This is a genomic window from Mesorhizobium sp. M0894 (assembly GCF_040319725.1).
Lineage (GTDB): Bacteria > Pseudomonadota > Alphaproteobacteria > Rhizobiales > Rhizobiaceae > Mesorhizobium.
Genome location: NZ_JAMYOG010000006.1, coordinates 112,355 through 223,968, shown reverse-complemented (window position 1 = coordinate 223,968; position 111,614 = coordinate 112,355). Strand labels below are relative to the sequence as shown.

The following is a 111,614-nucleotide window of genomic DNA, read 5'->3' as shown; positions in this document are numbered from 1 at the left end:
GGCTCCTCTCCGATCCGCCTCGATGGCGTGCCGAAAGTCACCGGCGTCGAAAAATTCGGCGGCGATTCCTTTCCCATGGATGCACTGTCGGTGCTGGTGATCCGCTCGCCGCATTATCATGCGGCCTTCAGCTTCGGCGATCTCGATGGCTGGGTGAAATCCCGTCCCGGCATTGCCGGCGTCTTTACCGCCGCCGACATTCCGGGAAAGAATTGTTTCGGCGTCATCGCGCCCTTCGCCGACCAGCCGGCGCTGGCCGAAGCATTTTCGCGCTTTCGCGGCGAGGCGGTGGCGCTGGTTGCCGGCGAACGCGAGGCCATCGTCGATCTCGACCTTGCCGATTTTCCTGTCAGTTGGACCGAATTGCCGCATTTTCTGGAGCCTTGCGAAGCACAGGCCGGCGGTGCGTCACTGGTCCATGAAAACCGGCCCTCGAACTTGCTCACCTCCGGCTTCGTCGAGCGTGGCGACCCCGAGGCCGCCCTTGCCGGTGCGGCTTTCGTCGTTTCCGGCGCCATCGACACCTCCTATGTCGAGCATGCCTATATCGAACCGGAAGCCGGCTATGCCTTCATGGACGGCGATACGCTGGTCGTCGTCGCCTGCACGCAGGCCCCCTATATGGACCGCGACGACACGGCAAAAGTGCTCGGCCTTGCCCCGGAAAAGGTGCGCATCGTGCCGACCGCCACCGGCGGCGGCTTCGGCTCCAAGCTCGATGTCTCGCTGCAACCGCTCATCGGCCTCGTCGCCATGAAAACCGGCCGGTCGGCGGCACTCGCCTATACCCGCACCGAATCGATGATCTCGACCACCAAGCGCCATCCCGCTCGGATGAGAGCGAGCATCGGCGCCGATGCCGACGGCCGTGTCACCGGCATGGTCTTCGCCGGCGATTTCAACACCGGCGCCTATGCCAGCTGGGGGCCGACGGTCGCCAACCGCGTGCCGGTGCACGCCTCCGGCCCCTATGCGACGCCGAACTATCGCGCCGAAGGCCGCGCCATCCACACCAATGGCCCGATTGCCGGCGCCTTTCGCGGCTTCGGCGTGCCGCAGGCGACGATCATGCAGGAGACCCTTTATGACGAGCTGGCCGACAAGCTCGGCATGGACCGGCTCGACTTCCGCTTGAAGAACTGCCTTCGGAACGGATCCGAAACAGTTACCGGGCAGCGGCTCGAGTCGGGCGTCGGCATCGCCGACTGCCTGGAGGCCCTCCGCTCACATTGGCAGCGTGCCCTTCGCGATGCCGAAGCGTTCAATGCCCGCAGCAGCATCAAAAAACGCGGCGTCGGCGTGGCCTCTTGCTGGTACGGCTGCGGCAACACCTCGCTGCCCAATCCGTCGACCATCAAGGTCGGCATCTCGGTATCGGGTGAAGTCGTCCTGCATCAGGGGGCGGTCGATATCGGGCAAGGTTCGAACACTGTCATCGCGCAGATCTGCGCCGACGCGTTGGGGCTTCCGCTTGAAAAGCTCCGGCTGAAAGGCGCCGACACGGCGATCACCCCCGACGCCGGCAAGACATCGGCCTCGCGCCAGACCTTCGTCACCGGCAAGGCCGCCGAAAAGGCCGGCCGCGCCTTGCGCGATGAGATCTTGCGTTTCGCCAATGTCTCGGAAAAGGCGGCGATTGCGCTGGACGGCACAAGTCTGAGCATCGGGGAAGGCGAAGCGACGCGCCGCATCGATCTTTCCTCGCTGAAGGCAGACGCCGAAGGATTCGTCTTCCGGGCCGAGGAAAGCTACGACCCGCCGACGCAGCCGCTCGATGCAAAAGGTCAGGGCAAGCCTTACGCCGTCTATGGCTATGGCGCCCAGATCGCCGAACTGGAGGTCGACCTCAGGCTCGGCACCGTGAAGCTGATAAAAATCACCGCCGCGCACGATGTCGGCAAGGCCATCAATCCCTTGCTTGCCGAAGGCCAGATCGAGGGTGGCATCGCCCAGGGCATCGGCATGGCGCTGATGGAAGAATACATCCCCGGCCGCACCGAAAACCTGCACGACTATCTGATCCCGACGATCGGCGACGTGCCGCCGATCGAGACCATCTTGATAGAAGTTCCGGATCCGGAAGGACCCTTCGGCGCCAAGGGTTTGGGCGAGCATGTGCTGATCCCGACGGCGCCGGCGATCCTCAACGCCATACGCCATGCCGCCGGTGTGGTGGTCACCAAAATTCCGGCGACGCCGACCCGCATCCGCGCCGCCATCCTCGACAAGGAGGCGCGCCGATGAGCGAGCTTGCCGAACGATTCGAGACACACGATCCCGGCGAGAAGCTGGTGGCGGAGAAGATCCGCTGCGATGCCTGTCCGGTCATGTGCTACATCGCCGATGGCCGCACCGGCGCCTGCGATCGCTACGGCAATGTTGGCGGCAGGATCGTGCGGATGGATCCGCTGACCATCCTCGACCACGCGGCCGAGACAGGCGGCGCGGTCGTGCCCTTTGCCGAGGAAGGCAAGGGCTGGGACGGCGAACTGGTCAACACCGGCCGCCGCTTCGTCACCGCGATCGGCGCCGGCACCACCTATCCCGACTACAAGCCGGCGCCCTTCATCGTCAGCCAGGAGGTCGAGGGCGTCGATCTGGTCACCGTCGTCACCGAGGGCATCTTCTCCTATTGCGGCGTCAAGGTGAAGATCGACACCGACCGTCATATCGGCCCCGAAACGGCAACGGTCCGTGCCGAAGGCGAGGCGATCGGCCATGTCACCACCGGCGAATACGGCTCGCAGATGCTGTCGCTGGGCGGCGTGCATCATTTGACCGGCGGCTCAAAGGCTGAAGGGCGCGCCACCTGTGATGCCATGCTCAGGCTGTGCAACCGCAAGCCGGTCGAGCTCGTCATCGACGGCGGCGCCACCGTCATCGTCGAAGCCGGCAAACCGCCTGTCATCGACGGCAAACTCGAGCAGCGCATGCGCGTCGGCTGCGGTTCGGCCACCATAGGCATGTTCGCCACCCAGTGGCGCGGCCTTGTCGACGAGGTGGTGGTGGTCGACGACCACATCACCGGCGTCGTCTCCGAGCATCAGGCGGGCAAGGTGCTTGGCTGGCAGGATACCGGCATCAAGATCATCGGCCGCCGTTCGACGCCGGGCCGCTATTTCAAGGTGTCGGAGCCCGGCCTCGGCTGGGGCGGCACCAATATCTCCGACCCGCTGTCGATCCTTGGTGAATGGAGCGCCAAAAAGGGTGCGCGCCCCGGCATGTCGCTGCTGATGGTCTCGACCACCGGTGAGCAATTCGCCTATTACGAGCTCGACGACGAATTGAAGCCGGTGCAGAAACCGTTCCCGGAGCGGCTGCGGAAGTCGGTTGAACTGATCGAGGACAATTGCGAGCCGGCGCTCTGCACCGTGCTTTTCGTCGGCGGCGCCGGCGGCTCGCTGCGCGCCGGCGTCACCGAGAACCCGGTCAATCTGACCCGCTCGGTGCAGGGCCTCAAGACCTATGTGACGGTCGGCGGCGCGCCGGTCTATGTCTGGCCGGGCGGCGGCATCACGCTGATGGTCGACGTCACCCGCGTGCCGGAAGGCGCCTTCGGCTATGTCCCGACGCCGGCGCTGGTGGCGCCCATCGAATTCACCATGCGCCGCGACGATTATGTCAGGCTCGGCGGCTATGAAGCCGAAATCCGCAGCGTCGACGATATCCTGGCCAAGGGCGGCGAGTATCTCAACCCGCGCCGCGGCAAGGCCGCACCTCGCGACAATCCCTGGCCGCCGCTGGTGCAGCTGCGGCGCGCGACGACAAATGGGGCAGGGTGATGAACGGCCCGCAGGCGCATTGGCTCGAGGACGGCCGAAGGCTTCACCTCAATCATGGGCCGATCGATCTGATCGTCGAGGCCTTCGGCGAGGCGAGCGAATGCCGCGCCGCCTATCATCAGGCGGCAACGCGCTTCCAGACAATCCTGCCCGAACTGGTCGAAGAGTTGCCCGAACTGCGTCGCCAGGCGCCGCTGCGTCCTCGCATGTTTGTCGGCCCGACGGCACGTCGCATGGAAGCGGCGGTCGTTCCGCTAGCGAAACAATTCATCACGCCGATGGCGGCCGTCGCCGGCTCGGTAGCCGACGAAGTGCTTGGCGTTCTGCTTGCCGGCCGCCGGCTCGAGCGCGCCTATGTCAACAATGGCGGCGACAGCGCGATCCATCTCGGCCACGGCCAGTCGATGACGCTTGCCATTGCCGGAACAGGTCACGGACTGGCAGACCGTCTCACGATCCGCGCCGAAGACGGGATCCGCGGCGTCGCAACAAGCGGCTGGCGCGGCCGGTCCTTTTCGCTGGGCATCGCCGACGCCGTCACCGTGCTGGCGCGGACGGGTGCTGAAGCCGATGCCGCCGCGACCTTGATCGCCAACGCCGTCGACGTGCCCGGTCATCCGGCCGTTAGGCGCATACGGGCGCACGATCTCGCACCGGACAGCGATCTCGGCGACCGTTTGGTGACGCAGGGCGTGGGGCCGCTTTCCGCCGCTGAAATCGCTATTGCGCTGGAAAGCGGATTTGCCGTTGCCGAGGAGTTTCGGCGGCGCGGCCTGATTGCCACCGCGGCGCTTTTCCTCGGCGGTCAGGTGCGCATCGCAGGTCCGATGGCGCTCGCCAACAAAGTTTTAGAGAGGGAAATTGCTCATGCCTGAGTTTCCGATCCGCAAGATCGCCGTGCTGACCGAAGAGATTTTTCACGAAGGCGGGCCGGTGGCGAAGGTGCCGCGGCGCCGCGCCGCGGCCATGGCTGTGGTGAAGAACCCGTTCGCCGGCCGTTACGTCGAGGAACTGCAGAGCGCGATGGAGGATTTGAAGCCGCTCGGGCTGCTGCTCTCCGACAGGCTCATTGCCGCATTGGGCGGCGACGTGAAACAGATCGACGGTTATGGCAAGGGTGCCATCGTCGGCGCGGCGGGCGAGCTGGAGCATGGCGCGCTGTGGCATGTGCCGGGCGGCTATGCCATGCGCGAACGGCTTGGCGACGCCAAGTCGATCGTGCCGTCGTCGAAGAAGGTCGGCGGCTTCGGCGCGCGGCTCGATGTGCCGCTCGGCCACATCAACGCGGCCTATGTGCGCAGCCATTTCGATGCCATGGAAATCGGCATCAGCGATGGCCCGCGTCCCGACGAGATCCTGTTTTGCCTCGCAATGACCTGCGGCCCGCGCGTGCATGACCGCATGGGCGGGCTGGCCGCCAAGGACATCAAGGCATGGGATGGGCTGAGGTGAGCGCCGAAGACAATCTGCTCAAGCTGGTCGAGGCCGAGGAGCCTGACGAAAACGACTATCGCTTGCAGGAGCAGGTCGGCTTTATCCTGCGCAAGGCGCACCAGCGCCATGTCTCGATCTTCGCCGCACACATCGCCGATCTGACGCCGCCGCAATTTGCCGCCCTGGCCAAATTGCGCGACGTCGGCGAGACCTCGCAGAACCAGCTTGGCAGCCTGATCGCCATGGATGCGGCGACGGTGAAAGGTGTCATCGACCGGCTGAAAGCGCGAGGCTTTGTCGAACTTAGCAAACACGAAGTCGACAAACGGCGCCTGCTGGTCAATCTGACGGCCGAGGGGCGCGACGCGATCGAGCGGCTGATTCCGCTTGCCCGCGAGATTACGCAGGAAACGCTGGCACCGCTTTCCGCCAAGGAGGCGGCCATTTTCATGAAGCTGCTGGCCAAGCTGGCTTGAGCTGCCACCTGCCGAGCGTTTAGTTGTTACTCCTGCCGGGCGCTGAACGTCCGGCAGGAAAGCCTCGTCTCAGAGGCCGTTGTCCTTCAGGATCTGGGCAGCATTTTCCTTGGTGATCTTCTGCGTCGGCAGGATGATGGTCTTTTCCACCTTCTCGCCGTTCAGGAACTTGATCGCCTGCCGCAGCCCTTCGGCGCCCGGCGTCACATAAGTGAACGTCGCCGTCAGCTCGCCATTGGCGACGAGTTGCACGCCTTCATTGGGCAGGCCGTCGATGCCGATGAACTTGATGTCCTTCTCACGTCCGGCGTCCTTGGCGGCAAGATAGGCGCCATAGGCCATTGGATCATTGTGGCCGTAGACGAGATCGATCTTTTCGTTGTTGCGCAGCGCCGTGGCCATGATGTTGTAGGCCTGGTCCTGCTTCCAGTCGCCCGACTGCTGGTCGAGCAGGTTCTTGATACCCGGCTCCTTGTCGGTGAATTCATGGAAGCCGTCATGGCGGTCATGCGCCGGCTGGGTGCCCATGCCGCCCCAGATTTCGACGACGTTGCCGGCGGCCTTGCCCTTGCCGCCAAGCAGCTCGACGGCATATTCACCGGCAGCCCGGCCGATCAGCTTGTTGTCGCCGCCGACGAACTGCGTGTAGTCGTTGGTTTCGACGTTGCGGTCGAGCACGAAGACCGGGATCTTGGCATCGATCGCCTGCTGCACGACGCCGGTCAGGCCGGCGGACTCTTTCGGCGACACCAAGAGCGCATCGACCTCCTGACGGATCAGGTTTTCGACATCGGCGACCTGCTTCTCGGTCTTGTCCTCGCCGTCGGTGACGATCAGCTCGACTTCCGGATGCTTGGCCGCTTCGGCCAGGATGTCCTTGTTGAACTGGGCACGCCAGGGTTCGATGGTCGTAACCTGCGAGAAGCCGATTTTCCATTTCTTGTCCTGCGCGTGGGCACCGCTGGCAAGCATCGCGGTCGTGGTCAGGAGTGCCGCTGTCAGCGCGGCAAGCTTCAACAATTCACGTCGTTTCATTTCTTGTTTCCTCCAATATTCAGAGACGCGGTCTCTTGCGACGGCCGCTTTGCCGCGGCCGTTTCCTTGTGCGCTTGCCCACCGGGCAATCGCAGATAGAAGAGAAGATCGCCGGCATTGCGCTCCTGTACGAGCACGGTACCGATGATGATCATCCCCTTCAGCACCAGCTGAAGGTTCGAATTGATGTTGTGCAGCTGCAGGATGTTAGAGAGCAGCCCGAAGATCAGCACGCCGCAGAACGTCCCGGTGAGGCTGCCGCGTCCGCCCATCAGGCTGGTGCCGCCGATGACCACGGCGGCAATCGCGTCGAGCTCCAGCCCGGCGCCGGCGTCCGGCTTGCCTTGCCGGTATTGCGCGACATAGAGCACCGCCGCGATGCCGGCCAGCAGCCCCGAAACCGCGTAGGTGGCGATCTTGACGCGGCCGGCGGCGATGCCGGACAGCCGGGCCGCTTCCTCATTGCCGCCGATGGCATAGACATAGCGGCCAAACGGCGTGAAGCGCAGCACGGCGCCGTAGATCAGGATCGCGCCGAGGAAGAACAGGCCCGGCATCGGGATTACGCCGAACACCAGCGAGCGCAGCATTTCGAAATCGGCCGTGGCGTTCGAACCGGTATAGACCGGCAGCACCGCATTGTTTTGGCCGGCGGTCAGCCGGGCGATGCCGAGCGCAGTGACCATCATCGCCAGCGTCACGATGAAGGGCTGCAGCCGCCCGGCGACGATGATGAAGCCGTTGAGCGCGCCGAACAGCAGGCCGACGCAAGGCGCCACCAGCAACACGCCGAGCACGCCGAATTTTGAGCCTACCTGGGGCAGCAGGAACCACAGCACCAGACTGCACAGGATCACCCCGACAATGCCGGGGGTAACCAGCCCACGAACGCTATCCAACCTGATGTCGTGCGTGGCCTGCGCGCCGGCGCGGGATTTTTCGATGTTCAGCAGGATGAAACGAGTGACGAGAATGCCGAGGCAAAGGGCTGCCACGGCAACTGTCGGCACCCCCAGCACCACCGCCGGCGTCACGCCGGGGACCGTCAGCAGCATGGCACAGACCACCGTGCAGATCGCCATCAGCGAGCCGACGGAAAGGTCGATACCACCAGTGATGATCACCGCCGTCATACCGGTGGCAATCAGGCCGGTGGTCGACACCTGGCGCAGCACGTCGAGCAGGTTGCCATAGGACAGGAAGATATTGTTGCCCTTGGAGCTGATCGGCGAGCCGAGCACGCCGATCAGGAAGATGGCGATCAGGCCCCAATAGAGCTTCGTCCGGGACAGGATATGCAAAATGCTCATGCGGCAGGCCTCGTCATGGTCCGTCGCGGCGCCGCAAGCCGCATGATGGCCTCCTCGCTGGCTTGCGCGCGGGACAGGATGCCCGTCTGGCGGCCGTCGGCCATGACCAGGATACGGTCGGAAAGATGCAGCAGCTCCGGCAATTCCGAGCTGATGACGGCGATCGCCAGCCCGTCTCGCGCCAGCTTGAAGATGAGATCGTAAATTTCCCGCTTGGCGCCGACATCGATGCCGCGCGTCGGCTCGTCGAGCAGCAGCACCCGTGGCCTCGTCGCCAGCCATTTGCCGATGACGACCTTCTGCTGGTTGCCGCCGGACAGCGTGCCGGCCGGCTGCTCGACGGTCTCGCAGCGAATGCCGAGCGCCTTGACGGCGTCCCGTGCCAACCCTTGCTCGCCGGCCAGCGAGCGCAGGCCGAACCGCGCCAGCGAACCGACCAGCGGCAGCGCGACGTTGTCTGTGATCGAGGCCTCGAGATGCAGGCCTTGCGTCTTGCGGTCTTCTGTGACCAGGGCGATGCCGAGCCGGCGCGCATCGCGCGGCGAACGGATTTCTACTGCCTCGCCATCGAGCCTGATCTCACCGCCAGCACGTCCTCCGCTGGACCCGAAGATCGTTTCCAGGATTTCGGTACGGCCCGAGCCCAGCAGCCCGCCGATACCGAGGATTTCTCCTGCGGCAAGATCGAAGCTGACGCCGTCGAGCACGGTGCGCCAGCCATGGCGATTGGGCTTCGATAGCGACAGCTCGCTTACGGAAAGGATGGTGTTGCCACCGGGGATGCGGTGCTCCTGGGAGGAAGCAAGCAGGTTTCGCCCGACCATCGCCGAAATTATGGCGTCTTCGTCGAGCTTGTCCATCGCCTGCGTCAGGACGTGGCGTCCATCGCGAAACACGGTGACCCGGCTGGCCAGATGCATGACCTCGTCGATGCGGTGCGAAATGTAGACGATCGCCACGCCGCTATCGGCGAGCTGGCGGATGATGCGGAACAGCCGCTGGCATTCGGCTGGCGACAGCGCCGAGGTCGGCTCGTCCATGATCAGAATGCGCGCCGACATAGACAGCGCCTTGGCGATCTCGACCAGCTGCTGTTCGCCGACGCGCAAGGCACCGACGCGCGCATCCGGGTCGAGCTCGATGCCGAGCCTTTGCAAGAGCGCGCCGGCAGCGCGGCTGCTCGCCTTGCGGTCGACAATCAGCCCGGCGATCAGCTTCTCGCGGCCGAGAAAGATATTGTCCGCGACGCTGAGTTCGGGAACGAGGTTCAGCTCCTGGTGGATGATGGCGATGCCGGCGCGCTCGGCTTCGCGGACGCCGGCAAAGCGCACCGGATGGCCATCGATACTGACCGTTCCGTTATAGTCCGTATAGACGCCGGACAGGATCTTCATCAGCGTCGACTTGCCGGCGCCGTTCTCGCCCATCAGCGCATGGACCTCGCCGCGCCGCAGTTCGAAGCCGACATCGACAAGCGCGGCGATGCCGCCGAAGGACTTGGAGATGTGCTCGGCGCTCAGCACGATAGCCGAGCCGTCCGCCATAACGCCTTCCGCAGGGATGGAATTGCCGTGCTGCATGACAAGGACGGCCTCCCTCCGTCGTCACCGAACGCCTCAAACGCTAATCTAAACGTTTCGATCATGTCAAGCCAATACCTGGTGTCCAAGATTGTTCCATTTCAATTCTTGCGCAAAACCATAAGATTCCGTACGTATTGCTGCTGCGGAGTGGTGAAACGTTTCGAAAATGACAGCGTCAGGACGAAAAAAGCAGCGCAAATCCACTGCACCGACCATGCTTCACGTGGCCGAAGCGGCGCGTGTTTCCGTGGCCACCGTATCGGCGTTGATCAACGGCACCGCGACCGTCAGCCCCGAGCTCAGCCAGCGCATCGAACAGGCGATCCGCGACATCGGTTACAAGCGCAACGCCATCGCCCGCAGCCTCAAGATGGGCACCACACGCACCATCGGGCTTACCGTCCCACACATCACCAACCCGTTCTTTACCGACGTGGTTTCGGTGATCCAGCAGGCTTTCGACAGGGCCGGCTACGCCGTCATGCTGTGCTGCACCGACGAGCACCTGAACACGCAGGACGACCAGATCAGGCTGCTGCTCGACCGGATGGTCGACGGGCTGATCGTCGCGCGTGTCGGCGACGGCGCGATCCTCAAACGGATTGTCGACGACGCCAATGTGCCGGTCGTGCTACTCGACCGTGTTTGCCAGGGTGTCGACACCGATGCCGTCGTTCTCGACAATCAGCGCGCGGTGTTCGACGCCATCACTTATCTGATCGATATCGGCCATCGGCGCATCGGCTACATCTCCGGCTCGTTCGATATCTCGCCGATGCATGACCGCATGGCGGGATACCGGGAAGCCCTCCAGACCGCGGGCCTGCCGGCCGAGCCCGAGCTCGTCCGCTTCGGCAATTTCCACGAAGTCGATGGCTACAACGCCACCATGCAGCTGCTTTCGCTGCACGACCGGCCGAGCGCCATCTTTTCGGCCAACAACCCGATGGTGATCGGCACGATGAAGGCCATCCGCGATATCGGCCTGTCCTGTCCGGAGGATATTTCGGTCGCCTGCTTCGACGATTTTCCGTGGTCGGATGTGTTCCGGCCGCAATTGACCACGGTCGCACAGCCGGTGCAGGCGATTGGCGAACAGGCGGCCAATCTGCTGCTCGACCGGCTCGCCGGCAACAGGGATGCGCCGCCGCGCAAGCTGACGCTCAAGGGACGCCTAATGATCCGCAATTCATGCCGGCCACTTGGCGCGATCGCACAAAGCGTCAGCGCGTAGCGCTTGGGCTCTGTTCAGAAACGTTGTAATGCCGGACGGACAGCGCTCCCTCTGTCCTGCCGACCCCGGCCCTTTCGCAGCCGCTACGGGCGTTCGTCGTTCGAAAACCGAGCAATTGAAGGACGCGGCGCTGATCGAGCCAAGTGGCCAACAATCAGCCAGCCGACAAGCAGGAAAATCTTGGCAATCGAAGCATGTCGGATTAGGAATATGACGAGATGCGGCTGATCGCTCACACGGGCGCCGGCTTGAGTCATGCGCGTGAAATCGATCCTAATCGGGCTGGTACTTGCTGGGATGGTCGCATTCTTCGGCTGCACCACCGGCGGCGCATTAAAGACTTTCCCCTCGGCCTATGGCGGCCTCACCGACGCCGGTTTTCGCGTTCCGCCGGTTCCGATCTACAAGGTTGACCAAAAGTTCCTTCGGCAGACAGTGCCTTATGCGACTGAAGAGGCGCCTGGCACCATCATTGTCGATACAGGAGCGAAGTTCCTCTACTACGTGTTGGGAGACGGTCAGGCGCTGCGCTACGGAATCGGCGTTGGCAAGGCGGGCTTCGAGTGGCATGGCACTGCTCACGTTGCGAGGAAGCGCGAATGGCCGGATTGGAGCGCGCCGTCTGCGATGATCGTGCGCGAGCAGAAGCGGGGCCGCATCATACCGGCTCATATGGAGGGCGGACTCATGAACCCGCTCGGGGCGCGGGCGCTCTATCTTTTCAACGAGAAAGGTGACACTGGATATCGCCTGCACGGTAGCCCTGAATGGTGGTCCATCGGCAAAGCTGTGTCGGCGGGCTGCATTCGCCTCATGAACCAGGACATCATCGATCTCTACAACCGCTCCACAATCGGCACCAAGGTGATCGTCATTTAGTAGACGCCGCGTTTCCGTCTAACAGACGAGCATGACGGATCGAAAACTCTCCGCGTAAAGCGCGCGAACTGTTCGCGATGTCTTCGCACACCTGTTCGCGATGTTCCCTGCCTAAGGCCGGCCTTGCCCGCAACAGTGCCAAGTGGCGAACCAGCTCTCAGGCAGCTTCCGACAGCGATTTGTGGGCGTCGGTCAGTATCTCGAACGAGCGCACCCGCGCCGCATGGTCGAAAATCTGCGCTGTGACCATCAGTTCGTCGGCGCCGGTGCGGCGCACGAATGCCTCGATGCCTTGCCTGACCGTTTCGGGGGAGCCGACGACGGCGCAGGAAAGCGCCTGGCCGAGCATGGTCTTGGCCATTGGATCGAGGTCGCGCTCATATCCTTCGACCGGCGGCGGCAATCGGCCGGGCCGGCCGGTGCGCAGATTGACGAAGGCCTGCTGCAGCGAGGTGAACAACAGCCGCGCCTCGGCATCGGAAGGAGCAGCGAAGACATTGAGGCCGAGCATCACATAGGGCTTGTCGAGCTGCTCCGAAGGCTGGAAGCGCGAGCGGTAGATCTCCAGCGCATGGTCGAGCTCGGCCGGCGCAAAATGCGAAGCGAAGGCGTAGGGCAGGCCGAGCGTGGCGGCAAGCTGCGCGCCGTAGAGGCTGGAGCCGAGAATCCAGATCGGCACCTTTTCGCCTTCGCCGGGCACCGCGCGGATGCGTTGGCCGTCTTCGGCTGGCTGGAAGTAACCGATCAGCTCGACGACGTCCTGCGGGAAATTGTCGGCGCCAGCGTCGAGGTTGCGGCGCAGCGCCCGTGCCGTGGGCATGTCGGTGCCGGGCGCCCGGCCGAGGCCGAGATCGATGCGGCCGGGATGCAGAGCGTTGAGCGTGCCGAATTGCTCGGCGATGACAAGTGGCGAATGATTGGGCAGCATGACGCCGCCGGCGCCGACGCGTATCGTACGGGTACCTCCGGCCACATGGGCAATGACCACCGAGGTGGCGGCGCTGGCGATGCCTGGCATGTTGTGATGCTCAGCCAGCCAGTAGCGCTTATATCCCAGCCGCTCGGCATGACGGGCGAGATCGAGCGAATTGGCGAGCGACTGCGAAGCATTGCTGCCTTCGACGATCGGCGACAGGTCGAGAACGGAAAGAGCGGTCATCGGCGGGGATTCCTGTGGACCGGACGGATGTAGGAAGCCGTTGCCGGGGCGGCAAATTCAAAATGTTGATAGAGCGCTGTGCGCCCGACGGATGTGCAACCGATGCAAGGTCGTTGATATGCACACCAATCAGTGACGCTTTTGGGCTCTTAAGCCGCTACCTTTTTGGCTCGGAAATCTCTTCATCCTCGATTACCGCCGTGTGCTGCGCCGCGAGGAAATTGCCGACATGGCTGAGACCGTCGAAATGATCGCAGAATACCTTGATGACGACCAGCAGCGGCACCGCCATCAGCGCGCCGACGAAACCCCATAGCCACGACCAGAAGGCGATGGCGATCAGGATCGCCACGGCGTTGATTTCGAGACGGCGGCCGACCACCGTCGGCGTCACGAACTGGCCTTCGACGACGTCGCATAAGAGGACGAAGGCCGGCGCCAGCAGCGCATAGGAAATCGTGTCGAAGCTGATCAGCGCGATGATCGTGACCAGCGTGATGGTGGTCAGCGCCCCGATATAGGGCAGGAAATTGAGCAAGGCCGCTGCCGCGCCCCAGACCTGCGCGTTGGGCACGCCGAGTGCCCACAGGCCGAGCCCGATGACCACGCCGAGACATGTATTGATGACCGTGACAGTAAGCAGATAGTGCGAGATTTCACGCTCGACGTCATAGACTACGCGCAGCGCCCGCTTCTTTTCGCTTAGACTGGGGAAGGACTGGACGATCTTTTCATAGAACATCGTGCCCGAGGCGAGCAGGAACAGCGACAGGACGAAGACGATGGTGACGCTGGCGCCGGCCGACAGCACATTGCCGGCGGCCTGCGAGAGAATACCCGATGGCGCCATCGCCACCCTCTGAACGCCCGGCTCCTGGGACGTCTGTGTCAGGCCCTCGATCTGGCGCGAAATCTCCACGATCCGTTCGAACGGACGGCGCAGTTGTGCCAGACGTTCGGTAAGCTGCTGGCCGATCGTCGAGGTGTTGTTGATGAGGTCGATGACCGGGCCGCTGAGCAGATATCCCGCGACGGCGACGAGGCAAAACGAAAGCAGCACCAGCAGTGTCGCCGAAATGACATCGGGCATGCCATGCTTGCGCAGGAAGCGAACGATCGGCGTCAGCGTCAGCGCCAGCAGAAAAGCCAGAATGACCGGCATGAAGAAGGCGCGGGCGAAGTAAAGCGCGTAGATCGCCATGAGGATGAAGATGCCGACGAGCAGCGAACGCATCAGATGCGCATCCGCCCGCGCCTCGACGCGCGAATCCGGGCTTTCGGCAGCGCTTGCGCCCGAAGCGGCGGGTTCGGCCTTCATTCTGACCCTCGGCGGCACACCGCGATTGGTGTAGACCGTTGGCGAAAACGCCTCTGCGGCTTCAAGGTTCCGTTAGCCGGCGTCACCGGCATGGCCGCCTCGCGGCCATGCCGGTGAATCAAGCAACCGGCGCTGCCGCGGCGACGGCCTTTGCAGTTTCCCGGCGCACGATCGGTGCCACCTTGGTGCCGTAGAGCTCAATAGCCTTCATGATCTTGGCGTGCGGCATGGTGCCGATCGCCATTTGCAGCAGGAAGCGGTCGTTGCCGAATATCCTGTGCTGGGCAATGATCTTCTGCGCCACCTGTTCTGGATTGCCGACGAACAGCGCGCCGTTTGGGCCGCGCGATTGGTCGAAATGCGCCCGCGACGTCGGCCCCCAGCCGCGCTCGCGGCCGATGCGGTTCATCACCTCGGCCTGAGGCCTGTAGAAATCGTCGGCTGCCTGGTCGGCGGTGTCGGCGATGAAGCCGTGCACGTTGAGGCTGGTGGCAAGGTTCGCCGGATCGCTGCCGGCCCGCCTGGCTGCATCCCTGTAGATGTCGAACAGTGGTGCAAACCGCGCCGGTTCGCCGCCGATGATCGCCAGAGCCAGCGGTAACCCGAGTACGCCAGCCCGCGCCGCCGATTGCGGCGTACCACCGATCGCGATCCAGATCGGCAATTTGTCCTGAAAGGGCCGGGGATAGACGCCGCGATCGTTGATCGGCGCGCGCAGACTGCCCGACCAGGTCACCTTGACATGATCACGGATGGCGAGCAGCAGGTCGAGCTTCTCGGCAAAGAGCTCGTCATAGTCTTCGAGACTATAGCCGAACAGCGGAAAGGATTCGATGAACGAGCCGCGCCCGGCCATGATCTCGGCCCGGCCGCCGGACAGAAGATCGAGGGTGGCAAACTGCTGAAAGACGCGCACCGGATCGTCGGAGGACAAAACGGTGACCGCGCTGGTCAGCCTTATGCGCTTGGTTCGTTCGGCAGCCGCCGCCAGCGCCACCACCGGAGCGGAGGCAGCATAGTCGGGACGGTGGTGCTCGCCGAGACCAAAGACGTCCAGCCCGACCTGATCGGCGAGCTCGATCTCCTCGATCAGGTTGCGCAGCCGCTCATGCGCACCGATCGCACCGGGACCCGGTTCCGGGCTGACGTCAGCGAAGGTGTAGAGACCGAGTTCCATAGTGGTGTCATCCTAGCGTTTTGTCTTGGCGCTACAGGTAGCGATCAGTCCGCTGCGCCGCCAGAGGCCTGGATGGTGAACAGTGCGGGTGGCTTTCAGCCGAATTCGATCGAAATGGCGTCTCCCGGTTGCAACAGATCAGAATTTCATGGCTGGCATACCGTTTTGGCGCTTGAACTCTCGGTTTTCACGCGTATGTAAGCCTCGCAAATTGACTCCAGGGAAGTGGACTTGGCTATCTACAGGGAAAAAGACGTTTTCGAGCGGCGCAATGCCGCAAACGAGGCAAAGAAGGCGCTTCTGGAGCGCTTCAAGGCAAAGCCGGCGGCAGATGATCCAGCGGTGCTGGCACGACAGGCCGAGCGCAAGGCAATCCTCGAGGCCCGCGCGATACGCGAGGCCGAAAAGGCCAGGCTGAAGCAGGAAAAGCTGGCGCGCGAAGCGGCCGAAAAGGCCGAGCGCGAGGCAGCTGCCGAAGCGGCACGCATTGCCGCCGAAGAGGCAGCACAGGCCGAAGCGAAGATCCGGGAAGCTGAAGAGAACGAGCGCATCGCCCGTTTTCTTGCCGACGAGGCCGAACGCAAGGCCAAGCGTGACGCACGCTATGCCGCGCGCAAGCAGCGCACCGGCAGGACGCCGCCCGGCTTCTCCGCCCGATAGCGCCTTCCGGCGCTGATCAGCCGAATTCAAGAATCAGGGCCGCCTTGCAGCGGCCCTGAAGGCGTTTGGTCTGTCGGGCCGACTTAAGCCGCGAGCTTCAGTCCCATAATGCCGCAAACGATGAGCGCGATGCAGGCCAGCCTGATCGCGGGCGCCGGCTCCCCGAGCAGCCATATCCCCAACAGCGCCGTGCCGACGGTGCCGATTCCGGTCCATACCGCATAGGCTGTGCCGACCGGCAGTCCCTTCAGCGCCAGGCCGAGCAAGGTCAGGCTGACAATCATCGAGGCTACCGTCAGGACGGTTGGCAGCGGCTTCGAGAATCCGTCGGTGTATTTTAGGCCGATCGCCCAGCCGATCTCGAACAGGCCGGCGAAGAACAGGAAAATCCACGACATCGGAACGCTCCGTTTCGATGGCTCCCGGCCGATCTCTTGAAAGCGCAAAAACTATCTTCGCCGCATCCATATGGGATGCTCGTGCGCTTAATGAACAACAATACCGGCCGCATTTGCGGCCGGTCGAAATAAGCCAAAACGGTAGCTGCGGCCCTACTTGTCCTTCAGCTTCATCGCCTTCACCGGCGGTGCCTTCAGGGCCGGCGCCGGAGCGGGTTTCTTCGCGTCCTTCTTCGGCTTGCGGGCTTCCTTGCCTGCCTTCATCGCACCTTTAGCCATGATTCGTTCCTCCGGTTGATGTCTGGCGAAGTGAAACAAGAGAAAACGCTAGACTGCAAGAGGCCGCTGCCGTGCAGTCGCCTTGGCCGATGGCTGTCAACCGGTTTCTAATTCCCTCGTAAACCGCAGCGGTCCGTGCGATGGTCCTCTTCGCACTGCAGCATCAGCCCTTGCGTTTCGCCGGCTGATGATCAGGCAGGCCGGTCAGGACGACAATGCGGATCCACATCGGTTGCCAGATGAGCTTCGACTTCCCGCAGGAAACACCGCTGATCGCGATGCTCAACGTCCATTATTCGCGCGCATCCGATCTCGAGCGGCCGGACTTCCTGACGTCGAACCCGCCGGTGCCGATCGAAAGCTATCGCGACAGTTTCGGCAATTGGTGCAACCGTCTCGTTGCGCCGGCCGGGCGCTTTGCGTTCGGCACGGACGCGGTCATCCGCGACCCCGGCTCCTTCGAGACGCGCGAGCTGACGGCATGGCAGCATGAGGTGCGCGATCTGCCGTCGGAGACGCTGCTGTTCCTGCTGCCCAGCCGCTATTGCGAGAGCGACGTGCTGGCGAACGAAGCCTGGCGGCTGTTCGGCAACACCCCACTCGGCATCCCGCGCGTCCAGGCGGTCTGCGACTTCGTCCATAACCATATCGTCTTCAACTATTTCAATGCACGGCCGACACGCACCGCAGCCGAAGCCTATCGCGAGCAGAGTGGTGTGTGCCGCGACTTTGCCCACCTCGCAGTCGCCTTCTGCCGCGCCCTGAACATCCCGACCCGCTACTGCACCGGTTATATCAGCGATATCGGCCTGCCAAAGCCGTGGTCGGACATGGATTTCGCCGCCTGGATGGAGGTTTATCTCGGCGGCCGCTGGCACGCTTTCGACCCGCGCAACAACGCGCCGCGCATCGGCCGCATCCTGATTGCCTCCGGACGCGATGCCGCCGATGTCCCACTCACCCACATTTTTGGACCGGGCGCGCTAGCTGGCTTCAAGGTCTGGACGGACGAGGTCATCGAATAGCCTCTCGCGCTGCCCTTTTGAACAACTCGACACTTCGGGCGTTGTTCGAGCTGTGGAGCGTGGGCGTGCTCCGCTAATCTCGGTGCATCAACCAAGGCAGCACACCATGGCGGCGCATGGCGGGTCGAAAAAAGTGATCTATGCGGCGCTCGCCGGCAATCTTGCGATCGCCCTGACCAAATTCGCCGCTGCCTTGTTCACGGGCAGCTCGGCAATGCTCTCGGAAGGCGTCCACTCGCTCGTCGATACCGGCAATGGCAGCCTGCTGCTTTATGGCATGCACCGCGCCGCCCGGCCGGCCGATCGGACGCATCCGCTCGGCCATGGTCGCGAGCTGTATTTCTGGAGCTTCATCGTCGCGCTCCTCGTCTTTGCACTGGGCGCCGGCATATCGTTCTACGAAGGCGTGACGCACATCATGGCGCCGGAGCCGATTGCCAACGCAAAGGTGAACTACGCTGTACTTGGCCTTTCCTTCCTGTTCGAAGGCACCTCCTGGCTGGTGGCGCTGAACGAGTTCCGCCACCAAAAAGGCAGCCACGGCTGGCTCGAGGCGGTGCAGCTCAGCAAGGACCCGAGTGTCTACACCGTACTCTTCGAGGACAGCGCGGCACTTCTCGGCCTCGTTGTCGCCTTCGCCGGCATATTGGCGGCGGAACTGCTGGACATGCCGAAGCTCGACGGCGCCGCGTCGATCGGCATCGCGCTGATCCTGGGCGCGACCGCGATCTTCCTGGCCCGCGAAAGCAAGAGCCTGCTGCTCGGCGAGCCGGCCTCGCCCGAGGTGCAAATGAAAGTGCTGGCCATTGTCCAGCAGGACCCGGCGGTGCGGCGGGCAAATGGCGTACTGACGCTCCATATGGGGCCTCAGGAGATCGTCGCCGCTCTGAGCATCGAGTTCGAGGACCACTTGTCGGCGCCCGAGATAGAGACCTGCGTCGAACGCCTCGAGACACGGCTGAAGGCGGAGATGCCGGAGGTCACGCGCCTGTTCGTCAAGCCGCAGACCACCGGCACCTGGGAACGGCGGAGCAAGGCCTTGGCGGCGTCCGGAGGGGAGCCGGCCTGAGGAAAATGGCTGCGCCATCGGGCAGTCCCGGTTATGATCGCGCGCAAAAGCTCCAGGAGGAACGAAGATGAAAATCGACGGCGGGTGTCATTGCGGCGCCATTACTTACGAGGCCGAGGTCGATCCGGAAAAGACCACCATTTGTCACTGCATCGATTGTCAGAAGCTAACCGGAACGGCCTTTCGCGTCACCGTGCCGGCGTCCGAGGACAATTACACGATCACCAAGGGCGCGCCGAAAATCTACATCAAGACCGGTTCGAGTGGTGCCAAGCGCGCTCAGGCATTTTGCGGTGAGTGCGGCTCGCATCTCTACGCCACGTCGGCGGGCGCGGGACCGAAGGTTTACGGCATCAGGGTCGGCACGGCATGGCAGCGCGATCAACTGGTGCCGAGAAAGCAGATCTGGCATCGCTCGGCGCTGCATTGGCTGCCGGAATTCGAAGGCACAACCATCATCGAGGAGCAGTAGCGCCAGACCGGGCGAAGCCTCGGCTCCGGTTCCGGCGTAGCTCTCAATCGTCGCCTTCGACGACCCTTAGCCTCAGCTGCCCGGTTTTCGAATCGGCAACACGCGCGCTGCTTTCCGCTTTTGCTCCGCTGCCATTCGACCCAGCGGTGTCCTCCGCCGGCTGCACGCCAAACTCCAGCGCCTCGATCTTTTGTCCGCGCCTGGTCACCTTCGATGTCGAGACGAGGATGTCCTCGATATCCTTGGCCGATTGACCGAAATGCGTCTGCAATTTGCGCACCCGCTCGTCGAGCCGAGAGACGTCTTCCATCAGCCGGATGACCTCGCCCTGGATCAGGTGCGCCTGCTCGCGCATACGGGCATCCTTGAGGATCGCCTGGATGACCTGGATCGACAGCATCAAAAGCGATGGCGAGACGATGACGATCCGCGATCGATGCGCCTTTTGGACAACGGCCTCGAAATTCTCGTGGATTTCGGCGAACACCGATTCCGAGGGCACGAACATGAAGGCGGTGTCCTGCGTCTCGCCCTGGATCAGGTATTTTTCGGAAATATCCCGGACATGCACCTCGATGTCGCGGCGGAAAGCCTGAGCGGCGGACTTCTGCAGGTCGGCGCCTTCGGCGGCACGGATGGCATTCCAGGCCTCGAGTGGAAACTTTGCATCGATGGCAAGCGACGGTGCGCCGTTCGGCATCTTCACCAGGCAGTCGGGCCGGCTGCCATTCGACAAGGTCGCCTGGAATTCATAGGCGCCGTGGGGCAATCCGTCGGCGACGATGGCTTCCATACGCGACTGGCCGAAGGCGCCGCGCGTCTGCTTGTTGGAAAGGATCGCCTGCAATTGCACGACCTGGCCGGCCAGCGACTGGATGTTGCCTTGCGCGATATCGATGACCGCCAGCCGCTCCTGCAGCTTGGCGAGGCTCTCATGCGTCGATCTCGTCTGCTCGGTCATGGTCTGGCCGAGGCGGCCGGTCATGGCGTCGAGGCGCTGGCCGATCGACTGGGTCAGTTCGGCCTGACGCGCCCCGAACACTTCGGCGATAGCGCCCATACGGCCCTGCATTTCCGCCTGGCTTGCCAAGATGCCGGCCATCCGCACCTCGGCGTCGCGGGCGTGGTCGGCGGCTTCGGCGGCCGCCATTGCACGCGCCTTGGCCGATCGCCAGAGCGCAATGACGAGCGCCACGAACAGGCCGAGGAACAGCATTGCGCCGAAACCCAGGGCATGGCCGAGCGTGATCGTGGTGGCGCCGAGGCGGGCGACAGGTTCGGACAGGATGGTGGCCAGATCGTTCATGCCGACAGCATAGATGATTCGGTCTGGCGGCACAGATCAAAACGTGAACGACCAGAAGGCGTCCCGGTTGACGCTTTTCCTGCGAGGTCTTAGGTGAGACGCCATGTCGATCAAGCCGCTTATCATCCTCCCCGATCCCGTCCTGCGTCAGGTTTCAAAACCGGTCGAGCGTGTCGACGGTGATTTGCGTAAACTGGCCGGCGACATGCTGGACACCATGTATGACGCGCCCGGCATCGGCCTCGCGGCGATCCAGGTCGGCGAACCCTTGCGCTTGCTGGTGATCGACCTCGCCAAGGAGGACGAGACGCCGGCACCGCACGTCTTCATCAATCCCGAAATCCTCGACAGCTCCGACCAGCGTTCGGTCTACGAGGAAGGCTGCCTGTCGATCCCGGATTACTATGCCGAGGTCGAGCGTCCGGCAGCGGTGCGGGTGAAGTATCTCGATCGCGACGGCAAGCTGCAGGAGATCGAGGCCGAGGGGCTGATGGCGACCTGCCTGCAGCATGAGATCGACCACCTAAACGGCGTGCTGTTCATCGACCACATCTCCAAGCTGAAGCGCGACATGGTGGTCAAGAAATTCAAGAAGCTCGCCAGGGACAAGGCGCCGGGCAAGATGGTGGGATAGGGGTCGACGAATGCCCCTGCGTGTCATCTTCATGGGTACGCCCGAATTCTCCGTGCAGACGCTGCGAGCGATCGCCGGGGCAGGGCATGAATTGGCAGCCGTCTACACGCAGCCGCCGCGCGCCGCAGGCCGGCGCGGACTCGAGCTGACGCCGTCGCCGGTGCAGCGTGAGGCGGAGCGGCTTGGCATCGAGGTGCGGTCGCCGGTGTCGCTGAAGAGCGAGGCGGAGCAGCAGGCGTTCCGCACCTTGCGCGCCGATGTCGCCGTGGTCGTCGCCTACGGGCTGCTTCTGCCCAAACCTATTCTCGAGGCGCCGCGGCTCGGTTGCCTCAATGGCCACGCATCGCTATTGCCGCGCTGGCGCGGCGCTGCCCCTATCCAGCGCGCCATCATGGCCGGCGATACCGAGACGGGCATGATGGTGATGCGGATGGAGGAAGGCCTCGACACCGGGCCTGTGGCAATGGTTGAAAAATGCGCCATTGGACCCGACATGACGGCCGGCGATCTGCACGACCGGCTGATGATCCTGGGTGCTGCGCTGGTGGTGCAAGCGCTCGAACGGCTCGAGCGGAATACGCTGACATTTACCACACAGGCGGAGGTGGGGGTGACCTACGCCAAGAAAGTCGATAAATCGGAGACTCGCATAGACTGGCTGCGACCTGCCGGCGACGTGCACAACCAGATTCGCGGCCTGTCGCCCTTTCCCGGTGCATGGTGCGAGGCCGAAATCGGCGGCCGCGTGGAACGGCTGAAACTGCTTCGCTCGACGCTCTCGCAAGGCGCCGGCGAACCGGGAGGAATTCTCGATGACCGGCTGACGGTCGCCTGCGGGTCAGGCGCGACCAGGCTGGTCGAAGTTCAACGTGCGGGCGGAAGGCCCATTGCCGCGCAGGAGTTTCTGCGCGGGGCCAAGCTCGAAAAAGGAATGAAATTGTCATGAGCATGATGTCCATACGCGCGGCGACGCCGCGGGACCGCGAGGCGATCCGCCTTGTCGAAGAACACGCATTCGGCCAGCAGACCGAGGCCGGACTGGTCGATGCGCTGGTCACCGGCGGTGATGCCGTCGTCGAACTGGTGGCGGACGAAGACGGGCAAGTGGTCGGCCATATCCTGTTTTCACGGCTTTTCGTGCAGAATGGCGGCAAGAGCTTCCCGGCGGTGGCTTTGGCTCCTTTGGCGGTCGAGCCGTCGTTCCACGGCACCGGCATCGGCGGTGCGCTGGTCCGCGAGGCGCATATCCGCCTGAAGGCTGCTGGCGAGACGCTCGCCGTAGTGCTCGGCGATCCGGCTTACTATGGACGTTTCGGCTACAGCCGCGCCCGTGCAGCGAAATTCGAGAGCGACTACCAAGGCGAGGCTTTGCAGGCGCTTGCCTGGGGCGAGGCGCCGGAGACCGGCAGGCTGGTCTACGCCTCGGCCTTCGGCTCAGCCCTCGCCGCCTGATTTCGCCTCGATCCGGGAATGCCGCGTTTTCGCCTCGACATCGAATATGACGGCAGCCTCTTCGCCGGCTGGCAACGTCAGGCCCACCAGCCTTCGGTGCAGCAGGCGATCGAGCAGGCGATCGAGAAGTTCTGCGGTGAGCAGGTTTCGCTGCGCGCCGCCGGCCGCACCGATGCCGGCGTCCATGCGACGGCACAGGTGGCGCATGTCGATCTGATCAAGGCATGGCCCGGGGAAAAGGTGCGCGACGCCGTCAATGCCCATCTGCAAGCGGCCAAGGCGCACATCGCCATCCTGAAGGCCGCCGTCGTGCCGGATGGCTTCGATGCGCGTTTCTCGGCGATCGGCCGCCATTACCTCTACCGTATCGTCAACCGCCGCGCGCCGGCAGCGCTCGACAAGGGCAAGATCTGGTGGGTACCGAAGCAGCTCGATGCCGCCGCCATGCACGAAGCGGCAAAAGTGCTGCTTGGCCGGCATGATTTCACCACCTTCCGCTCGACCCAGTGCCAAGCCACCAGCCCGGTCCGCACGCTCGACCGGCTGGATGTCAGCCGGGCGGGCGATTTCATCGAAGTCCGCGCTTCGGCGCGGTCATTCCTGCACAACCAGGTGCGCTCGATGGTCGGCTCGCTCAAACGTGTCGGCGAAGGCGGCTGGGCCATTGCCGACCTCAAGGCCGCGCTCGAGGCGCGCGACCGTGCGGCCTGCGGTCAGGTGGCGCCGCCCGACGGGCTGTTTCTAGTCGGCGTCGATTATCCGACGCCTGGCTGATCCGGCACGCTGATACCGAGCAGCGCCTGCAGGCCGAACAGGACGATCAGCGACGCCACGAACATGCCGGCAAAAACAGCGCTGCCGACAGCCGCACCCCTGCCGATGGCAACGTTGGTCATCCGCCAGGTCAATACCATTGACAGCGCGAACAGCAGCAGCGACACCAGCCCGGAGACTTCGTTGGCCGATGTCAGGAAAAGCCGGATCAACGCCGATGGCAGCATCATCCAGGCGATGATCGCCGAGGCCCAGTTGCTGGCGACGACATAATGGACGAAACGGCTGCCGACGCCGACCCGCGGCGCGACCAGGGCCAGGCCGATGAGCGGCAGCACCCAGGCGCCGATATCGACGGTGGCCAGCCGGATCAACATGCTGAAACGGCCGACGAATGCGTCGGGATCGCCGATCTCGTTGGCAATGCCGACCCAGCCGACGATCAATGCCGGCGCCGCGACGACGATGGCAAAAAAGGAGTTCCAGAAACCGTCCGCCGAAAGGTCGAGCAGGCGAAATCCGTCGGCCTTGCCGAGCATCAGCCGCCAGGCGCCGGCAAGCGAAGCATAGGTTTCATCCGCTGAAAGCATCACTAGGATATGTCCTGCGCAAACCAGTCTTCAACGAAGCGCAGATAAATCTGCGTCAGCGTCTCGAGATCGGCAATCGCCACACGTTCGTCGACCATGTGCATGGTCTTGCCGACCAGGCCGAATTCGACCACCGGACAATAATCCTTGATAAAGCGGGCATCGGAGGTGCCGCCGGAGGTGGAGAGCGCCGGCTTCCTGCCGGTCACCGCTTTGACCGAACCGCCAAGCGTCTCGATTAGCCTGTCGTCGCGTGTCAGGAAAACATGGCTCGGCCCGTCGCGCCAGACGATCTCGTAGTCGACCGGCGTCTTCTTGCCGGCGCGGTATTTCTTGCGTTTCGCCGCCCGGTCGAGGCGGTTGTGGATCTCGGCCTGGATCGTCTCGGCGGTCCATGTGTCGTTGAAGCGGATATTGAAGGTAGCTGCTGCCTTCGCCGGGATGACGTTGGTGGCGGGATTGCCGACATCGATGGAGGTCACCTCAAGATTCGTCGGCTGGAAATCCCTTGTTCCGTTGTCGAAGACGGGGTGCAGCAAGGCGTCGACCAGCGTCACCAGGCCGCGCACCGGATTGTCGGCTAGCTGCGGATAGGCGGCGTGGCCCTGGCGGCCGTTGACGACGACCGTGCCCGATAGCGAGCCGCGCCGGCCGATCTTGATCATATCGCCAAGCGCGTCGGGATTGGTAGGCTCGCCGACGATCGAGGCATCCCATTTCTCGCCTTTGGCGGCCGCCCATTCGAGCAGCTTCGTCGTGCCGTTGATCGCCGGGCCTTCCTCATCGCCGGTTATCAGCAGCGAGACCGACCCCTTCGGGCCGCCCTTCTGCTCGACATGTCGCGCCACCGCCGCGACGAAACAAGCAATGCCGCCCTTCATGTCGACGGCGCCGCGGCCGAACATCTCGCCATTGGCGATCTCGGCGCCAAAGGGCGGGTGCGTCCAGGCTGCCTCGTCGCCCACCGGCACCACGTCGGTATGGCCGGCAAACATCAGATGCGGGCCATTGCCGGAACGCCGCGCGTAAAGGTTCTCGATGTCCGGTGTGCCGGCTTCGGAAAACACCGGTCGCTCGACCGCAAAGCCGAGCGGCTTCAACATCGCCTCCAGCGCGCGCAGCGCACCGCCTTCGGCGGGCGTCACGGAAGCACAGCGGATGAGTGCAGCGAGATTTCTAACCGGATCGGTAGGCAGCATCATGGGCAAAAGCGATAGTCGAAAGCGCAAGGTCTGTCACGGCCAGACGTGAGGGCCAGCCATGCCGCCGACATTGTGGTTTTCATGTCGTATAATTGCGGCAAGGTCTCTCGACCAGAACAGGGCCATCGCATGGTCACGCGTGGCAAGACGATCGTAATCGCCGGTGCCGGCAGTATCGGCTGCTACGCCGGCGGCTGCCTGATACTTGCCGGGCGAAAGGTGGTTCTGCTGGCGCGACCGCGCGTCGAGAAGGCCCTGCAAGAAGCTGGATTGCGCATCACCGACCCTGACGGCCGCGACCGTTCTGTCAAACCGGACGCATTGTCGGTCACCGCCGATCCGGCGGTAGCATTCTCCGATGCCGATGTCATTTTGGTAACGGTCAAGAGCGGCGCGACGCAAGACATGGCCGGGCTGATTGCCGCCCATGCCCGACCGGACGTGGTGATACTCAGCCTGCAGAACGGCGTCGACAATGCCGATAAATTGCGAGCCCATCTCACCGCCCAGCCGGTGCTCGCGGGCATGGTGCCGTTCAACGTGGTCCAATCGCCGGAGGGCGAATTGCCGCTTCGCCTGCACCGCGCCAGCGGCGGCAAAGTGATGATCGAACAGGGCTCGGCGGGCCTTGACGAACTGCTTGATGTCGAGGGGTTTGCCGTCGCGACGCATGGTGACATCGACGCGGTGTTATGGGACAAGCTGCTGCTCAACCTCAACAACGCGCTGGTGGCGCTTTCCGGTCTGCCGCTGGCGGCAGAGCTTGCCGATCGCCGCTGGCGGCTGATCCTGGCCGGTCAGATCGACGAAGCATTGGCGGCAATGACGGCGACAGGCATCGAACCCGCTCGCATCGCCGGCCTGCGTCCCGCACTGCTGCCGAAAGTGCTTCGCCTGCCCGACGGGCTGTTCAAGTTCTTGGCGCGGCGGATGCTTGCCATCGATCCGGCCGCGCGTTCGTCGATGTGGGATGACCTGCGGCGCCGCCGGTCGACGGAGATCGGCGAACTGCAAGGCGCGGTCCTGCGTTTGGCCGAAAAGGCCGGCACGCCGGCGCCTTTGCTGAAGCATGTCACTGCACTGGTGCGCGCGGCCGAGCAGGAGAGGCGCGGATCGCCTTGCTTGCCGCCGGAAGCTGTCGCTGCGACCGTCAGATCGTAGCCCGCACAGGCGCCCAATAACGGCCCTTGCCGGTGCGCTTGGCTTCGTAGAGTGCATGGTCGGAACAGGTGAGCAGGATTTCCGGATCGCCGCCGTCGGCGGGTGCAAAGGCGCTGCCGACGCTCAAGCCGACATGGATGGCGGAACCGACCCCGAGGTCGAAAGGCACCGAGACCTTTTCGATGGCCCGCTTTGCCAGATAGGTGGCCTCGATCTCCGAGGTTGCGGGCAAAAGGATGACGAATTCGTCGCCGCCGATACGGAAGACCACGTCCCCCGGCCGGAAGCCGCGCTTCAATCGTTCGGCCACCTTGCGCAGCAGCACGTCGCCGACCGCATGACCAAAACGGTCGTTGACCTGTTTGAAGCCGTCGAGGTCCATGCTGAGCACGGCAAACGGCTTGCCGCCATTGGCGGCCGGCGCCGCAAGGTCGCGGCACATGTCGCGCAATTTTTCCTGCAGGAAGATGCGGTTTGGCAGGCCGGTCAGCGCGTCCTTGATCGCCAGGTCGCGATTGTCCAGCTCGGCGCGGATCATGCGGGCGTTGATTGCGTGGTTCTGAAGCAGCACGATGATGACGCCGGCCACATAGAACGGCGTTTGAATTCCGACGATCGGCATTCCGGGCGCTGCGGAAAACAATGCACCGACCACGTAAGGCAGGCTTACGGCCAACATGACGAATATGGCGAAGCGCGGGGTGGCCGCATTGCGTGACGACACCACGCCAACGACACCTGCGACATTCAAGGCGGCAAGTACGGAAAGCGCCATATTCCCGCTGGCAACACAGCCATAGCAGCCGAGGCCGAAAACGACCGACCATACACCGCTGGCTGCCATCAGGCCCGCCAGCGGCCCTTTCGAGCCGCGCCTGCGGGCCTGCTCGCATTCCCGCATCAGCAGAACGCGGACGACGAAAAGCATCAGGTCGGCTGCGATCCAGGCGTAGGGCCACCAATCCTTCGTGGCAAGTGCGGCGCTGACCGCAACCACCAGAACGCTGATGGTGCCGAACAAGACTGCGAATTTGCGGTCGAAAGTGGTGTCGAGAAGCCGGGCGCGGACGGCTTCCGGTTCCAATCTCATCGGCGAAGAGAACCAGGCAAACAGGCGAGCGGCGGCGCTCCACGTTTTGCGCGGCTCCTTGGTGGTCAGGGATAGGTCGCTTGCCAGTCGAGCGCTCCGTGCCGGTCGACACAGTTTTCGCCGGCATGCTGGGCCAGGGTGATTAACATTCGCTTAGAGCGTCCGGCGCAAAACCGGGGTTTCGGAACTCCCCGCTCTGCCGCTCTAGCGGATCTGCCGCCGGCTCGCGGGTCTTAGCTTGCCGGCCCCGGTCGTCTGCGGACTGCAGGCCGACGCGGCGGACCCGGCTCGGGATCGGTTTTCTTCGCATGTGCCGGCTGCCCATGAGGGGTTTCGATCAGCGTGATCTTCTGCCAGATCTTTCGCGACAGGTTCGACGCCAGGTTCTCGATGTCATTGACGCCATCGATGACCACGGCGTCATTGACCGACTGGGCAAACAGCGCGGCGATCTTGCCGGTGATCGACAACATTTCGGAGCAATAGTCGAGATAGCGGGCAAGGTCGGCGGCGTTGGTGATGCGGGCTGGCGAATGTGCAGTCGGCTTGAAACTGGCTGAAAGTGCTGCCGGATCCTTGGTCAGCTGGTGCATGTCGATGACGTGGATGAGCGACCGCAGCCCGTGGAGTTGGCGGAACACCCGCTTGCGCTTGATCCGCTCCTCGGAGCGGATCAGGGCCAGGAAGCCCAGCACGGCGAGGATGATCATGTTGAGGGAGGCTTCGATGCCTTGCACCGACTGGAAGGCATCGTGGTTTCCCGAGATGCGGCCGAGCGGCAGGATTGTGCCGACGAACAGGAACATCAGCGCTCCGACGACGAAAGCGGCGATGATGAGGCCGCGCAGCCACCAGATCGGCGCCTCCAGCGCCTTGGCTGCCTTTGCCAGATCGCGCGACAGCGACACGAGCTCGGCGGCGACGCCGCGCAGGCCTGCATCGGGAAAGCGCTCGGCGACGCGCTCTTCCAGCCGTTCGGCGGTTTCGAGGATCAGTTTCGAATCAAGCGAGCGGTAGCGCATGACGAAATGTCCGATTGGCGCTCAGGGTTCGGCCGGTGCGTTGGTGCGCTTGCCGTAGCGGTTGGGGCCTGGGTCACTTTTGAAAAAAGCCAGGATAAAAAGCAGGACGAAGCCGATAATGAGAGAGATCAATGCGTAATAGGCAGGCTTGCCGAAATCATGGAACCGCTTCGCCGTTAGCGCAAAGGTCGACCATGTCGAGACGAACACAGCGATCCATAAGGCGAGCGCCCAATACTGGCTCGCGGCAGTGCCTAACGGCGTTCGCGCGAACTGGTAGAGCAGAAAGAGTTGAACGATGACCGGCAAGAGGCCAGCCAAAACATAAGCGCTCGGATTCACCCGCCCAGAAAGGCTGAAGAAAAGCCATAGGAATTGAGGTTTGTCAGTCAACCCGGTGCATCCGTTCTCGGGAGATCAATCGCGCAGCAATTCGTTGATCGAGGTCTTGGAACGGGTTCTTGCGTCGACCCGCTTGACGATGACGGCGCAGTAGAGGCTGGGGCCGGGCTCGTTGTTTGGAAAAGGCTTGCCCGGCAGTGAGCCGGCGACGACGACGGAATTGGCCGGCACTTCGCCGTAGAAGATCTCGCCGGTGGCGCGGTCGACGATCTTGGTCGATTGGCCGATGAAGACACCCATGCCGAGCACTGAGCCCTCGCGAACAATGCAGCCCTCGACCACTTCGGAACGGGCGCCGATGAAGCAATTGTCCTCGATGATGGTTGGGCCGGCCTGCATCGGCTCCAGCACGCCGCCGATACCGACGCCGCCCGACAGATGCACATTCTTGCCGATCTGGGCACAGGAGCCGACCGACGCCCAGGTGTCGACCATGGTGCCGCTATCGACATAGGCGCCGACATTGACGAAGGACGGCATCAGCACGGCGCCCGGCGCGACATAGGCAGAGCGGCGCACGATCGACGACGGCACGGCGCGGAAGCCGGCCTTCTCGAAATCGACGGCGCTCCAGCCGTCGAACTTCGAAGGCACCTTGTCCCACCATACCGCCTGACCGGGACCACCCTTGATGATCTCCATCGGGTTGAGCCGGAAGGACAGCAGCACCGCTTTCTTCAGCCACTGGTTGACGTGCCATTTGCCGTCGGCCTGCCGCTCGGCGACGCGGGCGACGCCCCGGTCGAGCAGGTCGAGCGCCGATTGGATGGCCTCGCGCGTCTCGCCGCGGGTTGCGGTCGAAATGGTGTCGCGTTCCTCGAAGGCGTTCTCGATGATCTTCTCGAGACTCGCGAGATCGGGCTTCGACATGAATTCGCTCCATTACCAAGCTGTTAAGGGCCGGCGCCTTAACCTGTTTGAAAGTCGCGCGGACCCTATGTGAAGGCTTGGGGAGGGTCAATCGCGGCAGCGTCACGGGACGGCGCAAGTGAATGATTGGACGGGTAAAGCAAAATATGACTCCCATGGAAAAGGCGGGGTGGACGCCGCTACCGCATTCGGACGAGGATCTGGAGCGGTCGAAAAGCGTGCCGGACACGCCGCAAACGCGCGCGGAGACATATCGGCTGGCCTGGAACGACCCCGATTTCATGACGCGGCGCGAGTTGCGCGCGGTCAGGCTGCAGCTCGAACTGCTGAAACCGGAGATGATCCTGGCCGAGCGCGGCATCCAATCGACCGTCATCCTGTTCGGCGGCGCGCGCATCCCCGAGCCCGGCGGTGAAGCCTGGGCGGCCAAGAACGAGACGCAGAAGAAGAATCTCGAGCAAAACAGCAAATACTATGAGGAGGCGCGCAAATTCGCCCGCCTCTGCTCGCAGCAGTCGGCCACTTCGTACTATCGCGAATTCGTCGTGGTGACCGGCGGCGGGCCTGGCGTCATGGAGGCCGGCAATCGCGGCGCCGACGATGTAGGCGCGCCGTCGATCGGTCTCAACATCGTGCTGCCGCACGAGCAGGCGCCAAACGCCTACGTGACGCCGGAACTCTGCTTCAACTTCCACTATTTCGCGGTCCGCAAGATGCATTTCGTCATGCGTGCCAAGGCCGTTGCGGTGTTTCCCGGCGGCTTCGGTACGATGGACGAGTTCTTCGAGACGCTGACCCTGATCCAGACCGGCCGCATGGAACGGGTGCCGGTCATCCTGTTCGGCAAGGCTTTCTGGGCACGGGCGATCGACCTCGATTTCCTCGCCGAGCAAGGTACGATCACCCCCGGCGACCAGGACATCATCGATTTCGTCGACACCGCCGACGAGGCCTGGGGGATCGTCAGCCGCTTCTATAAGCTCTGATATGCAAGCAAGAATTTGAAGCGCGCCGACTGCCTCAAGCGGGGACTTCGACGATCGCCGTGAGAAAGCCGGCGAGATCGTCGGTGACGAAGTCCACGTCGTCCTCGTTGGCCGGGTCGCGTTCCCAGATTTCCGAGAAGGTCGGCTCGAAATTGCGCGGCACCACCAGCACCGTGGTCATGCCCAGCGATTTCGGCACCGACAGGTTGCGGGCGAGGTCTTCGAACATCACCGCATTTTGCCCGGTGACGGCGTGGAGTTCGGCAAATTTCTCGTAGGATTGTCGCGCCGGCTTGGGGTTCAGCCCGGCTGCGACGATATCGAAAATGTCGTCGAAATGCTCGAGAATGCCCAGCTGCCGCGCGGTGCGTTCGGCATGCCGGCGATCGCCATTGGTGAAGATGAATTTGCGGCCGGGAAGCTGGCGTATGGCGGTGCCGAGGACGGGATCTGGCACCAGCCAGGAATAATCGATGTCGTGGACCTTCTCGAGAAAGTCGTCGGGGTCGATGCCGTGGCGCGTCATCAACCCGTTCAGTGTCGTGCCGTATTCCCGGTAGAGCTCCTTCTGCAGCTTGCGTGCTTCCTCGCGCGGCAGCGTCAGCAATTCTCCGACATAGGCGGTCATCTTCACATCGATCTGCGAGAACAGATTGGAATGGTGCGGATAGAGCGTGTTGTCGAGATCGAACACCCAGTCGGTGACATGGGCAAAGCGGGCGGGGTCGGGAAGCGTGGTCATACCGTCCTTATGGCACGAAACGATCTTTCTAACAGGAGGTTTATCCACAACCTATGCGCGCCCTGGGTGGTGAAAATGGTGCCGTGATTAAAATCTTAAGCATCGCCGAAAGGTGACATTCAGCGCTTGCTGGCACCAAGACGGACCAGTGGGAGCAAGCGATGAATCGCATATTTCTAAAGTCTGCCGCCATCGCTTTCGCCTCCGTCGCCGTCTCACTTTTGCTGACGCTGATCGTCGTGCCGGCAATGGGTTTTCCGATCAATCGCACCATCTGGTTGACGTCTACCGTATGCCCACTGGCTCTTGCCTGGGGCGCCGGCGCCTATACGGTCTGGCAGGGCGAAAGGTTGAAGACCGCGCATCGCGAACTCGCCCGCGCCCATGCCCAGCTCGCCGCCGCCCACAGGCGCTTGGCGGAAAAGGCGAGCCGCGACGACATGACCGGCATGCTCAACCGCGAAAGTTTCTTTGCCGCCCTCGACGGCTCTCGGCGTAAATCCGATCGCGGGGCATTGCTGATCGTCGATGCCGACCATTTCAAGACTATCAACGACAGCTACGGCCATCTGATCGGCGACGAGGCGCTGCTCCTGATCGCAAGTGCGATAGAGCGTGGCGTGCGCAGCGGCGATGTCCTTGGCCGCATCGGCGGTGAGGAATTCTGCGCCTTTCTGATCGGCGCCACCGAACACGAAGCCAGGCGCGTCGCCGAGCGCATCCGCCGTGAAGTAGAGCGTATCCGTTTTCGGCCCGTCGACGAACGAACCGTTCCGCTGACGGTCAGTATCGGCGGGACCACCTGCGGCGAGGACGCCGCAGTGTCGGAGCTGATGCGCGCCGCCGACCAGCGGCTCTACGAGGCCAAGCATCGCGGCCGCAACCTGTCGATCATCGATCGTGACATTTCCGAAGCGGCGTGAGCTCGGCCCTAAGCCTTCTGCTGGAAAAATTCCACCCTATCAGAATTCAACCGCGCCGCGGCCAGTGCTGTCAAAATCCGAAGATGGCGATGCGGAACAGCAGGGCAGCGGCCGCCAGCGCGACCGGTGCAATACCAAGGCCAATGGGAGAACCCCAGCCATACCATTCCATCGCCAGCTTGGCGTATTTGAATTCTTCGGCCGGTGTGAGTGGGCCGCGCGTCTGGTTCTGGTTCATTGTCCACTCCTTGCGTGCTGCGACAGGCCGTGCCTTGCGCCCGACGCAGCATATTACTATAATGGCCGTAATGTTAGGCAAATTGATAGTTAGATGATCGAAATAAACTCGTCAAGCATGAATCGGGCCGACATGAAGACGGCCATCAGCCTCGCCATTATGGGCTGGCAGGACGCGACGCAGGCTTATGACGAGGCAGTAGGCGATAGGCTTGAGCTGAGTACGGCGGAACGCCATTGCCTGGCGCTGCTCTATGGCGGCCCGCAATCGGCTGGCGAGGTCGCGGCCGCAACAGGGTTGACGCCGGCCGCAGTCACCGCGCTGATCGACCGGCTGGAGGCGCGCGGCCTGCTGACACGAACGCGCAGCCTCGAGGACAGGCGCAAGGTGGTCATAGAGGCGACGGAACTCACGCGAGAACTATCGGCGCGCTATTATGGTGCGATCGCGCAGGAGGGAGAAAGGGTGATCGCCACATTTAGCGACACCGAGCTGGCCACGATCCTTCGCTTCGTCACCGCATCGCTCGACCTTCAGCGCGACCAGCTTGCCCGGCTGAAAGCCGAGGCCCTGGAAACAGCCGACAGCCTATAGGCTCGCCGGGTCGAGCGCCGGCTCGCCTTTGCGGCGCGCCACGATCGCCGCAAGATCGGCGGTCTCGAAAGCATCACGCAGCACGTCGAAAGACGGCAGCACAAAATAGGCACGCTGGAACTTGTCGATCTCGTAGCCGGTGCGCATTACGGTTTCCAGGTCGAAGGGGACATCGTGCGCGTCGCCGCCTTCGACCGCGAACTGAAGCTCGGTGAAGGATGACATCAGCCCGGCGCCGAACGCCTTCAGCGGCTGGCCCGGCTCGCGTATCAGCCCGTATTCGACGGTGTACCAGTAAAGCCTGGTGATCATCTCGTCGCCGCCGAGCGCAATCACGCTGTCGGCCCTCTTGCCATACATCTGCATGAAGTCCGCAAAGACCGGCTGCGTCAGGATCGGCACGTGACCGAAGAAATCGTGGAACATGTCGGGCTCGACGATGTAGTCGAGCTCCTTTTGGGTTCGCAGCCAGTTGGTGACCGGGAAGCGGCGGTTGGCGAGGTGGTCGAAGAACGGCTGGGCCGGAATGAGCCCCGGCACCGCGACGATCTCCCAGCCGGTGAGCTTGCGCAGCTTCTCGCTGACCTCACCGAAATCCGGGATCTTGTCGAGAAGGCCGAGCGCCGCAACGCCATCGAGATAGGAATGGTGGGCGAGCTTCCTGGTCAGCTTCGTCTGGCGGTCGCACAGCGTGCGCCACACCGCCTGTTCTTCGTCGCTATAATTGTAGCCCTGCGCCACGGTGAAATCGGCACGGCAGACCGAATAATCGCCGCGAAGGCCTCGCGCCGCGCATTCGCGGGCGTAGTCGGCAACGTTCATCGTCATGGCTTGCTCTCCCTGGAAATCATGATCAGCGGATCGTCGGAAATTCTAGCCGGATGGCGTGAGGCAAATCAGCTTTGATGGTGGCTCAAATGCGGGGTTGGAGGTAAAAGACTCCACGATCGAGCTTTGGGAGAGTGAAAATGCCTCAGTTTGACGAATTCGAGATCAAGATGCTCGACAGCCTGCAGCGCGACGGGCGCAAGCCGGTATCCGAACTGGCGCAGGAGATCGGCCTGTCGACGACACCTTGCGCGCGGCGCTTCGAGGCGCTTCAGCAGGCGGGCATCATCAAGGGCTTCGCCGCGGTGCTCAGCCGTCGTGCCGTTGGGCTGATGGTCGAGGTGTTCATCCAGGTGCGCCTGACCAGCCACAGCGACGGCTCGCCCGAAAGCTTCATCGCCGCCGTCCAGCGGATGGACGAGGTGTCCTCATGCTGGACCATGACCGGCGATCATGATTTCCTGTTGCATGTGATGGTGCCGTCGGTCGACGAGCTCAATGCCTTCGTCATGCACCGGCTGATGCGGCTCGAAGGCGTGCGCGACGTCCACACCCAGCTTGTGCTGCAGAACATCAAGGGGCCGGGCCATGTCCCGCTTGCACATCTCAGACGGTAGGCATTTCTGCGGAAAAGCTGCACACAAACTGCTGAAGCGAGCCAATCTCCAGCGCTAGATCGCCGACTACGACATGCGGACCGCCATTGCATAAGGTCCGCCATGAAAATCGTCCTGATCAACCCGCCACATACGGCCATCGGCAGCCGTGTGCCGGACGACCATCTGCCGCCGCTCGGTTTGCTGGCACTGGGCGGTCCGCTGATCGACGCGGGACATCAAGTGCGACTTGTGGACGCCGAATTCGGGCCGATGCCGCTTGCCACGCTGGTCCGGGACGCCTTGAGCGATCATCCCGACTGTATTCTGATCGGCCATTCCGGCTCGACCTCTGCGCATCCGACAGCCCTACTGATCGCCGGCATGGTCAAACACATCGATCCGGCGACAATCCTGATTTATGGCGGCGTGTTTCCGACCTATCACTGGCGCGACATACTGGCCGAAACGGAGGCCTTCGACTTCATCGTTCGTGGCGAGGGGGAGGCGACCATCGTCGCGCTGGTCGAAGCGCTTGAAAAACGCAAGCCGCTGTCGGATGTGGCGGGCATCGCCTTTCGCGACGATTTGCGCCGGCCTTTTGCCACCAACCCGGCAAGGACGATCGCCAATCTCGACGACTACCGCATCGGCTGGGAACTGATCGATATCACTCGCTATAGCTATTGGGGAGGCAAGCGTGCGGTGGTCATGCAGTTCTCGCGAGGCTGTCCGCATCTGTGCAACTATTGCGGCCAGCGGGGGTTCTGGACGCGCTGGCGGCACCGCGACCCCGTGAAGTTCGCGCGGGAGATTGCCTGGCTATACCGCGAGCACCGCGTCGAGCTGATCAACCTTGCCGACGAGAACCCGACCTCGTCCAAAAAAGCCTGGCGCGCCTTTCTCGATGCGATGATCGCCGAGAATGTGCCGGTGCTGATCGTCGGCTCCACCCGCGCCGACGACATCGTCCGCGACGCCGGCAGCCTGCATCTCTATCGCAAGGCCGGCGTCATCCGCTGGCTGCTTGGCATGGAAAATACCGACGAGCAGACGCTCCAGTTGATCCGCAAGGGCGGCAGCACCTCATCCGACCGCGAGGCGATACGGCTGCTGCGCCTCAACGGCATCTTGTCGATGGCGACCTGGGTGGCCGGTTTCGAGGACGAAAGTTTCCGCGACCTCTGGCGCGGCTTCCGCCAGCTGATCGCTTATGACCCCGACCAGATCCAGGCGCTCTATGTGACGCCGCACCGCTGGACGCCGTTCTTCAGGATTGCCAGGGATCGCAAGGTGATCCAGCTGGACGCCCGCCTGTGGGACTACAAGCACCAGGTGCTGCAGATGACCCGCCTCAAGCCGTGGATGTTGTTCTTCGCCGTCAAGCTGATCGAACTGGCCGTGCAGTCGCGGCCCAAGGCCTTGGCGCGCATCCTGTTCCACAAGGATCCGGAGCAACGGCATTCGATGCGCTGGTACACCAAAATGGGCCGCCGCGTCTGGTTTCGTGAAGTCTGGGGCTTTCTGGTCCGCGACCGCCGCCTGAAGAATGGCCCGACGCTCGCCGAATTCTGGGGCGCGCCGCAAGACCAGGAAGAGGAATCGATGGTGGTCGCGCACCCGGCGCGCAGGCTGACACCGCCTGCGACCACGATTTCGCCGCGCGCCTGACCGGCTCGGGCAATCTTTTAACAAGCATACGCAACGTATGTATATTGACATACGGAATGTATGTACCCACTTCGGGATACGGGACGGATATCAGCGACCGCCCCGGAAAATGGAACGCAGCGATCCAAAACCCCGAAGTCTTGCGGGCGGCTCTCACCTTCTCGGAGAAGCCACATCGCGATGGTCGGGACCGGCCTGCCTTGTCTGATTGGAGTGAAACAATGACCAAACGCGATGCGATCTTCCCTGCCGGTCGGCAGGCCCTCTACGAAGTCAATCGCTATTCGGCGGCGATCCGCTCAGGCGGCTTTCTGTTCGTCTCGGGCCAAGTCGGCAGCCGCGAGGACGGATCGCCGGAGCCAGCCTTCGAAAAGCAGGTCCAGCTTGCCTTCGACAATCTCGCGGCGGTGCTGAAGGCCGCCGGTTGCACGTTTGACGACATTGTTGACGTGACCACGTTCCACACCGACCCGGCCAAACAGTGGGAGGCGATTGACGCCGTTCGACTTAGGGCGATCGGTGAACCGCCCTACCCGAACTGGACCGCGGTGGGGGTGAATTGGCTGGCGGGCTTCGATTTTGAGATAAAGGTCATCGCGCGCCTTCCTCAGTCCGGATGATCGATTGGCGGCGAGCGACGAAGGCGGAGACTACCTAGTCGACCGTTCGCCCGCCCGCCTGTCTCGACAAGCGCTGCGATGGTGATCGGATGGTCCGGTCTGTCGCGGCGTTGAACAGACTGAGGCCACTCACGGCACGATCAGCGTGCCGGCGCCGTGTTCGGTGAACAGCTCGAGCAGCACCGCATGCGGCGTCTTGCCGTTGAGGATGACGACGCCAGCGACGCCGCGCTCGATTGCCTCGATGCAGGTTTCAACCTTGGGGATCATGCCGCCCGAGACCGTTCCGTCCTTGATCAGGGCCTTGGCCTCGGCCACGGTCAACTCGTCGATCAGCTTCTTGTCCTTGTCGAGCACGCCGGGCACGTCGGTGAGAAACAGCAGGCGCGTCGCCTGGCAGGCGCCGGCGATGGCGCCGGCAAAAGTGTCGGCGTTGATGTTGTAGGTATGGCCGTCGCGGCCGGGCGCCACCGGCGCCAGCACCGGGATCATTTCGGATCGCGCCAGGAGGTCGAGCAATGTGCGGTCGACCTCGACCGGTTCACCGACGAAGCCCAGGTCGAGCACCCGCTCGATGTTGGAATCAGGATCGATCATGGTCTTGCGCGCCTTTTCGGCAAACACCATGTTGCCGTCCTTGCCGCACAGGCCGATCGCCCACTCGCCCTCGGCATTGATCAGCGCGACGATTTCCTTGTTGATCGACCCGGCCAGCACCATCTCGACAATCTCGACGGTCTTCTGGTCGGTGACACGCAAGCCGCCCTCGAATTTGGATTCGATGCCCATCTTGCTGAGCATGGCGCCGATCTGCGGCCCGCCGCCATGCACGACGATCGGGTTGACGCCGGATTGCTTGAGCAGTGCGATGTCGCGGGCGAAGGCTTTGCCGAGCGCGATGTCGCCCATCGCGTGGCCGCCATATTTCACCACGACCGTCTTGTTCTCGTAGCGCTGCATGTAGGGCAGCGCCCTTGAAAGCAGCGCTGCCTGCATTTCGGCGGTGGCGGCGACATCCGTCATCGGCGTGGCTCCCAGCTTGGCATGAACGGCGGCGTCTTAGCGGGAATTGCAGCAGGCCGCAAACGGCTTTGCCGTCATGATCGATAAATCATCACGCCTCTATGCCGGCACCCGCAGCGGCGCCCGCCGTCCCAGCCAGCCAGAGATCTTTTCCATCTGCGCGGCGAACGACAAAAGCGTTTCCTCGTCGCCAGGGCGGCCGGCGGCCTGGACGCCGAGCGGCAGGCCGGCATCGGTCACGTAAACCGGAAGCGTGATCGACGGTTGCCCGCTGACGTTCTGGATCGCCGGCCAGTGGGTGAACCAAAGGCTCTTGTCCATCAGCTGGCCGAATAGCGGCTTGAACTTCAGCAGGCCGGCGAGGCGCAGTCTGTCCAGGACATTCTCGATGAATTCGTCGGCGCCTTTCGGGTCCATGGTGCCGCAGGCGAGCGGCGGGTGCGCGATGACAGGCATCAGCACTGCATCATAGTGCGCGGTTTCGGTGATAAGGCGGCGCGAGGTTGCGTGCAGCCGCTGCAGGCCGGCATAGATTTCGCCGGCCGAGAGGATTTCACCGAACCGGCTCATCACGCGCGTGGCGCGTTCGATATCGCCTGAGATGGAGCGGCCGACGCGCAAGGCCTCGCCACGCATCGTGCCGGCCACCGCCGCGGCGACGGTTCTGGCGAAATCGGCGATGAAATCGCGGTCGATATAGGGCAGGTCGATCTCCTCGACGCTGTGCCCGCCTTCGCGCGCCAGCCCAATCGCCGCATCCAGAGCTTTCAAGGTTTCTTCCGAAATCGGCAGGCCGAGCGGCGATTTTCGGTAGAAGGCGAGCTTGAGCTTGCCCGGATCGCGCCCGGCGGCCGCAGTGAAACTGCCGTTCGGCGAGGGTGCCGCGTAGGGCGACAGCGGTTCGGGCCCGTGGGTCAGGTCGAGCAGCAGGGCCGTATCGCGCACCGAGCGGGCCAACGCATGGTCGACGACAAAGCCGTACCAGCTTTCAGTGACGAGCGGCGTCAAGGGCACGCGGCCGCGCGAGGTTTTCAACCCGACCAGCCCGGTACAGGCCGCAGGCACCCTGATCGAGCCGCCGCCATCCGAGGCGTGCGCCACCGGCACGACGCCGGCCGCGACCAGCGCAGCCGCGCCGCCCGAGGAACCGCCGGTCGTGTGAGCGGTGTCCCATGGATTGCGGGTGACGCCGTAAGCCACCGACTCGGTCACCAGCCTCAGCCCGTGTTCGGGTGCGGTGCTGGTGGCGATCGGGACCAGGCCGGCGGCCAGATAGCGTTCCGTCATGACCGAGTTAAAATCGGGGGTGTAGGCTGGGATGCGGCTGCCGCCATGCGTCGGCACGCCCTTCATGGCAATGCCGAGGTCCTTCAGCGCAAAGGGCACTCCGGCAAGCGGCAGCTTGTGGTCGACGGTTTTCGCTCGCGCCCGCGCCGCCTCAAAAAGCGGTTCGGCGATGGCGTTGATCTCCGGCTGGGTGGCCTCGGCCCGGGCGATCGCCGCATCGACGAGATCTTGCGGTGTGATCTCTCCCTTGTGCACGAGTGCGGCCTGGCCGGTTGCGTCATGCTCCCACAGAACCCGCTCGATCGACATGGTCGCCCTCCCGCTCATGGCAAGCTAGCGGGCGGCGATTTCCTTGGCAATCGACGCTGGCGCTGCCAGTGCGCAAGACCATTTCAGTCGTTGCAAATACATTGCAATCGCCTAATTTGGCGGCCGATGACGCCGCAGGACATCAGCAACCTGATTGTCCGGACCTCGATGAAGGACCGGGCTGCGTTCGATCTGCTGTACCGGCAGACCAGCGCGAAACTTTTCGGCGTCTGCCTTCGTGTATTGAAGGATCGGGGAGATGCAGAAGAGGCGCTTCAAGAGGTCTTCGTCAAGATATGGACGAAGGCGGACCGTTTCGCCGTTTCGGATCTGAGCCCGATCTCCTGGCTGGTGGCCATTGCGCGCAATCATGCGATCGATCGGATCAGGGCGCGGCGAGAGCCTGCCGCCTATATCGATGCCGCGCTCGACGTGGCCGATCCGGCGCCGGGGCCGGAGGCCATGGCCGTGGCGGGCGGTGAGTCCGGACGCATCTACCATTGTCTCGAGGAATTGGAGAAGGACCGGGCGGCGGCCGTCCGGGGCGCCTATCTGGATGGCAAAAGCTATGCGGAGTTGGCGGAGCGCTATGGCGTACCGCTGAACACGATGCGGACCTGGCTGCGGCGCAGCCTGTTGAAACTGAGAGAATGCCTGGAAAGATGACGCTGGCTGACGACAATGGACCGGAACGTGGGGGCGACGACCTGTTCGCCGCCGAATACGTTCTTGGCGTTCTGGCCGCCGATGAACGCGAGATCGCGTCGCGCCGCATCGATGCGGACGCCGCCTTCGCGCGCCTTGTGGATGCCTGGGAGGCGCATCTTTCGCCGATGGCCGCCGCCTATCCGGAGACAGAGCCTCCGATCAGGGTCAAGGAAGCATTGGACCGCCGGCTGTTCGCTGCAGAGCCGCGCGCCGGCCTCTGGTCGAGCCTTGGCTTCTGGCGCGGTCTTGCCGCCGCCGCCATTGCGGCGCTGGCAATCTATATTGCCTTGCCTTACGTCAATCCACCGGTCGTCGAGCCGCAAACCCGGCTTGTCGCCTCGTTGGCAGCCGAAGGCAGCGATGTCAAATATCTCGTCGTCTACGACGCCGTCCGTCACGATGTCGGCCTTTCCCACGTCTCCGGCGAGCGGACCGCCGGCAAGGACTTCGAGCTGTGGATGATCGAAGGCAAGAACGCGCCGGTGTCGATGGGCGTCATCCCGGCCGGTGCGACCGCGCATCTGGCCATCCCGCCCGCCGTCCGGGAGAAATTGGCGCAAGGCGCCGTGCTTGCGGTCAGCGTCGAGCCTGCCGGCGGTTCGCCGACCGGCCAGCCGACTGGACCGGTGGTCGCAGCGGGCGATCTGAAGAGCATCTGACCGATTCTTGCTTCGGAAGAAGATCTGAAATCTATCTCTCACGAACCAAAATCATGCAAAGCTTGTCGGCGGTGACCGATTAGCACATGGAAAATTGAAGCGACACAATATTTCTTACGTGAGGACGAAACTCCGGCATTTCTGTTGCGTATCTTCTTGCGTTCCCGAACGAGGGGAACGATAACCCAAGGAGATTGAAATCATGCGTAAATTCGCCACCCTTTTGCTTTCCGGTACGGTCGCCATTTCTGCGCTCGCCACCATTGCCTATGCCCAAAATCCGATGGTCGGCGGCGCCGCCATGTATGCCCAGAAAAACATCGTCGAAAATGCTGTCAACTCGAAGGACCACACGACGCTGGTCGCTGCCGTCAAGGCAGGCGGCCTGGTCGATACGCTGCAAAGCGCTGGCCCCTTCACCGTGTTCGCGCCGACCAACGAGGCCTTTGCGGCACTTCCAGCCGGCACGGTGGAGACGCTGCTCAAGCCTGAAAACAAGGACAAGCTCGTCAAGATCCTGACTTGCCATGTCATCGGCGCCAAGGCGATGGCCGCCGACGTCGCCAAGATGTCAAGGATGACGGTGGCACCCACAAGGTCAAGACGGTCGGTGGTCGCGAACTGTCGCTCAAGACCGACGGCGGCAAGGTCACCGTGACCGACGAGAACGGCAATGTCGCTAATGTGACGATCGCCGATGTCGAGCAGTCCAACGGCGTCATCCACGTCGTCGACAAGGTTCTCCTGCCGAAGATGTAACAAACGCACGCTGCCGGCGAAGATATCGCTAAGGGCCTCCCTGCGCACCCTCCGCGCCGTTCACGCAAGTGGATAGGCGCGGAGTCCCGCTTTGAGGACAGCGATCGTCACCGGCTTTTGATTTCCGTCTGGCGGTCGAATTTGGCACAAGCAGTAACAGGAGGAATGGGCATGAACCGTCGCGAGCTTCTTTTGAGTGGTGCGGCAGCCATTGGCGTTGTCGCAGGCGCCACCGCGCTGCGCATGGGCGGAGCCCAGGATGCACGCGCGGCCGAGACTTTCGAGGTTACCAAGACCGAGGCCGAGTGGCGCGCCATCCTGTCCGACGCGGCCTTCAATGTGCTGCGCAAGGAGGGCACGGAATACCCGGGCACCAGTCCGCTGCTCAACGAGCACCGCAAAGGCATCTTCGCTTGCGCCGGCTGCGACCTGCCGGTCTATTCGTCAGAGACCAAGTTCGATTCCGGCACCGGCTGGCCGAGCTTCTGGCAGGAAATCCCCAACGCGATCGGCAAGACCGTGGACAGGTCGTTGGGCATGACCCGCACCGAGGTCCATTGTCGCCGCTGCGGTGGCCATCTCGGCCACGTCTTCGACGACGGTCCGCCGCCGACCGGGTTGCGGCATTGCATCAACGGTGTCGCCTTGACCTTCAAGCCGGCGACGGCCTGAGGATGGCTGCGCGCCTGACTTTGTCGGAGAGCGCGAGGACTTCGTAATGGTTGATTTTGCGCATGACCCCGAAATCGCTTTTCGGGGTCATGCGCGAGGGCGCCAGGCGGGGGATCCAGCGCGCCTCAATGGCCTCCGCCACCGCCGCCCTGAGCGGCTGGCTTGCGGATCACCAGGGTGAAGAGCCCAAGCGTCGCGAACAAAACCGTCAGCATGAAGAATACGTCCATGAACGACAGCAGCGACGCCTGCTGCTGGACCATGCCTGACAGTTTGGAGATGGCCGCCTTGGAGGCGTCGAGCCCGGCGGTCTGCTCGAAGTTGAGCGTCATGTTCTGCAGCTTCTGCTGCGCAGCGGCACTTCCCCATTGCACGTGCTCGGAGAGCCTGGCGTAGTGGAAGGCATTGCGGTCGATCAGCACGGTGTTGATGACGGCCAGGCCGACGGCGCCGCCGAGATTGCGGGTCAGGTTGAACAGGCCAGACGCATTCTTCAGCCGCTCCGGCGGCAGGGTTCCGAGCGCAATGTTGTTGATCGGCACCATGCACAGCATCATCGAGCAACCGCGCAGGATCTGCGGGATCAGCAGTTCATAGAAATCCCAGTCGGCGGTGAGATGCGTCATCCACCAGGTCCCCGTGGCGAAGCCGAAGAAGCCGATCATCATCATGATGCGCGGGTCCATCTTGTTCGACAGGATGCCGGAGATCGGCGCGGTGAAGAACATGGCCAGGCCGCTGACGAACAGCGCCTCGCCGATCATCATCGAATCGTAGCCGCGGATGCGCCCCAGGAACACCGGATAAAGATAGGTCAGACCGTAGAGGCCGATGCCGACGACGAAGGAGAACAGCGAGCCGAAGGCGAAATTGATATTGCTGAAAGCCCTCAGATCGACAATCGGCTCCTCGGCGGTGAACACGCGCCAGAAGAACAGCACCGCGCCGAAGGTCATGATGACGGCGCAGACGAACACCGCCTGATCCTGCAGCCAGTCGTTATTGGGACCTTCCTCCAGCACATATTCCATGCAGCCCAGGAAGGCGGCCATACCGGCAAGCCCCCACCAGTCGAACTTGCTGAACAGCTTGAGATTGGGTTTGTCGAAGTCGATCAGCGACCAGGCGGCCGTCGTCACCAGAATGCCGGGCACGACGTTGACCAGGAACAGCCAGTGCCAGGACATGGCATGGCTGATATAGCCGCCGACTGTCGGGCCGATGGTTGGCGCCAGCGTCGCCACCAGGCCGATCATCGGCGAGACGATGGCGCGACGCGACGGTGGGAAGATGGTGAAGGCGGCTGCAAAGACGCTCGGGATCATGCCGCCGCCGATGAAGCCCTGCACGGCGCGGTAGACGATCATCTGGTCGATATTGGTTGCGGTCGCCGCCAGCGCGCTGGCCGCGGTGAACCCTGCCGCCGAGATCGTGAACAGCACTCGCGTCGACAGCATCCGGCTGAGGAAGCCCGACAGCGGGATCATCACCACCTCGGCAATCAGATAGGCCGTCTGCACCCACGGAATCTCGTCCGAACTGGCGCTCAGGCCCGCCTGGATCTCAGCCAGCGAGGCCGAGACGATCTGGATGTCCAGGATCGCCATGAACATGCCGAACACCATTGCCAGGAAGGCGATGACGCGGCGTGTCGAGATGTGGTCGACCGGCACCGGCATGGCTGGCGCCGGCGCCGATCCTGCAGTTAGGGTTGCGGTCGCCATGACCTTTGCTCCCGGTTCCGCTTTACTTCGATGCCGAAGGCGCCGTGCGGCAGTCGACGGCGACGACGACGCTCAGGCCAGCTCGCAGCTTGCCCGTCTTCAGCACATCCGCTGGCACGTCGATGCGAACCGGAACGCGCTGCACCACCTTGGTGAAATTGCCTGTGGCGTTCTCCGGCGGCAGCAGCGAGAACACTGCTCCTGAAGCCGGCGCCAGCGACGACACGGTACCCTCGATGTCCTGGCCGTCGATCGCGTCGACCGACACTCTGACCTTTTCACCAGGCACCAGCCGGGCAAGCTGCGTCTCCTTGAAATTGGCGACGATGTAGAGCTTGTCCATTGGCACGATGACGGCGAGCTTCTGTCCAGGGCTGATCAGGTCACCCTGCTCGACCGAGCGGTTGCCGACCACGCCGTCATAGGGTGCGCGCAGCACGGTGAAGGACAGGTCCCGCACCGCCTTGTCGTGGGCAAGCTGCAGCGAGGCCAGCGTGCTGGCCGATTCCGTGCGCTGCGCCTGGAGCACGCCGATATTGGCCTGAGCCGCCGCGATCTGCGCGTCGGCGCCGGCAAGTGCGGCATTGGCTTGCTCGACCGCCGTCTGGGCATCGTCCAACTGGGCCTGGGTGCCGACGCGGGTCTTGAGCAGCTGGGCGGCCCGCGCTTGGACGCGCTTGGCATTATCGGCCGCGGCCTGGTCGGCGGTCTTCTGCGCCTGCGCCTGCTTGAGCGAGGCGCGCGCCGCCTCAGTCTGGGCATCGATGCGGTCGAGCGTCTTGCTCAACGTGGCGATCTGCGCCTCGGCCTGGGCAACGGCTATCTTGTAGTCGCCGTCATCGACGATCAGCAGCGGGTCGCCGGCCTTCACTTGCTGGTTCTCGGTCACTTTGACCTGATCGACATAGCCCGAGATTTTCGGCGAGATGAACGCCGTGTCGGCCTGGACATAGGCGTCGTCGGTCGTGATCATAAAGCGCCCGTCGGTCCAGTAATCATAGCCATACCAGGCGCCGGCGCCCAGCAGGGCCAGGCCGATGATGGGCAACAACATCGAGCGCATCGAGCGCTTCTTTTTGGCGGGAGCCAGCGGGGTGACGTCGGCGGGTTTGACAGGGGCTTCCGGCGCTTCGATCGCAGGCTGGACCTTGGCACTGGGGAAAGGGCGGACTTCGGCACTGGTGGGCGCGTTCGAGGACATGATATCTCTCTAAATTAACTGGCGCTGAATTTTGTCAGACTGAACCGTTCGGTTCGATCTCGACATTGACTTAGCGCTTAAAGAGGCCCATATCAAGAGTAATCGAACCGGATGGTTCGAATTATTTTGCGAGGTGTGACATTATGGCCGAAGCCCCCAAGGCCGCTCCTTTGCCTGAGTCAGGCCCATTGCCCGGCGCTGGCAAGGACCAGTGCGAGCTGCTGGACAGTCTGCCGCGCGGCCGCCCGGCCGCGGGGCAAGACCCAGTCAAGCGCAGCCAGATCATCGACGGTGCGCGCCGTGTCTTCATCGACAAGGGCTTCGAAGCCGCGTCGATGAACGACATCACCCGCGAGGCCGGCGTGTCCAAGGGCACCATCTATGTCTACTTCGCCAACAAGGAAGAGCTGTTCGAAGCGCTGATCGAGGAAGAACGCGGCACGATCTTCAAGAACATGTACGAAGTGCTGGACCAGATCGGCGACCTTCGCCAGACGCTGGTGAAGTTCGGCATCGTGCTGTCCATCAAGATCACCTCGGCGAGGGTCATCCTGGCGCAGCGGACGGTGATCGGCGCGTCGGAACGCATTCCGGAGCTTGGCGCGCGATTTTACGAACGCGGCCCGAAGCGCGGCCATGACCGGGTTGTCGTTTTCCTCAACATGGCTATCGAACGCGGCCTGCTGAAGATCGACGATGTCGAGCTTGCCGCCTATCAGTTCACCGAGCTGTGCCTGGCCGGTCTTTTCCGCCAGTGCATATTCGCCTATCGCACCAAAGCGCCAAGTGCGGCCGAGATCGAACATATCGTCAGGTCGGGCGTCGATGTGTTCCTGAAGGCCTACGGCACCGAACAGCTTGCAGAGCAGGAACGGACCTCCAGCCCCGCCTGACCAGCCGTCGGATTCCGTTGCCTATCCGCCGTTGGCGGCGAGCACGATCGCCGCACGCAATTCTTCGAGGCCTTCGCTCTTTTCCGACGACGTGGCGAGCACGAAGGGAAAGGCCGCCGGGCGTTTCTTGATCTTCTGCAGCGTTTCCTCGATCAGCCGTGGTACCCCCGCCGCCTTGATCTTGTCGGTCTTGGTCAGCACGATCTGATACGACACCGCCGCCTTGTCGAGCAGCGACAGCACCTCGTCGTCCTTGGCCTTGATGCCATGGCGGGCGTCGATCAGCACGTAGACGCGCTTCAGCGTCACCCGGCCCTTCAGGTAGTCGAACACGAGCTTCGTCCACTCGTCGACCTTTTCCTTCGGCGCCGTGGCGTAGCCATAGCCCGGCATATCGACCAGTGCCATCGGCGGCAGATCGGCGCCTTCTCCCGAAAATCCGCCCGGCACGAAATAGTTGAGCTCTTGCGTCCGGCCCGGCGTGTTGGAGGTGCGCGCCAGCCCCTTCTGGTTGACCAGCGCGTTGATCAGCGACGATTTGCCGACATTGGAGCGGCCGGCAAAGGCGATCTCGGGTGGACCCTCCGGCGGCAGGAATTTCATCGCCGGCACGCCGCGGATGAAGATCCAGGCTCGCGTGAACAATTCGATGCCGATCGTGGTCTTGTTCAACGCGTTCAAACCGCTGCCTCCAGAAGAAAAATGTTGCTGCCACGAATGGCATCGAGATTGCGGCTGATCTTTTCCACCGGCCAGTGCCACCACGCCAGCGCCAGCAGCCGCCGGATGGTCCTGTCATCGAAGCGCATCTTCACCACCTTGGCCGGATTGCCGGCGACGATCGCATAGGCCGGCACATCGTGCGTCACCACCGACTTTGCCGCCACAATGGCGCCGTCGCCGATCTTGACGCCCGGCAGCATCACCGCTTCCATGCCGATCCAGACGTCGTTGCCGACGATTGTGTCGCCACGCACCTCCTTCGACCATGTCGCCGGGTCGAAGCCTTCTTCCCAGCCGTGGCCAAAGATATTGAACGGATAGGTCGAAAAGCCGGACATGGCGTGATTGGCGCCGTTCATGATGAAACGCGCGCCCTCGGCGAGGGCGCAGAACTTGCCGATGACCAGCCTGTCGCCGATGAACGGATAATGATGCAGCACGCATTTTTCGGCGAATTTGTCAGGTCCGTCAGGGTCGTCATAATAGGTGAAGTCGCCGATCTCGATATTAGGCGCCGTCACCAGCGGTTTCAGAAAGCCGACGCGTGTGTGCAACGGGATCGGATGCTTGATCGATGGATTGGGTCCGGTCATATCGAGCTCCGTCGAGCACCTGCCAGGCAGGTCAAAATAGCGCGATCCGTCCTGCAGTACCAATCGCTTAATCCAGGCCGGCAGCTTGTGCAAAAAGCCCCGGACGAACCGGGGCTTTCTGGTTTCGCATTATCGGAGCGCCGGCTATTCCGCCGGCGACGGTTTCTTGCGGAACAGCGCGACCAGATTGTCCCACAATTCGATCTTGGCGCCCTGCCGCTTCATGATCACGCCCTGCTGCAGGATCGACAACGTGTTGTTCCAGGCCCAGTAGATGACGAGGCCGGCCGGAAAACCCGCCATCATGAAGGTGAAGATCACAGGCATCCAGGTGAAGATTGCCGCCTGCGTCGGGTCCGGCGGCGTCGGGTTCATGCGCATCTGCAGGAACATCGTCACGCCCATGATCAGAGGCCAGACGCCGATCATCAGCATGTGCGGCAAGGTGATCGGGATCAGCCCGAACAGGTTGAAGATCGATGTCGGATCCGGCGCCGCCAGATCCTGGATCCAGCCGAAGAACGGCGCGTGCCGCATCTCGATGGTGATGTAGAGCACCTTGTAGAGCGAGAAGAACACCGGGATCTGCAACGCCACCGGCCAGCAACCGGCGAGCGGATTGATCTTCTCGGTCTTGTACAGCTCCATCATCGCCTGCTGCTGCTTCATCTTGTCGTCCGCGTATTTCTCGCGGATCTCGAGCATCTTGGGCTGCACCTTCTTCATGTTCGCCATCGACGCATAGGACTTGTTGGCGAGCGGGAAGAACAGCGCTTTGACGATGACGGTGGTGGCGAGGATCGCCAGGCCGAAATTACCGAAGAATTTGTAAAGCGTGTCGATCAGCCAGAACATCGGCTTGGTGATGAAATAGAACCAGCCCCAGTCGATCAGCAGGTCGAACTGGCGAATATGACGGTCCTTTTCATAAGCGTTGATCGTCGAAACTTCCTTGGCGCCGGCGAATATCTCCGACTCCACGGTCGTCGATTGCCCGGGAGCGACCGTGACGGGATCGGACAGGAAATCGGACTGGTAGCTGTGCGGATGGGGCCCGCTTTTGAACTCGAAATAAGAGAATTTGGGCTGAAATTCGCGGCCGCTAGGCGGCACCAGGGTCACCGCCCAATACTTATCGGTGATGCCCAGCCAGCCGTCGGTCGACTTGCCTGGCTTGTATTCCTTGTCCGATTCGACGCTGGAGTATTTGTATTCCTGCAGGCCCTCGCTTCCGGTAACGCCGATCAGGCCCTCGTGCAGCACATAGGTGCTGGCGATGGCCGGCTTGTCGAAACGCGTAACGCGGCCATAGTTCGACAACGTCGCCGGCGCCGAGCCGCCGTTCTGAACCGTGTCGGATACGGTGAACATATATTGGCTGTCGACGGAGAAGGTGCGCTTGAAGGTCAGGCCCTTGTCGTTGGTAAAGGTCAGCGTGACCGGCGTCGCCGGTGTGAGCGTCGCCTTGCCGTCGGTCTGCCAGACCGTGTCGGGGCCGGGCAGCGTGCCCACATCCGGCGCGCCAGAAAAGCCGATCTCGGCGAAATAGCCGTTCGGCAGGGACGCCGGGTTGAGCAACGCGATCTCGGGCGAGGTCTTGTCGACCGTCTCCCTGTAATGCTTGAGCCGGAGGTCATCGAGGCGCGCACCGGTGAGGTTGATCGAACCTTCGAGGCTCGGCGTGTCGATCTTGACGCGGCTGGTCGAGGCAATCGCCTGGTCGCGGCCGGCCGGCGTCACCGCGTCGCCGCCAGGCGCGCTCGGAATGGCGCCGGGCTGTACCGGTGTTTCGCTGGCGCCCGGACTGGTGCCTTCGGCGGCCTTCTTCTGCTCCGCCACGCGCTGCTCTTCGATGCGGGCGGCTTCGCGCTGCATCTCGCTGCGCGGCATCACATAGAAATATTGCCAAAGCGCCAGGATCAGCACCGACAGTGCGATGGTGATGAAGAAGTTGCGGTTGTTTTCCATCGAAGCCCTTGGCCTATCGTGTTCCACGCAATCTGCGGGAGAGTTCGGCCTTCAACTGGCCAAACGGAGTGGTAAGCACGTCTTCGCGCCCGACGATGACATAATCATTGCCCGGCGCCATGTCATCCGCGGCATGCGTGCGCACGGCCTCTCTCAGCCGCCGCCGGATGCGGTTGCGAACGACGGCGTTGCCGACCTTCCTGGTGACGGTATAGCCGACGCGCGGCGCTTCGCAGTCGCCGCGGCCCAGAACCTCGACGAGGAAAAGCCGTCCGCGGCGCTTTTCGCCGCGGCGGACAGCCAGGAATTCCGCGCGCTTCAGAAGCCGCTTGGGATGGGGACCCGTTGGCTTGCCGGTTGCGGGCAACGATCTTGTCTCTCGCTTGGTGCTCAGGCGCTGAGACGCTTGCGGCCGCGGTTGCGGCGGGCTGCGACGACGCCGCGGCCACCCTTGGTGGCCATGCGGGCACGGAAACCGTGCCTGCGTTTGCGGACGAGTTTGGACGGCTGGTAAGTACGCTTCATTTGTTTAAATACCGCGGGGTGCGGCCCTTCTTGATTCTGTCACTTTGTAACAGGAGCTTTGCCGGGCCGGTTTTGGCGCGATCGAAACCGCGCCGGGACGAATGGCCCGAGCGTGAGCGGGCTTATAGAAAGAAGGGTTTTGGAAGTCAATCCAGCGCGTCGGGCCGGCGTTGTCGGACCGGGAGGGAAGTCTTGCGGCCCTTTGTCCGGCTTCGACCAAGGATGAATTTGGCAAAAAAGCCGCAATCGCCTAATCTCACCCGATCAAGCGATCGTGAAGACAAGCAGTCCTTAAGACAAGCAGCCGTGATGACAGGCAGCCGTGACGACGAGCATGAGTGAAGTCCCAGCAACGGACGAAAGCATCGCCGAGGCGAAGGCCGCCACCCGCAGGGTGCCCTTGGCGCGCGGCCTGTCGACCAAGTTGCTGCTGCTCACCATCGTCTTCGTGCTCTTGGCTGAAATCCTCATCTTCGTGCCCTGGATCGCCAGTTACCGGCTGAGTTGGCTGAAGGAGAGGCTGAGTACTGCCGCTGCTGTTTCCATCGTCCTGGTGCAGGGCGAACCTGCCTCGCTGTCGCGTGCCGCCCAGAACGACGTGCTGATGGCGATCGGCGCCAAGGCGATCGCGGTGCGCGACGGCGGCGTCTCGCGGCTGCTGGTCGTGGCCGAAATGCCGCCGCAGGTGGACGAGCATATCGATATCGCCAATGTCGGCATGATCAAGGGCATGACCGGCGCGCTGGACACGCTGTTTTTCGGCGGCAAGAGGATGCTGCGCGTTTTCGGACCGGTCGGCGACAGCGACAAGGAGTTCGAGCTGATCATGCCCGACCACCGCCTGCGCAATGCCATGCTGATCTATTCGCGCAACGTCGCCTTCGTCTCGCTGCTGATTTCGCTGTTCACCGCCATGCTGGTCTACGCCGCGATAGACCTGATCATGATCGGCCCGATCAGGACGATGACGCGCTCGATGCTGTCCTTTTCCGAGGCGCCCGACGATCCCGGTCGCATCATTCACCCCGCCGCCCGGGCCGACGAGATCGGCGTCGCCGAACGCGAGCTGTCGCAGATGCAGGAGCGGCTGCAAAAGATGCTGACCGAGCAGAAGCACCTGGCCGATCTCGGCCTGGCCGTGTCGAAGATCAACCACGACATGCGCAACATCCTTGCCTCGGCGCAGCTGATGTCGGACCGCCTGCGCCAGGTAAAGGACCCGACTGTTCAGGCCTTCGCGCCAAAACTGCTGCGCGCGCTCGATCGCGCCGTGTCCTATTCGGAAGGCGTGCTGTCCTATGGCCGCACCCAGGAGCCGCCGCCGTCGCGTCGCAGGCTGCGGCTGCGCCAGCTGGTCGAGGACGTCCAGGGCCTGCTCGACATCGAATGCGGCATCGAATTCGTCAACGCCGTCGATCCGGTGCTCGAGGTCGACGCCGATTCCGATCAGCTGTTCCGCGTGCTCACCAATCTTAGCCGCAACGCCGTGCAGGCGATGGCGGCGGACACCGAGAGCGCCGTAGTGCGCCGCCTGACCATATCGGCCGAGCGCATCGGCAGCGTCAGCCGCATCGTCGTCACCGACACCGGCCCCGGCCTGCCGCCGAAGGCGCGCGAAAACCTGTTCGCGGCGTTTCGCGGCTCGGCCCGCAGCGGCGGCACCGGCCTTGGCCTGGCGATCGCCCATGAATTGATCCGCGCCCATGGCGGCACGGTGGAGCTGGTCGAAAGCATCGGCGGCCGCACCACATTCGCCGTCACCATTCCCGACCAGCCGGTCCGGCTCGACCAAGCCCGCAACGGCCTGCGCCGCCCGGCGTAACGAACCGTTTCGTTACGGACCGTTTCAATTCGCAAATGGTTGGTCCGGGACTAAGAGTCATCGGCTCGGCCGCCGTGCAACGGCTTGTTTCGTTACGGACCGTTCCGATTGGCAAATGACCGATCCAAGACGACGACCTATCGGCTCAGCCGCCGCGTGACGCGATCTTACCTTCGCCGGCCGGCGCATGACGGCAAAACGTGACGGCAAAACTTTTGGCCAGGATCGGCTTGCTTTTCGCAAATTCAGTCGCTAGGGAACAGCTCACATTCGCGGCCGGTCGCCAGGATCGGATCGCGGGGCTATGCAAAGCATGGCCTGTTGCGCGCCCGTAGCTCAGCTGGATAGAGCACCAGACTACGAATCTGGGGGTCAGGAGTTCGAATCTCTTCGGGCGCGCCATTTGTAATGTACATCCCAATCCACCGGCATCGATGGACCGCTTAGCCGCTCATCATTGCCATCGTGGTGGCGCTTTAGCGGTTACCGGCAAATCTGCGGGATTCCCGGCGCTGAGAAACGACTTCTCCTAGGGGATGAGCCACGGCTGGTCGGCTGATGTTTAGGACCGCCTTGCATGCAGGCGACTGCATGCGCTGCCGCCGCCCGCCACGGCGGCGGCGAACTCGATCACACGTGCGTTGCCGCTATCGAGCATTCGTACTAACCTCTGCCCTTCTTGAAATCGTGCCGGGTCCTCGGGCTTGCCTTGGGAGATGCGAAATGCGCGGATTCTTGCTTTTCATTCCCCTACTGCTTGTACACATCCCGATTGTATCTCACGCCACCGCCATTCACGACGCCGCGAAAGAGGGTGATGTCGCGGCGATTACGGCAGCGCTCGACGCAGGTGCCGGCGTTGATGAGAGCGATGGGCAAGCGACACCACTCTATCTTGCAGTCAGGGGCGGGCATTTTGCGGCGGCAAAAATGCTCATTGAACGCGGTGCCGACGTCAACGCCGCCCCAACACCGGCTTTGGGTCCTGCCCTCATGCCGGCTTTGGCAAAACGCAGGATCGATTTGATCAATCTGTTGCTGGATGGGGGCGCAAATCCAAATTCGAAGCGCAGCCGCGAAAACGCTATCCACATCGCGGTGAATCTCGGTTGTTTCGACTGCGTGAAGGCACTCGTCGAGGCCGGCGCGGACGTGAATGCGAAGACAAAGGACGGCAAGACGCCGCTCCATCTGGCAAAATTCAAGAGGCAACGCGAAGTCGCTGACTATCTCATATCGCACGGCGTCGTCTTGCCAACACCAGCTCCCATCTCGATGAAGTTGGCTGCTGCCGATGTCGAGAAAGGCCGAACCTACTTCACCAGCGTGTGTGCCGGTTGCCACAATGCCGCGCCACAGGGAGCGATCAAAGCGGGACCCAACCTGTGGAGCGTCGTCGGCCGCGACAAGGCGTCCGTGGCAAAAATGCATTACTCCGACGCTTTGCTCGGCTGGGAAGGCGTGTGGACGTACGAGGATCTGAACAGATATCTCTTCGGGCCCATGCTCACTACTCCGGGCGTTTACATGGAAACGCCTGGTGTCCCGGACGAGACCGAACGGGTCGACCTGATCGCCTACTTGCGCACACTCAGCGACAAGCCGATCCCGCTGCCCTGAACGTTAGCCCCAGGAGGGCCGCGGCCGGATTGCGCCCAACGCCGATGAGCGCTCGAATTCTGCATGGAGGTCACTTCGCTTCCCCTTGACGAATGACCGGTTGGATCCGATTTTGGCTGTTCAGGGGTGGCAAGGGACAGTTTATGGCGCGCAAGGCGGACCTTCGGCTCCGAGCGGTGATCTGAGAAATCGATAGGCGCAGCAATAACATACGAGTTCCCAGTTTCATCCTCTTCGGGCGCGCCATCAATCCAATGCACGGCCCGCCTCATGGGGCCTCTCGGGCGCGGTGAGCTCATAGCCGCCCGACTATGACCGTGACCGGCGCCGGTGGTCGGAGGGTCGCGAGGGCTGAGCGCCATCCCTGCCAAAAGAGGGGATGGTCTGCTGATGCCGACTCAGTCGGCCTGCTTGATCTCCGGACCCGGTTCAGTCGGCGGCGCTGGCGTGCAATCTTGGCCGGTGCATTCCTGCACAGGATCGTTCGCCGGCGGGAGACAGTTTTGGCCTTCACAATGAACGGGCGGCTGCACTGTGGCGGCTTCGTTGTTCGGCGGCACAGGCCGATCCTCAGCGCGAACAGCCGGCATTCCAAGGTCGATCATGGTCGTGCACAAGAGCGCAATCCGAAGCACGTTCATTTTCGCCTCCGCAACTGACAGCGAGACGCAGATTATACCTTCGAACTGCGGCCAACATCCTGTCACCCGCGAACGGCGTTAACGGCGCGTTTCATTGCCGGTCGGAAGGGCGTACCGATTGAGATCGAGCGTCGTCCTCTACCTGGCAAAATAGCGCCAGAAACGGGGCATTCGGCCGGAGGTGACTGAAGCCAACCTTCCGATTTTCCTGTACACGTGTTCGAAGGGTTTGAGTGCCTTAGGGCTTTCGCATATTCGAGCTTCTTCAGGTCTTTCACGGGGGAACGTACATGACGGCGTTCAACAGCGTCGCTTCCAGGTCAAGCCGGGTAGTGAAGACGAATTCGTCGAACTGTTCAGCAGCGCTCCGCGCAACTTCGAGGGATTGCGAAAAATGGCTCTCATCAAATCGGGAGATGGCGCCTTCTTCTTGATTGGAGAGTGGGACACTTTCCAGCACATGGTCGATGCCAGGCCCACAATGCTCGGCAATCTTGATCGGTTCCGGCATACGTTGCAGCAGCTTGAAGGCGGATATACGTATGCTGTTTCCGGCGAGGCCGTCTTCGACACGGACGGCAGGAGCGGCGGCCGGTCGGTATAGTGTTCGCACTTGAAAAGCTTATGCCGTGCGCCACTTCCGGCTGCCTCACCTAAACCGCACATTCCCCCTGGAAAGCTCTGCCACCGACCTGCATCCCATCAGCCGCATGTCGCGTTCGATCTCGGTTCGCATCAGGCCGAGCGCCCGTTCGACGCCGGCCTGTCCGGCGGCTGCCAGCGGGAAGAGATAGTAGCGCCCGATACCGACGGCCTTGGCACCCAACGACAGGGCTTTCAGCACATGCGTGCCGCGCTGGACGCCGCTGTCGATGATCACGTCTATCCTGTCGCCCACCGCGTCGACGATCTCCGACAGCTGGTCGAAGGGGCTGCGCGAGCCGTCCAGCTGCCTGCCGCCATGATTTGACAGAATGATGCCGGTGCAGCCGATGTCGACCGCCTTTCTGGCATCGGCGACGCTCATGATCCCCTTCAGGCAAAACTGGCCGTTCCAGAAGCGGACCATGTCTTCGACGTCCTTCCAATCCAGCGACGGGTCGAGGATCTCCGTGAAATAACGGCTGATGGAAAGCGCTCCGCCGCCGAGATCGATATGGCCGTTCAACTGCGGCAGGCTGAACTTTTCGTGCGTCAAATAGTTGATGGCCCATCTCGGCTTGATCGCGAACTGCATCATGCCGCCGAGCGTAAGCCGAAAGGGGATCGAAAAGCCGGTCCGCAGGTCACGCTCGCGGTTTCCGCCGGTGACGCTGTCGACGGTCAGCATCATCACCTCGACGCCGGACGCCTTGGCGCGCTCCATCATGGCGCGGTTCAGGCCGCGATCCCTGTGGAAATAGAACTGATAGACCTGCGGCGTCCTGTGCTTGCGGACTTCCTCCAGGCTGACCGTGCCGAGCGATGAGACGCCGAACATCGTCCCGAACTTCTCCGCCGCCGCGGCGACGGCGCGCTCGCCGCTATGGTGGAACAGTCGCTGGAGAGCCGTCGGCGAACAATAGACCGGCATCGCCAGCTTCTGGCCCATGACGGTGACCGACATGTCGACCTGTCCGACGCCGGCAAGGACGTTGGGGACGAGATCGCAGTCCTCGAACGCAGCCGTGTTGCGCCGCAGCGTCGTCTCGTCGTCCGCGCCGCCATCGATATAGTCGAAGATCGGTCCTGGCAGGCGCTGTCTGGCCAGCCTGCGAAAGTCCTGAAAATTATAGCAGCTTTGCAACCTCATAGGGCTCAATCGGATCTATGCGGGGCGCGATGTCAAGCCTATGCAATTGTCGATCGCCGACTATTCCGCCGCCTCGCGTCAGCCCGCCACCGCGCCAACCGACTCCCGCTCCACCAGCGGGCATTCGAGCTTGGTGATGGGATGGCGGCCACGACCGGGAGGGGCGGGGACTTCCAGCTGCTCGATCGCCCATTGCCCCATCGCCATATGCGGCAGGATCGACGTCGTCAGCGGGGGGAACAGATGGCGCGCGATCTCCTCGTCGTCATAGCCGACCACCGAAATATCCTGGGGGATGTGCAGGCGGGCCTCCTTCAGCGCCTCGTAGCAGCCGATCGCGGTGCGGTCGTTCTGGCAGAAGATGGCGGTCGGCCGGTCTTTCAGCGCCAGTAGCTTGATGGTCGCGGCATAGCCGGCGCTCGCCGACCAATCGCCTTCGACGACCAAGGCCGGGTCGAACGGGATATCGGCTGTCGCCAGCGCCCGGCGGTAGCCCTTCAGCCGGTCCTGCGCCGCCTGCATCCATGGCTCGCCGGTGATGGTGGCGATACGGCGATGGCCATGGCTGATCAGGTGCCGGGTCGAGCTCTGGCCGCCGGCGATCTCGCTCGGCACCACGGCGGGGAAGGCATAGTCGGCGGTGTAGCAGTTGAGCAGGATGACCGGAATGTCGAGGCCGTAGAGATACTCCGGCGCGACGATCTCGCGGGTGAAGATGGTCATGTAGATCAGCGCCGAAATGCCCTGCTTGGTCAGCGCCGCGATGGCCCGGGGCTCCATCACCTCGTCGCCCATGGTCTGCGCCACCAAAAGTACATTGCCAGCGTTCCACGAGGCTTGCCGCGCCCCTTCAATGGCGACGACCGCCTCCGGGCTGGTCGCCAATTGGTCGACGGCGAAGCCGATCACGCCATCCAGCCCGTCAAAAGCGGCAACCGGGGCTCGCAGGGCGGAAAACACCGGCGGCGCATAACTGAGGGCCCGCGCCGCCTCTATCACCCGCTCACGAGTTTGCTGCGATAGCCTGATGCCCGGCGTGTTGTTGAGGACGAACGAAACCGTCGCCTGCGAACAACCGGCGGCCCTGGCGATGTCGGTCATGGTAACGCGGCCTCTGGGGTTTTTCCCGGACGGCTTGCGCCGCCTGGTACCCTCAAGGACGGGATCGCGCAGTGGTTCGTTCATGTCATTCGTCCCTCAAATCTCGCATTTATAAGGTAAAGCGATGCTAATAGATATAAGTGCCCTCTTAAGTGATTTAGTCGCGAATCCGACGTGACAGCGCATTGGGAGGCTTCTCCTTTCTTGTGAGAATCCCGATTAAACTAATACTCTTTACTAATATCCGGCGGCCCTATAACGTCAATCCATCATGCTCGGACGAACATCGGACCCGCGCATGTTCGGAACGTAAGCCAGCCTGGTGGCGGACAGTTCCCGTCAACCGAAGCTCGCCTGCCGTTTCGAGGAAATGTCAGACAAATCGGACTATTTACGAACGACGAATGAGTCTCTAAAGTCGACGATCGCGGCTGGAATGGCGTCGTTCTTCGCTGCCGGAACCCTGAGGAGGAGGGCGTCCAAGCCGCGCCGGCACGTTCATCATCAGCGAAAATTACTGAGTCAAATGGGAGGTTGAATATGAAATCTGCGATACGAAATGCGTCCGTCGCCGCTGCGGCCCTGCTGCTCGGCCTGTCCGTCAGCGCAATTGCGCGTGCCGACGACAAGCCGACACTGGCCTTCGTCGTCAACGGCGCTTCCGATTTCTGGAAGGCTGCCGAAGCCGGGGTCAAGAAGGCTCAAGGCGAATTGCCCAATTACAATCTAGAACTCAAATATCCGGAGCAGTCCTCGGTCGCCATCCAGCAGCGCCTGATGGACGATCTGGTGACGGCCGGTGTTAAGGCGATCATGGTCTCGGCCGTCGACCCCAAGACGTCGACCGACGGGCTGAACAAGATCGCCTCGGAAACGGCGTTGTTCACCACCGACAGCGACGCACCGCAGACCAAGCGTGTCGCCTATATCGGCTCGTCCAATGTCGATGCCGGCAAGCAGGCGGCAGAGATTGCCAAGAAGGCGATGCCAGATGGCGGCAAATGCCTCGGCTTCGTCGGCCTGCTCGGCGCCGACAATGCCAAGGAACGCATCCAGGGCATGAAGGACGGCCTCGCCGGCACCAAGATCGAACTGGTCGACGTGCGTGGCGATGACATCGACCAGGCCCGCGCCAAGAAGAACGTCGAGGACGCGCTGGTCGCCAGCCCCGACGTCACCTGCATGGTCGGCTTCTATTCCTACAACACGCCGCGTATCTATGAGGCGCTGCGCGATGCCGGCAAGCTCGGCCAGATCACCGTCGTTGGCTTCGACGACGATCCGATCACGCTGGGCGGCGTCAAGGAAGGCACCGTCGCCGCCACCGTCGTGCAGCAGCCCTTCGAATGGGCCTATCAGGGCATGAAGCTGATGGCCGCCTATCTCGAAGGCAACAAGTCGGGCGTTCCCGCCGATGGACTGATCATCATCCCGACCAAGATCATCGGCAAGGACGATGTCGACGCCTACGCCGCCAGCCTCAAGGCGATGTCTGGAAACTGAGCAAACTAGGTTGCGCCGGCTCAAGGTTAGCCTTGAGCCGGCGTTCTATTGACGGGCCTCGCGAGGCCCGTCAGTCTGAGTCCAAAACGGCTCACCGGCTGCTGTCAGGCGTGATGAATTATTCCGACCCATCCATCGTTGCATCCACGGACGCTCCGTTCCTGAGCCTCAACGGTGTGCGCAAGACCTATCCCGGCGTTGTCGCGCTGGACGGGTTCTCGATCGAGGTCAGGCCCGGCGAGGTCATCGGCCTGGTCGGCGAAAACGGCGCCGGCAAATCGACGCTGATGAAGATCCTCGGCGGCGTCACCAGGCCGGACACCGGCACCATCATTGTCGATGGCGCCGCCCATGACGGGCTGACTGTCGAGGCCAGCATCGGTTCGGGCATCGCCTTCGTCCACCAGGAACTCAACCTGTTCGAAAACCTCGACGTTGCCGCCAATATCTTCTTCGGCCGCGAACCGCTGCGCGCCGGCCCGCTCAAGCTGGTCGACCGCGCCAGGCTGCGAGCGCTGGCGGCGCCGCTGCTCAAACGCGTGGGCGCCAATTTCTCGGCCGATACGCCGGTATCGGCGCTGTCGCTGGCCCAGCAGCAAATGGTCGAGATCGCCAAGGCGCTGTCGATCAAGGCAAGGCTGGTTATCCTCGACGAGCCGACCTCGAGCCTGCCGATCGCCGAAACCGACAAGCTGCTTGGTGTCATCAAGGCGCTGAAGGCAGACGGCATCAGCGTCATTTTCATCTCACACCGCCTGCACGAGGTCGAGCGCGTCGCCGACCGCGTCGTCGTGCTCAGGGACGGCATGCTCGCCGGAACTTTGCCGAAGAGCGCCATCAATCACGACCAGATGGTCAAGCTGATGATCGGCCGCATGCTCAAGGAGAGGGAGAAGGCCGCAGAATCGGCGCGCCCGCCGGGCTCTGTCGCGCTGTCGGTCAAGGCCATTCGCACCGCCGCCTATCCCGACCGGCCCGTCGACCTCGACGTCAGGCATGGCGAGATCCTCGGCCTTGCCGGTCTCGTCGGCTCCGGTCGGACGGAGCTGGCGCGCGTGCTGTTCGGCATCGACAAGAGCTTTGGCGGCTCGTTCCAACTTGACGGAAAAGATCGGGTTCTTGGTTCGGCCGCGGACGCAGTGGCCAACGGTATTTTCCTCGTCCCGGAAGACCGCAAGCTGACCGGCATCCTGCTCGATCTGTCGATTGCCCAGAACATCTCGCTGCCCAATCTGCCGGCGCATTCGCGGCGCTCGCTGGTCTCGGCCAGCGCCGAGGCCGCCACCGCCGAGAAACAGAAGACCGATCTGGGCATCAGGGCGCCCTCCGTGCAGACGCGTACCGGCACGCTGTCGGGCGGCAACCAGCAAAAGGTCGTGCTGGCCAAATGGCTGGCGATGAAGCCGAAGGTGATGATCCTCGACGAGCCGACACGCGGCATCGACATTGGCGCCAAGGCCGAGATCTACGGGCTGATGCGGGCGCTGGCCGATGCCGGCGTCGCCGTGCTGATGATCTCCAGCGACATGGAGGAGGTGATCGGTGTTTCCGACCGCATCGCCGTCATGCATGAAGGCCAGATCTCCGGCATTCTCGACAAGGAACGGTTCAGCCAGGAAAACGTGCTGCTGCTGGCGGTCGGCAAGCAGCCGAAATAGTTCGCCGGCATTGGGAGACGACGATGAGCAAGAAAGATCTCGGCCTGCTGATCCTGATCCTGGCGGTCGGCGCGGTGGTAGCGATCATCAACCCGCGCTTCCTGCTGCCGATCAATCTCGCCAACACCTCGAACCTGATCGGGTTGTTCGGCATCCTGTCGATCGGCCAGGCTTTCGTCATCATCACCGGCGGCATCGAATTGTCGGTCGGCTCGGTGGTTGCGCTGCTCGGCGTGCTGTTCATCGACTTCATCGCCACGCGCGGCATGGCCTGGCCGGTCGCCCTGCCGCTGATCCTGGTGCTCGGCGGCATCATCGGGCTGGCGCATGGCTGGCTGATCACCCGGCTCAAATTGCAGCCTTTCGTGGTGACCTTGTGCGGCCTGCTGATCTATCGCGGCGTGGCGCGCTTCTATACCGCCGACGGCACCGCCGGCTTTGCCTTCGGACAGAACTTCCCGGAACTCGAGTTCCTGACGGCGGGGCGGTCCTGGGGCGTGCCGAACAGTTTCATCGCGCTGATCGTCATCGCCGTCGTCATGTGGGTGGTGCTGCACCGTTCGGTGTTCGGGCGATATCTCTACGCCATCGGCAAGAACGAGGAAGCGGCGAAATATTCCGGCATCCGCACCGGCCGCATCGTCATGGCCGCCTATGTCATCTGCGGCGTGCTGACGGCGCTGTCGGCTATCTATTTCGCCATGTACACACGCTCGATCTCGCCGGCGAGCCACGGCCAGTTCTACGAGCTCTACGCCATCGCGGCAGCGGTGCTCGGCGGCTTCTCGCTGCGCGGCGGCGAAGGCTCGCTGATCGGCGTCCTGCTCGGCACGGTGCTGCTGCAGGAGTTGCAGAACCTCGTCAACCTGCTCGGTATCCCGTCCTCGCTCAACTTCGCCGTGATGGGCGGGGTGATCCTCATCGGCGTTCTGGTCGACCAGCAATGGGGCGTGTTCAGGGCGCGGCGGCGGATGCTGGAAGCCACCCGCAAGGGCGTGGCGGGTGCTGCCGCGGAATGACGCAAAAATAGCTGGATGAAATACGCCGACTGCCATTGGCAGGCATGAAAAGGTCAGCCTGAGCTTCGCGACAGCAGTTCAGGTTAATCTCTATTTGGAACGAAACCCGTATCTGAGCGTTTATTTAAGCTTTGCTACGCGGAGGCGTCCCATGCCCATGAATCCAGTAAGTACCGCAAAGATAGGAACTCACCCCCTCCACCCGATGCTGATACCTTTTCCTGTCGCGTTTCTTGTCGGTGCCTTTGTCACCGACCTGGTTTTCTGGGGGACTGCCGACGCCTTCTGGGCACGGGCATCGATGTGGCTGATCGGGGCAGCTATCGTAATGGCGCTTCTCGCTGCGACAGCTGGTTTTATCGACTTCCTCAACGAGCCGCGCATTCGCGCCTTGTCCGACGCCTGGTACCACATGCTGGGCAACTTGACCGCGGTCGTTGTGGCTCTGATCAATTTCTACCTTCGCTATGCTCAAGGCGCCGAGGCCGCGGTCCGACCGTGGGGCGCGCTGTTGTCGTTCATAGTGGTCTGCATACTGCTGTTCACCGGCTGGAAGGGCTGGGAGATGGTCTATCGGCATCACGTTGCAGTTCTGGATACACCGGCGGATGCACCAGCGAAGCCTTCGACAACCACTAGCACGGATACTCATCACGCTGGTCGGGATCGGCACGCCGCATGAGGCCATGATCCCGAACAGTGGATACCGGTTTCCAAAAAGATATGGGTTAGACAAGTAGCGCCCATCCCGAATGCATCGGATGGGCGCGCCTTAGATGAGGCCCGACATGTCGGAGAAGGCCATGGCCTTGCGCAGCACCTCGGTGAAGCGCTCGCCGGCGGCTTCACGAGGGCCGCTATTGTCGATGGAGGTGACGCCCGGTCCGGACAGCGCCACATTGGCGCTGCGCGCCAGCCGTGCCAGCACTTCGCCGCGCGACTCGCGCCCGCGCAAGGCCAGCCGCTCGGCCAGGATCTCCGGTGCAGCCGTGATCTCGACGATGGCCAGATTGGCGTAGCGGTCCCGCAGCGTCGGGATGATCGCGCGCGAGACGTTGGCGATCGCGACACGGCCGTTGGAGACTGACCAGTCGACTTCGGCCGGGATGCCATAGCGCAGGCCATGCGCCTCCCAGGAAATCGCGAAGGCGCCATCCGCTTCGGCCTCGACGAAGGCAGCGTCGGCTAGCGTATCGTGATCCTCGGTGGCCGCATCGCTCGGCCGGGTGATCACCCGGCGAACGAACTCCAGTCGGCTCTCGTCGGCAAACATGGCGCGCGCATAGCCGATCACCGTGTCCTTGCCGGCACCGCTCGGTCCGACGACGGCGACGAAGACGCCGTCGCGGATTGGAAATCCCGCGGCGGACAATTCACGCTCGACCGATGCCGACACCATCATGCGACCCGCCGTCCCTGCCGCCACACCGTGCGGACAACCGGGACGTGATCGTCGACGCGCACGCGAACCAGATCGGCGCGCCGGCCGGGCTCGATGACACCGCGATCGGTGAGGCCGACAGCCTCGGCCGGGTTCTTCGACACCATCGCCACTGCCTGAGGCAACGAGATGCCCTCGACCACGTCGCCGAGGAAAAAGGCCGACTGGATCAGGCTGAACGGAATGTAGTCCGATGACAGGATATCGAGCAGGCCGTCGCCGGCCAGTGTGCGGGCCGAGACATTGCCCGAATGCGAAGCGCCGCGCATGACGTTCGGCGCGCCCATCAAAACGCCGAGCCCTGCCTCTTTCGAAGCCCGAGCCGCCTCCTCGGTGGTCGGGAACTCGGCGACACGGACGCCTTGCTCGATCGCTTCATCGACATGGCTGACGGTTGCGTCGTCATGGCTGGCGAGCACGATACCGCGCTCTTTGCACGCAGCGGCGATGAAGCTGCGGTTCGGGCTCGAGTTCTTCGCCGATTCCGCCATCCGCTTTTCGCAGAATTTCTGGAAATCGCGATCGGTCAGCTTCAGCTTGCGCTGGTAGTAATACGCATAGGTTTCGAGATCGACGAATTGCCGCTGTCCCGGCGCGTGGTCCATCAGCGACGCCAGCCTGACCCGCTCGTCGCCGTCGAAATTGGCGAAGGCTGTGAGGCAGTCCGGCGCCGAAACCTCGCAGCGCAGATGGATGAAATGGTCGGCCCTGAGCCGGTCCTGCTGGACGCTGTCCTCAATCGCCTCGGCCAGCTTGCGTATGTCGGCGGCCGTCAGGTCGGCGTCCTCGTCCATACCGACGCGCAAGGCGTCGAGCACGGTGGTGATGCCGGCGGTCGCCACCTGCGCGTCGTGGGCGAGCACCGCGGCGATCGGGTTCCAACGCACTTTCGGCCGTGGCGCGTAGTGGCCTTCGAGATGGTCGGTGTGGAGCTCGACCAGGCCAGGGATGATGAAGTCGCCGCCCATGTCCTCGCCGCTGCGGCCAGCGCGGGGAGCAATGTCGGCGATCACGCCGTCGCGCAGCACGATCGACCCTTCGACGATCTGGTCGGCAAGCACGATGCGGGCGTTGTCAAGAACGGTCTCGGCGGTCATTTCAGGCAGTCCTCGGAGCATTTTGCAGCCAACTGAAAATGGATTGGCGTCGCACAATGCGGTTAAAGGAAATAGTCATCTCAGGCAGTTCTTCTGGCCGGGCGGCGCCCGAGCGCGTGATGGGACAGCACCATGAACGGCGCACCCGGCTCAGTTTCGACAAACAGCGTCAGCGCGTCCACCGGCACCGGCCGTTGCAGCACGTCCGCAAACAGGCTGTCGATTGCTAGGCGAAGACGAGGGCTTTCCTGTGACGACACCCGGCCGGACAGGGTCATATGGAAACGAAACGTCTCGAAGACATAGGGGTAGCCCCATTGGCAGAGATTGCGGAACTCATCGGGCTTCAGCGAGTCGGGGCTGCGGCGTTCAATCTCCGCGTCTGTCAGCGGCGCGCGAAAGCGGTCGAAGCCGCGCACCACATCATCGGCGAAACGGTTGAGCCCCGGCAGCGGTGCTTCCGGCACGAGCGCGAAAAAGCTGTCGATCTGGCTGACGACGAGACGCGGGACCGTCACCACCGGCGTCGCCTCGGCAAAATCGTCGAGTGCGGCGCGAAGCGAGGCCTCCGTCTCGTTTGAAGCCAGCCGGAAGGGCGCCTTCAGCGTCGCATGAAAGCCGTAGCGGCGCGCCGAGGCGGTATGGAAGGCAACTTCCGCTGCCGACAACTCGCCCACCGCCTCGACCGGCCTCGTGGCGGCACCGAAGGGATCACGGCCGAGCCAATTGGCGGCGATCCGCGCCAGCGGTTCGTCCTGCAGGGGGGTGAAATAGATCGCGTAGCGCATCGAAGTTCCTCGTCAGCCCCGCTGCCATAGGCGATTTGCATGACGAAATGACGAAGCTTTGCAGCGTTTTCGGTAACAAAACGACACAGCCTGGTCATTAGCCGACGATTTTTTCGGCTTGGACCAGCGGTTGAGAAGCGAAGGGGAAACGGTCAGGCCATCAGCCATTCGTGCTCGGGCGCGTTGTGGAATTTCCACGTCCGCTTCGGTCCGGCCATGACGTTGAGATAATAGAGATCATAGCCGTGGCAGGCGGCGCAGGGGTGATAACCCTTGGGTACCAGCACGACGTCGCCGTCCTCGATCGCCATCGCCTCGTCGAGCGAACGAGAGCCGTTCTGGTCGGCATCGGTGTAGACGCGCTGGAAAGCAAAGCCCTGCGGCGGGTTGAGGCGGTGGTAATAGGTCTCTTCGAGATAGGATTCGGCCGGCAGATTGTCCTGGTCGTGCTTGTGCGGCGGATAGCTCGATGTGTGGCCGCCGGGCGTGATGACCTCGACCACCAGCAGGGAATCGGCCGGCTCGCCCTCCGGCAGGACGTTGGTGACGTAGCGCGTGTTGGTGCCTTTGCCGCGGGTCTCCTGGCCGAGATCCTTCGGCGCAATGATGCGGACCGGCAGACCGCCGCCAAGCCCCGGCGCCGAGCACACGGCGAGTTCGAGATCGGTATCGGCGCTCACCGACCACTCCGAGCCCTGCGGCACATAGACCGACCACGGCTTGCCCTCGAACGGCGACATGCGTTCGCCCAGGAGCCCGAGATCCTTGCCGCCGGCCTTGACCTTGCCCTTGCCGGTGACGAATACCAGACAGACCTCACGATCCGCGGTTTGCCCGGAAGCGGTGTCGCCGGGCCTCAGCCGATGCAGATCGAAGCCGACATAGGTCCAGCCAGCGTTTTGCGGCGTCACATGGGCTATGCGGCCGTGGCCCTTATTGGCTTTGACGAGCAGCTTCGACATGGTCATTCCTTCGGTTTGGCGTTTGCCGATGGCTTGTCTTCGTCGGCCGGTTTGTAGAGGTAGAAAAACTGCCAGACCGCATAGCCGGCGAAGCCGAGCGCGATCACGCCCCAGAACGGCGTGCCGGTAGCGAATTCGATCACCGACCAGACCAGGCAGACCGCGACAATGGCGACGCGCCGCCACAAAGGCCGGAAAAACGGGTGCTCGGAGTCTTTCATCGGATAAACGCCGGCATCGGGTCAGCCCTTCCTCGCGAACTCTCAAGCATTGGGAAAGCCCAGTGTCTCAACCGTATAGCCGGCCGCCGTCATCACCCGCATCAATTCCTTGTAGCCGACCTGTGCCATCTTGAGTGGCGGGTTCTTCTTCGGATCCTGCTCGGCCTCGACCACGAACCAGCCTTCATAGCCGTGGTTGGCGAGCCTCTGGACGATGGCGCCAAAATCCAGCGATCCATCTCCCGGCACGGTGAAGGCACCAAGTGCTACCGCGTCGAGGAAGGATTGCTTGTTGCGATCCAGCTTTTGGATCACCTGCATGCGTACGTCCTTGACATGCACGTGGTTGATGCGCCGGTGGTGGTTGTCTATCGCGCGCAGCACATCGCCGCCGGCAAAGGCCAGGTGACCGGCATCGAGCAGCAGCGGAATGCCCTCTCCCGAATAGCGCATGAAAGCGTCGAGCTCCGGCTCGGTCTCGATCACCGCCGCCATATGATGATGGTAGGAGAGCGGCATGCCTTGCCCGGCACACCATTCGCCGAACTCGGTTAGCCGCCTAGCGTAGGCTTTCATCTCATCGTCCGACAGCCTCGGCTTGATGGCAAGCGGTTTCGAGCGGTCGCCCTGGATGGAACGGCCGACTTCACCATAGACGATGCAGGGCGCATTCACCGCCTTGAACAGGTCGATCATCGGCTGGATACGAACCTTGTTCTTCGCCATGTCTTCGTCGACCAGCGTCCCGGAGAACCAGCCGCCGCACAGCGTCACGTCGGCCTCTTTCAGGATCGGCAGCATGATCTCCGGATCGTTGGGAAAGCGGCGGCCCATTTCCATGCCGGTAAAGCCAGCCGAGCGCGACTGGCGCAGGCACTCCTCCAGCGACACATCATCGCTGAGTTCGGCAAGATCGTCGTTCCACCATGCAATCGGGGACATGCCCAGTTTGGCTTTCAAGTCGTCACTCCAATTTCTGACATTCGAGGCGGCGTTGGCGGGCGCGTTAAAACCGCCGCCCGCTCAGCGCTTCCTCATATTTCTTGCGCGCCGCGTTCACTTGCGGCCGTGCCGAGACTTCCGGCACTGCGACATCCCACCAGCTTCCACCGGCCTCGGTCGAAGCCAGCGGGTCGGTGTCGATGACCAGCACGGTCGTTCGCGTATTCTTCTTCGCTTGCGCCAGGGCCGTTTCCAGCCCGGCGATCGACGCCACTTTTTCGGCAATCGCACCCATGCTTGCAGCATGCGCGGCGAAGTCGATCTCGGGCAAGGTCTCGTGACGAGCGTCCTTCAGCAAATTGTTGAAGTTGGCGCCGCCGGTCGCCATCTGCAGCCGGTTGATGCAGCCATAGCCGCGGTTGTCGAGCAGCACGATGGTCAGCTTGAGGCCGAGCATCACCGACGTAGCGACCTCGGAATTGAGCATCAGGTAGGAGCCGTCGCCGATCATCACCACAACCTCCTCGTCGGGCTTGGCCATCTTGACGCCAAGCCCGCCGGCGATTTCGTAGCCCATGGTCGAGAAGCCGTATTCGGCATGATAGGAGCCGGGCGCGCCCGCCTGCCATAGCTTGTGCAATTCGCCGGGCAAGCCGCCGGCGGCATGGAGCAGTACCACGCCGGAGCCCATGGCGCGCTGTACGGCGCCGATCACCTGCGCGTCGGACGGATAGGCGGCATTGGTCGACGCCGTCACCTTGCCGGCATCCGCCTGCCAGTCCTTCTTGCCGCTGATCGCATTGTCGGTCCAGCCAGAAGGAGCTTTCCAGCCTTTCAGCGCCGCACCGAGTTCGGCGAGCCCTTCAGCCGCATCGGCGACCAGCGGCAGCGCCTGGTGCTTTCCGGCATCGAAAGGCTGGACGTTGAGCCCGATCATGGTCTTGCCGGAATTCTTGAACAACGCCCAGGAGCCAGTGGTGAAATCCTGCAGCCTGGTGCCGACGGCAAGCACGACGTCGGCCTCTTCGGCCAGCCTGTTGGCAGCCGAAGTGCCGGTAACGCCGACCGCCGCCATGTTCAGCGGATGATCGTCGGGCAGCGAGGATTTGCCGCCTTGCGTCTCGCACACCGGAATGCCAGCGTCTTGCGCCAGCTTCGCCAATTCATCCGACGCTTGCGAATAGAGCACGCCACCGCCGGCAATCACCAATGGCTTCTTCGCGCTCTTCAGCGCCGCCACTGCAGCTGCTAACTCTTGGCGGTCCGGGCGCGCTCGCCGCTGGGTCCAGAGCCGCTCGGCAAAGAAACTCTCGGGATAATCATAGGCCTCGGCCTGCACGTCCTGGCACAGCGCCAGCGTTACCGGGCCACACTCAGCCGGATCGGTCAGCACCTGCATGGCGCGGTTGAGCGCCGGCATGATCTGCTCCGGCCGGGTGATGCGGTCGAAATAGCGCGACACCGGCCGGAGGCAGTCATTGACCGTCGCCGTACCGTCGGAAAAATCCTCGGCTTGCTGCAGGACGGGATCGGGAATGCGATTGGCGAAGACGTCGCCGGGCAGAAACAGGACAGGCAACCTGTTTACATGCGCAAGTGCTGCCGCCGTCACCATATTCAGCGCGCCAGGGCCGATCGAACTGGTCGCCGCCATGAAGCGGCGGCGGAAATTGGCCTTGGCATAGGCGATCGCCGCATGCGCCATCGCTTGCTCGTTATGGGCACGGAACGTCGGCAATTCGTCGCGGACCTGGTAGAGCGCCTCGCCGACGCCGGCGACATTGCCGTGGCCGAAGATTGCCCAGACGCCGCCGAAGATCGGCACTTTCTTGCCGTCGATCTCGGCCATCTGTTGGGCAAGAAAGCGGGTCAGCGCCTGCGCCATCGTCAGGCGGATTGTCTTGGTCATGTCGTTTTCCTCCGCAGTCCTTATGCCGCGCCTTCTTATGCTGCTTTGCGGCCGCGCACGGCAAGCCATGCCTCGGTCAGCCTCTCGAAGCGCGACGCCATGTCGGCAACCGCCTCATCGTCCGACATCTTGCCGGCAAGCCATTGTTCGGCCGCGTTGATGAAGATGGTACGGCCGACAGCGAAACCCTTGACGATGGGCGCCTTGGCGGTGGCGGCGAAGGCCGCTTCCAATTCGTCCTGCGGTGCTTCCAAACCCAGCAGTACAATCCCGCGGCACCACGGATCGTTCTTCAGGATCACCGCCTCGATCTTTGCCCATGCGCCGGTCGATGCCTGCGGTTCGAGCTTCCACCAGTCGGGCTTGATGCCGAGTGCGTAGAGTTCCTCAAGCGCCCGCGGGATGGTCATGTCGTCGAGCTTGCCGTGCTTGCCGGCTATGATCTCGACCAGAAGTTCTCTCCCCACTTTCCGCGCGGCCTCGAACAAAGCGCGCAGTTTCTGCTGCTGTTCGCTCTTCAGCGCCGCGGGATCGTCGGGATGATAGAAGCACAGGCATTTGATGCAGTGGTCGACCGGCCATTCGGTCAGTTGCGAGCCTATGTCTTGCGAGAACTCGAAGCGAAGCGGCCGCGAACCCGGCAACTCGACCGGCCGGCCGAGCCAGGCGAAGGAATGGTGGGCGAATTCGAACATCGCCTCGCGCCCGTATTTTTCGTCGAGCAGCATGCCATAGCCGCCGCGGCCAGCCGCGACCTTTGCCGCAGCCTTGACCGTCAGCACCTTGAAAGCCGGGATTCGCGACGGATCGGCGCCGGCCTTTGCCGCGACGTCCTCCAGCTGGACGCGGTGGTCGCAGGCGAACGCCATCAGAGAGGGGATGTCGCGCCGGCGCGTGGTCGCCCAATGGATGTGGTTGATCGCCTCGTCCTTGCGCAGCGCCAGATGCTTGCTGCCGTTTTTCAGGAAGAACTGCAATTCCTCGAAAGTCGGGTATTCAGGTGCGCAGAGCAGCCGCGATACGGCAAAGGCGCCGCAGGCATTGGCCCAGGTCGCGGCCGTCGCCAGGCTTTCCTCGCCGAGCCAGCCGCGCAGGAAGCCCGACATGAAAGCGTCGCCGGCGCCGAGCACATTGTAGACCTCGATCGGAAACCCCTTGCCGACGATACCGTCCTCGAGATCGTCGCTGATCGGCCCGTCATAGACGATGCAGCCCATGGCACCGCGCTTCAGCACTATGGTCGCCGTCGACAGCGAGCGGATGGTTTTCAGCGCGCTCAGGCAATCGTCTGCGCCGGAGGCGATCATGATCTCCTCTTCGGTGCCGACGATGAGATCGCAGTCGGGCAGCACCGTCTTCAACTGCGCCGAGACGCGGTCGGATTTCACATAGCGCTCGAAGCCTTCGGCATGGCCGGCGAGGCCCCACAGGTTAGGGCGGTAGTCGATGTCGAACACCACCTTGCCGCCCTTGGCCTTCATGACACGGATCGCCTTGCGTTGCGCGGCGTCGCTGTTGGGCCGTGAAAAATGCGTGCCGGTGACGACGACCGCGCGTGCTGAAGCAATGAAGGCCTCATCGATATCGTCTTCCGAAAGCGCCATGTCGGCGCAATCGCTGCGATAGAAGATCATCGGCGAGACGCCCTCATCCTCGACCGACAGCAGCACCAGGGCGGTCAGCCGCTCCGGATCGGTCTTGAGGCCTTGGACCGAAACGCCCTCGCGGGTCAGCTGCTCGCGGATGAAGCGGCCCATCTGCTCATTGCCGACGCGGGTGAGCAACGCCGAGCGCAGGCCGAGCCTGGCAGTGCCGACCGCGATATTGGCTGGACAGCCGCCGACCGACTTGGCAAGCGAAGTAATGTCCTCGAGGCGCGAGCCGATCTGCTGGCCATAGAGATCGACGGAAGCGCGGCCGATCGTGATGATGTCGAGCGGCGCATGTCTCGCTTCCACGGCTTCGCCCATTCGAACCTCCCATCGGCTTTGTTGTCTTGGGTAACACGCGCGAGCGGCAGCGTGGCGCCGGTAATATGAAATAATAATTCCAATCCATAGTCAATATGGAACGAGCATTCCCAAGGCCGAAAAGTGCTCTGCAAAGGCCGGCGCGGTGAGAAACTTTGAAGTCAGACGAACGTCAAGCGTCTGCCGCTGAAACCAGCTGATTTACCAAGGAAGCGGGCCGTCATCGTTGAAGTACCCGGCGGTCGGGCCATTGGCGTCCAGGGTCGCCAGGTGAATGACGATCTCGGCTGCCTGCTGCACCGTGCGCTGACCTTTATACCCGTTGAGATCGGTGGCGGTATAGCCGGGCGCCGCGCCGTTGACCTTGATGCCCTGGAGCGCGAGCTCCCTGGCGAAGCCCACGGTGATGGCGTTCAAGGCTGTCTTGGAGCTGCCGTAGCCCATCATATTGACGGCGTGATTCGCGGTGGCGGGATCGAGCGCCCGGCCGATGGACCCGGTGGAGCTGCTCACCATCACGATACGGGCAGCAGGTGCTGCCAGCAGCAGCGGCAGGAATGCCTGTGTCACGCGGATCGGGCCGAAGACATTGACGTCGTAGGTGGCCTAGATGTCGGCGATCCGCTGCTGGCTCGGCGGCAGGTCGTAATTGATGGCGACGCCGGCGTTGTTCACCAGCACGTCGAGGCAGGGGCTGGCCTGCCCGAGCGCCTTGGCTGCCGCCTTCACACTGTCATCCCTCGTGACGTCCAGCTCAAGCCACTCTGCGTCGAGGCCTTCCGCGCACAATGCCTGCGCCGCCGCCATGCCGCGTTCGGCGCTCCTGGCGCCGAGCCAGACCTTGAAGCCCATGGTCGCCAGTCGCCGGGCGATTTCGCGGCCTATACCCTTGTTGGCGCCGGTCACCAGCGCGGTCTTCGAAGTCGTCATTTCGGTGTCTCCATTTTTCTTATGGAAGACCCACAAATGGCGCGAGGCAGCGGGCGCCGCGCGCCGGAAATTCTCAGGCTCTTGCCTAATCCTCTCACGCTGTTGCGCGGCCAGCGTGAATGCGCGATGCTGGCGCAATGAACGAGGCGCTGCAGGAGTTGATCGAGATCGCCGGCCGCCATGCGCGCGGGCGACGAACAAGAACGGCGGTTCCCCGCGTTTCGATCGGCTGCAGCGAAGTCGCCACGGCACCATTGCCGGGTGTGTGGGGGTCGGGGATCTTATTCGTATTGCAGGGCGCAAAGACGGTCCTGATCGGCTCCCGGGCTCTTCGTTACAAGCCGGCCAGCTATTTCATCTACACTGTCGAGACGCCCACTATCAGCCAGATAGTCGAAGCGAGCGCGGCGTGTCCTTATCTGGCCATTGGCTTGACCCTTGACCTGCAAGCCGTCGCCGCGCTCCTCGTCGAGCACGCGCCAGCCCTCGGTGGCGACAGTTTCTTCTCCACCACTCCCGTTGATGACGATCTGCTCGACGCGTTGCGTCGAATGATGCGGTTGCTTGACCGGCCAGCGGAGATTCCCGTGCTCGCGACCATGCTCGAGCGGGAGATGCTGTTTCGGCTCCTGCAAGGCCCCCAGGGCGGAAAGCTTCGTGAACTTGCGCGCGCCGATGGCCATCTGTCCCGGATCGGCAGGGCGATCGCCTGGATCCGTTCGCACCCCCATCAGCCGGTCCGGGTCGGCGATCTGGCCGAGATCGCCCATATGAGCAGTGCTGCGTTTTATCGTCACTTCAAGGCGGCGACGGCCATGAGCCCAATCCAGTATCAAAAGCAAATCCGCTTGCTGGAAGCCCGCCATCTGCTGATTGCTCAGCCGGGCAACGTGGCGCGTGTCGCCTTCGCTGTCGGCTATGAGAGTGCTTCCCAGTTCAGCCGGGAGTATGCCCGCCAGTTCGGGTCGCCGCCTGCCCGCGACGCAGCGCGGCTTTTGGCAGAAGGCGAAACGGCAATAGAGGTGATCTAGGCCTTGCGCTTGCGGCCGCTATCGCGCCGCTTCTCGCCGACGGCAACGGTCAGCGCCATGGCCAAAGCCATCGTCGCCGACAGCGAGCGGAAGCCGGCGAAATCGGCCTCGGCGACCTCGAACCAGACCCTGGCGAATTGGGCGAGCGGCGAAAAAGAGCTGTCGGTGATCGCCACGATCGGCACGCCTTGCTCCGAAATGACGCGCGCCTCCTCGATGGTGGCAGGGGCATAGGGCGAAAAGCTGATGGCGATGACGGCATCCCTTGGAGAGGCAAAGCCGATCATCTCCGCGTTCAGGCCGGCGGCCGATTCGATCAGCTGGTTGCGGATCTTGAGCTTGCCCAACGCATAGGCGATATAGGAGGCGACCGGGTAGGAGCGCCGCTTGGCCAGCACATAAATGGTTTCCGCCTTGGCCAGAACGGCGATTGCGTCTTCGAAATGGTCTTCATTCAGCGTGCGCGAAATGTCGTTGAGCGAGGTGCTGGCTGCGGCGACGAAACCGTCGAAAATCGCCCGGTGGCCGGCGCCTTCCTCGGCCTTGGCGCGCAATGCCGCCAGCCTTTCATCGTAGGACGAGTTGCGCTCGCGCAGGCGCTCGCGAAACACCAGCTGCAGGCTGGTGAAACCGTCAAAGCCAAGCTGCTGGGCAAAGCGGATCAGGGTCGAAGGCTGAACACCGGCGGAGGCGGCGATGCTGGCAGCGGTGCCGAAGGCGATATCGTCGGGGTTGTCGAGCGCATAGGCGGCGATCTGGGCGATACGTTTCGGCAGGCTCTGACGCCGCTCCAGGATCGTCGCCCGCAGCGTTTCGAAATCGCGCGGCACCCGTTCGTCCATCGTCGCTCCGCCCAGGCTCATCGTCGGTTCCCTCTGTGCCCCATCATAGCGGACCTGTGCAAGAACACCATAAAAAATGAGACAAGCGTTCCATTTGCAAACAAAATGGACTAATTCATCCACACAAAATTTTGCACACAGGGAGGCAAGCGGATGGTCGGGGTAGGTCTTATCGGCACGGGCTTCATGGGCAAGTGCCACGCCATTGCCTGGAACGCGGTCGGCACCGTCTTTCCCGATGTCGACAAGCCAAGGCTGGTCCATCTGGGCGAGGTCAACGAGGACCTTGCCAAACGCCGTGCCAGCGAATTCGGCTTCGCCAAGGCCTCCGGCGACTGGCGCGCAGTCGTCGACGATCCCGACGTCGATGTCATCTCGTTGACTACGCCGAACCAGTTCCACCCGGAAATGGCCATCGCCATCCTCGAAGCCGGCAAGCATCTGTGGTGTGAAAAACCGATGGCGCCAAGTTTTGCGGAGGCGCAAGCGATGGCTGCGGCCGCGCGGAAATCCGGCAAGGTTGCCGCGCTGGGCTATAATTATATTCAGAACCCGGCGATCCGCCATATCGGCGCGCTGCTCGACGAGAAGATCATCGGCGAGGTCAACCATCTGCGTATCGAGATGGACGAGGACTTCATGGCCGATCCGGAGGCGCTGTTCTTCTGGAAGCACGAGGCGGCGTCCGGTTACGGCGCGCTCGACGATTTCGCCGTGCATCCGCTGTCGCTCATAGCGGTACTGTTCGGCCGCGTCGCCCGAGTCATGTGCGACATGGCCAGGCCCTATGCCGAACGCCGCGTCGCCTCGGGCGGGCGCCGCGCCGTCGAGACCTATGACATCGCCAGCATCCTGATGCATCTCGAAAACGGCATTGCCGGCACGTTGCTGGTCAACCGTTCGGCCTGGGGCCGCAAGGGCCGGATCGCCATCCAGATTTTTGGTTCGAAGGGCTCGATCCTGTACGACCAGGAGCGGATGAACGAGTTCCAGCTCTATCTGACAGCCGACCGACCGACGGAGCAAGGCTATCGGACAGTCCTGGTTGCCCCGCACCACAGGCCTTACGACGCCTTCCTGCCGGCGCCCGGCCACGGCCTTGGCTTTAATGACCTCAAGATCATCGAATGCCGGGAACTGTTGACGCGGCTTGCCGGCAAGCCGGCGCGGATCATCGACTTCGACGAAGGCCTGGAGATCGAGCGCACGGTGCACGCGATGGCGCGCTCGTTCGCGGAACAGCGCTGGATCGCTGTGCGGTAGTAAGCCCGGCGCTGGCTTCCCCTTCTCCCCTTGAGGGTGAAGGTGGCCGAGCGAAGCTCGGTCGGATGAGGGGTGTTGGACGGATCGCTACAGCGAAGAAATAAGCGCTTAAAATCCCTCAATATTTTACGCCGAGTTTCTTCCAGCACCCTCATCCGGCTCGGCGCTGCGTGCCGATCCACCTTCTCCCACAAGGGGAGAAGGAGAAGTGCTCAGGCGGCGCCTGAACGGCTTGATATCATGCTTCGGCGCACCGACCGGCGCCGCTCGACGGCGTCGGCAAGGCCGTGAAGCACCGTCTCGGTGGCTGCCCAGTCGATGCAGCCATCGGTGATGCTCTGGCCATAGACGAGCGGCTTGCCCGGCACGACGTCCTGCCGGCCGGCGACGAGGTTGCTCTCGATCATGACGCCGATGATGCGCTCGTCGCCTGCCGCGACCTGGCCAGCCACGTCAGCCGCCACCCCTGGCTGGTTTTCCGGCTTCTTGCTGCTGTTGGCGTGGCTGACATCGATCATCAGCCGCGGCGCCACGCCGATCCGGCCGAGTTCCGCGCAGGCAGCCGCGACGCTTGTTGCGTCATAATTGGGCTGAATGCCGCCGCGCAGGATGACGTGGCAGTCCTCGTTGCCGGTGGTCGTCGCGATGGCGCTGCGTCCGCCCTTCGTCACCGCCATGAAATGATGCGGTTGGGCGGCCGATTTCACCGCCTCGGCGGCGATCCGCAGATTGCCGTCAGTGCCGTTCTTGAAGCCGACCGGGCAGGACAGGCCCGATGCCAGTTCGCGATGGATCTGGCTCTCGGTCGTGCGCGCGCCGATCGCGCCCCAGGCGACGAGGTCGGCGATATATTGCGGGGTGGCCATGTCGAGGAATTCGGTCGCCGCCGGCAGGCCGAGATTGTTGACGGCGGCGAGCACGTTGCGGGCCATCCGCAGCCCCTTGTCGATGTTGAAGCTGCCGTCCAGGTCGGGATCGTTGATCAGGCCCTTCCAGCCGACCGTCGTGCGCGGCTTCTCGAAATACACCCGCATCACGATCTCCAGCCGGTCCGACAGGCTCTCTCGCAGCGATGCCAAGCGGCTGGCATAGTCTACGGCAGCGGCCGGGTCGTGGATCGAACAGGGGCCGACGACGACCACCAGCCGGTCGTCGGTGCCGGTCAGCACGGCATGGATAGCATTGCGTGACGCGGCAACGGTCCGCGTCGCCGTCAGTGTGCGCGGTATCTCCCGCATCACCTCGTCCGGCGTACTCAATTCCCTTATTTCTTTGACCCGAAGATCGTCTGTGGTGGTCAACACGGCTTTCTGCTCCTGATTGGGAGACCTGCCGGCTGAAACAAAAAAGCCGCCAGGTCTGGCGGCTGTTCGGATCTTGCTGCTGCAATCTTCAGATCGAGCGCAATCCTCCCGCCGCCAGCGAGCTGCTAAAGTACCAATAGGTGGCGGTCAGGTTGATCATGAGGCTCATATAGTCGAAGCCGAGGCGATTGTCACGTGTCTGATGATGCTACTGACGTAGTGGCCCAGCATGCAGCGCCGAGCGGGTTCATGCAGTCCAGGGATCGACGAGTTCAATTCCGAAGTCTTCGAAATCCTTCGTGTTACGCGTTGCCAAGGTGAGTTCCTGCGCAATCGCCGTGGCTGCAATCAGGCCGTCCATCGACGACAGACCGCGACCGCGGCGCTTCGCAAGGCCCATCAGGTCGCCCCACGCCAAGGCAACCGGTTCGTCCACCGGAAGAACTCTCTGCTCGAAGCGCTGCGGCAGGTCCCGTGCGAGCCATTCGGCCAGTGCCTCGCGTTTCCGGCCCTCGTCCATGAGGGCGACGCCGCGCCGGATCTCCGCGATCGACACGACGCTAATGAATGAGCGGTCCTCATCAAGCCCGCCCAGCCAGTCCAGAACGCGCACATCCGGCGCCGGCCTTGTCACCTCGGACAGGACATTCGTATCGAGCAGAAGCCTCACAGCGGCAGATCACGCGGTTCGTCGCGCTGGCGCTCAAGGTTGAGATCGGCGCCGCGCAGCGGCGACTCCAGCAGGAACTCCGCAAGCGTACCCTTGCGCGCGGTCTTCCGCTGCCATTCCTCGGCCGAGACGACAACCACGCTTGGCTTACCGTTTCTGGTGATCGTCTGCGGCGAAGATTGCGCGCGCTCGATAACCTCCGAGAGCCGGGCCTTTGCCCCAGCGACCGTCCAGTTAGTATCCTCTCTGGGCGCAGACGGCATTTCGACCTCCCATGACCATTCTGACTATCTTGACTATATGGGAATGGCGATACGGCGGCAACAGGGAAGGAGAGGGTTTCAGAGCCCGTGTGCCTGAGTGAGGTCGATCGGAACCGATTATGCCGGCTTTGATATTTTGGGGCATCTCGGCCACTCATGGCAAACTGCTTCTGACGCAAGGCTACACGGCTGATCCTATTCCGGTGACGCCCCCGCGATGCTCTGGTCGTAGTCGACCAGCGACCCGGTCATGACGCCGGACTGCGGGCTGATCATATAGCTGATCAATCGGGCAAGTTGCGCCGGCTTCACCAATTGGCCCATCGGCTGCGCGGCCTCGGCTTTTTCAAGCCAGTCGTCCGGCGCGTCATGCCATTTCTTCTGCACGATTGCCTCGCCCTCGGTGTCCATCCAGCCGGGCAGCACCGCGTTGCAGCGGATGCGATTGCCGCGATGGGCATTGGCGACATTCTTGGTCAGCGTCGCCAGCGCTCCCTTGCTCGATGAATAGGGCGCCAGGAACGACTGGCCGCAATGCGCCGACATCGACAGTACGTTGACGATCGAGCCCGGTGCCTGGCGCGCCAGCAGATGCGCCACCACGCCCTGCATCAGAAAAAACGGGCCGCGCACATTGGTCTGGAATATCTGGTCGAATAGATCCTCTGAGGTCTCGACCAGTGAGCCGCGAGCCGAGGTGGCGGCGGCGTTGACCAGCGCGTTGACGGTGCCGCAATGGCCAATCGCCGTTTCGACCGCACGCTTGCAGTCGGCGACTTTGGCGACATCGGCGCTGATGAAGATGGCATCGACGCCTGCCCCCTTGAGGATGGCGACAGCCTTGTCGCCCTTCTCCTTCGAGCGGCCGATCAGCGCTAGCGCCCGGCAGCCCTCATCGGCCAGCGCTTCGGCGACGGCAAAGCCGATGCCTTGTGCGCCGCCGGTGACGATGGCGCGTGTTTCGGAATTGCGACCGGCTGAACCGTTCATCGCCTTGCTCCTGTGCTTGATAGTCAGATTGTTTTGTCGAGGCGGACGGTCTTGCCTTCCTTGGCCGATTTCAGCGCCGCATCTGCCAGCCTGAGCGCCACCAGCCCGTCCTTGCCGCTCGGCGCCGCCTTCTTGCCTGACGTCGCTGCCGCGATGAAGGCAGCGATCTCGTTGGCATAAGCGTCGAGATAACGAGTCATGAAGAAATCGTGCAGCGGCGGCCGCGTATAGCCTTTCTCATTGGCGAGTTCGATCGACACCGGCCGCTGGTTCTCGGCCGCAATCATGCCTTTCGAGCCATGCACCTCGATGCGTTGGTCGTAGCCATAGGTGGCTCGGCGCGAGTTGGAGATGACGCATTGCTTGCCGGAGGCAGTTTCGAGGATGACGCTGACGCTGTCGAAGTCGCCGGCCTCGCCGATCTTTTTGTCGACCAGCACCGAAGCGTGCGCGCTGACCGCCACCGGCTCCTCGCCGAGCAGGAAGCGCGCCATGTCGAAATCATGGATGGTCATGTCGCGGAAGATGCCGCCCGAGCGGCCGATATAGTCGAGCGGCGGTGGACCGGGATCGCGCGAGGTGATGGTCACCATTTCGACTGTGCCAATCGCACCGTCGTCGATCGCCTTGCGCACGGCGGCAAAATGCGGATCGAAGCGGCGGTTGAAGCCGACCATCAGGGTGGCGCCGGCCTTGTCGACGACGGCCAGGCATTGTTCCACCCTGCCGGCGTCGAGATCGATCGGCTTCTCGCAGAAGATCGCCTTGCCCGCCCTGGCGAAGCGTTCGATCAGATCGGCATGGGTGTCGGTCGGCGTGCAGATGACGACCGCATCGATATCGCTGGCAGTTTCGATGGCATCGATGCTGCGCACTTCGGCGCCATAGGCAGAGGCCAAATCGGTCGCCGCCTTCTCGAAGGCGTCGGCAACCGCAACCAGCCTGGCCTGCGGGTTGGAGCCCACCGCACGGGCGTGGACCTTGCCGATACGGCCGGCACCGAGAAGAGCAAAGCGAAGCATGAAGAATTTCCTTTGAGAATGGTTGGAAAGAGAAGGCGTGTCAGCCCCCGTAACACGACGTTGGCCTTACGCCGCAAGTTCCGCCTGCCCGGTCTTGGCGCCGGTGATGTAGGAGACGATATCGTTGCCATCGGTATCTTGCTTGCGCAAATTGGCGACGATGCGGCCGCGCCGGAAAACGACGATGCGGTCGACCAGATCGAACACCTGACGCATGTTGTGAGAGATCAGGATCAGCGGCTCGCCATTTTCCTTCAGCGTGCGGATGATGTTTTCGACCTGCATCGTCTCCTGCACGCCGAGCGCCGCCGTCGGCTCATCCATGATGATGAGCTTGGAAGCAAAGGTCGCGGTTCTGGCAATCGCCACGCACTGGCGCTGGCCGCCCGACATGTGGCGGATGGTGTTGGAAAGGTTGGGGATCTTGACCGCTGTGCGGACCAGGGCTGCTTCGGTCGCCTTGCGCATGAACTTGCGGTCGAGGATCGAGAAGGGCCCAAGATTGAACAGCACTCTTTCACGGCCGAGGAACAGGTTCGACGGCACGTCGAGGTCGTCGGCGAGCGCCAGGTTCTGGAACACCGTCTCGATGCCCGCCTCGCGGGCTTCGATCGGCCCGGCGAAATTCACTTCCTTGCCGTCGAACCACATCCTGCCGCTGGTTCGCTGCTCGACGCCGGTGATCTGGCGCACGAAGGTCGATTTGCCGGCACCGTTGTCGCCCATGATGGCGACATGCTCGCCCTTGCGCAGCTCGAAGTTGGCACCCTCCAGCGCATGGACGCCGCCATAATACTTGGTCAGGTTTTCGGTTTTCAGGACGATGTCCGACATGATCAAGCCCTCATTGCCCGCAGGCGTTGGCGCCACTGGTCGAGAACGACTGCGCCGACGATGATCACGCCCTTGACCATCTCCTGATAATAGGCGTCGAGGCGCAAAAAGGTGAAGCCGGAGATGATGACGCCGAAGATCAGCGAGCCGATCACCGTCCCGATAATCGAGCCGCGGCCGCCCGACAGCGACACGCCACCGATGACCGCCATGGCGATCGCATCGAGCTCGTACATCACACCCATGCCGGCCTGGGCAGTGAGATTCTTCGAGCTCAACACCACGGCGGCGAGCGCGGCAAGGATGCCGGCAATGACGTAGACGAGGATCTTGTGGTTGGCGATGTTGATGCCGGACATGCGCGCGGCATCCTCATTGGAGCCGATTGCATAACAGTGCTTGCCATATTTGGTGTAGCTCAGGATCAGCTGGAACAGCACCGCCAGCGAAATGAAAATGATGACCGGCATCAGCCCCTTGCCGATGGCGGCGAAACTCTCGGTCGGAAACGAGATCGGCTGCCCCTTCGACCACCATTTGGCGATGCCGCGCGCGGTGACCATCATGCCAAGCGTGGCGATGAACGGCGGGATGCGCGTGTAGGCGATCAAGGCACCGTTGACCAGGCCGGCCAGCAGGCCGCAGCCGATTGCGACGAGCACCGGCACGATCACCGGCAGGTCGGTCCAGCCTTGGGCAATGAACATCGCCTTGGGGTTCGGGTTGCCGTTGACCGTCGCCACTTGGGCGAAGCTCATGGCTATCATCGCCGTGGCGCCGACGATCGAACCCGAGGACAGGTCGATGCCGCCGGTAATGATCACCTGCGTCACGCCGATGGCAATGATGCCGACGATCGACACCTGCAGGATGATGATCTGCAGGCGCGCTTCGTTGAAGATCGCATCGATATTGTCGCGGGTATTGAACAGGAAGCTGTCGCCCAGGAAAACCCGGCCGATCAGCTCGAAAGCGCCGACCAGGATGACGAGCGCCAGGAAGACGTTGAATTCGGCCGGCCATGCGCGCCGCTTCGCATCATAGCTGAGCCCGCCGACGCCGTGAGATGTCTGTGCCAATCGTGCTTCCTCCGTCAGCCACGGTCTCCACTCGGCGCTGTTCAGGCCGAGGGGGAAAAAGCGGAGCGGCGCTGTCTTACTTTGGCGCGCCGCTCCGTATCGGACAGGTCCGCCTCAGTTCTTCTTCAGGAACTTGTCGATATTTGCCGGCGTGACCAGCTGGAACGGGATGTAGACCTTGTGCTCGACCTTCTCGCCCTTCGCTAGCTTGAGCGCAGCATCAAGCGCGCCAGCGCCCTGGCCGGCTGCGTCCTGGAACACCGTCGCATCGAGGTCGCCCGCCTGCATCGCCGCTAGCGCGTCCTGGGTAGCGTCGACGCCGCCGACGACAACCGACTTCATGTCGATATTGGCGGCCTTCATCGCCTGGATAGCGCCGATGGCGCTCTCGTCATTGTTGGCGATGACGCCGTCGAACGGCTTGCCGGTCGACAGCCAGTTGGTCATCAGGTTCTGCGCTTCTTCGCGCTTCCAGTTCGACGTCTGCTTGTCGATGATCTTGATGAAGCTGCAATCCGGCGTGGCAATCACATCATCGATGTCCTTGGTGCGCTGCACCGCGGCCTGGTTCGACAGCTCGCCCATGATCACATAGACATTGGCCTCTTTCTTGCCGGCTTCCTTGAACAGGCGGCAGACCTCCTTGGTCTCGAGCGTGCCAGAGTCGGCTTCGTTCGAGGCGACGAAAGCCTGGTTTTCCGGCAGCGTGTCGACGTTGACCGGCTCGCGATTGACATAGACCAGCGGAATTTTGGCAGCGGCGGCTGCGTCCGACATCGCCTGGGTGGCCGAGGTGTCGACCGGGTTGACGATGATTGCGTCGACGCCCGAGGCGGCGAAGTTCTTGATCTGGTCGAGCTGCTTGGCAACGTCGTTCTGCGCGTCCTCCACCTGCAGCTCGACGCCGTCCATGCCCTTGGCCTGCTCGATCATGCCGTTGCGCAGCACGGTGAGAAAATTGTCGTCGAACAACGCCATCGACACGCCGATCTTGGCAGCAAAGGCGGACGAACTCATCAGCGCCGCGAACGCGACGCCCAAAAGCAGTTTTTTCATTTTATTTCTCCTCCACATTGGTGTCCGGCTGCACCGATCTACCCGGAATCCCCGATCTCGCAGGGAATTCTCTCCCGATTGCCATTTTAGTTCCGGAAGGCATTTGCCTGAAACAGATCTTCCGGAACGAAAGAACCAAAATGCTCAGTTGGTGAAATATTTATTCCATTTCGCGTGGGCGTCAAGCGAGATTTCGCCATGAGGAATGGATTTTCGGCATTTCGAGCTCTTTTAGACGAACGCTCAGGCAAGCCAGGCCTGAAAGCGTTCTGATAGATTACATCATGTCTGCCGCCAATGACCGCGACGTCAGATGTTTTCCGGCAGATAAATGTCGAAGGGCAGAAAGGTCTGACCCGGCGCATTCGCGGCGCCGGTCTCGATGGCATGCGCCATCAGCCCGACAAGCTCGCGGCAAAGCGCTGCCAGAGGCGTCGAGATCACCATCGTCAGGAAATTATCCGCCAGCGCCGCGCGGGAGTCAGGCGTGATCTCGTTGCAGACGACCGCTGGCATCTCTGCCGGCTTTGCCCCCCTCAGCGCCGAGATCGCGCCTTCCATGCCGCCACCGGCGACATAGCAGCCGGCAAGATCGGGGTGGCGGGCCAGAAGCTCGATCATTGCATCATGCGTGATCTGGTTCGCTTCCAGATTGACCAACGTCTCAAGGAGAGTGAATTCCGGCGCTTGCTCGCGAAAAAAGGAGCGAAAACCGATCTCGCGAAGCTCGTGGCCGTGGAAGCGATGGCTGCCGACGAAGAGGGCGACCTTGCCAGGTCTCTTCGCGGCCTTCGAGATCATCCAGGCAGCGGTGCGGCCAACCTTGCGATTGTCGAGGCCGACATAGCCCTCGCGAATGCCGGACGCAAAGTCGGAAAGCAGGGAGAACACCGGTACGCCGTTGGCTTTGAGCGCCTCGACGGCCACCGTCAGCGTCGGGTGATCAGGCCCGACCAAGGCGACGGCCCTGGATTTGGCGGCCAGCTTGCGCATCCGCTCGACGATCTCATCCGGCGCCAGCGAATCGGCGAAGTCGATGGTCGCCACGCCTCGAAAGCGCGGCGACTGCGATACTGCCAGTTCAAGTTCGCGGGCAAATTCGCTGTAGAAGACGTCTTCCCGCCGCAACAGCAGAAATCCGAGGCGATACTCCGGCAATTCATGGCGCATCCGCTGCTTGATCAATCCGGCCGCGTGATAGCCGATGCTGGTCGCGGCGTCATAGACGCGGCGCGCGGTTTCCTCGCGCACCGGCAAGCGGTTGTTCAGCACCCGGTCGACGGTGGCAACGCTGACCCCCGAAATGCGTGCCAGGTCGGTGATCGTCGGCCGTTTCGCCATCGCTGCCTCGCTCCAACTATCCGACTCTTTTAAACCATTCTGATGGAAAATGATAGAAACTATCTTTGTGATATTGAGTCTATCAGCGCTCGGCGTTATTTTGAACACTGACCGAATATGATCGAGGCCTCCGCCATGGTGGATATTGGACTCCAAACCGGGAACACAACCTCAGCAGCAGCGTCCCAACGCGACTACAGCCTGGTCGGCCGCGACGCGAAGCTTGCCGTCGAGAGCGGGCTGGCGGCGGCCGAGTGGTATCACACCGACGTGCCGCGCAAGCAGATGAAGGAGCTGATGCAGCGCTCCGACGGCCCGGCGATCCGCCATACCATCATCTGGCTCGGTGCCATGATCCTCAGCGGCGCCGGCGCCGCCTGGTTCTGGGGCAGTTGGTGGTGCGTGCCGTTCTTCTTCGTCTACGGCGTCCTCTACGGTTCCTCCACCGATTCACGCTGGCACGAATGTGGCCACGGCACCGCCTTCCGGACGCAGTGGATGAACGACGTGGTCTATCAGATCGCCTGCTTCATGATCATGCGCAACCCGGTGACCTGGCGCTGGAGCCACACGCGCCACCATACCGATACCATCATCGTCGGCCGCGATCCGGAGATCTCCGTCATGCGCCCGCCCGATCTGCTGCGCGTCGTGCTCAATTTCGTCGGCATTCTCGATGCCTGGCACGCGATGAGCGACATGCTTCGCAATGCGGCCGGCATCATCAGCCCGGCCGAAAGAACCTTCATTCCCGACCAGGAGCGGCCGAAGGCAATCCGCATTGCTCGCATCTGGACGGCGATCTATGCCGCGACCGTCGCGCTGGCGCTTCATACCGGCTCGTTCCTGCCGCCGATGCTGGTCGGGCTGCCCAGGCTTTACGGTGCCTGGCATCATGTCATGGTCGGCCTGCTGCAGCATGGAGGCCTGGCTGAAAACGTCACCGATCACCGGCTCAACAGCCGCACCGTCTACATGAACCCGATAAGCCGTTTCATCTACTGGAACATGAACTACCACGTCGAGCATCACATGTTCCCCATGGTGCCCTATCATGCGCTGCCCAGGCTGCATGAGCTGATCAAGCACGATCTGCCGGCGCCGACGCCGTCCATCCTGGCCGGCTATCGCGAGATGATACCGGCTTTCCTGCGCCAGCTGCGCAATGAGGATTATTTCATCAAGCGCGAACTGCCGCCGACGGCGAGGCCCTATCGCGAGGATTTCCACAACGATAACGCTGCTGTTGCGGTGGCTGCTGAATGACAAGCCCACGCCGGGGCACCAAGAATCGGGGAAGGCGCATATGAGCGACTGGGTCGAGGCTTGTGACGCCGAGGACATCGGCGAAGAGGACGTGATGCGGTTCGACCATGGCGGTCGCACCTTCGCCATCTACCGCAGCCCCGAGGACGGGTATTTCGCCACCGACGGGCTTTGCACGCATGAGAAGGTGCATCTGGCCGACGGGCTGGTGATGGACGATATCATCGAATGCCCGAAGCATAATGGCCGCTTCAATTACAAGACTGGGGCTGCCAGGGGCGCGCCGGTCTGCGTCGATCTCAGGACCTATCCGGTCAAAGTCGACGCCGGCAAAGTCCTTGTCCGGATCGGTTGATGATGACGAAGGGAATGGTCATCATTGGCGCCGGCGAATGCGGCGGGCGCGCCGCCCTTGCGCTGCGCGAGCTCGGCTATGATGGCCCGGTGACGTTGGTCGGCGACGAGCCGCATCTGCCCTATGAGCGGCCACCGCTGTCGAAAGGCGCGATGGTCGCCGACGCGCCCCTGATCAAGGCGATCGCCAGTGAGGCGGTCCTGGCCGAAAGATCGATCAGGCATATCCATTCGGTTCAGGCGATGGCGATCGACCGCGTGGCGCATGTCGTGCGCCTGTCGGACGGCTCGGTCCTGGCCTACGACAAGCTCCTGCTGGCGACAGGGTCGCTGCCGCGCAAGCTGCCGATTCCGGGCCTTGGCGGGCGCTGCGTCTATCTGCGGACCTTCAACGACGCACTGGCCATTCGCGCTCATCTCAGCGCCGGAAATCGCGTCGCCATCATCGGCGGCGGCTTCATCGGGCTCGAGCTCGCCACGGCGGCACGCAGGCTCGGCGCCACTGTTGCCGTTATCGAGGCGCAGCCGCGCATTCTGATGCGCGGCGTGCCGGCCGAGATCGCGCAGGTTATCCATCAGGCGCATGAAGCCGAAGGCGTAAAAATCCTGTGCGGCGAGGGCATCGACGCCATTGCCGATGACGGCGCCGAAGTGCGCATCGTGCTTGCCGGTGGACACGACATTGTCGCCGATCTTGCCGTGATCGGCATCGGCGCCGTGCCGGTGACCGGACTTGCCGCGGAGGCAGGGCTGACGATTGACAATGGTATCGCCGTCGACGCCGAGCTTCGCACCAGCGACCCCGACATCTTTGCCGCCGGCGATTGCTGCTCGTTTCCGCTCGCCATCTATGGCGGCCGGCGAGTGCGGCTGGAAGCCTGGCGCAATGCGCAGGAGCAGGGCGCGCTTGCGGCCAGGAACATGCTTGGCGCCGGCGAGGCCCACGCGGCGGTGCCATGGTTCTGGTCGGATCAGTACGGCCTGACCTTGCAGATCGCCGGCCTGTCGGACGAAGGCCGCAGCATTGTGCGTCGCGAGCTCGGCGACGGCGCCTTCATCCTGTTCCATCTCGCCGAGGACGGCAGGCTGGTTGCGGCAAGTGGCATCGGCCCCGGCAACGCGGTCGCCCGCGACATAAGGCTGGCCGAGATGCTGATCGCGAAAAGGGCAAAGCCGGCGCCGGAAGCGCTAGGCTCGCAAACGATCAAGCTGAAGTCGCTGCTGGCGACATGAGCCAGCGCGGGTTCCAGAGCCATTTGAAAGAACTTGCGGAGCGCTTGCCGTTCTGGTGGTGACAATCCTGCACCTGATGGCGGGAGACGACCCTGAGCGGTCGTTCCTGCCCGCGATGGAAACGTCTCATGAGGGTTGGAACGGGGTCGTTCGCGCGACTTTGCGCCGAAAGGTTGCCATGAGGCGAATGATCCGATCTCGATCCCAGATGTCAGCTAAGCGCTTGCCGTCACGGCCGAGACGACCCCTTCCAGCCAACCGAGTTTCAGATGTAACCGAATTTCCTCCTTCTGAAATTCGCGCAACCGCGCAGCGCGACCCTCTCTCCTCAGTAGACGGGCTGACCACAGCCCGCCGCCCTGCCCGTATACGGCCGGGGCTCTGTGAAAAGAGGCTATCATGACGCCTCCAGTCCAGTGTGTTCTCCGTGTTATGCACCTGGTCATCGCCCGATCCCTTAGGGCCGCAGCGCAACGGCGTGAGCTGGCTCAACTTAGCGACCGCCAGCTACGCGATGCCGGAATCGATCCCGCATTGGCACGCCGTGGCAAGGCGGCCGCCGTCGATAGAACCAGCCTGCTTCGACTGCCGACCCTGTCGTCCGGCTGAGCGAGTTGATAGAGGAGCTAGCGATGGCCGGTCTCTCCACCGCGATCGGCGCAGAAGTCGGAGAGGTGTGCCTGCTCGGGGCAATGTTCGCTGGACTGATCCTCATCTCAGCTCCGAGAACGCGCTTCGTTCAGAGTCCGATCTCTGACTTGTCGGGCGCTCAGCGTCCGGTCGTCTTTCAAAGCAGTTCCAGGCGCCGAACTGGACGCTTTGAGATCGTCGGAGCTGAACTCGACCTTCCCGGCATATCCCGGCCGAGCGATGGAACCCGCGCAAGCTACTTACAACGTCCGAGCCACCCTTGAGCGATCGCTCACGCCTTCAGTCGCGTATAGACGGCGCGCGTTGCCAGTGTTTCTTGCTGTCCGGGACGCGTGAAATAGAGCTCAATGATGTGGCGATCGTTGTTCTCGATTTTGATTACAGTGCGCATGCCGATCTGCTTGCCGACTGTTTCTTCGCCCGCCACGCCCTGGTCGGTAAAGGTGCCGGACATGCTGATCGGCCTTTGATCCCCCGAATTAGGGACGCCTTTAAAATACATCATGGTTGTGTTGACAGGATCGATCGTGACCCACTCGTAACGTCCGTCCATGATGCTGTAGCCGAGCCATCCTTTGCGCCAGACCGGCGCTCCATCCAGCGTTCCCTCCATTATGTCTTCGATGTAACGGCCGCCCGCCAACCACTGACGATGGCTAATGAGATCGTCCGTCACGAGCGGCGGCTGATCGGGGCTGCGGCCGAGCGTGCCGTAGAAGCTCATCTGGACGCGCCAGGTGCCGATCATTGGCGCCAGGACCTCATGCCCCGGGCCCGGCAATCCACGGCGAAGCCAATTCGGCAACTCCGACTGCGTCGGGGGCTCGGCTGCAGCCGAGCTGCCTTGAGCCAATGCGCCGAAAGGAATGGGGAGGGCGAACGCAACGACGAATAGGGCAACGTGTAGTGTCTTGATCATACTTTATCTCCAGCTCATCGCTCGCCCAGGAATTGCTATGACGCTCAGTTGGGGCAATCGTTGCGAATTTTGTCGGGTGAACTCGTGGATACTCATCTCATACCTCTCCGTCATTCGATGCTGACCAGCGTTTCACCACCGGAAACTTCGATAACGGCGCCGGTCACGAAGTCATTGGTCATCAGGAAAAGTGCGGCCTTGCCGATATCGTCGACTTTTCCGACGCGTCCTGCCGGGAAGCGCTGACGCACCAGCGCGAAAAACGCCGCGCGCTTCGCCTGCGGCATGCCGGCCCACATTTCGCTGTCTATGACGCCCGGTCGGATTGTGTTGACGCGGATCGGACCGAGTTCGAGCGCAAGGGCTCGCGTCAGCGCCTCCAGACCAGCAAAGGCGACCATCATCATCGATGCGCCCATGCGAGGCTTGGTCACCAAGCCACCGGTCGTGAATGTGATCGAACCACCTTTCGGCATCCTAGGCGCTGCGTGCCGCGCGCAAGACCAACTGCCCAAGAGCTTGCCGTGCAGAACGGTCCGCGCGTCGGCCATCGTCTGGGAGAGGAAGGGACCTCCCGGACTCGGCGGGGTCGCGGTGATAAGAAGGTGGTCGAGCGTCCCTAGTGTTTCGAACATCTGCTCGACCGCTGTATCATCGGTCATGTCCAGCGACTGGAACGTGATCGAACCGTGGACGCTTTCCTCTACAGCCATTCTCGCTGAAGGGCGCCGCCCGAGCGCAATGACCTCGGCGCCTGCTTGAGAGGCTGCGCGGGCCGCGCCCATGCCCATGCCGCTTGTCCCGCCGACGATCACGACACGCTGATTCGAAAGAGGCTGCTCGTCACCGTTCATCCTGGATCTCTGCCGCTGGCATACGGACTCAGCATCTCCAGCCACTGCGTCTCCATGTCGCCCGGTTCGAGCTCACCAGCATCTACGACGAAGCTCTGGACATAGGCTTCGCCGAAGTGGCTCTTGAGTGCATCGATACTGCGCCAGACCTCGTAGATAACGATGAGATCGGGGTCGGTCCGATCTCGATGGATGTGGAATTGAAGACAGCTGGCTTCCGATCTCGTCGCTTGGAGATCTTTAAGCATACGTGCGACAAGCGCGGAGCCTTGGCCGGGAGTGGCGCGATGCTTAGCGATAACGCAATAGGGCGTGTCTTCGCCAGCGGTTGGTCGAGGAAGATCAGGCAACGTCAGCGCCATGTGGTACTCCTGCCGGAACGGCCGACCGAAGTGGTTGCGGCCATTGAAATTGGCAGATGCTGGTATGGCGTTGCTATGGCAGAAACGACTGAATATTTGACCGTTTGTCGCGCGTATTTCCGTATTACACGCGGTCGCAACAGGAGCGTATCTGCGGCTGGTCGAAACAGCCTCGCATGAACCCGATCAGGACTCTGTTCCGCTCACACGCAGCCCTGAATCTCGGATAGCGCCGGGTGAGACACCCATGAAGCGTTTGAACGCCCTGCTGAAGGACGCATCGGAGTCATATCCCAACTCCGATGCGATCTGTGACTGCGACATATATCCGTTACGCAACCAGGATGCCGCCAGCCGAAGCCTCCATTGCAGGAGATAGCGGGCGGGGGATACCGACAACAGGCTCTTGAACCGCTGCGAGAACCTCGATCGCGACAGCCCGGACAATGCAGCCAGGCGATCGACTGGCCAGTCTTCCCCAGGGGAGCGATGGATTCTTGCAAGCGCCGACCCGATTTGTGGATCCTGCACGGCCGCCAGCCAACCAGTCAGGTCGTCCGAACATGTCTCGACCCAGGTTCTGATTACTTGCGTCATGACAATATCGGCGAGGCGCGCCATTATCGTTGCAGAGCCGATTCTTTGCGCTTCAGCCTCGCGCGCCATCATCGCAATGAGGCTTGGTAGGTCAGTATCGCCATGCTCGGCATGCCGGATGTGCATCACAGAAGGTAGCAGTTCCAGCAGCGGATTTGCTGTCGGGCCCTCAAAGCCGATCGTACAGCATGCGATCAACGATCGCGCGCCGCCGCCGCCAGACTTCAACTCGTAAGTTCCGTTCCCGATCAACGCGGGTTTGACATCGGCGAGCGGCAAGGTTCGCCGTTTTGGCCGATCGGACATAGTGTGCTCTGTTCCGTGGGGAAGAAGAAGCACATCGCCGTTTTCGAGCAGCAGCGGCGGCAAGCCCTTGGCTTGTATCCAGCAATGACCCTCGAGCATCGCATGAAAACGTACGCCCTCCCTGAACGGCACGGCGATGCCCCAGGGCGCCGTCAACTCGCTGCGGCCATATCTCGCATGGGCAAGGCGTAGATCGCGCAGCACCTCGCTCAACAAATCATTCTCGGCCGGCTGGTAGCTCATCGTTGCACGCCCTAGACCGGGCCGATCAATGGACCTAAGCGGATCACTCATCTGCACTCCTTTGCCCCAACTTCGCATACGCTTATGCATCCCGTTACCTCTCTTAGTGGGCAACCGAAGGGAGACCTATTGCGGATCCAGATTCCGCAAGAGATCTGACAAAGGAAATGGGATTCTGCTGGCGGCGTTCGCTTAGGGATGCGCCGGACTTTTTTCAACAATATCCGCCCCTTGCTGCCCATCAGATCGCGCGCGCGACCCAAAAGCTGTTCCCCAGCCGGGGCGATCCCTTGAAAAGATCGACGGGTTCGAAGCCACAGAGTTCAAGCAGATAGGCGATTTCCTGGCGCAGGCTCCACCGCAGACCTTCACTGCTAAAACAGCGCCTTCAGCTCCGGCAATTTGTCGTTGACCAGCCAGCCATAGTAATTTTCCTCAGGCAGCTTTTCCGGCTCGCCCGCAGCGCGGCGCTTGTCGTTCTCCGCCTTCAGCGCATAGGCACGCTGTTCCGGATTGCCGACATTGTAGAGGGTCGACGTGATGCCGGGATTGCCTGAGATGTCGAAGCCGGCAATGCTTTTATAGGCGTCGATCGACTTCCGGATCGTTGCCGCGACATAAGGCAGTGTCAGGTCAGGATCCATGATGGTCTTGTAGACCGCGTTCGGGTCGCCGACGTCGAGCTCCGGCAGGCCGGAAACCTTGTGCACGAGATCGCTCATCTGCAGTGCCGTCAGCGGATTGAGCTGGCCAAGACCAAAAGTCTGGCCGGCATAATAGGGCTGGAAGAAAGTCGCGCCGAAGCGGTCGTTGGGAAAGCTCTCGCCGTTGACGGTCTTGCCGCGGAACGACCGGTTCCACACCTGCTCGCGGCATTCCCAGAGTTCGTAACTGTCCGATTTGCCCGCGCACTTGGCAAATTGCGGCCGTTGCACGAAATCGGTGATGTCTTCGCCTTCATAGGCGAAGGAGAGTTTGCTCGACAGATACGAGATCGCCTTGACGTAGTAGGTCTGCAGCCGGTCGTAGGCATCGACATTGTAGGTGTGCTCGCCGACGATGGCGCCGACGATATGCATCGGGTCGATGCCATAGGCCGCGGCTGCCTGCATGATCTTGCCACGCAGCTCGGCATCGTTCTGGAGCAGCGCAAACACTTTGCGGTATTTCGCCTGGAAGGTGGTGTTGGTCGCCTGGGTGCGCCGGCTGGATGCGCCCGGTATGTCGGGCTGCTCGGTGTTGCGGTTGCCGGGCGGCACCATGGTTGCCGCTTGCGCGGCGAACATGGCTGCCGCCAGCGTCAGCCCGAGAATGACGAGGATCAGTTTTTTCATGCGCCGCCGCCCAAATAGTCGCCGGGCAAACTAGGTAATGCTCCAACGGGAGTCGAGAGACGCCTGCACCCGACGGGACGAAAGCTCGCCGGATGCTTCCATTTGGCCACACATCGGAAATGCCGGGCTGAATTTGGCGGAGACCGGGAGCAATTCCCCGGCCTCTTTGAGGATGAAGCGTCTCCTACAGGATGAAACGCGACAAATCCGTGTTTCTGGAGAGGTCGCCGACATGCTTCTCCACATAGGCGGCATCGACGGTCACGGAGGTGCCGTTGCGGTCCGGTGCGTCATAGGAGATCTCGTCCAGCACCCGTTCCATCACCGTCTGCAGCCGCCTGGCGCCGATGTTCTCGACGCTGGCGTTGAGGTCAACAGCGATGCCGGCCAACGAGTCGATTGCGTCATCGGTGAAGACCAGGTCGACTCCCTCGGTCTTCATCAGTGCGATATACTGCTTGATCAGGCTGGCTTCGGTCTCGGTGAGGATGCGGACGAAATCGTCCTTCTCCAGCGCCCGCAGCTCGACACGGATCGGCAGGCGGCCCTGCAATTCCGGCAGCAAGTCGGATGGCTTGGCGACGTGGAACGCACCTGAAGCGATGAACAGGATGTGGTCGGTCTTCACCGGTCCGTATTTGGTCGCAACCGTGGTGCCTTCGACCAGCGGCAGCAGGTCGCGCTGCACGCCCTCGCGCGAAACACCGGCACCGATGCCGCCTTCGCGCGAGGCGATCTTGTCGATCTCGTCGAGGAAGACAATGCCGTCATTCTCGGTCGATTCGAGTGCCCTGCGCACCACCTCGTCCTGGTCGAGCAACTTGTCGGACTCGTCGCTGATCAACAGCCCGTAGGACTCTTTAACGGTCGTCTTGCGCATCTTGGTTTTCTTGCCGCCCATCGCTTTCGACAGCATGTCGTTGATGTTGAGCACGCCGATATTGGCGCCCGGCATGCCGGGGATCTCGAAGCCGGGCATGCCGCCATTGCCGGTATCGGCCACTTCGATCTCGATCTCCTTGTCGTCAAGCTCGCCGTCGCGCAGCTTCTTGCGGAAACTGTCACGGGTGGCCGGACTCGCCGTCTTGCCGACGAGCGCTTCAAGCACCCTTTCCTCGGCGTTGATGTGGGCACGCGCCTCGACGTCCTCACGCATCTTCTCGCGCACCAGCCCGATGGCGATCTCGACCAGATCGCGGATGATCTGCTCGACATCGCGGCCGACATAGCCGACCTCCGTAAACTTGGTGGCTTCGACCTTGACGAAAGGCGCACCGGCAAGGCGCGCCAAGCGGCGAGAAATCTCGGTCTTGCCGACACCGGTCGGGCCGATCATCAGGATGTTCTTCGGCATCACCTCTTCGCGCATCTGGCCCTCGAGCTGCTGGCGGCGCCAGCGGTTGCGCAAGGCAATCGCCACGGCACGCTTGGCGTCTTTCTGGCCGATGATGAAGCGGTCGAGTTCCGAAACGATTTCGCGGGGAGAGAAGGTGCTCATGTCACTAAATTCCACTTTGCCACTGCCGAATGGACTCGAACGGATGCAGCAGCATGATCACGTTGAGTGTCAGATTGTCCCGGATGAGATAGCCGACACCGAATTCGAAGATGAGGGCGAGGGTTACGATCACCCATATAGGAAGCCTTCGCGCCATGACAAACCCCAGCACCATGGCCAGCGTGTCCGACACCGAATTGATGACGCTGTCGCCATAATAGTCGAGCGAGATCGTGCCGGCGCGATAGCGATCGATGATGAAAGGGCTGTTCTCGAGCAGCTCCCAGCCGCCCTCTATCACCACCGCAAAGGCCAGCCTGAGCCCGATCGGCGAGCGCGGGAAAAGAAACCACGCCAGCGCATAGAACAGGAAGCCGTGAATGATGTGCGAGAAGCTGTACCAGTCGGAGATATGCTGGGAATTCTCGGAGCTCTGCACGATGCCGTGCCACAGCTTGACGTAGCCGCAGGTGCAAATCGGCGTCCGCCCCATGCCGTAGAGGACCCCTGCCTGGAATATGACCAGACCGAGAACCAACAGAAGCCCCATTCGCCAACTGTCTTCGTAGGCCGAGACGGTTTTGTCGCTGGATACGCTCATGCTGCTATTGCCCCTCTTCTGCGTCACCCTGTTCGGCATCACCCTCTGGGGCATCAATCGCCATCAGCACGGCATCGCCATATTCCGACTTCCTGCGATCGATAGCCCTGAAACCGGCTTTTTCATAGGCACGGATAGCCCGTGCATTGGCCGGGTCCGGGTCGATGATGACGCGCGGCGCACCTTCCTCGAAAAGCTGCTCGACGAACTGCCGGACGATCGCCGAGCCGTGGCCGGTCCCGACAAGCTCCGGCACGCCGATCGACAGATCGATGCCGAGCGTGCCGAACGGCTGGTCGCTATAGGGATGACCGTCCTCCAGATGCGGATCGTAGCTCTGCAAATAGCCGATGGGTTTGCCGTCGAGCTCGATAATCAGCGGCTCGACCGAAATGCTGTCGATATGCTCGCGGATCTCCGCGATCTCGGTCTCTGGGTCGTTCCACCATTCGGTGACATGCGACTCGGCAAGCCAGCCGGCGATCATCGGCAGGTCCCTCTCGGTCACCGGCCGAAAACCGTAGCGGAGGCTCCGCTCAGGCGGCATCGAGGGTTTCGACGACGAAGCTGTTGTTGGTGTAGACGCAAATGTCGGACGCGATCTGCATCGCCTTGCGGGCGATCTCCTCGGCGTCCTTATCGGTATCCATCAGGGCGCGGGCCGCGGCCAGCGCGTAGTTGCCGCCGGAGCCGATGGCCATCACGCCAAATTCGGGCTCCAGCACGTCGCCGGTGCCGGTCAGCGCCAGCGACACCGACCTGTCGGCCACCAGCATCATTGCTTCCAGCCGGCGCAAATAGCGGTCGGTGCGCCAGTCCTTGGCGAGCTCGACGCAGGCGCGTGTCAGCTGGTCGGGATATTGTTCGAGCTTGGCTTCGAGCCGCTCCAGCAGCGTGAAGGCATCGGCGGTGGCGCCGGCGAAGCCGGCAATGACGTTGCCGCCCTTGCCGATGCGGCGCACCTTCTTGGCGTTGCCCTTCATGATGGTCTGGCCGAGGCTGACCTGGCCGTCGCCGGCGATCACCACTTTGCCGCCCTTGCGCACGGTTAGGATGGTCGTGGCATGCATGGTCAGTTCATTAGACATTTTCTGCTCCGGTCAGCACCGATCCCATCAAGGCGATTGGCGCGTTACGAGTGACTTGATCGGCCATATGTATGCATAGGCCAGACGATTGCAAACCGGCCATCCACCGGGCCGGATAGTGCTCCGCAGCGGTAACTGGCAATCGCCGGATCATGCTGCTAGAAGGCTTTCGTTTTCAGGCATGTGAACGCCTGAATCGTGCAAATCTGAGACAAGGATGAGGTCATGGTGCCCCGTTCCGCCGAGATAAGCCGCAAGACCAAGGAAACCGACATCTCCGTGTCGGTTCAGGTCGACGGCTCGGGCAAATGCGACATTTCGACGGGCGTCGGCTTCTTCGACCATATGCTGGACCAGTTATCGCGCCATTCGCTGATCGACATGACGGTGAAGGCCAAGGGCGACCTGCACATAGACGACCACCACACGGTCGAGGATACTGGTATCGCGCTTGGGCAGGCGCTGGCCAAGGCATTGGGCGAGCGGCGCGGCATCATGCGCTATGCTTCGATCGATCTCGCCATGGACGAGACGCTGACGCGGGCGGCGATCGACGTCTCCGGCCGGCCTTTTCTGGTCTGGAATGTTTCGTTCTCATCGCCGAACATCGGTACGTTCGACACCGAGCTGGTGCGCGAATTCTTCCACGCGCTGGCGCAGAATGCCGGCATCACGCTGCATGTCACCAATCATTACGGCGCCAACAACCACCACATTGCCGAGACCTGCTTCAAGGCCGTGGCGCGTGCGCTGCGTTCGGCGCTCGAGCGCGACCCGCGCCAGCCGGACGCGGTTCCCTCCACCAAGGGATCCCTGAAAGGGTAGCGCCATGGCCATCTATGTCGCGATGGAACCGCCAGGCCGCAGCGAAAGGGTGGACACCACCTTTGTCCGTGACGGCTTTGCCTGGCTCGGCTTCCTATTGCCGCCGCTGTGGCTGGCCTGGCACCGGCTGTGGGTCGAGGCGGCATTGGCCTTTGTCGCCATGGGCCTGCTTTCGATGCTGGGCGAAAGCCTGGGCCTGGAAAGCGCAGGCTCGCTTTTGTCCCTCCTTGTCATGCTCTTTGTCGGACTGGAAGGGCAGGCCCTGCGGATCGCAGCACTGCGCCGCCGTGGCTGGCGTGAATGGGGTGTCGTCGAGGCCGACAGGCTCGACGATGCCGACATTCGCTATGCGTTGGAAACCGATGCGGATTCGAATGCACAGTCCCCCGCACAGCGCATCGTCCCGGACGCAACACTTGCCCGGCCGACGCCGATGGGCATGGCACTGGGGCTGACCCATATTCCGGGAAAGCGCTGAGATGCGGGTCGCGATCATCGATTACGGGTCGGGCAATCTGCGCTCGGCCACCAAGGCCTTCGAGCGTGCCGCTCATGGATCCGGCATTGCCGCCGCGATTGAACTCACAGCCGATGCCGAGCGGGTCAGGACCGCCGACCGCATCGTCCTGCCCGGCGTCGGCGCCTATGCCGATTGCGCCGCTGGACTGCGCGCTGTGGCCGGCATGTGGGAAGCGGTCGAGGAGGTCGCGATCGTCAAGGGACGGCCGTTCCTCGGCATCTGCGTTGGCATGCAGCTGATGTCGGAGCGAGGCTTGGAAAAAACGGTTACGAAAGGGTTTGGCTGGATCGCCGGCGACGTCAAGGAGATCACGCCGGCCGATCCGACACTGAAGATCCCGCAGATCGGCTGGAACACGATTGACCTGAAGCGCAAGCATCCGCTGTTTTCCGGCATTGCGACGGGCGGGAAGGGGCTGCACGCCTACTTCGTCCACTCCTACCATCTCGATGCACGGAAGGAGGACGAGGTGCTGGCGGTCGCCGACTACGGTGGCCCGGTGACGGCCGCTGTCGCCCGCGGCAATCTCGCCGGAACGCAATTCCACCCCGAGAAGAGCCAGGCGCTCGGCCTCGCTTTGATCACCAACTTCCTGCAATGGAGGCCCTAGGTCATGAGCAAGAAGGGCTATTGGATGGCGATGGTCGATGTCCGCGACCCCGAGGTCTACAAGCAGTACATCGAGGCCAATGCCGCGGCTTTTGCGAAATACGGCGCGAAGTTTCCCGTGCGCGCCGGACGGTATACCAGCCCGGAAGGGCCGACAGGCAATCGCCACGTGCTGGTGGAATTCGAATCCTACGAGACGGCGATCGCCTGCTACGGCTCGCCTGAATACCAGGAGGCCTTGAAGTACAGGCTCGCCGGCTCGACCGGCCACTTTGTCATCGTCGAAGGCGCCTGAAGGTGATCCTGTTTCCGGCGATAGACCTCAAGGACGGCAAATGCGTGCGCCTCAAGCATGGCGACATGGCGACCGCGACGGTCTACAATGACGATCCCGCCGCTCAGGCGCGCGCCTTCGAAGAGCAGGGCTTCGAATGGCTGCACGTCGTCGACCTCAACGGCGCCTTCAAGGGCCAGAGCGTCAACAGCGCGGCAGTCGGCGCCATCCTCAAGGCGACGAACAACCCGGTGCAGCTCGGCGGCGGCATCCGCACTCTGGCGCAGATCGAGGACTGGCTCGACCGTGGGCTGGCCCGCGTCATTCTTGGCACTGTGGCGGTGCGCGATCCGGATCTGGTCAGGCAGGCTTGCAAGGCATTCCCGGGCAAGATCGCCGTCGGCATCGACGCCAAGGGCGGCAAGGTCGCGGTCGAAGGCTGGGCGGAGGCCTCGAGCCTCGGCGTCATCGAACTGGCGAGGAAATTCGAGGGCGCCGGCGTTGCTGCCATCATCTACACCGACATTGATCGAGACGGGGTGCTGACCGGCATCAACTGGGACGCCACCATCGATCTCGCCGAGGCGGTTTCGATCCCGGTCATCGCCTCGGGCGGGCTCGCCTCGATCGCCGACATTGTGCGCATGACCATGCCCGATGCGCGGAAGCTCGAAGGCGCGATCTCCGGCCGCGCGCTCTACGACGGCCGCATCGACCCGGCCGAGGCACTGGCGATCCTGCGTGGCAAACCGATGGCAGGGGCGTCATCATGAAAGTCTCGATTATCCTCGCCCCCTATGACAGCGGGCACCATCATGAAGGGTGCGGCCAGGGGCCGGACGCCATCATCGGCGGTGGGCTCGTCGAAGCTCTGACCGTGGCCGGCCATGACGTCGCCGTCGAAGATATCGGCAAGGTGGGAGACGAGCAGGGGCGCGAAATCGCAACCGGCTTCGCCGTCTGCAACGCCGTCGCGGCCAAGGTCGGCCTCGCCCGCGACGGAGGAGGCTTCCCCATTGTCCTTGCTGGAAATTGCCTGACCGCCGCCGGTGCGGTTGCCGGTGAAGACGCGGATTCGATTATCTGGATCGATCAGCATGGCGATCTCAACACGCCAGAGACGTCCGCCTACGGCTTTCTCGACGGCATGGCGCTGGCGGCGACACTCGGGCTCTGCTGGCGTCCGATGGCGGCAGCAATTCCGGGATTCCGGCCGATGGACCCGGCGCACTGCATGCTGGTCGATGCCCGCGACCTCGATCCCGACGAAAAGCGCCTGCTGGAAACTTTGCCGATCGTGCGCGCCGAATGTGCCGGTGCGCTCGATATGGTGGGAAAGCTCACAGCGGCAGGGGCTGTTCGGGGACATCTGCATCTGGACCTGGATGTCCTCGATCCGGATGTGCTGCAGGTGAACCGCTACACGCATCCGGGCGGTCCGAGTCCGGAACAGCTGCGGCAGCTTGCCTGCGGGCTGGCCAGATCCATCCCGATCGTGGGCGTGACGCTCTCGGCCTACGATCCGGCCTTTGATTCCCAGTCCGAGGTTCCGTCCGTCGTCGGCCAGCTGCTTGTCGACTTTCTTGCGGCGATCGAGAGGATCTGATGCTGAAAGCCCGCGTCATCCCCTGTCTCGACGTCAAGAACGGTCGCGTCGTCAAGGGCGTCAATTTCGTCGACCTGGTCGATGCCGGCGATCCCGTCGAAGCGGCAAAAGCCTATGACGCGGCCGGCGCCGACGAGCTCTGCTTTCTCGACATCACTGCCTCGTCGGAAAACCGCGAGACCATCTTCGATGTCATTACCCGAACGGCCGAACAATGTTTCATGCCGCTGACTGTCGGTGGTGGCGTCCGCCAGGTCGCCGACATCAGGAAGCTGCTTCTGGCCGGCGCCGACAAGGTGTCGATCAATACGGCGGCGGTGAAAACCCCAAATTTTGTCGCCGAGGCTGCCGACAAGTTTGGCAACCAGTGCATCGTCGTCGCCATCGACGCCAAGAAAGTGTCCGCTGCGGGCGAGGCTGATCGCTGGGAGATCTTCACCCATGGCGGCCGCGAGAAGACCGGCATCGATGCCGTCGAGTTCGCTCGGCGGATCGTCGATCTCGGCGCCGGCGAGATCCTGTTGACGTCGATGGACCGCGACGGCACCAAGGCCGGCTACGACATAGCGCTTACCCGCGCGGTCGCCGACGCCGTACGCGTGCCGGTCATCGCTTCCGGTGGCGTCGGCACGCTCGATCACATGGTCGAAGGCATTCGCGACGGCCATGCGGGCGCGGTGCTGGCAGCCTCGATCTTCCATTTCGGCACCTACAGCATCGCCGAAGCCAAGATGCATATGGCTCAGGCCGGACTGCCGATGCGGCTGGACTCGCCGGGTAATCGGTCCTAGAGCCTTTCCGGCTAAGAAGAGGCTGTAAACGCCGTTATGACCGAGTTCTCACTCTCCGATCTGGAGAAGATCATTGGCGAACGCGCACGTTCCGGCGATCCGGATTCGTGGACGGCCAAGCTCTTTCAGCGCGGCATGAGCAAGGCAGCGCAGAAACTCGGCGAAGAGGCGGTCGAAACGGTGATCGCAGCCGTCAGCGCCGACCGGGACGCGCTTGTTTCGGAAAGCGCCGATCTCATCTATCATTGGCTTGTCGTTCTCGGCATAGCGGACATTCCGCTGAGCGATGTGCTCAACGAGCTTGAACGCCGCACCGGTCGTTCGGGCATCGCCGAAAAGGCGTCTCGGCTGGACCGGGGCTGATCGCTGCGGAGGAACTCGATGGACCAGCTCGCTCCTACCGAGAAGTATTCACCCTATCGGTTCTTCTCGGCGGAGCAATGGTCGCGGTTCCGCGCCGATACGCCGATGACGCTCACCGAGGACGAGGTCCGTCGTCTGCGGTCGCTGAACGATCCGGTCGATCTCCACGAGGTCGAGCGCATCTACCTTTCGATGTCGCGGCTGTTGTCGGCCCATGTCGAAGCCAGTCAACTCCTGTTCAGGCAACGCCAGGTTTTTTTCAACGCGCTGGACGTGGCCAAGACACCGTTCATCATCGGCATTGCCGGTTCCGTGGCGGTTGGCAAATCGACCACGGCGCGCGTGCTAAAGGAGCTGCTGGCGCGCTGGCCGTCGAGTCCCAAGGTCGATCTGGTCACCACCGACGGTTTCCTGCTGCCGAACGAAGTCCTGCGCCGCAACAATCTGATGGAGCGCAAGGGCTTTCCCGACAGCTACGACGTCGGCGCGCTGCTGCGTTTCCTGTCCGGCATCAAATCGGCGCAGCGCAACGTCCGCGCGCCGGTCTATTCGCACCTGACCTATGACGTTATCCCGGGCGAGTTCCAGACCATCGACAGGCCGGACATCCTGATCTTCGAGGGCATCAATGTCCTGCAACCTGGCAAGCTGCCGAAGGACGGCAAGATCGTGCCTTTCCTGTCAGATTTCTTCGACTTCGCCATCTATATCGATGCCGAGGAGGCGCTTATCCATCACTGGTATATCGCCCGCTTCATGCGGCTGCGCGAAACCGCCTTCCGCGACCCAGCCTCCTTCTTCCACCGCTATTCGCAACTTTCCGAGGATGCGGCCCGCGCCATCGCCGAGGGCCTGTGGACCAACATCAACCTGAAGAACTTGCGCGAGAATATATTGCCGACCCGCGCCCGCGCCGATCTCATCCTGCGCAAGGGCGCCAATCATCTGGTCGAGGAAGTGGCGCTCCGAAAACTGTGAAATCCCGATTCATTCCTTAAAGTCATCTTAACCCCGTCTTCCTATTGTCAGGCCTGATCTGCGGGCTCGGCAAACAATGAATGCGCCATTCCTAAATATTGATCGGCCGGCAGCGGACCGCGTCGCACATCCGGGCAGCGGCGCCGCCACGATTGCCCTGATCGTGCCGGTCCACAATGAGGAAGGCGCGATTGCCCCGTTCCTGAAGGCGGTGTGCGAAAGCACCGCTCCGCTGAAGGACAATGGCGTTGCCCTCGAGTTCATCTTCGTCAACGACGGCAGCAGCGATACGACGCTCGAAAAGCTGATCGAAGCCCAACAAGCAGACCCTCGCATCCACATAATCGACCTTTCACGCAATTTCGGCAAGGAAGCCGCGATGACCGCGGGCCTCGACAGCTGCGATGCCGATGCCGCGATCCCGATGGACGTCGATATGCAGGATCCGCCGCATGTCATCCCGTTGCTTGTGGAAAAGTGGCGCGAGGGGTTCGAGGTTGTTCTTGCCAAGCGAGCCAACCGGTCGAGCGACAGCTTTCTCAAGCAGCGCTCCGCCTCGATGTTCTACCGCGTTCACAACTGGATCGCGCAGCAGAAGATCCCGCACGATGTCGGCGACTTCCGTTTGATCGACCGTCAGGTCATCCAGGCGCTGCGGTCTTTGCCCGAACGCCGTCGTTTCATGAAGGGCCTGTTCGCCTGGGTCGGGTTCCGCACCGCAAGCGTCGAATATGTCCGCGATCAGCGGATCGCCGGCCAGTCGAAATTCTCCGGCTGGAAGCTGTGGAACTTCGCGCTCGAAGGCATCACCAGCTTCTCCACCGCTCCGCTTGAAATCTGGACCTATGTCGGCGCGACGATTTCCGCGCTGTCGTTCCTCTACGGCCTGCTGATCGTCGCCAAGACAATGATCTTTGGCGTTGATGTGCCCGGCTACGCCTCGCTGCTGGTCAGCGTTCTCTTTCTTGGCGGCATCCAGTTGCTCGGCATCGGCATCATCGGACAATACCTCGGCAGGGTCTACGCCGAGATCAAGCAGCGTCCGATCTACATTGTGCGCCGCAAATATGAGGGAATGAGCTAATGGAGCTCGACGCCTACCGACAGATGGCCGCCACCGAAGACGAGCATTGGTGGTTCTGCGGGCGCCGCGCCATCGCAGAGGCGGTCATTCGCAGCATCGACCTGCCCGAAAAGGCGCGCATCGTCGAGATCGGCGCCGGCACCGGCGGCAACATCCGGATGCTGGAGCAGTTCGGCACCGTGACGGCAGTCGAGATGAGCGATCTCGCACGCAGGATTGCCTGGGAAAAGACCGGCCGCGACTTCCTTGCCGGACATCTGCCGGACAACATTCCTGTCACGCCGCAAAGCTGCGACCTGGTTTGCCTGTTCGACGTGCTGGAACATGTCGCCGAAGACGAGGCATCGCTTGCCGCGATCCGCCAGATGCTGAAACCAGCCGGCAGCGTCATCCTTACGGTGCCCGCACACCAATGGTTGTGGAGCACGCATGATGTGGGGCTGCATCATATGCGGCGCTATTCACGCAATCTGCTGCGTGAACGAATTGAAAGGGCTGGTTTCAGGATCGACCGGCTGAGCTACACAAATGCCGCACTCTTTCCTGTAGCGGCACTGGCACGGCTGGTGGATAGGTTGCGCAAGCCCGCCTTGCCAGCCGGCCATGCAACGCCGTCGAAACCACTGAATGCGGCGATGAAGGCAGTGTTTTCGGCGGAAGGCCGCATCATACCAAATGCAAGCCTGCCCTTCGGTGTTTCGCTGCTGGCGGTATTCCGCAAGGACGACGCCGTCGAAACCGGTCGCCTCGACGAGAAATTGGCAGCTTGACCGCGCAATGGGCACCGGTTCGTATCGTCGACTATCGCGCTTTGCGCTAATTGGCATTGCGTCGACGCTGATCTATGCCGTTTGTGCTCTCCTGCTGTCGCGTGGGCAGGCGACGGCGGCCCTGCCGGCGGCGCTCACATCGTTTGCGGCCTACGCCGTTGCCGCGCTGTTTTCTTACACCGGGCATAAATATTTCACCTTCACCTCGGGCGGCAGCCACGCGATGGAACTGCCCCGCTTTCTCCTGCTCACCGCTTCCGGCCTCGCTGTCGCAATCGCCCTGCCGGGGCTTTTGACCCAGATGCTCGGCGTCCCTGCCGCAGTCCCGATCCTGCTTACCTGCATTGCCGTGCCGGTCATCAACTATGTCGTCCTCGGACGCTGGGTGTTTCGTGGTCTCTAGCGCGCGATCCCTCAGTGAACTGCTGCCCGGTGCCAACCGTTTCTCGCCGTTTGCGGGCGTGGCGGGCGCCCCGTTGCTGCTGGCCTGCCTGGTCGTCATATACGCCGTCTGGCTGACAACAATTGCGATACCGACCAATGTCGACGTGTCATGGCTTCTGGTCGTCTGTGATCGGCTGCTTGGCGGAGAGCGGCTCAACACCGACATCATGGAGACCAACCCACCTTTCTCGATCTGGCTCTACATGCCGTTCATGCTCCTGGAAAAGCTCACCGGCATACGTGCGGAATTCTGGCTGACGCTTGGTGTCGTTTGCCTGAGCCTGGCCAGTCTTTTCGTTTCTGTCCGCATTCTCGCGCGCGATGAACCGGTTTACCGGCAGCCCCATGCGTTCTGGGCAGCAGCGGCGGCCCTGGGCTGGGTTCTCTGTTTCATGCCGGATCAATTCGGCCAACGCGAGCACTTCGCGTTGATTGCCATTCTGCCTTGGGTGGCGTTGCAATGCACACGTCAGCGGAACCCGGATTTCAGCGCCGGCTCGCGCCTGGAGCACATGGTCGCGGGCTTCGGCGCGGCGATCGTGGTCATGGTCAAGCCGCCCTATTTTGCGCTGGCCTTCATGTTGCCGTCACTCTGTCTTGCGGTTGAAAGGCGGTCGCTGAAACCGCTCTTCGTCGTGGAGAACCTGCTTGGCGCTACGATCGTGGCCGCCTATGTCGCGTCCATCGCGCTCTTCGACCGTGCTTATTTAAGCGAAGTCCTGCCCTTGGTCAGCGAGGTCTATCTTCCGTTGAGGGCCTCTACCGCCGATATGCTGGCGAACTGGCCGAAAGTGGTGCTGCTTCTGGCCGCCGCTACCGTGCTTGCGGCCGGCGGCCTGAGGCAGACGAACTGGGACGTCAGGATTCCGCTTCTGACCGCACTGGGGTTCATTCCGGCCTTCATCGTCATGGGCAAGGGTTGGCCCAATCACGCCCTGGCGATGGTCGTTGTTGCAACACTTGCATTTGGCATCCAGCTTCTGCGGTTCGGCACATTCCGCAGTGCAGGCTTCATTCGCAAGGCCGCCCTGATCTTCGGCTGCGTGCTGGTGCTGCAACTAGCGGTCAGGGCACAGTACGCGGCGCTGACGACGGACAACGGCCCGATCGGGCGCTCTGTCGCCGCGATCCGCGCAACGGTCGAAACCCCGACCATCATGTCGATCGCCGACCGGATGCAGGTTGCCCATCCCCTCGCCAGGCTGGTCGACGGCAGGTTCATATCACGCCATCCGAGCGCCTGGGCGGTCTCCAACGCTGACACGCTCGCCCGCGCCACCGGCGATCTCGAACGGAGACGGGAACTTGAAAGCATCCGCGATCGGGTGATCGGCGAATACGCCGCCGAGATATCAGCGAAGAAGCCCGATGTCGTGCTGTCAGGCTCGCCCGCGCGGACAGCCCTGATGCTGCAGGACAAGCGGATCGGAGCCGCCTTGGCCGACTATCGTCTGCTGCACCACGAGCCGGAAATCACTGTCTATCTGCGTTACACGGCGCCTGCGCCGCTCCAAACCAATTGAGCAGAGGCTCCCGGAAGACCATGGCACGGCTGGATCCAATCGCTCCGCTGGACGACGTATGGCTCGAGCTCGAGAGCCTCGGTGCAACATCATGAGCGTCTCGAACGACATTGACGGCTTGAGCCGGTGGCGCGGCCGGAATATCGCGGCGGCGCTGCTTCCTAGCCGCAATGTCCTGGCCATTGCCGCAGTCACCGTGTTCTCCATCGTCTGGCAGCGGCGTTGGGGGACTGTTCCCGATACTAGCTGGCTGATCACGGTATGCGAGCGGATGCTCTCCGGTGAGCGGCTTTACTCGCAGATCCACGAGACCAACCCTCCATTCAGCGTATGGCTCTATCTGCCGCCAGTGGCTGTGGCCAGATTGCTGGGCGCCGCCCCGGAAATCCTGGTTGAGGCCTGGACATACCTTGCCGTGCTTATCGGACTTTCGCTCTCGGGCGTGATCGTCAAGCGCGGGGGTTTCACCGAAACTGCATCACTGTTTGCACTGGGGCCAGCGTTTTGCGCAATGCTGGTGATCTTCCCCGGCAACGCCTTCAGCGAGCGAGAGCATATCGGCATGGCGCTTTTCATGCCGCTGCTTGCGCTTCACGCCTGGCGTGCGCGCAGAGATGCAGCCGCCCAACCAGGCCCGGGGATCGCCGTACTCGCCGGCCTGTCGGGCAGCATTTTGCTGCTGGTCAAGCCCTACTATGCGATCATGGTGTTGGCGCCAGCGCTGGTCGTTGCAGTGCGCCGGCGCAGCCTGAAATCGATCTTCGCCCTGGAACACTGGGTCATTGGCGGCATCTGCATTGTCTATCTCGGCGCGGTCACGCTGATCCATCCGGAATTCCTGCGCGACATCTATCCCCTCTTGGCGGATGTTTATGGAAAGCTCGGCATCTTTTGGCCCATCGTGATCGGCCACGGTTTCGCGTGGTGTTTCCTCGTCTTCCTGATTTGGTGGCTGTGGCCGGCCGGGCGGTTTCCAGAGCTGGCGGCGGTAGCGCTGGCTGCATCGATCGCCGGCATGTTTCCCCTGTTCTACCAAGCGAAAGGCTGGTCTTATCATGCCTATCCCGCGATCTTTTGCGCCGTGGCAGCCATTTTGTGCCTGCTGGCAGTGCCCAGGATCGTGCGGCAGCCGTCGAAGCTGTTGGCGTTCGTGACGGCGCCTTCGCGAGCTTGGGCACTGGCGGGGGTGGCAATCGCTTTCTTGCCATACTGGAGCACCCAGAAACCGGGGCCGGCGCTGGTTGCCGCCATTCGCGCCGCGACCGATCGGCCTACTATTGCGTTGATCAGTTCGGATATGTCCTCGGGACATCCGTTGACCCGCATGATCGATGGGCAGTTCGTTTCGACCCATGTCAGCGATTGGCTCGGAGTGTTCGCGCTTTCCCTGTCCCGGCAGGCAGCCCTTTCCGGTGATACCGCTGAAGCCACGCGTTACCAGGCCATCATGGCGCGTTACGTCGAAAGCAAACGCAAAGAATTCGCGCGTCTGCGCCCGGATATCATTGTCTTCAAGAAAAACAACGCGATGTGGACAAGCCAACTGACAGAGCGTTTTGGCTTTGACGCCATCCTGGCGCACTACCGCATTCTCGTCGAGGACGAGACCGAGCGCATCTATCTGCGCGACGATTATGTCCGGTCGGGCGACCGGCCACCCGAATTGAGCAAGGCCTCGGAAAAACCATGACGCGGCTGGTGGTCGTGGCCGGTCGGCCATTTCCCAGAGCTGGCTGCCGTAGCGCTGGCAGCATCTATTGCCGGCTTGTTCCCGCTGTTCTACCAGGACAAAGGCTGGACGTATCATGCCTACCCATCGATTTTTTACGCTGTAGCGGCTAGTCTTTGCTTGCTGGCCTTGCCGAGAAGCGAGCGGCAATCGGCAGGGCTGCTCTCCCGCCTGGCGGCTCCCCCGCGAGCCTTGGTGTCGCTGGCGATTGTGGCTGCCTTCTTACCGAACTGGGGCACTCAGAAGCCAGGCGCGGTGTTGGTCGCCGTGATACGCGCCGCGACCGATCGACCAAACGTCGCCTTGATCAGTCCAGATATAGACACTGGACATCCACTAAGCCGCATGATCGGCGGCCAGTTCGTTTCGGCCGATCCCAATGACTGGCTTGGAGCGTTTGCAATGGCTCTGTCCCGGCAAGCCACGCTTTCGCGTGACGTCGCCCAAGCCACGCATTACGAGATGATCATGGAGCGTTACGCTGAAAGCAAACGCCAAGAATTTGAGCGTCTGCGCCCTGATATTATTATCTCTACGAAAGTTATCAGGAAAGATGATGGCCCTTGGACAAGCCAACTGATGGAGCGTTTTGGCTTTGACGCGATCCTGGCGCACTATCGCATTCTCGTCGAGGACGAGACCGAGCGCATCTATCTGCGCGACGATTATGTCCGGCCGGGCGACCGGCCACCCGAACAGCCTATTTCGGCATCGTCACCCGACGCAGCGTCAGATTGATGCGGCCGCCGTTCTTGAGCAATGCCGAGGTCGAGGGGTAGATGCGGTCAACGCCGTGAAAGCAGAGGCGGCCTTCGCCGCCGAGCACGACGACGTCGCCGCTCTTCAATCTGAACGATTTGGTGGCGCCGTCGCGCATGGTCTGGCCGACCCGGAACAGGCAATCGTCGCCGAGTGAGGCCGAGACGACAGGCGCGGAGAAATCGCTCTCGTCGCGATCCTGGTGAAGACCCATCTTGGCATCCTGGGAATAGAAATTGACCAGGCAGGCCTCCGGCGGGTGCGCATAGGCAGATACGTCCCGCCACAGTTCGAGCAGCATCTCCGGGATCGGCGGCCATGGCCTTCCGGTCACCGGGTGAGTCGGCTGGTAGCGATAGCCGTGCTCCTTGTCGGTGACCCAGCCCAGCGGGCCGCAATTGGTCATGCGCACGCTCATCTCCTTGCCGGTACGCGGCATCGCCGGCACGAACAGCGGGGCTTCCTGCACGACCTCCCTGATATCTTCCACCAGCACTTCCTGCATGGCGCGCGACAGGTAACCAGGCATATGGCGGACGCCTTTGGGCAGCACGAGCATCGGGTCGCTTGATCCGTTGGTCTGGAAAATCAGAATGCCACCGTCAAACGAAAACGGCGACCCGAAAGCCGCCTCCGGCAGTGGCTGCACATTTCACACCGGCGATCTGGGATCCGAAGCCGATTCGGCTGTCAGTCATCCTCGACCCGGCCACGCATTTTCTTGATCGAGCCGCGCCCGGCTTTGCTCTTCAGCCGTCTTTCGACCGCGCCCTTGGACGGCCTTGTCTTCTTGCGCGGCGGTGGCGGCGGTTCGGCGGCCTTGGCGACCAGTGCCGTCAGCCGCGCCCGGGCGTCCGCCCGGTTCTGCTCCTGCGTGCGGAAGCGTCCGGCTTCGATGACGATGACGCCGTCCTTGGTGGCGCGCTGGCCGGCAAGCTTGATGGTCCGTTCGCGCACACGCTCCGACAGGCCCGGTGCATTGGCAGCATCGAAGCGCAATTGCACCGCCGTCGCCACCTTGTTGACGTTCTGGCCGCCCGGGCCGGACGAACGGATGAAGTCCTCGTGCAGGTCACCCGGATTAATCACCGCATCGTCGGTGATGATGATTTTTTCGTCGGCGTTCATGCCGCAGTCATGGCGCGGCAGGCGAAAAAAGAAAAGGCCCGATCGAAGCCGGGCCTTGAAGCGCGACGGCTATTCAGCCGCTACCTGCATGCGTGGTGCAGCGCCGAGCACGGTTGCGTCGACATGGGCCTCGAACTTTTCGAAATTGTCGACGAACATGCCAACCAGCCTTGCCGCCTGCCGGTCATAGGCGGGCTTGTCGATCCAGGTCGATCTCGGGTCGAGAATGGCGCGGTCGACGCCGGTAACCGTCACCGGCACGTCGAAACCGAAATTGGCGTCGGTCCGGAAGTCGGCCGCTTTCAGCGAGCCGTCGAGTGCTGCCGCAAGCAGCGCCCGCGTTGCCTTGATCGGCATCCGCTTGCCGGTGCCGTAAGCGCCGCCGGTCCAGCCGGTGTTGACCAGCCAGCAATCGACGCCGTGGCGGGCGATGAGCTCGCGCAGCAGATTGCCGTATTCCGACGGATGCCGCGGCATGAACGGTGCGCCGAAGCATGTCGAAAATGTCGCTTCGGGTTCAGTAACGCCTTTCTCGGTCCCCGCCACCTTGGCGGTATAGCCGGAGAGGAAATGGTACATCGCCTGCGCCGGGGTCAGCCGCGCGATCGGCGGCATCACGCCGAACGCGTCGGCGGTCAGCATGATGATATTCTTCGGGTGGTTGGCGCGCCCCGTCTTGCTGGCGTTCGGAATGAAGTGGAGCGGGTAGGCGCAGCGTGTGTTTTCGGTCAGCCCGCCATCGTCGAAATCCGGCACGCGACCGGCGTCGAGCGCGACATTCTCCAGCACCGTGCCGAAGCGCTGGGTGGTGGCGAAGATCTCCGGCTCGGCTTCGGCCGAAAGCTTGATCGTCTTGGCATAGCAGCCGCCTTCGAAATTGAAGATGCCGTGCGGTCCCCAGCCATGCTCGTCATCGCCGACCAGCGTGCGCGACGGGTCGGCCGACAACGTCGTCTTGCCGGTCCCGGAAAGGCCGAAGAAGACGGCCGCGTCGCCGGCGAGTCCTTCATTGGCAGAGCAATGCATCGGCATCACGCCTTTTGCCGGCAGCAGATAGTTGAGCACGGTGAATACCGACTTCTTCATCTCGCCGGCATAGGAGGTACCGCCGATCAACACGATCATGCGCGAAAGATCGACGGCGATCACCGTTTCGCCGCGCGTGCCGTGGCGGGCGGGATCGGCGCGGAACGACGGCAGGTCGATGATCGTCAAATCGGGCACGAAATGCTCGAGTTCGGCGGCTGCCGGCCGGATGAGCAGATTGCGGATGAACAAGGAGTGCCAGGCAAGCTCCGTGATCACCCGGGTCGGCAGCTTCAGCTCCTCGTCGGCGCCGCCGACCAGGTCCTGCACATAAAGGTCCTTTCCAGCCGCATGGGCGCGAAAATCGGCGAGCAGCGTATCGAACTGCCCCGGCGAAATCGCTTTGTTGTTGTCCCACCATACATGCGGCGCGGTGCTTTCGTCGCGCACCACGAATTTGTCCCTGGGCGAGCGGCCGGTGTGCTGCCCGGTTTCGGCGGCAAGCGCGCCATGCGCGGTGAGTCGGGCCTCGCCACGGCGGATTGCCTCCTCGTAGAGCGCGGCCGCGCCGAAATTATAGCGCACCACGCCCGTGGTTCTCAGGCCGATCCGATCGATTGTACATGCAGGATTGCGTTTGCCGGCTTCCGACATGGGTGTCCCTTCTTCGATTTACCGCGTCTTTACCGGCGAATTCCGGAACCCCCATTGCAGGAGCTAAAAACGTCAAAACCAGAAAAGGCGAATGATATCAAATCATTAATCGATTTAAATATTTTGAAAGTTGTTTAAATCGTTTATATGTGCAAAAACACTGATGGTTGCCCAAAGGATTGGCGATGTTCATTCGTCCAATCCATATCGAGGTACAATTGTGGCTGCCGGCATGCCGCGCGTGACAGCGGATAGAGCCTATGCCACATTTTGTACCTAATTTGTCCTGCAAAAGCCCCTTCTCGACGAAAGAAGGGACAGCTCATGAGGGAGCCGCTTGAAATGGCAACAATCGCGCTTGTCGACGACGATCGCAACATTCTGACTTCGGTTTCGATCGCCCTCGAATCCGAGGGTTATCGGGTTGAAACCTACACGGATGGGGCGTCGGCGCTGGAGGGACTGGCGGCGCGCCCGCCGAACCTCGCCATCCTCGACATCAAGATGCCGCGCATGGACGGCATGGAGCTGCTGCGCCGGATGCGCCAGAAATCCGACCTGCCGGTGATCTTCCTGACCTCCAAGGACGACGAGATCGATGAACTGTTCGGCCTCAAGATGGGCGCCGACGACTTCATTCGCAAACCCTTCTCGCAGCGTCTTCTGGTCGAGCGCGTCCGCGCCGTGCTGCGCCGCGCCAGTACCCGCGAGGCGGCCGCCAAGGCGCCCAACCAGCAGGCTCGGTCGCTTGAGCGCGGCCAGCTTGTCATGGACCAGGAGCGCCACACCTGCACCTGGAAGGGCGAGCCGGTGACGCTTACCGTCACCGAGTTCCTCATCCTGCATTCGCTGGCCCAGCGTCCAGGCGTCGTAAAAAGCCGTGATGCGCTGATGGATTCGGCTTATGATGAGCAGGTCTATGTCGATGACCGCACCATCGACAGTCACATCAAGCGGCTGCGCAAAAAGTTCAAGGCCGTCGATGATGACTTCGAAATGATCGAAACCCTTTACGGAGTCGGATATCGGTTCCGCGAAGCTTGAGTCGAGCGGGAGCTGCTATTCGATGGCAGTGGAAGTAGAGCGAGTGAGACGATCGGGCGCCGCCAGGCGCCCGCCGCGGATTCTGCCCGCCTTCGTGTCGAAAATCACGGTGCCGATGCGCCGGTTTCTCGGCCATCACATCTTTTCCAGCCTGACGCGGCGTATTCTCTTTCTCAATCTTGCCGGCCTGGCCGTCCTGGTCACCGGCATTCTCTACCTCAACACCTTTCGAGACGGGCTGATCGACGCCCGTGTCGAGAGCCTGATGACCCAGGGCGAGATCATTGCCGGCGCGATTGCTGCATCGGCGACGGTCGAGACCGATTCGATCAGCATCGATCCGGAAAAGCTGCTTGAGTTGCAGGCTGGCGAAAGCCTCGGCCCGGGCTCCGATCAGCTCGACAATCTCGATTTCCCGATCAATCCGGAGCGCGTGGCGCCGGTGCTCAGGCGGTTGATCTCGCCGACGCGCACGCGCGCCCGCATTTACGACCGCGACGCCAACCTGCTGCTCGATTCCCGCCATCTCTATTCGCGCGGTCAGATCCTTCGCTACGATCTGCCGCCGGTCGAAGAGGAGCAGCCGGATCTTCTGGAGCGCATCCAGAAATTCGTCTTCGATTTCTTCCGCAATAAGCAGCTGCCCGTCTATCGCGAGCAGCCGGGCGGCAACGGTGCTGCGTTTCCCGAAGTGGTCAAGGCGCTTACCGGCAGTCCGTCGACGATCGTGCGGATCTCGGAGCAGGGCGAGCAGATCGTTTCCGTGGCGGTGCCGATCCAGCGCTTCCGTGCCGTTCTCGGCGTACTGATGCTGTCGACCGAAGGTGGCGACATCGACAAGATCGTCGCGGCCGAGCGCAAGGCGATCCTGCGCGTGTTCGGCATCGCCGCGCTGGTTACCGCTATCCTGTCGATGCTGCTGGCCTCCACCATCGCCAACCCGCTGCGCCGGCTTTCCGCGGCGGCGGTCAGGGTTCGCCGCGGTGTCAAGAACCGCGAGGAAATTCCCGACTTCTCCGACCGCCAGGACGAGAT

General features: G+C 62.6%; 115 protein-coding genes, 1 tRNA gene and 2 pseudogenes (2 of these 118 running past the window's edge). 58 read left to right on the top strand and 60 right to left on the bottom strand.

Annotated features, from left to right (window positions below; genetic code table 11):
• The 5 genes in view from NKH91_RS14475 to NKH91_RS14455 are tightly spaced (each overlapping or abutting the next) and all read left to right on the top strand, a layout consistent with a single transcriptional unit that may run on beyond the window.
• On the top strand, positions 1-2,244 hold the 3' portion of the coding sequence (locus NKH91_RS14475) for a molybdopterin-dependent oxidoreductase (protein WP_352846887.1). The gene continues 510 nt to the left of window position 1, outside the view; 2,244 of the gene's 2,754 nt are visible here — the last part of the coding sequence; the start codon falls outside the window, past its left edge; its stop codon occupies positions 2,242-2,244.
• Positions 2,241-3,782 carry a 6-hydroxynicotinate reductase gene (locus NKH91_RS14470; RefSeq protein ID WP_352846890.1) on the top strand — a complete coding sequence of 514 codons (1,542 nt, stop codon included), beginning with the start codon at positions 2,241-2,243 and terminating at the stop codon, positions 3,780-3,782. The genes NKH91_RS14475 and NKH91_RS14470 overlap by 4 nt, the downstream gene beginning before the upstream one ends.
• On the top strand, positions 3,782-4,657 hold the full coding sequence (locus NKH91_RS14465; RefSeq protein WP_352846894.1) for a UPF0280 family protein: 876 nt from the start codon (positions 3,782-3,784) through the stop codon (positions 4,655-4,657). The genes NKH91_RS14470 and NKH91_RS14465 overlap by 1 nt, the downstream gene beginning before the upstream one ends.
• The gene (locus NKH91_RS14460; protein ID WP_023718173.1) at positions 4,650-5,234 is read left to right on the top strand and encodes an amino acid synthesis family protein; all 585 of its coding nucleotides are present in this window, start codon (positions 4,650-4,652) and stop codon (positions 5,232-5,234) included. Before NKH91_RS14465 ends, NKH91_RS14460 begins: the two co-directional genes overlap by 8 nt.
• Positions 5,231-5,692, top strand: coding sequence for a MarR family winged helix-turn-helix transcriptional regulator (locus tag NKH91_RS14455; RefSeq protein WP_023718174.1), 462 nt, complete (start codon positions 5,231-5,233; stop codon positions 5,690-5,692). Before NKH91_RS14460 ends, NKH91_RS14455 begins: the two co-directional genes overlap by 4 nt.
• 69 nt (positions 5,693-5,761) lie before the next feature.
• Here NKH91_RS14455 and NKH91_RS14450 read toward each other — a convergent pair whose 3' ends face one another.
• Genes NKH91_RS14450 through NKH91_RS14440 form a run of 3 tightly spaced genes read right to left on the bottom strand, consistent with a single transcriptional unit; the run spans position 5,762 to position 9,581 of the window.
• Positions 5,762-6,727 (bottom strand): substrate-binding domain-containing protein, encoded by a 966-nt coding sequence (locus tag NKH91_RS14450; RefSeq protein ID WP_023718175.1) that lies wholly within the window; start codon positions 6,725-6,727, stop codon positions 5,762-5,764.
• Positions 6,724-8,037 (bottom strand): ABC transporter permease, encoded by a 1,314-nt coding sequence (locus NKH91_RS14445; RefSeq protein ID WP_023718176.1) that lies wholly within the window; start codon positions 8,035-8,037, stop codon positions 6,724-6,726. Before NKH91_RS14445 ends, NKH91_RS14450 begins: the two co-directional genes overlap by 4 nt.
• Entirely contained in the window at positions 8,034-9,581 is a 1,548-nt protein-coding gene (locus NKH91_RS14440; RefSeq protein ID WP_352846896.1) for a sugar ABC transporter ATP-binding protein, read from the bottom strand. Before NKH91_RS14440 ends, NKH91_RS14445 begins: the two co-directional genes overlap by 4 nt.
• A gap of 253 nt (positions 9,582-9,834) precedes the next feature.
• On the opposite strand from NKH91_RS14440, the gene NKH91_RS14435 reads away from it, so the two are divergent.
• The gene (locus NKH91_RS14435) at positions 9,835-10,854 is read left to right on the top strand and encodes a LacI family DNA-binding transcriptional regulator (RefSeq protein WP_352846899.1); all 1,020 of its coding nucleotides are present in this window, start codon (positions 9,835-9,837) and stop codon (positions 10,852-10,854) included.
• A gap of 255 nt (positions 10,855-11,109) precedes the next feature.
• Positions 11,110-11,733 carry a L,D-transpeptidase gene (locus NKH91_RS14430; RefSeq protein WP_352591290.1) on the top strand — a complete coding sequence of 208 codons (624 nt, stop codon included), beginning with the start codon at positions 11,110-11,112 and terminating at the stop codon, positions 11,731-11,733.
• A 157-nt stretch (positions 11,734-11,890) separates the two neighbouring features.
• On the opposite strand, the gene NKH91_RS14425 is transcribed toward NKH91_RS14430, so the two are convergent.
• The 3 genes from NKH91_RS14425 to NKH91_RS14415 form a co-directional block, all read right to left on the bottom strand.
• Positions 11,891-12,892: an LLM class flavin-dependent oxidoreductase gene (locus NKH91_RS14425; RefSeq protein WP_352495038.1), complete on the bottom strand. Its 1,002-nt coding sequence runs from the start codon at positions 12,890-12,892 to the stop codon at positions 11,891-11,893.
• A 157-nt stretch (positions 12,893-13,049) separates the two neighbouring features.
• On the bottom strand, positions 13,050-14,210 hold the full coding sequence (locus NKH91_RS14420; protein WP_023718182.1) for an AI-2E family transporter: 1,161 nt from the start codon (positions 14,208-14,210) through the stop codon (positions 13,050-13,052).
• Positions 14,211-14,328: 118 nt separating this feature from the next.
• The gene (locus NKH91_RS14415) at positions 14,329-15,387 is read right to left on the bottom strand and encodes an LLM class flavin-dependent oxidoreductase (protein WP_352846902.1); all 1,059 of its coding nucleotides are present in this window, start codon (positions 15,385-15,387) and stop codon (positions 14,329-14,331) included.
• A gap of 231 nt (positions 15,388-15,618) precedes the next feature.
• Here NKH91_RS14415 and NKH91_RS14410 point away from each other — a divergent pair, with 231 nt between their 5' ends.
• Entirely contained in the window at positions 15,619-16,047 is a 429-nt protein-coding gene (locus NKH91_RS14410) for a DUF6481 family protein (protein ID WP_023718183.1), read from the top strand.
• Between the two features lie 83 nt (positions 16,048-16,130).
• Here NKH91_RS14410 and sugE read toward each other — a convergent pair whose 3' ends face one another.
• Both sugE and NKH91_RS14400 read right to left on the bottom strand, forming a co-directional pair.
• Complete coding sequence (gene sugE, locus NKH91_RS14405; RefSeq protein ID WP_352846905.1) at positions 16,131-16,445, bottom strand: quaternary ammonium compound efflux SMR transporter SugE; 315 nt, start codon at positions 16,443-16,445, stop codon at positions 16,131-16,133.
• A 153-nt stretch (positions 16,446-16,598) separates the two neighbouring features.
• Positions 16,599-16,724 carry a hypothetical protein gene (locus tag NKH91_RS14400; RefSeq protein WP_013528464.1) on the bottom strand — a complete coding sequence of 42 codons (126 nt, stop codon included), beginning with the start codon at positions 16,722-16,724 and terminating at the stop codon, positions 16,599-16,601.
• Positions 16,725-16,939: 215 nt separating this feature from the next.
• Between NKH91_RS14400 and NKH91_RS14395 the strand changes: the two genes are divergently transcribed.
• The 3 genes from NKH91_RS14395 to NKH91_RS14385 all read left to right on the top strand — a co-directional run bounded on the left by NKH91_RS14395 (position 16,940) and on the right by NKH91_RS14385 (position 19,290).
• Entirely contained in the window at positions 16,940-17,749 is an 810-nt protein-coding gene (locus NKH91_RS14395; RefSeq protein WP_352846908.1) for a transglutaminase-like domain-containing protein, read from the top strand.
• Between the two features lie 106 nt (positions 17,750-17,855).
• Complete coding sequence (locus NKH91_RS14390; RefSeq protein WP_352484329.1) at positions 17,856-18,818, top strand: cation diffusion facilitator family transporter; 963 nt, start codon at positions 17,856-17,858, stop codon at positions 18,816-18,818.
• Between the two features lie 67 nt (positions 18,819-18,885).
• Complete coding sequence (locus tag NKH91_RS14385; protein ID WP_352484328.1) at positions 18,886-19,290, top strand: GFA family protein; 405 nt, start codon at positions 18,886-18,888, stop codon at positions 19,288-19,290.
• 43 nt (positions 19,291-19,333) lie between these two features.
• On the opposite strand, the gene NKH91_RS14380 is transcribed toward NKH91_RS14385, so the two are convergent.
• Entirely contained in the window at positions 19,334-20,596 is a 1,263-nt protein-coding gene (locus tag NKH91_RS14380) for a DNA recombination protein RmuC (protein ID WP_023718188.1), read from the bottom strand.
• Between the two features lie 103 nt (positions 20,597-20,699).
• Here NKH91_RS14380 and def point away from each other — a divergent pair, with 103 nt between their 5' ends.
• The 4 genes from def to truA are packed head-to-tail and all read left to right on the top strand — an operon-like array spanning position 20,700 to position 23,456.
• Positions 20,700-21,230: a peptide deformylase gene (def, locus tag NKH91_RS14375; protein ID WP_023718189.1), complete on the top strand. Its 531-nt coding sequence runs from the start codon at positions 20,700-20,702 to the stop codon at positions 21,228-21,230.
• Between the two features lie 16 nt (positions 21,231-21,246).
• Positions 21,247-22,176, top strand: a complete 930-nt coding sequence (gene fmt, locus NKH91_RS14370) for a methionyl-tRNA formyltransferase (protein ID WP_352846952.1) — start codon at positions 21,247-21,249, stop codon at positions 22,174-22,176.
• On the top strand, positions 22,173-22,682 hold the full coding sequence (locus NKH91_RS14365; protein WP_352846910.1) for a GNAT family N-acetyltransferase: 510 nt from the start codon (positions 22,173-22,175) through the stop codon (positions 22,680-22,682). The genes fmt and NKH91_RS14365 overlap by 4 nt, the downstream gene beginning before the upstream one ends.
• A gap of 18 nt (positions 22,683-22,700) precedes the next feature.
• Positions 22,701-23,456, top strand: coding sequence for a tRNA pseudouridine(38-40) synthase TruA (gene truA, locus NKH91_RS14360; protein WP_352846912.1), 756 nt, complete (start codon positions 22,701-22,703; stop codon positions 23,454-23,456).
• On the opposite strand, the gene NKH91_RS14355 is transcribed toward truA, so the two are convergent.
• Both NKH91_RS14355 and dapE read right to left on the bottom strand, forming a co-directional pair.
• Positions 23,438-24,046: a hypothetical protein gene (locus NKH91_RS14355; RefSeq protein ID WP_023718193.1), complete on the bottom strand. Its 609-nt coding sequence runs from the start codon at positions 24,044-24,046 to the stop codon at positions 23,438-23,440. The two genes, truA and NKH91_RS14355, sit on opposite strands and share 19 nt — an antisense overlap.
• Before the next feature lie 2 nt (positions 24,047-24,048).
• Positions 24,049-25,248: a succinyl-diaminopimelate desuccinylase gene (gene dapE / locus NKH91_RS14350; protein ID WP_352484327.1), complete on the bottom strand. Its 1,200-nt coding sequence runs from the start codon at positions 25,246-25,248 to the stop codon at positions 24,049-24,051.
• A gap of 129 nt (positions 25,249-25,377) precedes the next feature.
• Here dapE and NKH91_RS14345 point away from each other — a divergent pair, with 129 nt between their 5' ends.
• On the top strand, positions 25,378-26,409 hold the full coding sequence (locus NKH91_RS14345; RefSeq protein ID WP_352846915.1) for a 2-dehydropantoate 2-reductase: 1,032 nt from the start codon (positions 25,378-25,380) through the stop codon (positions 26,407-26,409).
• Here NKH91_RS14345 and NKH91_RS14340 read toward each other — a convergent pair.
• The 4 genes from NKH91_RS14340 to dapD all read right to left on the bottom strand — a co-directional run bounded on the left by NKH91_RS14340 (position 26,399) and on the right by dapD (position 29,793).
• The gene (locus tag NKH91_RS14340; RefSeq protein ID WP_023718195.1) at positions 26,399-27,499 is read right to left on the bottom strand and encodes a GGDEF domain-containing protein; all 1,101 of its coding nucleotides are present in this window, start codon (positions 27,497-27,499) and stop codon (positions 26,399-26,401) included. The genes NKH91_RS14345 and NKH91_RS14340 overlap by 11 nt on opposite strands.
• A gap of 233 nt (positions 27,500-27,732) precedes the next feature.
• A complete protein-coding gene (locus NKH91_RS14335) occupies positions 27,733-28,521 on the bottom strand; it encodes a hypothetical protein (protein ID WP_352484325.1) in 789 nt (262 codons plus the stop codon).
• Positions 28,522-28,542: 21 nt separating this feature from the next.
• A complete protein-coding gene (locus NKH91_RS14330) occupies positions 28,543-28,914 on the bottom strand; it encodes a DUF805 domain-containing protein (protein ID WP_031193743.1) in 372 nt (123 codons plus the stop codon).
• Positions 28,915-28,938: 24 nt separating this feature from the next.
• Positions 28,939-29,793, bottom strand: a complete 855-nt coding sequence (gene dapD / locus NKH91_RS14325) for a 2,3,4,5-tetrahydropyridine-2,6-dicarboxylate N-succinyltransferase (RefSeq protein WP_352484324.1) — start codon at positions 29,791-29,793, stop codon at positions 28,939-28,941.
• Positions 29,794-29,939: 146 nt separating this feature from the next.
• Between dapD and NKH91_RS14320 the strand changes: the two genes are divergently transcribed.
• Positions 29,940-30,779 (top strand): LOG family protein, encoded by an 840-nt coding sequence (locus tag NKH91_RS14320; protein ID WP_023718198.1) that lies wholly within the window; start codon positions 29,940-29,942, stop codon positions 30,777-30,779.
• 34 nt (positions 30,780-30,813) lie between these two features.
• Here the strand turns inward: NKH91_RS14320 and NKH91_RS14315 are convergent, their stop codons facing one another.
• Positions 30,814-31,521, bottom strand: coding sequence for a pyrimidine 5'-nucleotidase (locus NKH91_RS14315; RefSeq protein ID WP_023677476.1), 708 nt, complete (start codon positions 31,519-31,521; stop codon positions 30,814-30,816).
• Positions 31,522-31,682: 161 nt separating this feature from the next.
• On the opposite strand from NKH91_RS14315, the gene NKH91_RS14310 reads away from it, so the two are divergent.
• Positions 31,683-32,444: a GGDEF domain-containing protein gene (locus NKH91_RS14310; protein ID WP_023718199.1), complete on the top strand. Its 762-nt coding sequence runs from the start codon at positions 31,683-31,685 to the stop codon at positions 32,442-32,444.
• Between the two features lie 70 nt (positions 32,445-32,514).
• Here NKH91_RS14310 and NKH91_RS14305 read toward each other — a convergent pair whose 3' ends face one another.
• Positions 32,515-32,682: a hypothetical protein gene (locus NKH91_RS14305; RefSeq protein ID WP_352846917.1), complete on the bottom strand. Its 168-nt coding sequence runs from the start codon at positions 32,680-32,682 to the stop codon at positions 32,515-32,517.
• Between the two features lie 93 nt (positions 32,683-32,775).
• On the opposite strand from NKH91_RS14305, the gene NKH91_RS14300 reads away from it, so the two are divergent.
• A complete protein-coding gene (locus NKH91_RS14300) occupies positions 32,776-33,276 on the top strand; it encodes a MarR family winged helix-turn-helix transcriptional regulator (protein WP_352846920.1) in 501 nt (166 codons plus the stop codon).
• Here the strand turns inward: NKH91_RS14300 and phhA are convergent.
• Entirely contained in the window at positions 33,271-34,104 is an 834-nt protein-coding gene (gene phhA / locus NKH91_RS14295; RefSeq protein WP_023718202.1) for a phenylalanine 4-monooxygenase, read from the bottom strand. The two genes, NKH91_RS14300 and phhA, sit on opposite strands and share 6 nt — an antisense overlap.
• 140 nt (positions 34,105-34,244) lie before the next feature.
• Here phhA and NKH91_RS14290 point away from each other — a divergent pair, with 140 nt between their 5' ends.
• The 3 genes from NKH91_RS14290 (at position 34,245) to NKH91_RS14280 (ending at position 36,991) form a co-directional block, all read left to right on the top strand.
• Positions 34,245-34,721 (top strand): Lrp/AsnC family transcriptional regulator, encoded by a 477-nt coding sequence (locus tag NKH91_RS14290; RefSeq protein WP_023718203.1) that lies wholly within the window; start codon positions 34,245-34,247, stop codon positions 34,719-34,721.
• Between the two features lie 102 nt (positions 34,722-34,823).
• The gene (bchE, locus tag NKH91_RS14285; protein WP_352846922.1) at positions 34,824-36,371 is read left to right on the top strand and encodes a magnesium-protoporphyrin IX monomethyl ester anaerobic oxidative cyclase; all 1,548 of its coding nucleotides are present in this window, start codon (positions 34,824-34,826) and stop codon (positions 36,369-36,371) included.
• A gap of 221 nt (positions 36,372-36,592) precedes the next feature.
• Positions 36,593-36,991, top strand: coding sequence for a RidA family protein (locus NKH91_RS14280; protein ID WP_352716549.1), 399 nt, complete (start codon positions 36,593-36,595; stop codon positions 36,989-36,991).
• Positions 36,992-37,120: 129 nt separating this feature from the next.
• On the opposite strand, the gene argB is transcribed toward NKH91_RS14280, so the two are convergent.
• Together argB and NKH91_RS14270 are read right to left on the bottom strand one after the other, a co-directional pair.
• The gene (gene argB, locus NKH91_RS14275) at positions 37,121-38,014 is read right to left on the bottom strand and encodes an acetylglutamate kinase (RefSeq protein WP_023677482.1); all 894 of its coding nucleotides are present in this window, start codon (positions 38,012-38,014) and stop codon (positions 37,121-37,123) included.
• Positions 38,015-38,113: 99 nt separating this feature from the next.
• Entirely contained in the window at positions 38,114-39,610 is a 1,497-nt protein-coding gene (locus tag NKH91_RS14270) for an amidase (protein ID WP_352846924.1), read from the bottom strand.
• A gap of 126 nt (positions 39,611-39,736) precedes the next feature.
• On the opposite strand from NKH91_RS14270, the gene NKH91_RS14265 reads away from it, so the two are divergent.
• The 4 genes and pseudogenes from NKH91_RS14265 to msrB all read left to right on the top strand — a co-directional run bounded on the left by NKH91_RS14265 (position 39,737) and on the right by msrB (position 42,408).
• Positions 39,737-40,276 (top strand): sigma-70 family RNA polymerase sigma factor, encoded by a 540-nt coding sequence (locus NKH91_RS14265; RefSeq protein ID WP_023718207.1) that lies wholly within the window; start codon positions 39,737-39,739, stop codon positions 40,274-40,276.
• On the top strand, positions 40,273-40,977 hold the full coding sequence (locus NKH91_RS14260; protein WP_352484356.1) for an anti-sigma factor: 705 nt from the start codon (positions 40,273-40,275) through the stop codon (positions 40,975-40,977). The genes NKH91_RS14265 and NKH91_RS14260 overlap by 4 nt, the downstream gene beginning before the upstream one ends.
• A gap of 202 nt (positions 40,978-41,179) precedes the next feature.
• A pseudogene (locus tag NKH91_RS14255) lies at positions 41,180-41,736 on the top strand (fasciclin domain-containing protein).
• Between the two features lie 171 nt (positions 41,737-41,907).
• The gene (gene msrB, locus NKH91_RS14250) at positions 41,908-42,408 is read left to right on the top strand and encodes a peptide-methionine (R)-S-oxide reductase MsrB (protein WP_292655897.1); all 501 of its coding nucleotides are present in this window, start codon (positions 41,908-41,910) and stop codon (positions 42,406-42,408) included.
• A gap of 125 nt (positions 42,409-42,533) precedes the next feature.
• Here the strand turns inward: msrB and NKH91_RS14245 are convergent, their stop codons facing one another.
• Entirely contained in the window at positions 42,534-44,087 is a 1,554-nt protein-coding gene (locus tag NKH91_RS14245; RefSeq protein WP_352484355.1) for a DHA2 family efflux MFS transporter permease subunit, read from the bottom strand.
• 67 nt (positions 44,088-44,154) lie between these two features.
• A complete protein-coding gene (locus NKH91_RS14240; protein ID WP_352846926.1) occupies positions 44,155-45,333 on the bottom strand; it encodes an HlyD family secretion protein in 1,179 nt (392 codons plus the stop codon).
• Between the two features lie 143 nt (positions 45,334-45,476).
• Here NKH91_RS14240 and NKH91_RS14235 point away from each other — a divergent pair, with 143 nt between their 5' ends.
• Entirely contained in the window at positions 45,477-46,226 is a 750-nt protein-coding gene (locus tag NKH91_RS14235) for a TetR/AcrR family transcriptional regulator (protein ID WP_352846928.1), read from the top strand.
• A gap of 21 nt (positions 46,227-46,247) precedes the next feature.
• Here NKH91_RS14235 and yihA read toward each other — a convergent pair whose 3' ends face one another.
• From yihA to rpmH, 5 genes are all read right to left on the bottom strand, one after another.
• The gene (gene yihA, locus NKH91_RS14230; RefSeq protein ID WP_031193748.1) at positions 46,248-46,907 is read right to left on the bottom strand and encodes a ribosome biogenesis GTP-binding protein YihA/YsxC; all 660 of its coding nucleotides are present in this window, start codon (positions 46,905-46,907) and stop codon (positions 46,248-46,250) included.
• The gene (locus NKH91_RS14225) at positions 46,904-47,542 is read right to left on the bottom strand and encodes a CatB-related O-acetyltransferase (protein WP_352591267.1); all 639 of its coding nucleotides are present in this window, start codon (positions 47,540-47,542) and stop codon (positions 46,904-46,906) included. Before NKH91_RS14225 ends, yihA begins: the two co-directional genes overlap by 4 nt.
• 144 nt (positions 47,543-47,686) lie before the next feature.
• Complete coding sequence (yidC, locus tag NKH91_RS14220; RefSeq protein WP_023718215.1) at positions 47,687-49,510, bottom strand: membrane protein insertase YidC; 1,824 nt, start codon at positions 49,508-49,510, stop codon at positions 47,687-47,689.
• Between the two features lie 13 nt (positions 49,511-49,523).
• Positions 49,524-49,877: a ribonuclease P protein component gene (gene rnpA / locus NKH91_RS14215; protein ID WP_023718216.1), complete on the bottom strand. Its 354-nt coding sequence runs from the start codon at positions 49,875-49,877 to the stop codon at positions 49,524-49,526.
• A gap of 23 nt (positions 49,878-49,900) precedes the next feature.
• Complete coding sequence (gene rpmH, locus NKH91_RS14210) at positions 49,901-50,035, bottom strand: 50S ribosomal protein L34 (protein WP_008833937.1); 135 nt, start codon at positions 50,033-50,035, stop codon at positions 49,901-49,903.
• 334 nt (positions 50,036-50,369) lie between these two features.
• On the opposite strand from rpmH, the gene NKH91_RS14205 reads away from it, so the two are divergent.
• The 4 genes from NKH91_RS14205 (at position 50,370) to NKH91_RS14190 (ending at position 54,722) form a co-directional block, all read left to right on the top strand.
• Positions 50,370-51,857: a sensor histidine kinase gene (locus NKH91_RS14205; RefSeq protein WP_023718217.1), complete on the top strand. Its 1,488-nt coding sequence runs from the start codon at positions 50,370-50,372 to the stop codon at positions 51,855-51,857.
• A 325-nt stretch (positions 51,858-52,182) separates the two neighbouring features.
• Positions 52,183-52,259 (top strand) — tRNA-Arg (locus NKH91_RS14200).
• A 321-nt stretch (positions 52,260-52,580) separates the two neighbouring features.
• Positions 52,581-53,477, top strand: coding sequence for an ankyrin repeat domain-containing protein (locus NKH91_RS14195; protein WP_352846931.1), 897 nt, complete (start codon positions 52,581-52,583; stop codon positions 53,475-53,477).
• A gap of 822 nt (positions 53,478-54,299) precedes the next feature.
• Positions 54,300-54,722, top strand: coding sequence for an antibiotic biosynthesis monooxygenase family protein (locus NKH91_RS14190; protein WP_352846934.1), 423 nt, complete (start codon positions 54,300-54,302; stop codon positions 54,720-54,722).
• A gap of 45 nt (positions 54,723-54,767) precedes the next feature.
• On the opposite strand, the gene NKH91_RS14185 is transcribed toward NKH91_RS14190, so the two are convergent.
• Both NKH91_RS14185 and NKH91_RS14180 read right to left on the bottom strand, forming a co-directional pair.
• Positions 54,768-55,910, bottom strand: coding sequence for an alpha-hydroxy acid oxidase (locus tag NKH91_RS14185; protein WP_352846936.1), 1,143 nt, complete (start codon positions 55,908-55,910; stop codon positions 54,768-54,770).
• Between the two features lie 78 nt (positions 55,911-55,988).
• Complete coding sequence (locus tag NKH91_RS14180; protein ID WP_352640269.1) at positions 55,989-57,095, bottom strand: LacI family DNA-binding transcriptional regulator; 1,107 nt, start codon at positions 57,093-57,095, stop codon at positions 55,989-55,991.
• Between the two features lie 456 nt (positions 57,096-57,551).
• Between NKH91_RS14180 and NKH91_RS14175 the strand changes: the two genes are divergently transcribed.
• The 4 genes from NKH91_RS14175 to NKH91_RS14160 all read left to right on the top strand — a co-directional run bounded on the left by NKH91_RS14175 (position 57,552) and on the right by NKH91_RS14160 (position 61,873).
• Complete coding sequence (locus tag NKH91_RS14175; RefSeq protein WP_352484310.1) at positions 57,552-58,514, top strand: sugar-binding protein; 963 nt, start codon at positions 57,552-57,554, stop codon at positions 58,512-58,514.
• A gap of 113 nt (positions 58,515-58,627) precedes the next feature.
• Complete coding sequence (locus NKH91_RS14170; protein ID WP_352846938.1) at positions 58,628-60,172, top strand: sugar ABC transporter ATP-binding protein; 1,545 nt, start codon at positions 58,628-58,630, stop codon at positions 60,170-60,172.
• Between the two features lie 23 nt (positions 60,173-60,195).
• Positions 60,196-61,191: an ABC transporter permease gene (locus NKH91_RS14165; protein ID WP_023718226.1), complete on the top strand. Its 996-nt coding sequence runs from the start codon at positions 60,196-60,198 to the stop codon at positions 61,189-61,191.
• 151 nt (positions 61,192-61,342) lie between these two features.
• The gene (locus tag NKH91_RS14160; RefSeq protein ID WP_023718227.1) at positions 61,343-61,873 is read left to right on the top strand and encodes a DUF2231 domain-containing protein; all 531 of its coding nucleotides are present in this window, start codon (positions 61,343-61,345) and stop codon (positions 61,871-61,873) included.
• A gap of 90 nt (positions 61,874-61,963) precedes the next feature.
• Here NKH91_RS14160 and phnN read toward each other — a convergent pair whose 3' ends face one another.
• The 9 genes and pseudogenes from phnN to NKH91_RS14115 form a co-directional block, all read right to left on the bottom strand.
• On the bottom strand, positions 61,964-62,593 hold the full coding sequence (gene phnN, locus NKH91_RS14155; RefSeq protein ID WP_023718228.1) for a phosphonate metabolism protein/1,5-bisphosphokinase (PRPP-forming) PhnN: 630 nt from the start codon (positions 62,591-62,593) through the stop codon (positions 61,964-61,966).
• Positions 62,590-63,729, bottom strand: a complete 1,140-nt coding sequence (locus tag NKH91_RS14150) for an alpha-D-ribose 1-methylphosphonate 5-triphosphate diphosphatase (RefSeq protein ID WP_023718229.1) — start codon at positions 63,727-63,729, stop codon at positions 62,590-62,592. Before NKH91_RS14150 ends, phnN begins: the two co-directional genes overlap by 4 nt.
• An 80-nt stretch (positions 63,730-63,809) precedes the next feature.
• Positions 63,810-64,517, bottom strand: a complete 708-nt coding sequence (locus NKH91_RS14145; protein ID WP_023718230.1) for a DUF1045 domain-containing protein — start codon at positions 64,515-64,517, stop codon at positions 63,810-63,812.
• Between the two features lie 152 nt (positions 64,518-64,669).
• Entirely contained in the window at positions 64,670-65,479 is an 810-nt protein-coding gene (gene iolB, locus NKH91_RS14140; RefSeq protein WP_352484309.1) for a 5-deoxy-glucuronate isomerase, read from the bottom strand.
• Between the two features lie 2 nt (positions 65,480-65,481).
• A complete protein-coding gene (locus tag NKH91_RS14135; protein ID WP_023718232.1) occupies positions 65,482-65,700 on the bottom strand; it encodes a DUF3329 domain-containing protein in 219 nt (72 codons plus the stop codon).
• A 42-nt stretch (positions 65,701-65,742) separates the two neighbouring features.
• Positions 65,743-66,660, bottom strand: a complete 918-nt coding sequence (iolE, locus tag NKH91_RS14130) for a myo-inosose-2 dehydratase (protein WP_023718233.1) — start codon at positions 66,658-66,660, stop codon at positions 65,743-65,745.
• Between the two features lie 46 nt (positions 66,661-66,706).
• Entirely contained in the window at positions 66,707-68,551 is a 1,845-nt protein-coding gene (gene iolD, locus NKH91_RS14125) for a 3D-(3,5/4)-trihydroxycyclohexane-1,2-dione acylhydrolase (decyclizing) (RefSeq protein WP_352884838.1), read from the bottom strand.
• Positions 68,552-68,586: 35 nt separating this feature from the next.
• Positions 68,587-70,521, bottom strand: a complete 1,935-nt coding sequence (locus NKH91_RS14120) for a bifunctional 5-dehydro-2-deoxygluconokinase/5-dehydro-2-deoxyphosphogluconate aldolase (RefSeq protein WP_352716528.1) — start codon at positions 70,519-70,521, stop codon at positions 68,587-68,589.
• Between the two features lie 201 nt (positions 70,522-70,722).
• Positions 70,723-71,451 (bottom strand): annotated as a pseudogene (locus NKH91_RS14115) (SDR family NAD(P)-dependent oxidoreductase).
• 137 nt (positions 71,452-71,588) lie between these two features.
• On the opposite strand from NKH91_RS14115, the gene NKH91_RS14110 reads away from it, so the two are divergent.
• The gene (locus tag NKH91_RS14110) at positions 71,589-72,482 is read left to right on the top strand and encodes an AraC family transcriptional regulator (RefSeq protein ID WP_352849702.1); all 894 of its coding nucleotides are present in this window, start codon (positions 71,589-71,591) and stop codon (positions 72,480-72,482) included.
• Here NKH91_RS14110 and NKH91_RS14105 read toward each other — a convergent pair.
• A complete protein-coding gene (locus tag NKH91_RS14105; protein ID WP_352484502.1) occupies positions 72,479-73,324 on the bottom strand; it encodes a MurR/RpiR family transcriptional regulator in 846 nt (281 codons plus the stop codon). The genes NKH91_RS14110 and NKH91_RS14105 overlap by 4 nt on opposite strands.
• A 153-nt stretch (positions 73,325-73,477) precedes the next feature.
• Between NKH91_RS14105 and NKH91_RS14100 the strand changes: the two genes are divergently transcribed.
• Entirely contained in the window at positions 73,478-74,587 is a 1,110-nt protein-coding gene (locus NKH91_RS14100; protein WP_023718239.1) for a Gfo/Idh/MocA family protein, read from the top strand.
• A 212-nt stretch (positions 74,588-74,799) separates the two neighbouring features.
• Here NKH91_RS14100 and NKH91_RS14095 read toward each other — a convergent pair whose 3' ends face one another.
• The 9 genes from NKH91_RS14095 to NKH91_RS14055 all read right to left on the bottom strand — a co-directional run bounded on the left by NKH91_RS14095 (position 74,800) and on the right by NKH91_RS14055 (position 83,146).
• Entirely contained in the window at positions 74,800-75,891 is a 1,092-nt protein-coding gene (locus tag NKH91_RS14095; RefSeq protein WP_023718240.1) for a 3-deoxy-7-phosphoheptulonate synthase, read from the bottom strand.
• A 247-nt stretch (positions 75,892-76,138) separates the two neighbouring features.
• Positions 76,139-76,561: a type II toxin-antitoxin system VapC family toxin gene (locus NKH91_RS14090; RefSeq protein WP_352591239.1), complete on the bottom strand. Its 423-nt coding sequence runs from the start codon at positions 76,559-76,561 to the stop codon at positions 76,139-76,141.
• A complete protein-coding gene (locus NKH91_RS14085; protein WP_023718242.1) occupies positions 76,558-76,824 on the bottom strand; it encodes a type II toxin-antitoxin system Phd/YefM family antitoxin in 267 nt (88 codons plus the stop codon). Before NKH91_RS14085 ends, NKH91_RS14090 begins: the two co-directional genes overlap by 4 nt.
• Positions 76,825-77,019: 195 nt before the next feature.
• Positions 77,020-77,814 (bottom strand): SDR family oxidoreductase, encoded by a 795-nt coding sequence (locus NKH91_RS14080; protein WP_023718243.1) that lies wholly within the window; start codon positions 77,812-77,814, stop codon positions 77,020-77,022.
• 23 nt (positions 77,815-77,837) lie between these two features.
• The gene (gene iolG / locus NKH91_RS14075) at positions 77,838-78,836 is read right to left on the bottom strand and encodes an inositol 2-dehydrogenase (RefSeq protein WP_023718244.1); all 999 of its coding nucleotides are present in this window, start codon (positions 78,834-78,836) and stop codon (positions 77,838-77,840) included.
• A 66-nt stretch (positions 78,837-78,902) separates the two neighbouring features.
• Entirely contained in the window at positions 78,903-79,670 is a 768-nt protein-coding gene (locus NKH91_RS14070; RefSeq protein WP_254815918.1) for an ATP-binding cassette domain-containing protein, read from the bottom strand.
• A 2-nt stretch (positions 79,671-79,672) separates the two neighbouring features.
• Positions 79,673-80,749, bottom strand: coding sequence for an ABC transporter permease (locus NKH91_RS14065; RefSeq protein ID WP_352495260.1), 1,077 nt, complete (start codon positions 80,747-80,749; stop codon positions 79,673-79,675).
• A gap of 114 nt (positions 80,750-80,863) precedes the next feature.
• Entirely contained in the window at positions 80,864-81,805 is a 942-nt protein-coding gene (locus NKH91_RS14060; RefSeq protein ID WP_023718247.1) for a sugar ABC transporter substrate-binding protein, read from the bottom strand.
• 309 nt (positions 81,806-82,114) lie between these two features.
• On the bottom strand, positions 82,115-83,146 hold the full coding sequence (locus NKH91_RS14055) for a LacI family DNA-binding transcriptional regulator (protein WP_352847653.1): 1,032 nt from the start codon (positions 83,144-83,146) through the stop codon (positions 82,115-82,117).
• A 117-nt stretch (positions 83,147-83,263) separates the two neighbouring features.
• On the opposite strand from NKH91_RS14055, the gene NKH91_RS14050 reads away from it, so the two are divergent.
• The 4 genes from NKH91_RS14050 (at position 83,264) to NKH91_RS14035 (ending at position 86,608) form a co-directional block, all read left to right on the top strand.
• Positions 83,264-84,412 carry a fatty acid desaturase family protein gene (locus tag NKH91_RS14050; RefSeq protein WP_502898990.1) on the top strand — a complete coding sequence of 383 codons (1,149 nt, stop codon included), beginning with the start codon at positions 83,264-83,266 and terminating at the stop codon, positions 84,410-84,412.
• Positions 84,413-84,452: 40 nt separating this feature from the next.
• The gene (locus NKH91_RS14045) at positions 84,453-84,767 is read left to right on the top strand and encodes a MocE family 2Fe-2S type ferredoxin (protein WP_352847655.1); all 315 of its coding nucleotides are present in this window, start codon (positions 84,453-84,455) and stop codon (positions 84,765-84,767) included.
• Positions 84,768-84,769: 2 nt separating this feature from the next.
• Positions 84,770-85,999: an NAD(P)/FAD-dependent oxidoreductase gene (locus NKH91_RS14040; protein WP_352847784.1), complete on the top strand. Its 1,230-nt coding sequence runs from the start codon at positions 84,770-84,772 to the stop codon at positions 85,997-85,999.
• A 399-nt stretch (positions 86,000-86,398) separates the two neighbouring features.
• The gene (locus NKH91_RS14035; RefSeq protein WP_084642552.1) at positions 86,399-86,608 is read left to right on the top strand and encodes a YjiS-like domain-containing protein; all 210 of its coding nucleotides are present in this window, start codon (positions 86,399-86,401) and stop codon (positions 86,606-86,608) included.
• A gap of 313 nt (positions 86,609-86,921) precedes the next feature.
• Here NKH91_RS14035 and NKH91_RS14030 read toward each other — a convergent pair whose 3' ends face one another.
• From NKH91_RS14030 to hslV, 9 genes are all read right to left on the bottom strand, one after another.
• On the bottom strand, positions 86,922-87,569 hold the full coding sequence (locus NKH91_RS14030) for a DUF1579 family protein (RefSeq protein WP_023718252.1): 648 nt from the start codon (positions 87,567-87,569) through the stop codon (positions 86,922-86,924).
• Between the two features lie 110 nt (positions 87,570-87,679).
• Positions 87,680-88,423, bottom strand: coding sequence for an SDR family oxidoreductase (locus NKH91_RS14025; protein ID WP_352847657.1), 744 nt, complete (start codon positions 88,421-88,423; stop codon positions 87,680-87,682).
• Complete coding sequence (locus NKH91_RS14020) at positions 88,420-88,785, bottom strand: putative quinol monooxygenase (RefSeq protein WP_023718254.1); 366 nt, start codon at positions 88,783-88,785, stop codon at positions 88,420-88,422. The genes NKH91_RS14025 and NKH91_RS14020 overlap by 4 nt, the downstream gene beginning before the upstream one ends.
• 186 nt (positions 88,786-88,971) lie before the next feature.
• Complete coding sequence (locus NKH91_RS14015) at positions 88,972-89,931, bottom strand: AraC family transcriptional regulator (protein ID WP_352547999.1); 960 nt, start codon at positions 89,929-89,931, stop codon at positions 88,972-88,974.
• Between the two features lie 374 nt (positions 89,932-90,305).
• Entirely contained in the window at positions 90,306-91,265 is a 960-nt protein-coding gene (locus NKH91_RS14010; protein WP_023718256.1) for a DUF1402 family protein, read from the bottom strand.
• Positions 91,266-91,449: 184 nt separating this feature from the next.
• Entirely contained in the window at positions 91,450-92,763 is a 1,314-nt protein-coding gene (hslU, locus tag NKH91_RS14005) for an ATP-dependent protease ATPase subunit HslU (RefSeq protein WP_023718257.1), read from the bottom strand.
• Positions 92,764-92,767: 4 nt separating this feature from the next.
• Complete coding sequence (locus NKH91_RS14000; protein ID WP_023718258.1) at positions 92,768-93,364, bottom strand: DUF2585 domain-containing protein; 597 nt, start codon at positions 93,362-93,364, stop codon at positions 92,768-92,770.
• A gap of 4 nt (positions 93,365-93,368) precedes the next feature.
• Complete coding sequence (locus NKH91_RS13995) at positions 93,369-93,911, bottom strand: GNAT family N-acetyltransferase (RefSeq protein ID WP_352484491.1); 543 nt, start codon at positions 93,909-93,911, stop codon at positions 93,369-93,371.
• Complete coding sequence (gene hslV / locus NKH91_RS13990; RefSeq protein ID WP_023718260.1) at positions 93,901-94,452, bottom strand: ATP-dependent protease subunit HslV; 552 nt, start codon at positions 94,450-94,452, stop codon at positions 93,901-93,903. The genes NKH91_RS13995 and hslV overlap by 11 nt, the downstream gene beginning before the upstream one ends.
• Positions 94,453-94,677: 225 nt before the next feature.
• Between hslV and hisB the strand changes: the two genes are divergently transcribed.
• The 15 genes from hisB to NKH91_RS13915 all read left to right on the top strand — a co-directional run bounded on the left by hisB (position 94,678) and on the right by NKH91_RS13915 (position 106,706).
• Positions 94,678-95,277, top strand: a complete 600-nt coding sequence (hisB, locus tag NKH91_RS13985; RefSeq protein ID WP_352884841.1) for an imidazoleglycerol-phosphate dehydratase HisB — start codon at positions 94,678-94,680, stop codon at positions 95,275-95,277.
• A 4-nt stretch (positions 95,278-95,281) separates the two neighbouring features.
• Positions 95,282-95,755 carry a DUF2628 domain-containing protein gene (locus NKH91_RS13980; protein ID WP_352847661.1) on the top strand — a complete coding sequence of 158 codons (474 nt, stop codon included), beginning with the start codon at positions 95,282-95,284 and terminating at the stop codon, positions 95,753-95,755.
• A gap of 1 nt (position 95,756) precedes the next feature.
• Positions 95,757-96,407 carry an imidazole glycerol phosphate synthase subunit HisH gene (gene hisH, locus NKH91_RS13975; protein ID WP_352884842.1) on the top strand — a complete coding sequence of 217 codons (651 nt, stop codon included), beginning with the start codon at positions 95,757-95,759 and terminating at the stop codon, positions 96,405-96,407.
• A gap of 3 nt (positions 96,408-96,410) precedes the next feature.
• The gene (locus tag NKH91_RS13970) at positions 96,411-96,701 is read left to right on the top strand and encodes a DUF1330 domain-containing protein (protein ID WP_352484487.1); all 291 of its coding nucleotides are present in this window, start codon (positions 96,411-96,413) and stop codon (positions 96,699-96,701) included.
• A 2-nt stretch (positions 96,702-96,703) separates the two neighbouring features.
• A complete protein-coding gene (hisA, locus tag NKH91_RS13965) occupies positions 96,704-97,453 on the top strand; it encodes a 1-(5-phosphoribosyl)-5-[(5-phosphoribosylamino)methylideneamino]imidazole-4-carboxamide isomerase (RefSeq protein ID WP_023718265.1) in 750 nt (249 codons plus the stop codon).
• Positions 97,450-98,286: an arginase family protein gene (locus NKH91_RS13960; RefSeq protein ID WP_023718266.1), complete on the top strand. Its 837-nt coding sequence runs from the start codon at positions 97,450-97,452 to the stop codon at positions 98,284-98,286. Before hisA ends, NKH91_RS13960 begins: the two co-directional genes overlap by 4 nt.
• Positions 98,283-99,077, top strand: a complete 795-nt coding sequence (gene hisF / locus NKH91_RS13955; protein WP_023718267.1) for an imidazole glycerol phosphate synthase subunit HisF — start codon at positions 98,283-98,285, stop codon at positions 99,075-99,077. The genes NKH91_RS13960 and hisF overlap by 4 nt, the downstream gene beginning before the upstream one ends.
• 36 nt (positions 99,078-99,113) lie before the next feature.
• Positions 99,114-99,440 carry a phosphoribosyl-ATP diphosphatase gene (locus tag NKH91_RS13950; protein ID WP_254815934.1) on the top strand — a complete coding sequence of 109 codons (327 nt, stop codon included), beginning with the start codon at positions 99,114-99,116 and terminating at the stop codon, positions 99,438-99,440.
• 18 nt (positions 99,441-99,458) lie between these two features.
• Entirely contained in the window at positions 99,459-100,418 is a 960-nt protein-coding gene (coaA, locus tag NKH91_RS13945; RefSeq protein WP_023718269.1) for a type I pantothenate kinase, read from the top strand.
• Positions 100,419-100,494: 76 nt separating this feature from the next.
• The gene (locus NKH91_RS13940) at positions 100,495-101,502 is read left to right on the top strand and encodes a glycosyltransferase family 2 protein (protein ID WP_031193759.1); all 1,008 of its coding nucleotides are present in this window, start codon (positions 100,495-100,497) and stop codon (positions 101,500-101,502) included.
• Positions 101,502-102,272, top strand: coding sequence for a class I SAM-dependent methyltransferase (locus tag NKH91_RS13935; protein ID WP_023718271.1), 771 nt, complete (start codon positions 101,502-101,504; stop codon positions 102,270-102,272). Before NKH91_RS13940 ends, NKH91_RS13935 begins: the two co-directional genes overlap by 1 nt.
• 7 nt (positions 102,273-102,279) lie before the next feature.
• Positions 102,280-102,675 (top strand): GtrA family protein, encoded by a 396-nt coding sequence (locus NKH91_RS13930; protein WP_023718272.1) that lies wholly within the window; start codon positions 102,280-102,282, stop codon positions 102,673-102,675.
• A 73-nt stretch (positions 102,676-102,748) separates the two neighbouring features.
• Positions 102,749-104,239, top strand: a complete 1,491-nt coding sequence (locus tag NKH91_RS13925; protein WP_023718273.1) for a hypothetical protein — start codon at positions 102,749-102,751, stop codon at positions 104,237-104,239.
• A gap of 196 nt (positions 104,240-104,435) precedes the next feature.
• Positions 104,436-105,929 carry a hypothetical protein gene (locus tag NKH91_RS13920; protein ID WP_352591231.1) on the top strand — a complete coding sequence of 498 codons (1,494 nt, stop codon included), beginning with the start codon at positions 104,436-104,438 and terminating at the stop codon, positions 105,927-105,929.
• Between the two features lie 75 nt (positions 105,930-106,004).
• Complete coding sequence (locus tag NKH91_RS13915) at positions 106,005-106,706, top strand: hypothetical protein (protein ID WP_352484484.1); 702 nt, start codon at positions 106,005-106,007, stop codon at positions 106,704-106,706.
• On the opposite strand, the gene NKH91_RS13910 is transcribed toward NKH91_RS13915, so the two are convergent.
• The 3 genes from NKH91_RS13910 to NKH91_RS13900 form a co-directional block, all read right to left on the bottom strand.
• Positions 106,669-107,286: an alpha-ketoglutarate-dependent dioxygenase AlkB gene (locus tag NKH91_RS13910; RefSeq protein ID WP_352484500.1), complete on the bottom strand. Its 618-nt coding sequence runs from the start codon at positions 107,284-107,286 to the stop codon at positions 106,669-106,671. The genes NKH91_RS13915 and NKH91_RS13910 overlap by 38 nt on opposite strands.
• 131 nt (positions 107,287-107,417) lie before the next feature.
• Positions 107,418-107,855, bottom strand: a complete 438-nt coding sequence (gene arfB, locus NKH91_RS13905; RefSeq protein WP_023718277.1) for an alternative ribosome rescue aminoacyl-tRNA hydrolase ArfB — start codon at positions 107,853-107,855, stop codon at positions 107,418-107,420.
• 69 nt (positions 107,856-107,924) lie between these two features.
• The gene (locus NKH91_RS13900) at positions 107,925-109,535 is read right to left on the bottom strand and encodes a phosphoenolpyruvate carboxykinase (protein ID WP_352484483.1); all 1,611 of its coding nucleotides are present in this window, start codon (positions 109,533-109,535) and stop codon (positions 107,925-107,927) included.
• A gap of 342 nt (positions 109,536-109,877) precedes the next feature.
• Here NKH91_RS13900 and NKH91_RS13895 point away from each other — a divergent pair, with 342 nt between their 5' ends.
• Together NKH91_RS13895 and NKH91_RS13890 are read left to right on the top strand one after the other, a co-directional pair.
• A complete protein-coding gene (locus NKH91_RS13895; protein WP_023677547.1) occupies positions 109,878-110,579 on the top strand; it encodes a response regulator transcription factor in 702 nt (233 codons plus the stop codon).
• A gap of 22 nt (positions 110,580-110,601) precedes the next feature.
• On the top strand, positions 110,602-111,614 hold the 5' portion of the coding sequence (locus NKH91_RS13890; RefSeq protein WP_352484482.1) for a sensor histidine kinase. Its footprint extends 772 nt past the window's final position; only the first 1,013 of its 1,785 coding nucleotides appear in the window; its start codon is at positions 110,602-110,604; the stop codon falls past the right edge of the window.

Bases quoted from the DNA above. Each gene is read 5' to 3' on its own strand.
- NKH91_RS14235 (WP_352846928.1), top strand. From the start codon at position 45,477: ATGGCCGAAGCCCCCAAGGCCGCTCCTTTGCCTGAGTCAGGCCCATTG.
- NKH91_RS14050 (WP_502898990.1), top strand. From the start codon at position 83,264: ATGATCGAGGCCTCCGCCATGGTGGATATTGGACTCCAAACCGGGAAC.
- iolB (WP_352484309.1), bottom strand. From the start codon at position 65,479: ATGTCGAAGCTGCTCGTCAAAGCCAATAAGGGCCACGGCCGCATAGCC.
- NKH91_RS14030 (WP_023718252.1), bottom strand. From the start codon at position 87,569: ATGATCAAGACACTACACGTTGCCCTATTCGTCGTTGCGTTCGCCCTC.
- NKH91_RS14305 (WP_352846917.1), bottom strand. From the start codon at position 32,682: ATGAACCAGAACCAGACGCGCGGCCCACTCACACCGGCCGAAGAATTC.
- coaA (WP_023718269.1), top strand. From the start codon at position 99,459: ATGGACCAGCTCGCTCCTACCGAGAAGTATTCACCCTATCGGTTCTTC.
- NKH91_RS14040 (WP_352847784.1), top strand. From the start codon at position 84,770: ATGACGAAGGGAATGGTCATCATTGGCGCCGGCGAATGCGGCGGGCGC.
- NKH91_RS14470 (WP_352846890.1), top strand. From the start codon at position 2,241: ATGAGCGAGCTTGCCGAACGATTCGAGACACACGATCCCGGCGAGAAG.
- arfB (WP_023718277.1), bottom strand. From the start codon at position 107,855: ATGAACGCCGACGAAAAAATCATCATCACCGACGATGCGGTGATTAAT.
- NKH91_RS14465 (WP_352846894.1), top strand. From the start codon at position 3,782: ATGAACGGCCCGCAGGCGCATTGGCTCGAGGACGGCCGAAGGCTTCAC.
- sugE (WP_352846905.1), bottom strand. From the start codon at position 16,445: ATGTCGTGGATTTTCCTGTTCTTCGCCGGCCTGTTCGAGATCGGCTGG.
- dapE (WP_352484327.1), bottom strand. From the start codon at position 25,248: ATGATGCTGCCTACCGATCCGGTTAGAAATCTCGCTGCACTCATCCGC.
- NKH91_RS13935 (WP_023718271.1), top strand. From the start codon at position 101,502: ATGGAGCTCGACGCCTACCGACAGATGGCCGCCACCGAAGACGAGCAT.
- iolD (WP_352884838.1), bottom strand. From the start codon at position 68,551: ATGACCAAGACAATCCGCCTGACGATGGCGCAGGCGCTGACCCGCTTT.
- NKH91_RS14450 (WP_023718175.1), bottom strand. From the start codon at position 6,727: ATGAAACGACGTGAATTGTTGAAGCTTGCCGCGCTGACAGCGGCACTC.
- truA (WP_352846912.1), top strand. From the start codon at position 22,701: ATGCCGCGTTTTCGCCTCGACATCGAATATGACGGCAGCCTCTTCGCC.
- NKH91_RS14070 (WP_254815918.1), bottom strand. From the start codon at position 79,670: ATGTCGGACATCGTCCTGAAAACCGAAAACCTGACCAAGTATTATGGC.
- NKH91_RS13960 (WP_023718266.1), top strand. From the start codon at position 97,450: ATGAAAGTCTCGATTATCCTCGCCCCCTATGACAGCGGGCACCATCAT.
- NKH91_RS14120 (WP_352716528.1), bottom strand. From the start codon at position 70,521: ATGGGCGAAGCCGTGGAAGCGAGACATGCGCCGCTCGACATCATCACG.
- msrB (WP_292655897.1), top strand. From the start codon at position 41,908: ATGAACCGTCGCGAGCTTCTTTTGAGTGGTGCGGCAGCCATTGGCGTT.
- NKH91_RS14205 (WP_023718217.1), top strand. From the start codon at position 50,370: ATGAGTGAAGTCCCAGCAACGGACGAAAGCATCGCCGAGGCGAAGGCC.
- NKH91_RS14085 (WP_023718242.1), bottom strand. From the start codon at position 76,824: ATGCCGTCTGCGCCCAGAGAGGATACTAACTGGACGGTCGCTGGGGCA.
- NKH91_RS14225 (WP_352591267.1), bottom strand. From the start codon at position 47,542: ATGACCGGACCCAATCCATCGATCAAGCATCCGATCCCGTTGCACACA.
- NKH91_RS14185 (WP_352846936.1), bottom strand. From the start codon at position 55,910: ATGAGGTTGCAAAGCTGCTATAATTTTCAGGACTTTCGCAGGCTGGCC.
- NKH91_RS14340 (WP_023718195.1), bottom strand. From the start codon at position 27,499: ATGAGATTGGAACCGGAAGCCGTCCGCGCCCGGCTTCTCGACACCACT.
- hslU (WP_023718257.1), bottom strand. From the start codon at position 92,763: ATGAGCACCTTCTCTCCCCGCGAAATCGTTTCGGAACTCGACCGCTTC.
- NKH91_RS14430 (WP_352591290.1), top strand. From the start codon at position 11,110: ATGCGCGTGAAATCGATCCTAATCGGGCTGGTACTTGCTGGGATGGTC.
- phhA (WP_023718202.1), bottom strand. From the start codon at position 34,104: ATGACGATGAACGTTGCCGACTACGCCCGCGAATGCGCGGCGCGAGGC.
- NKH91_RS13900 (WP_352484483.1), bottom strand. From the start codon at position 109,535: ATGTCGGAAGCCGGCAAACGCAATCCTGCATGTACAATCGATCGGATC.
- NKH91_RS14385 (WP_352484328.1), top strand. From the start codon at position 18,886: ATGAAAATCGACGGCGGGTGTCATTGCGGCGCCATTACTTACGAGGCC.
- NKH91_RS14000 (WP_023718258.1), bottom strand. From the start codon at position 93,364: ATGAGCGTATCCAGCGACAAAACCGTCTCGGCCTACGAAGACAGTTGG.
- iolG (WP_023718244.1), bottom strand. From the start codon at position 78,836: ATGCTTCGCTTTGCTCTTCTCGGTGCCGGCCGTATCGGCAAGGTCCAC.
- NKH91_RS14460 (WP_023718173.1), top strand. From the start codon at position 4,650: ATGCCTGAGTTTCCGATCCGCAAGATCGCCGTGCTGACCGAAGAGATT.
- NKH91_RS13940 (WP_031193759.1), top strand. From the start codon at position 100,495: ATGAATGCGCCATTCCTAAATATTGATCGGCCGGCAGCGGACCGCGTC.
- NKH91_RS14035 (WP_084642552.1), top strand. From the start codon at position 86,399: ATGACGCCTCCAGTCCAGTGTGTTCTCCGTGTTATGCACCTGGTCATC.
- NKH91_RS14150 (WP_023718229.1), bottom strand. From the start codon at position 63,729: ATGACCGCCGAGACCGTTCTTGACAACGCCCGCATCGTGCTTGCCGAC.
- NKH91_RS14345 (WP_352846915.1), top strand. From the start codon at position 25,378: ATGGTCACGCGTGGCAAGACGATCGTAATCGCCGGTGCCGGCAGTATC.
- NKH91_RS13970 (WP_352484487.1), top strand. From the start codon at position 96,411: ATGAGCAAGAAGGGCTATTGGATGGCGATGGTCGATGTCCGCGACCCC.
- NKH91_RS14055 (WP_352847653.1), bottom strand. From the start codon at position 83,146: ATGGCGAAACGGCCGACGATCACCGACCTGGCACGCATTTCGGGGGTC.
- NKH91_RS14110 (WP_352849702.1), top strand. From the start codon at position 71,589: ATGAACGAGGCGCTGCAGGAGTTGATCGAGATCGCCGGCCGCCATGCG.
- NKH91_RS14240 (WP_352846926.1), bottom strand. From the start codon at position 45,333: ATGTCCTCGAACGCGCCCACCAGTGCCGAAGTCCGCCCTTTCCCCAGT.
- bchE (WP_352846922.1), top strand. From the start codon at position 34,824: ATGAAAATCGTCCTGATCAACCCGCCACATACGGCCATCGGCAGCCGT.
- hisB (WP_352884841.1), top strand. From the start codon at position 94,678: ATGGTGCCCCGTTCCGCCGAGATAAGCCGCAAGACCAAGGAAACCGAC.
- rpmH (WP_008833937.1), bottom strand. From the start codon at position 50,035: ATGAAGCGTACTTACCAGCCGTCCAAACTCGTCCGCAAACGCAGGCAC.
- NKH91_RS13980 (WP_352847661.1), top strand. From the start codon at position 95,282: ATGGCCATCTATGTCGCGATGGAACCGCCAGGCCGCAGCGAAAGGGTG.
- NKH91_RS14165 (WP_023718226.1), top strand. From the start codon at position 60,196: ATGAGCAAGAAAGATCTCGGCCTGCTGATCCTGATCCTGGCGGTCGGC.
- NKH91_RS14435 (WP_352846899.1), top strand. From the start codon at position 9,835: ATGCTTCACGTGGCCGAAGCGGCGCGTGTTTCCGTGGCCACCGTATCG.
- NKH91_RS14280 (WP_352716549.1), top strand. From the start codon at position 36,593: ATGACCAAACGCGATGCGATCTTCCCTGCCGGTCGGCAGGCCCTCTAC.
- NKH91_RS14245 (WP_352484355.1), bottom strand. From the start codon at position 44,087: ATGCCGGTGCCGGTCGACCACATCTCGACACGCCGCGTCATCGCCTTC.
- NKH91_RS14135 (WP_023718232.1), bottom strand. From the start codon at position 65,700: ATGAAAGACTCCGAGCACCCGTTTTTCCGGCCTTTGTGGCGGCGCGTC.
- NKH91_RS13895 (WP_023677547.1), top strand. From the start codon at position 109,878: ATGGCAACAATCGCGCTTGTCGACGACGATCGCAACATTCTGACTTCG.
- NKH91_RS14415 (WP_352846902.1), bottom strand. From the start codon at position 15,387: ATGGAACTCGGTCTCTACACCTTCGCTGACGTCAGCCCGGAACCGGGT.
- NKH91_RS14100 (WP_023718239.1), top strand. From the start codon at position 73,478: ATGGTCGGGGTAGGTCTTATCGGCACGGGCTTCATGGGCAAGTGCCAC.
- NKH91_RS14010 (WP_023718256.1), bottom strand. From the start codon at position 91,265: ATGAAAAAACTGATCCTCGTCATTCTCGGGCTGACGCTGGCGGCAGCC.
- NKH91_RS14015 (WP_352547999.1), bottom strand. From the start codon at position 89,931: ATGAGCTACCAGCCGGCCGAGAATGATTTGTTGAGCGAGGTGCTGCGC.
- def (WP_023718189.1), top strand. From the start codon at position 20,700: ATGTCGATCAAGCCGCTTATCATCCTCCCCGATCCCGTCCTGCGTCAG.
- NKH91_RS13950 (WP_254815934.1), top strand. From the start codon at position 99,114: ATGACCGAGTTCTCACTCTCCGATCTGGAGAAGATCATTGGCGAACGC.
- NKH91_RS14180 (WP_352640269.1), bottom strand. From the start codon at position 57,095: ATGAACGAACCACTGCGCGATCCCGTCCTTGAGGGTACCAGGCGGCGC.
- NKH91_RS14270 (WP_352846924.1), bottom strand. From the start codon at position 39,610: ATGTCGATCGAGCGGGTTCTGTGGGAGCATGACGCAACCGGCCAGGCC.
- NKH91_RS14365 (WP_352846910.1), top strand. From the start codon at position 22,173: ATGAGCATGATGTCCATACGCGCGGCGACGCCGCGGGACCGCGAGGCG.
- NKH91_RS14080 (WP_023718243.1), bottom strand. From the start codon at position 77,814: ATGAACGGTTCAGCCGGTCGCAATTCCGAAACACGCGCCATCGTCACC.
- yidC (WP_023718215.1), bottom strand. From the start codon at position 49,510: ATGGAAAACAACCGCAACTTCTTCATCACCATCGCACTGTCGGTGCTG.
- hisH (WP_352884842.1), top strand. From the start codon at position 95,757: ATGCGGGTCGCGATCATCGATTACGGGTCGGGCAATCTGCGCTCGGCC.
- NKH91_RS14060 (WP_023718247.1), bottom strand. From the start codon at position 81,805: ATGAAAAAACTGCTTTTGGGCGTCGCGTTCGCGGCGCTGATGAGTTCG.
- NKH91_RS14175 (WP_352484310.1), top strand. From the start codon at position 57,552: ATGAAATCTGCGATACGAAATGCGTCCGTCGCCGCTGCGGCCCTGCTG.
- phnN (WP_023718228.1), bottom strand. From the start codon at position 62,593: ATGATGGTGTCGGCATCGGTCGAGCGTGAATTGTCCGCCGCGGGATTT.
- NKH91_RS14290 (WP_023718203.1), top strand. From the start codon at position 34,245: ATGCCTCAGTTTGACGAATTCGAGATCAAGATGCTCGACAGCCTGCAG.
- NKH91_RS13995 (WP_352484491.1), bottom strand. From the start codon at position 93,911: ATGCCGCCTGAGCGGAGCCTCCGCTACGGTTTTCGGCCGGTGACCGAG.
- NKH91_RS14105 (WP_352484502.1), bottom strand. From the start codon at position 73,324: ATGGACGAACGGGTGCCGCGCGATTTCGAAACGCTGCGGGCGACGATC.
- NKH91_RS13930 (WP_023718272.1), top strand. From the start codon at position 102,280: ATGGGCACCGGTTCGTATCGTCGACTATCGCGCTTTGCGCTAATTGGC.
- NKH91_RS14400 (WP_013528464.1), bottom strand. From the start codon at position 16,724: ATGGCTAAAGGTGCGATGAAGGCAGGCAAGGAAGCCCGCAAGCCGAAG.
- NKH91_RS14300 (WP_352846920.1), top strand. From the start codon at position 32,776: ATGATCGAAATAAACTCGTCAAGCATGAATCGGGCCGACATGAAGACG.
- NKH91_RS14425 (WP_352495038.1), bottom strand. From the start codon at position 12,892: ATGACCGCTCTTTCCGTTCTCGACCTGTCGCCGATCGTCGAAGGCAGC.
- NKH91_RS14315 (WP_023677476.1), bottom strand. From the start codon at position 31,521: ATGACCACGCTTCCCGACCCCGCCCGCTTTGCCCATGTCACCGACTGG.
- NKH91_RS14260 (WP_352484356.1), top strand. From the start codon at position 40,273: ATGACGCTGGCTGACGACAATGGACCGGAACGTGGGGGCGACGACCTG.
- NKH91_RS14320 (WP_023718198.1), top strand. From the start codon at position 29,940: ATGACTCCCATGGAAAAGGCGGGGTGGACGCCGCTACCGCATTCGGAC.
- NKH91_RS14025 (WP_352847657.1), bottom strand. From the start codon at position 88,423: ATGAACGGTGACGAGCAGCCTCTTTCGAATCAGCGTGTCGTGATCGTC.
- NKH91_RS14445 (WP_023718176.1), bottom strand. From the start codon at position 8,037: ATGAGCATTTTGCATATCCTGTCCCGGACGAAGCTCTATTGGGGCCTG.
- NKH91_RS14380 (WP_023718188.1), bottom strand. From the start codon at position 20,596: ATGAACGATCTGGCCACCATCCTGTCCGAACCTGTCGCCCGCCTCGGC.
- NKH91_RS14145 (WP_023718230.1), bottom strand. From the start codon at position 64,517: ATGCGCTACGCGATCTATTTCACCCCCCTGCAGGACGAACCGCTGGCG.
- dapD (WP_352484324.1), bottom strand. From the start codon at position 29,793: ATGTCGAAGCCCGATCTCGCGAGTCTCGAGAAGATCATCGAGAACGCC.
- NKH91_RS14265 (WP_023718207.1), top strand. From the start codon at position 39,737: ATGACGCCGCAGGACATCAGCAACCTGATTGTCCGGACCTCGATGAAG.
- NKH91_RS14335 (WP_352484325.1), bottom strand. From the start codon at position 28,521: ATGCGCTACCGCTCGCTTGATTCGAAACTGATCCTCGAAACCGCCGAA.
- NKH91_RS14310 (WP_023718199.1), top strand. From the start codon at position 31,683: ATGAATCGCATATTTCTAAAGTCTGCCGCCATCGCTTTCGCCTCCGTC.
- NKH91_RS14195 (WP_352846931.1), top strand. From the start codon at position 52,581: ATGCGCGGATTCTTGCTTTTCATTCCCCTACTGCTTGTACACATCCCG.
- NKH91_RS14395 (WP_352846908.1), top strand. From the start codon at position 16,940: ATGCGGATCCACATCGGTTGCCAGATGAGCTTCGACTTCCCGCAGGAA.
- NKH91_RS14020 (WP_023718254.1), bottom strand. From the start codon at position 88,785: ATGGCGCTGACGTTGCCTGATCTTCCTCGACCAACCGCTGGCGAAGAC.
- NKH91_RS14390 (WP_352484329.1), top strand. From the start codon at position 17,856: ATGGCGGCGCATGGCGGGTCGAAAAAAGTGATCTATGCGGCGCTCGCC.
- NKH91_RS14170 (WP_352846938.1), top strand. From the start codon at position 58,628: ATGAATTATTCCGACCCATCCATCGTTGCATCCACGGACGCTCCGTTC.
- NKH91_RS14355 (WP_023718193.1), bottom strand. From the start codon at position 24,046: ATGCTTTCAGCGGATGAAACCTATGCTTCGCTTGCCGGCGCCTGGCGG.
- NKH91_RS14420 (WP_023718182.1), bottom strand. From the start codon at position 14,210: ATGAAGGCCGAACCCGCCGCTTCGGGCGCAAGCGCTGCCGAAAGCCCG.
- NKH91_RS14440 (WP_352846896.1), bottom strand. From the start codon at position 9,581: ATGGCGGACGGCTCGGCTATCGTGCTGAGCGCCGAGCACATCTCCAAG.
- hslV (WP_023718260.1), bottom strand. From the start codon at position 94,452: ATGTCTAATGAACTGACCATGCATGCCACGACCATCCTAACCGTGCGC.
- NKH91_RS14160 (WP_023718227.1), top strand. From the start codon at position 61,343: ATGCCCATGAATCCAGTAAGTACCGCAAAGATAGGAACTCACCCCCTC.
- NKH91_RS14045 (WP_352847655.1), top strand. From the start codon at position 84,453: ATGAGCGACTGGGTCGAGGCTTGTGACGCCGAGGACATCGGCGAAGAG.
- NKH91_RS13910 (WP_352484500.1), bottom strand. From the start codon at position 107,286: ATGCTCGTGCTGCCCAAAGGCGTCCGCCATATGCCTGGTTACCTGTCG.
- argB (WP_023677482.1), bottom strand. From the start codon at position 38,014: ATGACGGATGTCGCCGCCACCGCCGAAATGCAGGCAGCGCTGCTTTCA.